This is a genomic window from Halobacterium wangiae, from assembly GCF_021249345.1.
GTDB lineage: Archaea > Halobacteriota > Halobacteria > Halobacteriales > Halobacteriaceae > Halobacterium > Halobacterium wangiae.
Window position 1 is genome coordinate 1468771 of the sequence record NZ_CP089588.1, and the last position, 114746, is coordinate 1583516.

Below are 114746 nucleotides of genomic sequence, written 5' to 3' on the forward strand. Positions count from 1 at the left end.
GGCGTCGAGGAGATCGTCGAACGCGGGCGGGCCGTGGAGGGCGAGCGCTTCGACCGCCGTCTCCGCGTCTACCGCGCGCTCCGGGACCGCGGTATGGTCCCCAAGACCGGGTTCAAGTTCGGCGCCGACTTCCGGGTCTACGCCGACGTCGAGTCCGTCGACGACCTCGGGCACTCCGAGTTGCTGGTGCGGACGCTGCCCGTCGACCACGAGTTCGCGCCCCGCGACCTCTCCCTGGACGTGCGCCTCGCCCACGGGGTCCGGAAGCGAATGGTTTTTGCGCTGGAGTCCGCCAGTGACGACACGATTCGGTGGCTCGCCGTGAGCCGACTCACTCCCTGATACTATGACTGACACCGACGACGACACGGACGCCGACGGGGACGCGCCGGGTGCCGACAGCGTCGCGCTCGACCCGTGGGGCTCCTCGACGGTCTCCGACTACCGGAAGCTGTTCGAGGAGTTCGGCATCGAGTCCTTCGAGGACGTCATCGACGAGGTGCCCGACCCCCACTTCCTGATGCGGCGGGCCATCATCTTCGGCCACCGCGACTACCGCCCTGTGCTGGAGGCGATGCGCGACGGCGACCCGTTCGCCGCGCTCTCCGGGTTCATGCCGACGGGCGACCCCCACATCGGCCACAAGATGGTGTTCGACGAGATCATCTGGCACCAGCAGCAGGGCGCCGACGCCTACGCGCTCATCGCGGACCTCGAGGCGCACGCCGCCCGCGGCCTCTCGTGGGACGAGATCGACGACCACGCCGAGGACTACCTCCTCAGCCTGCTCGCGCTCGGCTTCGACGCCGAGGCGGGCACGCTCTACCGGCAGTCCGCGAACCGCGAACTCCAGGACCTCGCGTTCGAACTCGGCGCGGAGGCGAACTTCTCGGAGTTCGAGGCCATCTACGGCTTCGACGGCGAGACGGACGTCTCCCACATGCAGAGCGTCGTCACCCAGATGGCGGACATCCTCTACCCCCAGCTCGGCGAACCGAAACCCACGGTCATCCCGGTCGGCCCGGACCAGGACCCCCACATGCGCCTCGCGCGCGACCTCGCGGAGCGCACCCGGTTCTTCAAGGTGACCGAGGCGTACGCGAGCGTCGCCTTCGACGACGACGAGCGCCCGCTGGTCGCCGCCGCCTACGATGTCCGCGAGCAGTACGCCGAGGACGCCGACTCGCCGCGCTGCACGGAGGCTGCCGACTGGCTCCGCGACGACCCCGCCGTGGCGGGCGAGTTCGACGACGAGACGGTCGACGCCGTCGTCGAGAAACTCGACAACGCCGGGATGGAGCCGCTGCGCCCCCGTGTCCGGTTCTTCGACCGGCAGGCGACCGACGAGGCGTTCGAGGCGCTGATCGACGCCGTCGCCGGCGAGAAGCGCGTCTTCGAGGGCCACGTCGACGCCTTCGAGATGAGCCACGAGACCGCCGAGGACCTCGCGCTCGGCGTCGAAGTCGACCACGGCGGCTACGGCTTCGTGCCGCCGTCCTCGATCTACCACCGCTTCATGACCGGCCTCACGGGCGGGAAGATGTCCTCCTCGATTCCCGCGAGCCACATCAGCCTCCTCGACGACCCCGAGGCGGGCTACGACAAGGTGAAGTCCGCGACGACCGGCGGCCGCGAGACGGCGGAGAAGCAGCGCGAACTCGGCGGCGAGGCCGACGACTGCCCCGTCTACGAACTGTACGCCTACCTGCTCGCGGGCGACGACGACGAGTTCGCCGAGCGCGTCTACGACGAGTGCGTCGGCGGCGAACGGCTCTGCGGGGACTGCAAGGAACAGGCCGCCCAGCTGATGGAGGAGTTCCTCGCGGACCACCAGGAGAAACGCGAGGAGGCCCGCGAGGTGCTCGACGACCTGGACGTCGTCCTCGACTCTGCGCGCGTCTAACTCCGACGTACTGTCTGACGGCCTGGCGCGCTGGCGGAACGCTTTTTGCGGGGCGTGCCATCCCCTCCCACATGGCGTCCGAACCCCACGCCGGTCGCACGGGCCACAAGCGAGTTGCTGCTCCCGGGTTCGGCTTCTTCTTCGCCTGAGCGGGCCGGTGGAGGCTGCTGCGAGGTGGGAACCTCGCCGCGGCGGAAACCGCTCGTTCGGGCTCGGTTCGGAACGGATAACTGACTGCCACACACGCCTACGCACAATGAAACTGCCAGCACAGCAGGTCGCGGTGCTCGAAGCGGCGAGCACCGACGAACCACGACGAATCGACGACCTCGCGGCGGAACTCGGAGCGCCGCCGGAGACGGTCACGGGCGCGGCGTTCGAACTCGCAGACGCCGGCCTCGTGGACGTCACCGAGGAGACCACAGACGAGGTCGAACTGACCGAGGAGGGCCGCGAGTACGCCGACGCGGGCCTCCCCGAGGTGCGGCTGTACGAGGCCGCCCTCGACGCGGGCGCGGACGACGAACCCGTCCAGATGGGCCAGATCATCGGCGCGTCGGGCCTCGAGGGCCCGCAGGTGGACATCGCGCTGTCGAACTACGCCCGGAAGGGGTACGGCGCCATCGACTCGGGCGCGCTCGCCGCTGACCCGAGCGCCGACCCCGAAGACGACGCCGAGAGCGAGGCGCTCCGCGCGCTCGCCGACGGCGAATCGGTTCCCGAGGACGCGCCGCTCGACCAGCTAGAGCGCCGGGACCTCGTGGTGCGCCACGAGCGCACCGTCCGCTCCGTCCAGTTGACGGAGGCCGGCGTGACCGAACTGATGGCGGGCGTCGAGGCCAGCGACGCGGTCGGCCAGCTCACCCCCGAACTGCTCGCGTCCGGCGAGTGGCGGGACGTCGAGTTCGCCGACTACAACGTCGCGGCCGACGCCGCCGAACACACGCCCGGGAAGGTCCACGTGCTCCGGCAGGCCGCCGAGCGCGTGAAGGAGGTTCTGGTCGGGATGGGCTTCCAGGAGATGGACGGCCCGCACGTCGACGCGGACTTCTACATCAACGACTGCCTGTTCATGCCCCAGGACCACCCCGCGCGCAACCACTGGGACCGCTTCGCGCTGTCGAACCCCGAGAAGATAGACAACCTCCCAGCGGACCTCGTCGAGCGCGTCGAAGCGGCCCACCGCGAGGGCGCCGGCCCGGACGGCGACGGCTACCACTCGCCGTGGGACGAGGACTTCGCGCGTGCGCTCGCGCTACGCGGACACACGACGAGTCTCACCGCCCGCTACCTCTCCGGCGTCGCCGGCGAGGACGTCGACCCGCCGGAGCGGTACTTCAGCGTGGGGAAGGCCTACCGGAACGACACCCTCGACGCCACCCACCTCCTGGAGTTCTTCCAGATCGAGGGGTGGGTGATGGCCGAGGACCTCTCGGTGCGCGACCTGATGGGGACGTTCCGGGAGTTCTACAGCCAGTTCGGCATCACGGACCTCGAGTTCAAGCCGACGTACAACCCGTACACGGAGCCGAGCTTCGAGCTGTTCGGCCGCCACCCCGAGACCGGGGAACTCATCGAGATCGGGAACTCCGGCATCTTCCGCCCGGAGATGCTCGAACCCCTGGGTGTGGAGGCCGACGTGATGGCGTGGGGGCTCGCCCTCGAGCGCCTGCTGATGCTCGTCACCGGCTTCGAGGACATCCGGGACGTCCACGGGACGCTGTGTGACCTCGAGTTCCTGCGGGACGCGGAGGTGGTGTACTGATGCCCGTCGTCGACGTCGACCCCGACGAACTCCGCACGCTCACCGGCCACACCGAGAAGAGCGACGACGAACTCAAGGACGACCTCTTCGGCCTCGGCATCGAGTACGAGGGCGAGACCGACGAGGGCGAGTTCAAACTCGAGTTCGAGGCCGACCGCCTCGACCGCCTCTCCGTCGAGGGCATCGCCCGCAGCCTGCGCTACCACTACGGCGACACCCGGGGCGTCTACGTCCCCGACACCAACGGCGCCGAGTGGACCATCCAGGTCGAGGACGTCCCGGAGGAACGGCCGTACGTCACCGGCGCCGTGATCCGAGGCGTGGACCTCGACGAGGACGCCCTCGACTCGCTCATCCAGCTCCAGGAGAAGCTCCACGCGACGATGGGGCGCAAGCGCGCGAAGGGCGCCATCGGCATCCACGACCTGACGATGCTGAAAGGCGAGGCCGGAGTGGACGAGGGCGACCCCGAGCGTTCGATCACCTACACGGGCATCGGGCCGGACGAGGACACCTTCGTCCCGCTCGACGACGACGCCGAGCGCACGCCCGGCGAGGTGCTCACCGAACACCCGACCGGCGAGCAGTATGCCGACCTGCTCGCGGAGTACGAGTCGTACCCCGCCATCTACGACGACATCGGGTTGTTCAGCTTCCCGCCGGTCATCAACGGCCGCCGCACGGAGGTCTCCACGGAGTCCCGCGAACTGTTCGTCGAACTGACGGGCACCGACCAGTGGACCATCGACCGGATGTGCGCCATCATCTGTTACGCGCTCGACGCCCGTGGCGCCACCGTCGAGGACGTCACCGTCGAGTACCCCGACAGGGAACTCGTCCGGCCGGACTTCGAGGTCAGGGAGAAGCGCGTCGGCCACGACCGCATCGAGACGCTGCTCGGCATCGACCTCGCGCCCGACGACGTGGTCGACCTCGCCGAACGCGCAGGTCTCGACGCGGAACCCGTCGGCGAGGAGTACCGCGTCGAGATTCCGCCGTACCGCGTCGACGTGCTCCACCCGGTCGACATCGTCGACGACGTCGGGCGCGCGTACGGGTTCAACGAACTCGTGCCACGCTACCCCGACGTGAGCACCATCGGCGGCCGCACCGAGGAGTCCCGCCTCGAGTCCGCCGCCCGGCAGGCACTCGTCGGCGCCGGCTTCGAGGACCTGCTGAACTTCAACATGACCAGCGAGGCCGAGAACTTCGACTCGATGCGGCTCTCGCCCGATTCCGGCGACACCGTGGTCGGCGCCGCGGAACCGGCGACCATCTCGGAACCGTACAGCGAGGACTTCACCATCCTCCGCACGTGGGCGCTCCCGTCGCTCGCGACGGTGCTGGAGAACAACACCCACCGGTCGTACCCCCAGAACCTCGCCGAGATCGGGTTCGCCGCCCACGTCGACGACAGCGAGGAGACGGGTGTCGCCGAGCGCCGCACCGTCGCCGCGGTGCTCGCGGACCACGACGCCTCCTACGAGGACGCGAAGGCCCGCCTGCAGGCGCTCTGCGAGGAGTTCCACGTCGACCTGGAGACGCCGCCGACCGACCACCCGTCGTTCATCGACGGCCGCACCGCCAGCGTCGTCGTCGACGGCGAGGACGTGGGTGTCATCGGCGAACTCCACCCCGCGGTCATCGTCGACCACGACGTCGAGGTGCCGGTCGCCGGCTTCGAGTTCGAACTCGACGCGCTCCGGTAGAACAGTCCCCTCGGTTCGCGCTCTTCTCGCTACAGGTCGGCGCCGACCGCGTCCGCGACCGAATCGAAGCCGTCGCGTTCCAGCAGGTCCAGTAGCCCCTCGTTGATGCGCCGTGCGATAGACGGTCCGCGGTAGACGAGACCGGTGTACAACTGGACGACCGAGGCGCCCGCACGGATCTTCTCGTAGGCGTCCTCGGCGGTGAACACGCCACCCACGCCGACGACGGGGAGGTCGGTGCGCTCGGCGACGAAGCGGACCTGGTCGGTCGCCCGGTCGCGGATCGGCTTTCCGGAGAGGCCGCCACCCTCCGCGGCGTTCGGGCTCTGCAGGGTGTCTGGCCGGTCGGTCGTCGTGTTCGTCGCGACGAGGCCGTCGAGACCGAGTTCGTTCGCCAGGTCGATGGCGTCGGTCACGGCCTCCCGGTGGAGGTCCGGCGAGAGTTTCACGAGCAGCGGCGCCGCGCCCGCGTCCTGGAGTGCGTCGAGGATCTCCGCGAGCTGTGCGCGGTTCTGGAGCTCCCGGAGGCCGGGCGTGTTCGGACTGGAAACGTTCACCACGAAGTAGTCTCCCGCGTCCGCGACGCGCCCGTACGTGTAGCTGTAGTCCTCGGGGGCATCCTCAAGGGGCGTGACCTTCGACTTCCCGACGTTCACGCCGAGCGGGACGGCCGGGGGTGTCGCCTCGTCGAGGCGCTGGCCGACCACGTCCGCCCCGTGGTTGTTGAACCCCATGCGGTTGACCAGGGCGTCGTCCTCGGGGAGGCGGAACAGTCGCGGTCGCGGGTTGCCCGGCTGTCGCTCGGCGGTCACGGCGCCCACCTCGACGTGGCCGAAGCCGAGCGCTGCGAGCGCACGCGGCGCTTCGGCGTTCTTGTCGAAGCCCGCAGCGAGCCCGACCGGGTTGGGGAACGCCTGGTCGAACGCGTCGACCGCGAGTCGCTCGTCGTCGACGGTGTAGTGGCTCGCGTACGCGCGATGGGCGCCCGTCCGTTCGGCGACGCGAAGCAGCCCTAGGGTGCCCTCGTGGACTCGTTCGGGCGGGAGACGCAGCAGTGCCGGTTTCAGCAGTTCGTACATCCGGCTCAGAAGTCGTGTTCGACGTCCTCGGGGTCGGCCTTCTGGATGATTATCTTGTCCTCCCTGACGCGAACGAACACCTCGTCGCCGATGTCGAGTCCGGCGACCGAGAGTTCGTCCTCGTGGAGGTTGACGTGGGCGTTGTGATACTCGCCGTCCTCGCCTTTCGCACCACTCGGACTGAGCTTCTTCTTGCGAACCATCGCGAGTTTCTACGTTGTCCTTCGCCACAGGCCATACTTAAGTTCTTTCGACCGCGCGGGAGGCGTTCTGCGGGCGCCGTTCGGCCGAACAGCCGGCGCAGGGCGGCGCTTTCCCCGAACCACCCACGAACTCTAATAAATCTATCGCCTCAGGCGCCGATATATTTATCACGGGGCCTTGTGTTGCCATGGCATGGAGGAAAACCATGGTACGCGAGGACGGTAAGCGCAATTTCGCGCTACGAGAGGCGAATGGTGACGAGACTAGCGTCTTCAGTGGCAACACGCCACGACAGGCAGCGCTCAAGGCTGCTCGCCGGCTCGACGGCGCGGGCGTAAGCGAGGACGAGGCCGACCGCGAGGAGATCCGTCTCCGCGAGAAGGGGACGGACAAAGTACACATCTACGAGGGCTGGGCGTGGGAGGAAGACGCTCCCGACGACAAGCCCGACTGGATGCCGGGCGACATCACGAAGGCGAACGTATCCAAGCAGGGCATCGAGCACATCGAAGACTGATCCGCACGTTCGCCGGTCCCGCAGAGTATACATTTTGTTCGTGTGCGCGACGCGTAAGCGCTTAGTCCACGACGCGAGTAGCTCGAGCTACGTGGGTACCACTCGGCCCGACCGCACGCACTCGCGCGGGACGACCGGCCGACCTCCGCCCACGTGACACTACGCCGTCGAGCGAATTTCTGGTATGCGGTGGCGTGACTATGCGCCGTTGATTCGACGGGGTTTTACGTAACCCACTACTCGGATAGAATGCGAACGACGTGAGGTGGCTCGGTGACCCCGACGCCACTGATTGACGCCTCCGCGCCCCCCTGGGCGTCGACCGACTCGCTTCCGGCGAGCCCGGTTCGATGCCCTTAAGTAATAACGGTGCTTTCGGGATAATGCGAACGACAACGAGGTCGCCCGGTTCCCCCGGGCGATTGACGCATGATCCTCGCTCCGTTTCGGCGGCGAACCTGCTCTCACGAGCTGGGTTCGATGCCCTTAAGTAATAACGGGGCGTCGGAGGTAATGCGAACGTCGTCTCGGACCGAACTCACTCCGATGGGTTTATACCTGTCTGCGAGCTACGTTCAGGTCCGAAGGAATGAGGATTCCACCCCTGCGGTCCGCCGTACAGATGGAATCTGATGTTAGCCTTGATGGTTTGGTGACATCCAACTGGCCACGACGGAGTGTCGTGGTCTTAGGAACACACCTTGTGTTCCCGCCAAACCAGGACTTATTAGTTCTGGTCGCTGGGTTTATCCCAGCACATTCCGGTTGATCCTGCCGGAGGCCATTGCTATCGGAGTCCGATTTAGCCATGCTAGTTGTGCGGGTTTAGACCCGCAGCGGAAAGCTCAGTAACACGTGGCCAAGCTACCCTGTGGACGGGAATAATCTCGGGAAACTGAGGCTAATTCCCAATAACGCTTCACCCCTGGAATGGGTGAAGCCGGAAACGCTACGGCGCCACAGGATGCGGCTGCGGTCGATTAGGTAGACGGTGGGGTAACGGCCCACCGTGCCTATAATCGGTACGGGTTGTGAGAGCAAGAGCCCGGAGACGGTATCTGAGACAAGATACCGGGCCCTACGGGGCGCAGCAGGCGCGAAACCTTTACACTGTACGCAAGTGCGATAAGGGGACTCCGAGTGTGAAGGCATAGAGCCTTCACTTTTGTACACCGTAAGGTGGTGTACGAATAAGAGCTGGGCAAGACCGGTGCCAGCCGCCGCGGTAATACCGGCAGCTCGAGTGATGGCCGATTTTATTGGGCCTAAAGCGTCCGTAGCTGGCCAGGCAAGTCTGTTGGGAAATCTGCGCGCTCAACGCGCAGGCGTCCAGCGGAAACTGCTTGGCTTGGGACCGGAAGACCTGAGGGGTACGTCCGGGGTAGGAGTGAAATCCTGTAATCCTGGACGGACCACCGGTGGCGAAAGCGCCTCAGGAGGACGGATCCGACAGTGAGGGACGAAAGCTAGGGTCTCGAACCGGATTAGATACCCGGGTAGTCCTAGCTGTAAACGATGCCCGCTAGGTGTGGCGCAGGCTACGAGCCTGCGCTGTGCCGTAGGGAAGCCGAGAAGCGGGCCGCCTGGGAAGTACGTCTGCAAGGATGAAACTTAAAGGAATTGGCGGGGGAGCACTACAACCGGAGGAGCCTGCGGTTTAATTGGACTCAACGCCGGACATCTCACCAGCTCCGACAGTAGTAATGACGGTCAGGTTGATGACCTTACCCGATGCTACTGAGAGGAGGTGCATGGCCGCCGTCAGCTCGTACCGTGAGGCGTCCTGTTAAGTCAGGCAACGAGCGAGACCCGCACTCCTAATTGCCAGCAGTACCCTTTGGGTAGCTGGGTACATTAGGGGGACTGCCAGTGCCAAACTGGAGGAAGGAACGGGCAACGGTAGGTCAGTATGCCCCGAATGAGCTGGGCAACACGCGGGCTACAATGGTTGAGACAATGGGAAGCCACTCCGAGAGGAGGCGCTAATCTCCTAAACTCAATCGTAGTTCGGATTGAGGGCTGAAACTCGCCCTCATGAAGCTGGATTCGGTAGTAATCGCGTGTCAGCAGCGCGCGGTGAATACGTCCCTGCTCCTTGCACACACCGCCCGTCAAATCACCCGAGTGGGGTTCGGATGAGGCCAGCATCCGCTGGTCGAATCTGGGCTCCGCAAGGGGGATTAAGTCGTAACAAGGTAGCCGTAGGGGAATCTGCGGCTGGATCACCTCCTAACGTACGGGATTGGGGCGACGCCCCAACCCACATTTCGACGCCGTCGTGACCAGTTGGACACCTACAAACCATCAAGGCTAACGCAACCTCCTCCCAGGCGAGGCGCATCGCGCCTCGTCAGTGATCGGGCTCGACGTTGCCCGTGAACACGGGAGGTGGGCCCATAGCTCAGTGGTAGAGTGCCTCCTTTGCAAGGAGGATGCCCTGGGTTCGAATCCCAGTGGGTCCATCCCGCTCGGGAGTCAACGTGAACCGTGTCCCTTAAGTGGGAGACGGGGCTACGATGATTCCCGAGAGAAGACTGATGCACCGTCCCGCGAGAGCGAGGATGGGAAGGGTCTATGTACGCTCCTCAGTCACCATGAGGACGTGCGATGACGACCGTGTGTACGTGCAATCCAGGCGCTCACTGGACTCGACCACCGTGGTCGAGTACCGACTGTTGGTCACATCCGTGACTCAACAGCGCTCACCCATTGTGTGGTGAGCATCGTTGACTGCTCTGCAGTCAACATTCATCGTCGTTGGCTGCTCTGCAGCCAACAGCTCGACCACCTCGTGTGGTTGAGTACCATATTCGTCGACTGCTTTGCAGTCGACTACCAACGTGGCTACTGTGCCACCTGGTGAATAGCTCGGCTCGGATGCCGATGAAGGACGTGCCAAGCTGCGATAAGCCTGAGGGAGCCGCACGGAGGCGAAGAACTCAGGATCTCCTAATGGGAATCCCTTCAACAATTGCCTTGCGCAATAGGGAACGGCCGGAATTGAAACATCTTAGTACGGCCAGGAAGAGAAATCGAATGAGACGCCGTTAGTAATGGCGAATGAACGCGGCACAGTCCAAACCGAAGCCTTCGGGCAATGTGGTGTTCGGACTGGCTTTCATCGCCGGAACGTTCTCGTGAAATCTCCTGAAACGGAGTGCGATACAGGGTGACAGCCCCGTAACGTGGACAAGTACGGCGTGCGTCAGCTCCAGAGTAGCGGGGGTTGGATATCCCTCGTGAAGATGGCAGGCATCGACTGCCAAGACTAAGTACTCTCCGAGACCGATAGTGAACAAGTAGTGTGAACGAACGCTGAAAAGCACCCCACAAAGGGGGTTGCAATAGAGCTTGAAATCAGGTGGCGATGGAGCGACGGGGCATAAAAGGCCTCACTGGGAACGAACCGGGTGCAAACCCCTAGTAGGACCTGTGAGGAGCCGATGTTCCGTCGTACGTTTTGAAAAACGAGCCAGGGAGTGTACCTGTTTGGCGAGTCTAACCGGATCATCCGGGAAGGCGTAGGGAAACCGACATGGCCGCAGCATTGCGAGGGCCGCCGTGTTCAAGCGCGGGGAGTCAAACGGGTACGACCCGAAACCAGGTGATCTACGCGTGGGCAAGATGAAGCATGGCGAAAGCCATGTGGAGGTCTGTTAGGGTTGGTGTCTTTCAACACCCTCCCGTGACCTACGTGTAGGGGTGAAAGGCCCATCGAACCTGGCAACAGCTGGTTCCAACCGAAACATGTCGAAGCATGACCTCTGCTGAGGTAGTTCGTGGGGTAGAGCGACCGATTAGGGAGCTCAACTCCGAGAGGAGTTGACTCCCTTGTCAAACTCCGAACCTACGGACGCCGTCGACGCAGGGAATCCGGTATGCGGGGTAAGCCTGTGTACCGTGAGGGAGACAACCCAGAGTTAGGTTAAGGTCCCAAAGTGTGAGCTAAGTGCGATTGAAGGTGGTCCCGAGCCCTAGACAGCCGGGAGGTGAGCTTAGAAGCAGCTACCCTCCAAGAAAAGCGTAACAGCTTACCGGCCGAGGTTCGGGGCGCCCAAAATGATCGGGGCTCAAGTTCACCACCGAGACCTGACGGCGCGTGTAACAGCGCGATCCAGTAGGTTGGCATTCTGTTCGGGCGGAAGCTCGGGTGAGAACTCGAGTGGACCGAATGGGAACGAAAATCCTGGCCATAGTAGCAGCGTTAGTCGGGTTAGAATCCCGACGACCGAGAAGAGCAAGGGTTCCTCGGCAATGCTTATCAGCCGAGGGTTAGCCGATCCTAAGGCCTGCCGTAATTCGAACAGGTCAAAAGGGAAACTGGTTAATATTCCAGTGCCACCGTACAGTGAAAGTCGACGCCTCGGAGCAGCTTGAGCCGGACTTTCGTCCGGTCGAACCGTCCAAGTCCGTGGAAGCCGTAATGGCAGGAAGCGGACGAACGGCGGAATAGGGAAACTCGAGTCAATCTGGGGCCCGTGAAAAGACGAGTACGGTGTTCGTACCGAGATCCGACACAGGTGCTCTGGCAGAGAAAGCCTAGGTCTGTCGGGAACAACCGACGTTAGGGAATTCGGCAAGTTAGTCCCGTAAGTTCGCGATAAGGGATGCCTGCCCAGCAATTGGGCAGGTCGCAGTGTCTTGGAGGCTCCGACTGTCTAATAACAACATAGGTGACCGCAAATCCGAAAGGACGCGTACGGTCACTGAATCCTGCCCAGTGCGGGTATCTGAACACCCAGTACAATGGGGCGAAGGACCCGTTAACGGCGGGGGTAACTATGACCCTCTTAAGGTAGCGTAGTACCTTGCCGCTTCAGTAGCGGCTTGCATGAATGGATCAACGAGAGCCTCACTGTCCCAACGTTGGGCCCGGTGAACTGTACGTTCCAGTGCGGAGTCTGGAGACCCCCAAGGGGAAGCGAAGACCCTATAGAGCTTTACTGCAGGCTGTCGCTGGGACACGGTCGCTAATGTGCAGCATAGGTAGGAGACATTACACAGGTGCGTGCGCCAGCACGTCGCCGAGTCATCAGTGAAATACTACCCGTTAGTGACTGTGACCCTCACTCCGGGAGGAGGACACCGGTAGCCGGGCAGTTTGACTGGGGCGGTACGCGCTCGAAAAGATATCGAGCGCGCCCTAAGGCTACCTCATCCGGGTCGGAGACCCGGAGAAGAGCGCAAGAGCATAAGGTAGTCTGACAGTGTCCTACACAACGAGGGACGCTGAGGCGAAAGCCTGGTCTAGCGAACCAATGAGCCTGCTTGATGCGGGCCATTGCTGACAGAAAAGCTACCTTAGGGATAACAGAGTCGTCACTCGCAAGAGCACATATCGACCGAGTGGCTTGCTACCTCGATGTCGGTTCCCTCCATCCTGCCCGTGCAGAAGCGGGCAAGGGTGAGGTTGTTCGCCTATTAAAGGAGGTCGTGAGCTGGGTTTAGACCGTCGTGAGACAGGTCGGCTGCTATCTATTGGGGGTGTTTTGGTGCTTGACAGGAACGTTCATATAGTACGAGAGGAACTATGAACGGGTGCCACTGGTGTATCGGTTGTCCGAGAGGGCAAGTGCCGAGCAGCTACGCACCACGGGGTAAGAGCTGAATGCATCTAAGCTCGAAACCCACCTGGAAAAGAAGCACCGTTGAGGTCACTCGTAGAAGACGAGTTCGATAGACTCGGGGTGTACGCGTCGAGGCAACGAGACGTTCAGCCCGCGAGCACTAACAGACCAATGCCACACACTCATGCACTTAACCACATACGTGGTCGAGTCCAGGCGTTAACTGGATTGCACATACACACGGACGTCCGCCGACGTCGGCGTACAACGGTTCGATTCCGTTGGTCGGTATTAAGGCGGCCATAGCGGCGGGGCCACTCCCGTACCCATCCCGAACACGGAAGATAAGCCCGCCTGCGTTCCGATCAGTACTGGAGTGCGCGAGCCTCTGGGAAATTCGGTTCGCCGCCTGCCATTCATACTTTCATAGCCTCGAACAGCAACAGCGCTGTTCGGGGCTTTCTGCATTTGTAGCGCGCAGTGGAGACACTGTGGACCGCTACGTTTAAGCGAGCGAACCAAGTACGACGTACTGCGCCAAGGTGGCAGAGTCCGGCCTAACGCAGCGGCCTGCAGAGCCGCCCACCGCCGGTTCGAATCCGGCCCTTGGCTTACGCCCAAACCCTCACAATCCAACGGCGTGAGGGTGCTTCTCCCGTCGATGCAACCACCGACAGCCGGGGGTGTCCTGCGTGACGGGGCACTCCTACTGTGGCCCGGCACTCGACGGTACCGTCCAGTACATCACCGAGTCCCCCTTTTGGGGTGGCGACGGTGAGACCGTCGACGTCGTCGACGACGAACCCATCGGCGAAGACGTCACCGAGAACGTCCCCTCCCCGGACGACGACCGGCGGCCCAATCGGGAGGGGCAGACCACGCTTGAGGATTACGGGTGGTCGCCATGACGCTCTCCCGGACGCAGTGGGAGACCGTCCTCGACGAAGCCGACCCGCCCACCTACGGTGAGGTCCTCGACGTCCTCCAGGACAAGGACCTCGTCGACGATCCCGTGGCGCTCGTCGACGGCGCCGTCGATGCCGGCACGCTCCACGAAAAGCAAGGGGGTGCCTTTCCCGAGCTCGCCCTCCAAGACGCAGACAGCAGCGCGACCGCAGACGATTTTGAAACAGACGACGCCGAGCGCGGATTTTGTACACACGAAACCGCCCGCAGAGAGGCATCACTATCCAGCGAGCGCTGGGAGGCCGCCGACTTCGCCACGCCCACCTCGGGGACCTGGCCCGCGGAACTCCTCGAACGCGAGCAGTGGATGGGGCATGTAGCGAAGAAACCGTTCGCTCCGTGGGCCGACCGTGATCACCCCGAGGCCGACGTCGATGAGGACGCCCGCTGGAAGTGGAGGCTCACCGAGAACTACGTCGACGGCGAGACCGTCGCGCTGGCCGAGGACGACCCCCGCCTCGACGGCCGCGCGTTCCTCCAGCAGCCCGACGACCCCTACGTCTACGTCGACGGCGACGACGTCCGCGATCCTGAGACCAGCGACATCCACCCCGCGTTCGTCGCGACCCTCGAGCACCTCGGGCTGACGTACGCCGACATCTCCCAGTCGGACGCCGGCGCCCACGCCATCTACCGCGGGGAGCTCCCCGACGGCGTGAAGCAGGCCGCCTGGCAACTCGACGACGCGCCGTGGGGCGCCAACGACGACCTCCCGAGCATCGAGATCTACCCCGGGAAGCGCGTCTGCGTGATGACCGGCCACCACGTTCCTGGGACGCCGACCGAGGTCCGTGAGTGGAACGCCGACGTCCTCAAGCCGCTCCTGGAGGCGAACGACGAGGTCGCCACCCGCCAGCGCGAGGACCTCTCCACCGCGCGCGACGACTACGACCTCGACGACTACGAGCCCGGCGCGACGACGACCGTGGAGACCGCGGACGAAATCCGGGACGTCTTCGCCGCGCTCGACCGCATCGACGCCCGCGCCGTCGCCGAGCGCACCATCGTCCACTCCTGGAACGACGACGCCTCGACGAGCGAGGGCAAGCGCGCGCTCGTCCCCATCTGGGGGAAGTCCTCGAACGGCACCGCGAACATCGTCGACGAGCGCATCTGGCAGGACACCGGCGGCTACGGTGGCCCGGTCGTCATGGCGCTCATCGACATCGGGAAGATGCGTCCGAGCGACGCCTCCCCGCGTGCCGCCTCCGGCCAGCTCTGGTGGGAGGGCATCGAACACCTCCGCTCCCTCGGCTTCGACATCCCCGAGTTCAACCCTTCTGAGTACGCCGACGCCCACGACCGCGACGATGTCCACCCACTCCTCGAGGCCGCTATCGACAGCGACGGGGAGGACGTCGGCGCCGAACCGGTGTCTGCACTCCCCATCGGCCAGCTCGACCACCTCACCCAGCCCGAGCGCAAGCGCGCCGCGAAGAAGCGCGGCCTCGACTGGCCGTCCACGCGGGAGGCCCGTGACGAGCTCTTCGCGACCATCACCGAGGCGATGGCGAACAACGACGACACCGTCGTCGACGCCCCCACGAGCCTCGGGAAGACGCCCACCGTCACGTCGACGGCGTGGAACTCCACCGGCCGCTACGACAAAATCACCGGCGGGAAGCCCGTCGTCCACCTCTCGAAGACCCGGGACGCCCGCAACGAGGCCGCCGCGACCGCCGCGGACGCCGACGGCGTCAACCAGTTCGTCCTCCTCGGCCGCCACGAGGCGTGCCCCATCGCTGCTGGCGACCACGACCCCCGGCAGGCCGCCGAGGACGACGAAAAGGTCGGTATCACCATGGACGGTCAGCCCGCAAGCGAGTGGCTCACCATGATGTGCGAGGGCCGCGGCATCCCGTTCAGTCACGCCCACACCTACCTCGAGGAGCACAACGACCAGGGCATCGAACTCCCGTGCTGCCGCAGCGAACCCACCACCTACGACGAGGAGGGGGGCGACTTCGACGAGGGCAACTCCGGCACCTGTGACGCCATTGAGCAGTGGCACGAATTGCGCTCGCTCCGCGACAGCGACTCTCAGACGCTCGACGTCATCATCGCGACCCACAACTTCGCGCACGTCCCCGGCCTCCGGATGCAGACGAACATCGTCATCGACGAGGAACCGGACTTCACCGCGGACCTCGACCAGGACCGCGTCCGCCGCGCGGTCTCCGCGTACCTGTAGGAGATCGGCGCCATCGTCTCCACCTGGGAGGGCCTCATCGCGCTCGCGAACACGAGCAGCGGCGCCGGCGACGCCGCCCGCGAGGCCGACGCGCTCGCCGACCAGCTCAGCGACGAGCCCGACCGTGACTGGTACTTCGAGAACCCTGACGCCCACACCCTTGCGCCCGCCCTCGCCCGGTATGCGTTCTTCGCCGAGGAACGCGTGAACGGCCGCCGCGTCGGGAAGACGCCCCACGAGCCGCCGCGCCTCGATGCCCAAGCCCACGACGACGACAGCTGGAACCGCGAGTGGGTGGCCCTCGTCCTCGACGAGTCTAACACCATCCAGACGATCCGGACGGCGCCGGACTTGAGCCAGACCCGGTCGACTATCGGCTTCGACGCGCACCCGAGCCAGCCCGTCTGGGCCGCGAACTCTCTCCCCCATATCGACCACCACGCGCGTCCTCGACCCCGAGGAGCGACAGCTCTGGCGGCGCTACGAGCGCGGCCTCCGCGTCGTTCAGGTCGGCGACGCCACACGGCCGCTAGCCAGCGGCGAGTACTTCCAGCGCGAGCAGGTCGAAGCGCTCATCGGACACCTCCGCAAGGAGTACGGCGACGACTTCCGGACGGCCATCACCACCGCGAGCGTCGAGCACGAACTTCAGGACATCCTTGAGCACGCCGGCGTCGACGACGTCGAGGAGAAGACGATGCACTATGGCGAGGAGAAGAGCCGGAACGACTTCGCCGACGAGCTCATCGCCCTCATCGAGGGCTGCATCGACCCCGGCGACGACTACGTCATCAACCTCCTCGCAGAACTCGACCTCGACGCCGAACCCGAGACCACGGACATCGACGGCGAGGAGGAACGCGCTCACGGCCGGGGTTTCACCGGTCCCGATGCCGACAGCGCTGCAGAGATTCTTGCCTCCGTGCGGGAGAACCACACCGCGCAGGCCGTCGGCCGGTACGTACGGAACCCCGAGGACCCCGACTCCCACGCCACCGTCTTCGTCCGCACCGACGCCATGCCTCGGGGATTCGCCGACCTCCAGGTGTCGGGCATCCAGTGGACGTTCACTGATACCCAGCGGGAGATCGTCGAGGAACTCCGGGACTCCCACTCCTCGAAGAGCGCTCGCGAGCTCGCCGACGTCGTCGGTTGCAGCAAGGAGCACGTCCGCAACACTCTCTCACGGCTCCACGACCTCGACGCGGTTCAGGCCCTCGAGGGCCAGGACGAGCACGGCGCGACGCTGTACGCGGACGACGGCCTCCCGACAAGTGGGGTGGCGGACCTTTCGCCTGATACCGCCAACAATGGGGTATGGGAGTTCTATACGGCATCGTTGGCGATTCGCGACCCTGTAGCGCCCGCCACACCCATGAACGCCGGTGAGGACGCGTCGGGCAGCGCGGCTGAGAGTGAGTCGACGGTCTGGGACTGGGAAACGGCCGGGACGAGACCGCCCGACGGGGGGTCGGACGTGTGAGCAACAGTCCGCCGGTCGGCTTCGCCGACCTCCCGCCGAGCGCGAAGTTCGTCTATCATGTGCTCGATCAGCACGAGAAACTGACTTGCCAAGCCCTACTGGAGGCCACAGAACTCCCCGAGAGCACGCTCGACCGAGCGCTCGATACACTCCAGAATGACGACTACGTCTCTGTCGACCGGAAATCCGGCGACCTCAGACAGGTAGTCATCAAAGTAGCGAGTTCCCGCACCCTTTAGATGTTACACACCAATCAAAAGGCCACGGAACTGCACGTCGCCCGGATGCCTCAGCCTGGGGCGGTGAAGGGGGACGAACTCCAGCCACGGCTCTCTCCTCGAGGACATCCACAATGAGAGGTGCACACAAGTTCAGTCCCAGCAGCGGCGCCGATCTCTCCGACGACCGCCACCGCCTGGGGACCATCCCGCTGCGGGAGTGGTGAGCTGACGGGCGGTCGCCTCGTCTCGAACACGGACGTCTCTCTGGTCAAGTACTTCCGGCGGATGTGCCGCCGTCACGTCGACGAAGAACACCCTAGCCTCCTCAGGCCACGGCAGTCGCAACTAAGCACCTCCGCGAGCAGGGGGATGTCTCTTCGAACGCATCTTCGTTCACGGCCTCGCGGGCCTCACAGCCAACCCGGTGCTACCTGCCCCTACCCCCAACTCCTCACCACCGGATTGGCGGCTGGCACTCCCTCAGAGATGGTTGGCGATTCGGTTGACGTTCGCCGGCCCCGAACTATGATAAGCTGTTACGTTGCGGACTTCCTCGCGAACGGTTCCTACCTCAAAGTCCGCTTTCGTCGCCACAAAGGCCAGGAGGGCCCCCGCTGCGACCAGATTCCCGAGCCCCTTCAGCCCATAGAACTGACTCCGAAGCGCGATATGGAGATGTAGCGTCCCCTGGCTTGGCGTGAACTGCAGTTCAGTCACACACGGGGTATTCGGACCAATTGGGGCAGATAGCGCCTGCTGCAGATCGTGCTCTGAAAAGAGGTTCACGATCAGCGAATTGTAGCGAGCACCGGGGTAACCGTTCAATCCCTTCTGAATGATATCAGTGATATCGCTCGCACTTCGGTCCCAGTAGTTGTCTACAAGCTGTTCTTTGAGGCGGTCTTCAACCCAGTCTGCGACTGTGTTGCCCCCCGTCTTCTCCGAGGTCCTGTTCAACTGAACGTCCTCAATGTCGCTGAACTTGGGGCCGAGGTTAAGCGCCGGCCGCCATTTGTCGAGCTCCGACGTTCGTGCTTCTGGGATGGCTGTAGGGTCAGCCACCGGGTCGGTCGTTTTCAGCGTCAATGCTTGGGGGTCGTTGCTGCGGACGATATCGAGTCCGTGGCTATACGTGTCGGTGAAGTTCTCGGCAGCTACACCGGTCTGGAGGATTGACATCGTCGGCTTGTGTAGGAAGTCCTACTCGAACTTAATAATTCCGACCAAAACTGGAATAGAATTTAGGTGGACAAATGTTGTCCGGGGGGATTATTGGCGTAGCCCCTAGGGGCCACGCTGTCTATCCAGAGTAAACTAGGTGTAGAATATAGGATTGCCCCTCTGGACAGTCGTGGCGACTGATATAGAACTCATCAAATGGTGGTTTTTGAGCGATCCGGCGTCCTCTTTGAAAAGAGGCTGCTAGTTCATTGCGTAAATCCAAAACCGTACTAAACCATTTATAAAGATTCAGGATATTTCGAATGTCAAGTCACTAACTTTACAAGGGGGCGATCTCCAAATACTCCGTTAACATCTCCCGTCTTACCCGGCGCGCGACCCTAGCCCGGTCAAAGGAAAACTCGACAATCGTTCCCAGCACCGATCGGATTTGTCCTCACCAAACCGGTGAATAGGACCACCTCCGCATCGCCGGAGGCTACGAACGACCCTGACCATGAATGACACGCGTACTGCATCTTGCACGTCCACGACGACCCACGGAGAATCGTCAGGAATCGCGTACGAGATACGGAGACCCAATACAGACTGGGAGTCGTCCAGTGCGAGACCTCTGTTCGGCCCACTGTACCATACATATTATAACACTGGGGTGAAGACTTTGGATAATAATGGGCCTCTCCCGCTTGAAGGAGGTGATCCTCGAATACACCACCTTTGGCGGGGAGCTTGATTTCCCAAGCAGCGTATTCGTTCGAGGAATCGCGGCGATAGTCGCACTTACTGTCTTTCGCTTCCGCGTAATCGGTGCTCAGATATCACAGTCGGCGTGGGCCTACGTCGTCCTCGGCGGCGGCTTCGTGGTTAGTATAGTACTCCTGTTGTATTTTCTCCGCGATGCCGCACGGTACACAACCGAGAAAAAACTCAGGCGTCTTACCGGAATCCTCATCTCCGCAACAATATACTTCGGACTGGGAAGCATTGCGATCCTCATCCTCTACCCCGCACTGAATTCATTGCGGACGACGCCGTTAGCATATACAACCATCGAGGCGGCGACTGGGGCCACAATCTTAAGTATCGCAACGCTTCTGACAACCATCTGGAACAGGCAAACACTAAAATCCCGCTATTCCAGCCTTCAGTCCATTAGGAAACGGTTTTCCGATGAAACCGATAGCGCATTAGACCGTATCCAAACCAAGATTGACGGGATCGGTCATATCGAGAGACCAGAAGCAGATCGCATCCGCGACCAGCTCGAAAGTGGGGACAATGTACCAGTGACCGGGGAAGGCGGAATTGGAAAAAGCGGTGTCCTCGCAGATGTGGCCCAAGAATGGAACGGGCACGTCCTGTTCATCGACGCCAGCACCTACTCGACGGTCCGGAACGACATCGAACTCTCGACATCCCTCGGATTCGATGAAGGAGTTGAACGTCCCATCAACCAGGTTGCTGTCGATGACTCCGTTCTCATCATCGTCGACCAGTTAGACGATATCGACCGTAAGGCCGGGAACATCTACCGGGATTTCATCCTGCAAACCGCAGAACTTGAGAATGTCTCTGTCGCATTTGCCTGCCGCGACCACGATCTTGATGCCCGCCCTGAATATGAAGCCCTAACCAACGTTGAATCGTTCACTCCTCCGGTGTCTATCGGACTCCTCAAGACCTCCGACGCCCAGGCCTATATCCAGAACTTGATCGGTGAAGACCCCGATGATCTGGTCCAACTCGGCCGAAAGATCGAAAATCTTGACATCATTTCCCAGCTTGCCCAGGATGGGGTCGACTTCAGTGGTGTCACCGGCGATGTCTCGCTCTGGGACAAATTCCGAAAACAACTCGGCCGCGAAGACCACCCAGATGATGGTACGCGCAGCGGTGATGACATCATCAAACGCCTCACTACCTATGCGGCGGAAGCGATAGAAGACCCATCAGATGGACTCAACATATTTTCCGTCGGCACCAGCGAAGACTGGATCGACAGGCGACTGATTAACAAGGGCGTCATCGAAGTCGCTACCAATCGACCAGGGAATCGAAAATACCGGTTTCGCCACCTCGACTTCCAACGCTACATCTACGCCTGGAACGCCGTTCAAGAGAACCGGACAATCCAAGACGTGACATCAGCACTTGATGAGCGCCTCGGCAAGGACATCTTCCGGTTCATGCTTGTGCTCTACATGCGGAGCGAAGCAACGACAACCGCCCAACTCGGTGACGTCCTTGTCAACTCCGACACCGCGGACCATGCGCAACAGTTCTTGGAAGAAATGCTTGACGAAGAGGAGGGTCTCAGCGATTATACCGCCAAAACACTTCTCGACGAAATCAAGACCTGGGACATCTCCAGCAACGAGGAGTTCGCAAACCTCATACTGAACAACCTCCAGGACCGGGAGACGCTATACGACCGATTCTTTGACAGCAAAACAGACGTCTCGTGGGCGGAAACCCTCCACGAGAGAGGTGACTATACAAACCCACCAAGCGTGCTATTCGGCTACCTCCGTGAACTCGCGCCCTACCACCCAGAGACCGTTGCAGAGATAATCCGGTCAATCGAGACCGAGGATCGGCACTCACGCGCCTTGGTCGTCACCGTCATCCGCGAACTTCCGTTCGATACCGCCGCTGAACTCACAGATGTCGTGACAGCGTCCCTCACGGAATCCCAACCCGACTGGCACGATTTCCAAGCTACTGAACTTCTCCAAGAACTTATTGAAGCTGGTGAAACCAAAGCTGGACTAGACCTACTCAACGCACTCCTTCAACCACGCCAGCCTACCTCCGAAGAGGCTAATAAAGCCCAACCAATCACCCGCCTCCATAGCCTGGAATCGGCACTAGAGGACACCCTCGAAACACTCGTACGAGCCGAAGGCGAACAAGCAATCGGCATACTGGAGGCACGCCTCCACGAAGCCGTATCGACAGAAGCCGAGATCCGGGACCAGAATACCAACGCGGTCGTCGGACCGATAACGACCAGTATCGCGGGGACAGATTTCGCCAACGAAACTACGACCGATTTCAAAGCATTCCTCATCCAGGCCCACCGGAAAGCCCTGGAACACTGGATTGAGGAAGACCCCGAGGATGAGGCTCGTGCCGAACTGCTCACCCGGTATCTTGACGACATCACCGTTTTCCGCCGTCTAGGGTTATACCTCCTTAACGAACACAAAGACCACTATCCCGGCCTCGTCGCTAACGAACTCCTCGATAGAACGAACTACGCCGAAGTTTGGACGAAAGAGGACTTCCTCCGCCTCCTACGCGACGGCATCGACGTACTATCTCATGACGACCGCCGACAGGTTACCGAAATCATCGCTAATGTTCCCGTGCAAGAGTCACTTGAGGACGCGGCCGCGCAGCGAAGCGAACGCACCGACGACTACACGGCCGACGAACTTGCCGAAATCGCGATCAACCGATGGCGCCGTGACCGCCTCTGGCTAATCAGGGACTGGCTAGCGGATGAACAGGAGGGTGAACTCCAGAGCCTCATCGACGAATATGGGGAACCGGACAACGTCCTGTCGCTTGTGAACACTAGCGGCGGATTCGTCTCCCAAGAAAGCTCGCTCTCAGAGGAGGAAATATGGCAAAAGTCCCCGAGCAACCTGATCGAATACTGTATCGATGAACAGTTCGAAGCCACCGGCTGGAACGAACGAGAGGGGGAAGGCCTCTCCGAGGTCAGCCCACGCGGACTCGCTGAAGCCGTCGTCCCCCGCATTCTCGAGGAATTAACAGAGTTTCGGGATGAGATCCCACGACTGCGGGACGCTTCCTCCATCTACGTAAGCGAGTTGCTTCGTGGTCTCCGAGACAAAATTGACAGCGATCCACAGTCCCTCCCAACGGACCTTCCTTGGACGCCGATCCTCGACCTCTGCGAGACAGTGGCCACCAACCCTGACGAGTGGTCTGAGCCAGCCCGCATGAATGTCGCCCGGCTATTCCAAGAGGCATACAGTACCGACGACCTCGAATCTGTCCTCAACTACAACGACCGCATCAAGGAGATCCTTTTCATACAGCTCGGAGACCCCAACCCTACCGATGAACGGGAACATCCACCGGAAGGCCATGCAGGATACAACAATCCCGCGCAAACCGCCATTAACTCGGTGCGGCCGCTCGCACTATCCGCTATCATCGTGTACTCGGTCCGGGTCGCGAACCGCCGTGGATACGAAGGCTACTCCGAAGAAGACGAGTCCGGGTTTGAACACGATGTCCGAGAAAAGATCGAGTGCGAAATTCAGGAGGGGTCCCTCTCCACCCGGTCAACCATCGGCCGATCGCTGAACACTATCTGGAACTTCGATCATGACCTCATCCTTGACAACTTCGACACGCTGTTCCCCCGGAATCAGACTATACTGGCCAAGAACCGCTTTGCCGCAGTCTGGGATGCATACCTTGCGTTCAATTCTCCACACGAGACGATGTTCCCCCATCTCCGCCCTTGCTACCACCACGGGATTGATCTGATTGCCGCGAACGAGAACACTGCAACACGTGATGTCGAGCGTGGACTAGCACGCCACCTGCTAATTGCGTATTTCGATGACTTCGAAGACCTCAACAACCCGCAAAGTCTTCTCTCCTACTTCTACGCCAAGGAGGAGCCGGACCTGGCACGGCAGGCAGCATGGCAGATTTGGCGGTGGGGGGAAGACAACGAAGATTTGCGAGACAATTGGCCGAAAGTACGGGCACTATGGGAATGGCGGCTTGACGAGGCCGACGACCCTGAGGCGTACGCCGCCGAATTTCAGTGGTTTGTTGAGTGGCTACCCTTTATCGAAGACCGAGTCGCGTTCGACAACCTCACCTCACTCCTCATCGACACTGCTCCGTTCATCGCCCACGAGCGACGCGCATGGGAACTCGTCGAATCATACCTTGCAGACCACGCCAGAGACCACCCTATCACGGTCATAGAGGTCTATACCGAACTGATGGATCAGGAATCGCGACCGAATGGAACCTCGTTCTCGGACACTACGGCAAGACTCCTCCAACCCGGGCTTGACGAGACCCCCGACGTGCGGCGAGCCGCGTTAGATATCGCGGAAGCCTATTTTACTGACGGAAACGATACTGCAGAACAGTTTTTAGATAAACACACATAACCTCGCTTCTTTATTAAGTAGTGGAATTACAAGTATGGATGAATGACGTCAGGAGATTCCTCACGCCGTCCAGTCACCGGAAAGAGCACCGAGTGGATGATTCCATCGGACCAGATGGTCATTCGGCGGTATAGGCCACTACGCCACTTTGCTTCAACGCTTGAAAACGGGTTTCGGGCTGGCCAAGCAGACGGGTACGAAGAGCGTGAAGGACGCGCTTCTGACCCGGCTCGCGAGCGTGAACGTCAGCGCTCGGCGCAGACTGAGTCGGTCACATTGAATAACGGCGAGGAGATGGACCTCGCTAGCGGGTTTGAACAGGCCCGTAGAGATGCCCGTGCGAACTACTACGCGAACTGCTGGCGGATCGGGACGGATGAGGACTCGGAGATCTGGGAAGGATACGCTGATGGACGAGGTGTGGCGATCGAGACCACGTACGAGCAGATTGAGCAGTACGTTGCTCCCAATGAGGAGGACGTCCATATGGGAATCGTTCGATATCTGGATTACGAGGAGGACTTCACTCCGACTGGAATCCCTTACACGCTGTATTTCTTCAAACACCGGGAGTTCGATAGCGAGCAGGAGTTCCGGGTGGTCGTGAACCGCGGTGGTAACCCGCTACTACGGACAGACGGCCGCGAAATACCGCCCGAGGCGAGGCCTGACAACCCGGGACATATCAATCTGTCTGCAGATATGGGCGCGCTGATCAATCGGGTAGTTCTTTCACCGGATGCTGATGATGAGGTTCGGGTTCAGGTCGAAGAGACGTTAGATGAGCACGGTGTGACTGCACCGGTAGTTCCGTCTCGGTTGACGGACCCGTCGGCCCATTCTGACACCTACGACGCTGAGCTCGGTGGGGCGGCCAATTATGAGGGAAGCGAGGCGTATCTGGACACGCTGATCGAACGCTATGTCGAGGAGACGGACTGGGACATCTGGGGCACTGTAGATGTAATCCAACTGAACCAGCGTGAGGAGTTGCGTCCTCGTACAATGTTTGTTGAGTGCTTCCGTTACGTGGACGACCCACCCGAACGTTCGGAGTATGCCCAAGAACACCTAAACTACGAAATCCGAGCACATCGGGTCGTTGATGGTGAGTACCAAGATACCTTTCTGAACGATGCCGCCGAAGAATCGACGGCCGGGTCGGAGTGAATACAGTGGGGTTGAGGGATATCGGTAAATCGGCCGGTCCAGCCTGTCGCCCGGTGCTTCGGACGGTCTATATCGTCTCGGGGCTTGAATACTGAGCGGCCACACCCGTATGGGGAGAACTAATTTTCTAGGTTAGCGCCGGCACGTTTCGAATCTATTTCTAGCTCCGCACTTCGTACTTCCTCTAAATACTGGCAGTTCTCCGGAAAAATCGGCCGTCCGTCGTACTCGATCAGCAGATGTTCCAGCGTTCGGATTTCCTCCTCAGCCTTCGCGAGGATCTCGGCCGCTTCCTCTATCTGGTCGATCGGGTACTCGGACGCGATGTCGTTGATGTACCCCTTCACTATGTCTTGGACTGCGACCTTGGCCTCCGATTCGTGCTCCTGGGGTTCCATCTGCTCGGCGGACTCGAAAACGGCCGCGTATACCGCCCTGTTACGGGTGGCGGTGACCGCTGCCCGCACCCAGATTTGCGGTGCATCTGACCGTTGCTTGGTGGTCCCTCGTTCAAGCTCATCAACCATCCGGTCCTTCACCTCGTCAAAGTCCTCCAACATGTTGCGCTCGTACTTCACGAGGAACTCGAACAGCCACTCCGCGAAGTAGTCATCCGGTTCAAGCCGGTACGATCCCATCTCACGAACGGGTCCGTCGTCAAGGGTCTCTGCGAATGCCTCCCGGTAGGATACAAACCGGTCGTGGAGCTCCTCAATCGTCTCTTTCTGGTCGTTCAGGTCCTTTGCATGGTTCTCCAACAGATCTTGGAAATACCGATCGTTTGCCAAGTCATACGGGATGACCTGAAACTCCTCTTCTGCTGAGTACACGGTCTCGCGGGGCGGTGCTGACTGGAATGAGGCGGCTTCGACGGTCGGCAGGTTCAGTCCAGTCGTATCCAGTGGGTCGTCCGGTTGCTTGCGGTCCGGGTTTCCGTGCCACCACCGTACGCGGTCCCGAAGCGTCTCCGTATGTTGTTGGCGTGCCTCCCGCTGCTGCTCTTGCCGGAGGAGTGCCCGCTGCGAATCCAGGATTTCAGTCTGCCGGAAGTATAGCACGACCAGGGCGGCTGTCAAAATCGCCGACACTACCAGGTCAAGAATGGACAGGCCAGCCGCACCGAAGAACACGCGGACGGCAACACCGGCCATGAGAAGGACAAGACCGGCCATGAGTAGCGCAAGGAGGAGGACGTAGTGATCATCGTCTGCCACGGCCATACTGGCGGACAACACGGAGTTATCGGAAAAGTCTATACATCACTAATGCCGGACGTTACGACGATTGGCCGGCGCTAGCGTCCCCAACCAGGCCGACGAGACCGCGCTTGACCCGATCGGTCCAGCCTTCATCCCGCCGCAGCACATCGTACTCTTTGTCCAAGTCCGCCGCACTAAGCTCACCCTCGAAAAACGCCGCCCCTTTCTCGGTCACCTGAATCTGGTCCTCCTCGTCTTGCACCAGCAGCCCGTAGTCGGCACACAGTACCAGCTGGTCCTCAACCACAGGATGGTCCTCTGTGACGACCTTGCCCGTCGACAATGCCGGGATCTGCCGCTCCGTCTCATCTAACTCCTGCTGAACGGTAAGCAACGCCCGCTGATAGCTCAACGCCAGCCGGTCAAGACCCTTCTCAATCGCGTCTTCGCGGTCGCCCTCGCCCAGGTCCTGACCCATGAAACTGGTGTCGGCCTCAATCTTTCTATCGCCGTGATAACCTAGGATCTCACCCGTAACCTCCGCTCGGCTGTAGAATTCGACGATATGCGTCACTTCCGTATCCGTGAGCAATCCGAGCGCGTCGGCGTTCCCCTCGTACACCTGCGATGGGACTGGGTCAAATACGGGGACACCTTGGCCGTCCGACGGCCAGGCGCGAACCCAGGTCATCCCCTCCAGTTCGGACCGGAGGGCCTTCCGCAATCGCCGGGTGTTATCGACACGCCGCTTCAGGTATAGGCCGTAGCTGCCGAGCACCCCGACCGTCGCCGGGATGAAAATCGCAAGGAAGGTACTCTCGTCAACTGCAAACCGGTCAAACGCTACGAGGGTGGCGATGCTCAGCCCCATGGAGAGCCCCCCTAAGGTCCAGTAGCGCTGCCACCAGGTCCGCATCCACGCCATAGGTTGTTTGCCGTTCGTAGCTGGCTGCCTATAAGGTTCCGCAACCGGGGTGAAACTATACTTGGGAGCAGATAGCCGTCCGAACGCGACGACAGTCAGAAGATGACGCCGCCGCGATGTACGCCCCTCTGAAATCTATCTGAGCCCGGCCCAACCTAGCTGTGGTACTGCTGGACGTACGAGAGGAAGATGAAGCTCTGCTGTAAACTCGCCGACTAGTCGAATGCGGTCGTGCAAAACCGCAACGACCTGTTGGGGTAGACGGCTGAGAAGCTCGTTACGGTAGTGTTCTGCTTGACGAAAACGCCTACCTTCTCGTCAGACTGTCGAAAAGGATAGGGGCGATTAGTACACACCATGGGTGACAGAATGAGTTAAAGGAACGTTCCAATCCGTGCAGTGGACCGCCGCTTGTAATCGGGTATGATTGGAGGCTCAATAGTGGGTGAAGGGGTGTACGAGAACGATCGTTGTTTATGTGTGGCTTCCCCTGGACGTGTCTCCTTCCACTATCAGACCAGTTGAACGGGGTTACGGGGTAGATGAGTAGTAGTGCAATGGGTCCCCTAGTTTTAACGTGGTTACAATTCACTACCAAGATATCTGCCAAAAGCACCGGAACTTGACACCACCAAACGCGGTTATTCACCGCATTGGAAAATGGGTTACCTCCGGCCGGGCAGCCGTGAAAGCATGATAGGAGGCGTCTCCGATCACGAAGTTGTACAGGCAATCGAACAGTGGATACCGAGCCAAGAGTACGACCACGAACGGAAGTTCCAGAGCGAATTGCAGGACTATCTTGACGAGGCCCTCAATAGTAGCGGCACGCTTCTCGGTGGTGGTGGCGGTGGTGTGGAGGTGTCCACCGAACGTGGAATGTCGCGGGCCGATCTTGCGATTAACGATCAGATTGGAATCGAGATGAAACGGAACCTCTCAAACAGTCAAACAAAAAAGCTCAAGGGTCAGATCGACGATCAGCGTGAGGAGTATGAGTCGGTCATTGTCGTGGCTTGCGGGATTGACGATATGGATGGTTGGCGCCGGGTCCAAAACAAAATCCAGCGTGACTCGATAGGCCTGCAGTCCCCCGTCCACTTCATCTACAAACCGCGCGAGAAGTACGGGAGTGACCCGAGTCGGCAGAACTCGAGTGGGGGGATGTTCGATTTCTGATGGGCCTTATTGGCGAGGCCCCTGCAATCCTATTTGATGTCCCTATCCCCGTTTGATCTACTTCCTATGTTAGGGCGGTCCCACTGGTCTATGCCAACCGGCCGTTCTTGGAAAAGTCTGTACGCTCCGCTCATTCGAACTACGATAGTTCTCCTTCTACTGATCTCAACGGCCTCCGCCCCCGCTAGGGCTTTAGATGCCACCGATTCGGATTCCTGTGTGACTACCTCGGGGCTTTCGGAACCAAAACCCGAGAACCTGATCAATGCCTCCGTCGAAAGAGTGGGGAACAAGAACCGTGTTCAGATCACCTACCATTTGACAGACCTCTCTGACGCTCCCTTCGAAGTGTCTCTGCCGCCGGACACGACCTTGGTCTCGAAAACTGGGTTCTCGAACCAAACCGAGTATGACTACGATCTCTCCTGGGATCATTCGACACGACGGCCATCGATCACGTTTGCGTTCAACGAAACCAGTCCGCCACCGGGGAAATCAAACGTGAACGAGCCAGCCGACTACGGCTATTCGGACACGTGGGCGCTTGCGCCGCTCCCAGAGCATTTCCAGCCCCACGTCAATCCCCAGCCGGCGGATGAAGGGGTCGCCGGGCAGAATGTGGTCTTCCTCGGTGAAGTGACCGTCCACGAGAGGGCTACCGAATGCCACCAGATTCGCCTCGTTATCCCGGAGGCAGCCAGCCTCTCCTTGCCACCGGAGGATCTCCTCGAATTGCTCGCCGGTACCGCCCAGGAATTAGACGTAGGATACCGGCATACCGTGGTCACAGCAATCGCCTCTCCGAACGAGATGTCCCGTGGCGGATTCGCTGTGGGACCAGATATGGTAGTTGATGATGATGCCTCCGTCGAGAGCGCGTCCTCCGGCAGCATGTGGATCCATGAGTACGTTCACACACGACAGGGGATGGCGCTCGATCCGGAGATGGAGTGGTTCACCGAAGCGAGCGCAATGTACTACCAATACCGCCTGCTCTACGAGCAGAATCGGATTTCGAGGGCGGAGTATGAGCGGTTCCTGGTCGACGCAAGCCGGGCTGCGAGGGATGACGTAGTACTGGCGAACAACACTTCCTGGCACGACAACAGCGAGTACGTAAATGGGGCATTGGTTCTTGCAGCCCTCGACTACCGGGTTCGTGGAGCGACGGATGGTAACAATTCTCTGGCGGACGTATTCCGATTGATGAACCAGTATCGCGGTATCGGTCAGAACGACACTGTGACGTACTCAACGTTCGCCGACACGGTGGCCAATGTCAGTGGCCAGCACATGGATCCATGGCTAGCGGGGCACGTTCGGGGTTCGGAAATTCCGCGGCCAGGGGAGGATGTCGCTGTTACGACGTTGGAGGGCAAGGTATATCGAATATCGGATAGCCCCGTATTGCTCTGGCTTGGACTGTTCGTATTGGTGGCAGTTCTGGTAATCGTCTCCCGAGAGGAATGATTCCGCGACGACCAGTGGGTTAATTATACGTTGATAACTATTGGCTGACAAATGGCGCTCCCCTTAGGAATCACTATACCGCAAGCTGCGGCCGGTGGCGCAGTACTTGTAGCGGTAAAGTATTTTGGCCCGCGCGTTGCCGATTGGTTCCATCAGCGGCGGGTGGCTCGGATGGAACGGGTTCGGGAGTGGCACCGAGAGGTACAGGACCTATTGACCGAGGTTCGGTCGACGGGCGTGAGCGTACAAAGTTCGCGGAGGATTGATCTGGACGAAATAGAGGCCCTGAAACCAGACACAGTCGATTTGCAGAAAAAGGTTGACCCGTTTCCGTTGTCAGTCCGGCGGATGGTTGACGGCGAGACGCTCGGAACAACCCGGGTGGCTGCCGGGCTCGCGTTCCACCTCACGCATCTTCCGACACCCCCCAAGGAGGACGAGGTCCCAGTGGCCAGATTGATCCGGCATCAGTATGAGATCGTCCAGCGACTTGGCCAGAACTCCGACGTGACGGTGGAAGAAGTAATGGCGGTTCTGGACGAAATCGAGGATTTGGACGGGGATGAGTTGAGCGTGTCCCCAGAAGAGGCTGAAGAGATCATGGCGGAGTTCGAGCAGAAAGCAAGGGCCCAAATCGAAGATTTAGGCGAGTTCACTGTGGACGAACTGATGGAGCTTCCGTGGGAGATGATTGACGATGTGATTGACGAGGAGGCACGCCGAGATATTGTTCGGCATGCCGTCACCCAATATTACCAGAAGGCGTTGATCGACAAGCCCCAGCAGGCAAAACGGATGCTGGAGGTGTCTGAGGAAGAGCTGCTTGGGTGACCAAACGGAATTGGCGACTCCGCAAGGTTAGGCGTGCTCGAGGACCACCATGCCGTCGTCCGTTAGCCCGTAGAGGACATGGTGAGGACGATCTCGGCCGGGTCTCGGTTGGTCACGATGCTACCAATAGGGAGATGGATTGTAAGGGTTCGGCTAGGATCGGGCCCTTGGCTTTCAGCGATACCAGAGACGACAGCGACCGCTACGCTGTTGACTCGAGAACGCACCGCAGAGAAACTCTAACAGCGACGCCCGCGTAGCGACAGCGCACCGACCACTCCCCGGTCTGCCCCTCGCTCCACGATCTCCCCGAGATACATCACTGTCAGCGGCCAGCAGTTCCCCGACTTCAGGGAGTGAGCAATTCACCCGGTTCTCCCCACCCCCGTCCGTCCAGCGAACCAGCCAACAGGCTAAGTCGCTGTTGGCCGTACTAGGACTCGAGGCGGAACGATGACTGACAACACACAGGCGACGTTCCGCGTTGTAACGGCCCACGACCAAATCCGGAAGCTGGCGGACGACCACGGTGTGAGCCCGCGGGTCGTCGAGCGACCAGACGACACCACCGAACTCCGCATCGAGACGCCGCCGGGGGCGGGGGACGCCACCTCGTGGGACGCGTTCTTCGAGCGCTTCGACGACGCCGAGCAGGTGGTCCTCTACCGGCCACCGGAGCCGAGAGAACGGGAGAACCCGGTCTTCGACGTCGTCGGCCGTGACGTAGTCGGGATCGGTCGTGACGACGAGCCACCCGACGAACCGTCCGGCGGGGACACCGAGCCGGTGGCGACCGGCGACACCGGCGACCACGAACCGGTCGCGTACGACCACGCGGGGAGCGAGGCCGGACGCGAGACCGACGAACCGGAAGACGCGTCGGTCTCATCGGCGGCCGACACCGAACACGGGCCGACGGACGCGACGGAAGGCCTCGTGCTCGACGAGATCCACGGCACCGAGCCGGGAACCGGCCGGGACCTCGACGACGAGTACCTGGTCTTCGAGAACGACGGCGGCGAGCGCCTCGACCTCTCCGGGTGGACCGTCCACAACGACGAGGGGCGGTCCTACCGGTTCCCCGAGGGAACTACGCTCGCGCCCGGGGAGCAGGTCACGCTCCACAGCGGGAGCGGGCGGGACACGGCGGACCACCGGTACTGGGACGCCGACGACGCCGTCTGGGGCGGCCTCCGGGACACGGTGACTGTCGAGACGCCGACCGGCGAGCGCGTTCTGCGCGTCTCCTACGAGGGCTGACCAGCGACGGCGCGCTGCCGCGGCGCCCCGGACGCCCGCCGTCGGTCGCTCGGACGCGGAAAGTAACGATTATACGCCGCCCTCTACACGCTTCCAGTATGCAACGACGTGCTGCAGCGGTGTCCGTCGCTCTCCTCGTTCTGCTGGCGGCCGGTTCGTTCGCCTTCATCGGCGCCGCCCAGCAGCCGGAGGTGTCGCTGGACGACCCGGACTACACGGTCGCATCGAACGAGCCGCGGACTATCGGGGGGACGGAGTACGCGTTCGGCGAGGTCACCGAGAGCTCGGCGGCCGCGAACTGGACGAACGAGTCGGCCCAGTACACGGAGACCTGGAGCGCGGAAGACACGGTCGCCTACCAGGGCGCCAACTACACGGTCGTGATCCCGAACGAGTCCGACCCGTCGACGTTCAGGCTCGAGGAGGCACAGGAGGTCGACCGTGAGACCATCGAGCAGAACGGGACGACGTACGTGGTCATCGAGGACGGCGAGAACCGCACGCTCGTGCCCCGCGACCAGTACCTCCCCGAGCCGACGGTCCACGAGTTCAGCGAGGGTGACGCCATCGACTACGAGGGCAACGACAACGAGACCTCGGTGGCGTCCGTCGCCCAGGGCGAGGTGACCATCGAGTGGTTCGCACCGATGACGAACGAGCTCACGTTCAGCGAGGGCGAGAACACCTCCATCGGTGACACCGACTACCGGGCCCACTTCGCCCAGCAGGACGGCACCCCGGTCCTCCAGTTGACGACGGACTACGAGGACTACGACGAGGACGTGGACGCCCAGACGTACTTCAACGAGCGCATCAACGGCCTCTGGGGCATCGTCATCCTGGCGTCTTCCGCGGCGGCGCTGCTGGTGATGCTCGCGTTCATGCCCTCGCGGTACTGACCCGGGGACTCCGTTTTCGTCAGCGTTAACGTGTTCCGTGGCGACGCCTCCTGCATGCAACAGCTGTTCGCGGACAGACTGGACGTCTTCGGCGTTCTCGTCGGTGCGTTCGTCGCGCTGGTCGGTCTCGGCACGCTCGTCGGCATGCCGTGGCAGTACGGCGCCGGTGGCGCAGTGACCGTACTCCAGATTCTCGGCGCGCTAGCGGCAGTCGCGCTCGGTGTCGGTCTCGCCTGGCTCACGCACACGCAGTAGCCCTGCCAGTTCTCCGCGAAACTCCCACGCGACGACCAGCGAGCAGTTGGCCCGTCGTCCCCCACGTCCGATAGCGCCTGTAGGGCATGGTAAAGGAAATGAAACGTAGGTGGGGCGGCGAGGGCGTTTCGCACTCCGTCTGTCAATTACGCTTACCGTAGGATGTCGGGGGTTCGTTCCGCTGTGGGGGATTCTTTCAGGGGATTCCACCTAGATTTTCCAGGCCGTTATCAGATGTGAACCTGTCGGGACAACGTATTTACAACATTCCTGTCACCGGGTACCATGGCCGAGAGCCATACCACGAACATCGAGGACGATATCGACGACGATGTCGTCGCCGACGTCGACGAAGACGCAGACGAAGAGATCATCGAGATACAGGAATCGCTGGCGGAACTGCACAAGTCCTCCGTCGAGATCGCCAGCTCGATCGACGAAATCACCGAACTGTCCGACGGACAGGCGGAGAACATGGCGGAGGTCTCCAGCGAAGTGTCGGAGCTGAGCGCTGCCATCGAGGAGGTCGCGGCCTCCGCCGACCAGGTGTCGTCCGCCGGCGAGGAAGCCCGCGCGAGTGCGGAGTCGGGCCAGGAGTCCGCCGACGAAGTGATCGACGCCATGGAGAGCATCCAGAGCGCCTCCGACACCGTCGCCGAGGACGTCCGGACGATCCAGCGCGGCGTCGAGAAGATCGACGAGATCACCGAGGTCATCAACGACATCGCCGACCAGACGAACCTGCTGGCGCTCAACGCCAGCATCGAGGCCGCACGCGCCGGCGAGGCGGGCAGCGGCTTCGCGGTCGTCGCCGACGAGATCAAGGAACTCGCCAGCGACTCACAGGACCAGGCCGCCGAGATCGAGGACATGGTCTCGGAGATCCAGACGGACGCCGAGAACGCCGTCGAGAACCTCGAGACGAACACCGACGAAGTGGAGGACGGTCTCGAGAAGGTCGAGGAGGCGATGCACACGCTGAACGAGATCTCGGAGGCCGTCGACGAGGTCTCCCACGGCATCGAGGAGGTCGCCAGCGCAAGCGACCAGCAGGCCGCCAGCGCGGAGGAGGTGTCCGCGATGGTCCGGGAGACCTCGGACCACGCGGCCGACGTCAGCGACGAGACGCGGGACATCGCCGCCGCCGTCGAGGAACAGACCGCGATGGTGAAGGACATCGACGACGCCGTCAACAACCTGACCGAGTGACGATGTCCGTCACCACTACGCAGGGGGACGAGCAAGTGCTGACGTTCCAGCTGGACGGCCAGGAGTACTGCGTGTCGATCACGGCGGTGGACGAGATCGTGGACTACGACCAGACGGTCACCGCACTCCCGGAGACGGACTCCCACGTCGCGGGCGTCATGGACCTGCGCGGTCGCACGACCACGGTCGTCGACCCGAAGGAGGTACTCGACACCGACGGCGACGGCGACGGTGACCACGTCGTCGTCTTCGACAGCGAGAGCGACGACGCCAACCCCGTCGGCTGGATCGTCGACTCCGTCAGCCAGGTCATCGGGTTCGACCTCGACGAGATCAACGAGGACGTCGAGAGCTCGCTCGCCCGCGGCGTCGTCCGCAACGACGACGACCGCTTCATCGTCTGGCTCGACCCCTCGGCGTTCTGAGGGGGCCGCTTCGCTCTTCGTCGCGGGTCACTGAAAAGCGGGCCGGGCGCGATTTGAACCGTCGGAACTTCGCTCCCGCTGGTCGCTCGTTCCGTACTTCAAATCGCTGCCCGCGACACGACCACGAAACGACGCGAGCGACACGGCGGTCGCTCGCGGTCGTCGTCAGAGAGAAGCGGGCCGGGCGCGATTTGAACACGCGACCGTCTGGTTAAAAGCCAGACGCTCTGCCGAACTGAGCTACCGGCCCTCGTTTCCACGTCTCTTGGCGCGACGTTAAACGTTTACCATCGCCGGAACTCGCCCGGAAGGCTTAGGCGCCCGTCGGTGGACGCCTCTCCCATGGACGACCTCCAGGAGTTCGCGTCGCGGCTGGTCGGATTCGCGTCCACGACCGGCGACGAGGCCGACGCCGCGGCGTGGTTCCGGTCGCGACTCGACGAACTCGGCTTCGAGACGTGCGTGTGGGAACCGGACGCCGCCCGCCTGGCTGCCCACCCGTCGTTCCCGGACGACCCCCGCGAAATCGACACCGAGGACCGCCCGAGCGTCGGCGGCGTCCTCGAGTTCGGCGACCCGGACGCGGGGCCGACGGTCGTACTGAACGGCCACCTCGACGTGGTGCCGGCGGACCGCGCAGTCTGGTCGTCGGACCCGTTCGAGCCGACGTGGAACGGGACGGAACTGACGGGGCGCGGCGCCGCGGACATGAAGTCCGGGCTGACCGCGTGCGTGTTCGCGGCGAAACGACTCGCCGCGGGCGGGCGACCGGACCGCGACCTGGATGGCCGCGTGGTCGTCGAGGGCGTCGCTGGCGAGGAGGAGGGCGGCGTCGGGGCGGCGGCCGCGGCGCTCGACAACCCCTACCCCTTCGAGCGCGACGCCGCGGTGATCGCGGAGCCGACGGACCTCACGCCCGTGGTCGCCTCGGAGGGGAGCCTGATGAAGCGCCTCCGAGTCACTGGGCGGTCCGCGCACGCGGCGACGCCGTGGCGCGGCGAGTCCGTGCTCCCCCACTTCGAGGCTATCGAGGCGGCCTTCGAGGACCTCGCGGCCGAGCGCGAGGCACGGGTCACGCACCCGCTGTACGAGTCGTTCCCGACGAAGTGGCCGGTGGTCTGTGGCACCGTCGACGCGGGCGACTGGGCGTCGACCGTGCCGGCGTCGCTGACCGCGGAGTGGCGCATCGGCGTCGCGCCCGGCGAGACGGTCGCCGAGGTGGAGGCCGAGTTCGACGCCGCGCTCGCCGACGTCGTCGCGGAGCGCGAGTGGCTCCGCGAGCACCCGCCAGTGTTCGAGCGGTTCTCCGTCCAGTTCGAACCCTCCGAGGTCGACCCGGACGAACCCGTCGTGCGAGCGGTCCAGAGCGCGATGGCGGACAACGGCCTCGACGACACCGAGGCCCGGGGCGTGACCTACGGCGCTGACGCCCGCCACTACGTCGACACCGGCATCCCGACGGTGCTCTTCGGTCCGGGGAGCATCGAGCAGGCGCACTTCCCGGACGAAACGGTCGACTTCCGGGAGGTGGAGGTGGCCGTCGACGTGCTCGCGGACGCGCTGCGTCGCCTACTCTGAGAAGTACTCCCGGAGCGCGTCGGCCACGACGTCGTCGGGGTCGCGGTCCAGGTCGCTGGCGTGGCGCCGGAGGTCGCGGTACACCGTCGGCGGGAGCGTGAGGCGGAGTTCGCCGGGCGTCACGCCGAGGTCCTCGAGGACGTGCTCGACGTCGCGGCCGTCGTTGACGTCGCTGGCGGCCGCCCGGACGTCCCGGACCGTGAGGTCGGTGTCGACGACGGCCCACGCGAGCAGGTAGCGGTCGTCGCCGTCGACGCGCGCGATGTGTTTCGCGGCGGAGGGCGGGATGGCACCGCGGGCGACGTGTTCGCGGACCGCCCGCGGCAGGTCGTGGACGCGCGCCCACTTCCGGATGAACGAGACGCCGACGCCCTCGCCGGCGCGTTCGGCGGCGGCCTTGTAGGAACCTTCAGCGCGCACGAGCGCGGCGCAGGCCGCGGCGCCCCGGAGCACGTGGAGGTGGCTGTCCGCGAGTTCGTTCCGCGCGAAGGCGGCGACGGTCTCTGCGGCCTCGACGACGCTGTCGGGGTCGTCGGGGTCGAACGCGACGGCGTCCCTGGCGTGGTCGCCGGTGACCCGCTCGTCGCCGCGCACGACGGGTTCGCCGACGGGTGACTCGCGGTCCGTCGGTGGTCGTCCGGCGTCCTCAGTCATGGCACTCAGTAACAGTGGCGCGCGTAAAACCCCTGTTCCTCCTCGCGGCGCTACTCCTCACGCTCCTCGCGGCGCTCGGAGAGGTACTCCCAGATCTCCGTGCAGCCGGCGCCTGTCTCGACGTCCGCGAGGTGGTCGTCGTCGCGGTCGGTGCGGTCGCTCACTCGTCGTCCCCCTCCGTCGGGACGAACAGCTCCGGGGCGACGTCGGCGGACGCGTGCTGGCGGCGGCCGCGCGGTCGTTCTGGCATGCACCCCGCTACGGTGGGGTCGCGCATAACAGTCGCTTCCCCCGCAACGCCCGCCAGTGCTGTCCGGTACCGGCGAGCCCTGACGGTGTCGGTGACGACTGGCAGGCGTTGCCCGCGCCGACGAGGGGAGGGGGACGCCACCCCGAGTGGTGGTATGGCGACGCGACTGCGACTGCTCGACGACGCCGCGTGGGTGAGCGTGAACGACCACCGCGCGGCGGGCGCCAGCGAGGTGTGGCCGGTCGCGGACTCGTTCTGTGCGTGCCCGCTGGCGTGGCTGGCGGTCGAAGCGTTCGTGGACGTCGGTGCGGACGGCCGCCGCGTGGACGCTCGCGTGACCGGGCACTGCGTGAGCTGCGGCGAGGCCGGGACGACGCCGTGGCTCCCGGTCGGGCGCGTCACCGACGACGGCTTCGCGGTCACGACGGGCGTCCGGCGGTCGCGGCGAACTTCGCCGCGGTCGCCCTGCCGCGGGGAACCTTGACACCAAACGCGGCTTGGTAAGGGTGAGAACCGACTGGACGGTATGGCCACGGACGTCGAGCGCTGGAAGGACGAGATCTACGGCAACGAGATCCGCGAACACCTGTTCAGGTTCGCGGAGGAGGGGTGGGACGCCATCCCCGAGGACGAACACGACGAGTGGTTCGAGCGGTTCAAGTGGTGGGGACTGTACCACCAGCGGAAGGGCCAGGAGTCGTACTTCATGCTGCGCATCGGGACGCCCAACGGCGTCCTCGAACCGGGCCAGCTGCGTACCGTCGCGGAGGTGGCCGACGAGTACGCCCGCGGCCCCGTCGACAATCCCGAATTCGGGGCGGCCTACTGCGACTGGACGACTCGCCAGTCCATCCAGCTCCACTGGATCAAACTGGAGGACGTCCCGGACATCTTCGAGAAACTGGAGGCCGACGGCCTCTCCGCCCAGCAGGCGTGTGGCGACTCCTGGCGCAACATCGTCGGCTGCCCGGTCGCCGGGAAAGACACCCACGAGCACCTCGACGCGTGGCCGGTCGCCGAGGAACTCCACGAGACGTTCAAGGGCAGCGACGACCACTCGAACCTCCCGCGGAAGTGGAAGGTGTCGGTCACCGGCTGCGACCAGGGCTGCGGCCAGGGCGACATCAACGACCTCGCGTTCGAACCCGCACGCAAGGACGGCGAACTCGGCTTCAACGTCCGCATCGGCGGCGGCCTCGCGCGCAAGGAACCGCGGTTCGCCCGCGACGTCGACATCTGGGTGCCCGAGGAGCGGGTCGTCGACATCGCGGACGCGGCGACGCGGCTGTTCCACGACCACGGCGACCGCGACAACCGCTTCAACGCCCGCATCAAGTTCCTCGTCGACGAGTGGGGCGCCGAGAAGGTGCGCCGCGTGCTCGACGAGGAGTACGCCGACTGGGACCTCGAGACAGCGGGCGAGGACCTCCGCGAGCAGTACACGTACAACGCCGGCGGCGACGAGCACGGCGACCACGTCGGCGTCCACGAGCAACCGGACGGCAACTACTACGTCGGGCTGAACGTCCTCGTCGGCCGGCAGGGCGTCGACGACGTCTTCGAACTCGCGGACCTCGCCGACGAGTACGGCTCCGGAGAGGTCCGGCTGACCCAGCGCCAGAACGTCATCGTCACCGACGTCCCCGAGGACGACCTCGACGACTTCCTCGCGGAGGACCTGCTCGAGCACTACTCGCCGGACCCCCACCCGTTCATGCGCGGCTCGATCGCCTGCACGGGGACGGAGTTCTGCTCGCTGTCCATCGTGGAGACGAAGAACCGCCAGGTGCGCTACGCGCGCTGGCTGAAGGAGCACGTCGACGTCCCCGACGGCGTGACGGACTTCCACATCCACCTCTCGGGCTGCACGGCCTCCTGCGCCCAGCCCCAGATCGCGGACGTCAGCCTCCGCGGGATGAAAACCCGCAAGGACGGCGAACCCGTCGAGGCCCTCGACGTCGGTCTCGGCGGCGGCCTCGGCGAACACCCGCAGTTCGCGGACTGGGTGGAGCTGCGCGTGGCCGCCGACGAGGTGCCGGGGTACATCCAGAACCTGCTCGCCGCGTTCGAGGCCGAACGCGACGGCGGGGAGACGTTCCGGGAGTTCGTCGCGCGCCACGACGAGGACGCGCTCGGTGACCTCGCGGACCCCGCGGAGACGGACTACGAGGACCCCTACATGCACAACACGAAGCTGACCTGGTACCCGTACGCCGACGAGGACGACCTGGACGCGAGTCCCGCACCGACCGACGGCGACGGGAACACCATCTCGGCGGACGACTGACGATGGCCGACCGCGTCCTCAAGGTCAACGCGTACACGACGTTCACGCTACTCGACGGCGACGTCGAGGGCCACGGCTGGCGATCAGACGCACCCGCCGTCCTGAACGTGACGACGGACGACGGCGACGTACTCCTCGAACTCGAACTCGACAACACCGAGATAGCGGCGGTCCCGTCCCACGCCGACCGCGCCCGCCTCTCGCCCGACGAGGCGCGCGAACTCGCCACGGAACTGTCGTCCTACGCCGACCGCGCCGAAGAGTAACTGTTCTCGCGGCGCTCCCCGACGGAGCGCACAGCCGTCACTCGGTGTCCTCGCCCCAGCCCGCGCGCTCGCGCCACTCGCGCTGCTGACGGCGCTCGGTGACGTGTTCCTCGCCACCAGCCAGCGAGTCGCGGACGCCGGTCTCGAACTCGCTGACGTCCGCGAGCAGGCCGTGACGGAACGCCTCGACGAGCTCGTAGCTCCACTTGTCGCCGACGGCGCCCGCCGGCAAGTGCTCGTCGCGCAGCGCGTTCGCGAACTCCTCGTGGCCGGTCTCGCGGAGCAGCCGCTCGGCGGCGTCGAGGTGGTCGACGCCGCGGCCGAGGCTGTGGTGGAACCCGAGGAGCCGACCGTACGCGCGGTAGACGTGTTCGACGCCCAGCTGGAGTTCGTGGAGCGCCTCGCGCTCCGCGGGGGTGAGGTCGTCCATACCCGTTCGTTGGACCGCGACCCGGTTATTCGTGCTGGCACCGCCGGCCGAACGGCTCCGGCAGTGGCTTTTTGGCGCGCTCGCGCGACCACCCCGTATGTCGGCTGCGTCGGCGTCACGCGGCTCCCGGTGGTTCGTCGCCGCCGGCGTCGGCTTCCTGGTCGCGTTCCAGGCCGCCGCACTCGCGGGCCTCCCCCGAACCGCGCTCGCCGTCCTCGGCGTCCACGGCTTCGTCGTCCACGTGCTCCTAGGGAAGGCGAACGCGCTCGTCCCGACGTACTTCGACCGCGACCTCGCGTTCCCCCGCGCGGCGTTCCTCGCGCTCCCGTCGACCACTCTCGGAGCGGCCGCCCTCTCCCTGTGGGCCGCGGGGTTCGCAGCCACCGCCGCCGTCGGCGCGGCGCTCTGGGCGGCGGGCGTCGCGGTCTCGCTCGCGACGCTGGCCTGGACGATCCGCGGCAACCTCTCGGGCGCGGCGACCGCCACCGGCGAGCACAACGCCCACCGCCGACAGGTCGACCGCGCCGCCAACGCCGCCGTCCCCGTCGCCCTCGCCTACCTCGCCGCCGGCACGTACGAGACGGTCGCCGCGGTCACGTCGCTCCCCACGCTCGCGGCCGCCGGCCTCCCGGGCGCGGTCCACCTGGTCGCCGCGGGCGGCGCGCTCGTCCTGCTATTCGCCGTCGGCTTCCGCCTGCTCCCGCGGTTCCTCGTCGCGTCGCCGCCCCGGGCCCTCGTCGCCGTCGTCCTCCCGACCGGCGCGCTCGCCCCCGCGCTCCTGGTCGCAGGGTTCGGTGGCGGCCCGCTGTTCCACGCGGGCGCCGCCCTCGAAGCGGTCGCCGTCGCGGGGTTCGCGGGCGCCTACGTCGCGCTGTACGCCCGCAGCGACCGCTCGCGCGTCGGCTTCCACGGCGTGCTGGCTGGCGTCCTCAGCGGCGTGGTCGGCGTCCTCCTCGGCCTCGGGTTCGCGACTGGCATGCTCGCGCCGACCGCTGGCCGCGTGCTCGCCCACCTCCGGTTGAACGTGCTCGGCCTGCTCGGCCTCAGTATCGTCGGCGTCACCTACCAGTTCTACCCGCCCACGGTCGGCGTGTTCCCCGGGAGCGACGACCGCACCGCGCTCGCGTCGATTCTCCTGCTCGCCGGCGGCCTCTGGGTGGAAGCCGGAGGTCGACTCACGGAAACCGGGGGCGTCGCTCGTCTGGGCGTCGCTCTGGGGCTGGTCGGTGCGCTGGCGTACGCCTACCTCGTCGCGAGCGCGTTCCGCGCGCGGGCGACGAAGTGATCAGACAGTGAGTCGCTCGCCGAGTTCGGGCGCGCTCGCCGCGAAGCCGTCCTCGCGCAACTCTTCACGATAGACGACACGAGCAGAGAATCGCTTTCCGGACCTCTCGACAGTATCCTCCGCCTCGGTTGATTCTTACACTCGGCCGTCGTGGACATCAGATACACTCTGGAGGTGGCGATGCCACTATCCGCTGGATAGTACCCAATTAGCTGCGCCTCTCATGCCGTCACCGTCGGCGCTTATGGAACGAGGCGGTGTCTCTCCGGTATGACCGATTCGAGGAGTTTCGTGAAGGGAACCCGGACGAGTGGAAAGAGACGGACCGATGAATTCGTCCTCTGTAGTGATCACTCTGTTCGTGCAGTCTGGCCTGGGAACCGCTGACCGGCTACCTCACCGGGTCCGCCACAGGGAGCAGACCCGAGGAGATTATCCGGCGAAGGAGGACGACGATACCGTTCTCCAGGCCGTTGGCGAAGACCGCCTGCTCGTGTGATCCGTCGTGGTCGTCGTCCGGGTAGAAGGAACTGACCAACAACGTAGTGCGGTCGACCAATAGCAGGCGGCTGATGGCGATCTCGTCGTCGATCGCGGGCCCCAGGAGCCAGTCCAGTTCGGTTTCGAACACCTTCACGGACGGCATCTCGGTATCGAGTTTGGCGATGATCGCGTCCGTTTCGCCACCGATGATCACGTCGACGCCGCGGTCGACCGCGTCGTGGAGGCGCTCGTACAACGCCTCCGTCAGAAGTTCCTCCTCGACGACCAGCAGGACGATCTCCGATTCGGCGTCCGCCAGCAGATTGTGTGTCCGGGCCTCGATGCCATCGTGGCCGGACAGCGCCCATACCTCCTGTATTCGGTCGCCATCGTCGACCTCGGGTTGGTGATCGAGTGCTTCGAGGTGTGACTGGAGGGTGTCGATCCGCGTATCGTACTGCTGACGCAGGATCGCGGTTGCCTCCTCGACGCTGACCGCGCGGAACTGCTGGGGGTTCGAGTGCTGCACTTCGACCAGCCCCTTCGACTCCAGCACTCGGACGGCGTCGTACACACGGGTCCGGGGAACCTCCGAGATCTCGCTGATTTCCTTGGCGGTCCCCGTCGAGAGTTGGGTCAGTGCCAGGAAAATCCGCGCCTCGTACTCCTTCAGCCCGAGGTCCTGCAACAGACTCACCGTCTCGGCTTTACGTTCCTCAGCTGTCATTAGGTGGTCCTGTCATGTCCTACTGGTTGAGAGGGCTAGTTCACGCTCGGTCGGAATCTGGGTGACTGACCCTCCACACTCCGAGCAGGCGTCCATCTCCTCACTGATGTACGTCGTCTCACAGGCAGGGCATGAATACGAGCCGTGGTGGCTTCACTCTCGGAATCGTGACGAGAGGTCGGTGGCTCGGCCTGTGTGCGCTCACCGAGTCGGGACAGCCACGTGTGGAAACGTCGGCTCATAGGGTTACGGCCATACCGCGGGCAGTTCGTCTTCGTAGTCGGCCATCAACCGGGCCAACGGCGCGTTCTCGTCGAAGTTGGGTCCCCGCCGGATCGTGTGGGTGTCCGCATCCCGCACGATGTAGCCTGCCTCGGCGAATATGGGCAGGTGCACGTGATACAGGGCCGTGCGCATCTCTGCGAGGGTAGCATCGTCGACGGCGTCCGGGTCGCTGTCGGTGTGCCAGGCGGCAACCTGCTTGGCGAGGGGCTCGAAGGTGACAGGATCATCCTGCTCGGCGAGGTAGTACAGGACAGACCGACGAACGGGGTCTGCCAAAGCGCTGAAGGTGTTGGTTACCGCCTTGGTTGATCCAGCCATACTCTGGCAAGGGCGTACTAACGAATAACCTCTTCTTTCAGGATAATCAACGCATTTGAAATATCCAACCATACTCGAATATGAGTAGATATATTGAAATCTAGATGCGGCCAGTGGCGTAGTCGAGGCGGCTTAAATTTGAAATATTCAAGCGATTCCCCTGCTATCCTTTATCAGTGACCGACCCGTCGTCGGTGTCGTCGTCTTCCGCGGCGTCGGGGCCCGTCCGTGGATAGAAGTGGTCCCACGACTGGACCTGCGTCTCGGAGATGATCTCGGAGCTGTTGATGGTCAGGCCCAAGCCCGCCAGTTCGTTGCGGATCTCTTCGATCTCCCTGACCGTGCCGGCGACGATCTCGACGTGAACGTTCCGTTCGCCCCCGAGCAACTCCCGGGTGGTCACCACTCCCTGAACGTCGAGGATCTGTTCGGTCAGCGATTCCAGCTCGTTCGGATCAATCGTGCAGACGAACATGACGTGGAGTGGGTAGCCCGCTTGCTCGTAGTTGACCTCGGGGTAGTAGCCCCGGATCACGCCCTCGTCTTCGAGTGTGTCGAGGCGATTCCGGACTGTCGTGGAGGTCACGTCCACCTTCTCGGCGATCTCCGTATCGGTCTGTCGGGCGTTGAGCTGGAGTTGGTGCAGGATGCTCCGGTCCACGTCGTCAATCGGCCTATCGTCCATACCATGCCTTTGGAGGGCGAGAATGAAAAGGTCGCGTGGCCCCTTCACATCGGAGTATTCGCCCTGCCGAGGGCGTTCAGGACAACGAAAACCTGTTTCACTCCCAACGCTGAACACGGAAACCTGTTTCACTCCCAACGCTGAACACGGAAACCGTCTTGGCAACGACCGCCTGTGAGTGCTTTCGGTAGGACTCACAGATTAGACAGTGAGGCGCTCACCGAGATCGGGTGCCCGGGCATCGTATCCATCCCCGCGGAGTTCCACACGATTGACGACACGAACACAGAATCGCTTTCCAGACCTCTCGACAGTATCCCCCGCCTCGGTTGATTCTCACACTCGGCGTTATCGGCCGCAAGAAGGCGTAATACTGTTGTTTCGTTTTGGTTGTGGGGTTGTGTGTTTGTGTTCTGCGTGGGCGTTGATTTGTTGTGGGTTGGGTGGTGTGGGGGTTTTCTGGTTGATTTGGGCTTGTTATTGGTTGTGGTCAGGGGGTGTCTGGTGGTTTTTCTGTGTTTGGTGGGTTTTCACAGGCCGCTTCCGTCATGTGGTTTTCCGGATTCTCTTGAGGGGGGTTTGTTCGCGTATCTTCTTTGGTTTGGGTATTGGGTTCAATTCACCTGGGTTGGGGTGATAGACGGTCTGTATTTGTTGATCGTGGGTTGTATTCGCGTTCTCTCTTGTGGGGGCGGGGGGTTCACGTATCGAATTGGATTTGTTGTCTATGGTTTTCTTGCGGTCTGTGGAGTCGAGTGTGAGATTGATCGAGTCGGTGAGGGCCATCGAGAGGGGTGCTTGTTGGCGGAGAGGAGGTCGGTCCGTGTGTGTGGGTTTTGGTTCGCGAGTGCAGGGGTCTGCAGCTTGGGTCAGGGAGTGTTGGAGGATCACTGATTGTTCGACAGGGCTATTCTTCTGGGATAGCTGGTTCGCAGAGTTGCGCACTTAGGACCGAAGTGTTCCATAAATCGACCATACGCCGGCCGCTGGGAGGTACGTACAGAGCGCCCCGACAACGAAGAGGGCCAGGAAGGTGTTGAGCGCCCACCAGCCCGTCGTAGCGTACACAGCAATGAAGGACGCAACTCCGCTCAGGTGTGCGAGCAGGGCGGGGGTCGTCGACTCGAGTTCGAAACTCCCCCAGACCCCGAAGAGGGCTCCGAGGACGACGAACACGTACCCGAGTAGCCCACCGAGTGCGTCAGCATTCATCGGTTGTCGGATCGTGAACTCGTAGTAGTTCTCCTGGTAGTCCACGTAGTAGCGCCCGTATCCCGGGGGTGCGGAGGTGTCAGCTGCGCTCGGTAACTCTGTGACCTGATGTTCCATTCCTCGAATCGTGGTTCTGTTGGCTGGGGCTTCGAACGCCCGTAGAAAGGCTTCTTGTGCAGCTGCTGGGAGTTCAGTAAACTGGTAGACGACGTCGACTCCGGGTTCTGCCGAGTGGGCGGCGTCGGTTGCCGCGGCCTGCGTCGTCGCCTCCACACTATACGTGAACTCGGTTAAACTAACGAAATGCGTGGCTTGCCCGCCGAAGACCACCATCCCAAGGCCGATGCCGACTACCAGAATCGGCCAGCGCTGAGCGGGAATCCCGGACACTGTTAGTCAGCCTTCACATCACACCGGAAAATGCTTTGTCTGCAGTAAGCCATAAGGGGGGACTCTCTATTTCTCGGAGAACTGCCATCCAGGTTTCGTCACGGGGTATGACGAGTGCCCTTCGCGCCCGCTGGCTTTCACCGGTCAAGAATCGCCGGGTGGCGGCGATTTCCAGGGTGCTTGGTGAATGAGTCCGTGTATGAGTTTCGTCATGCAGTGTGACAAACGCGGCTTGACCATCAGTTCACGAAGTCGCTAAGCCTGGACAACCCATCGGTTGGTGATCGGACGTTGCGATTGGATCGCTCGATGCAGAGCGTGACGGGTGTCACTGTGATAGGCCACTCGCGGTTTTTGTTGTGTACTGTGAGTTATCTAGTGCCGTATGGTCGTGCTCAATCGACACATATTTGAAATCGACAAGTGTCTCCTCACTCAGTTCCGTCTTATGACCCACTTGGCTGCACGTCCGTTCATTCCTCTCGTTGCAGTCGTCGCGACCGCATAGCGACGGCCGGATAGCAGCAGCACTCGGGTTGCCTCACTTCACTACGGATTCCGTAGTCGCACGTACTCAACATGAACCCTAACACAAATGCAGACCGCCACCGGGTCTTTGGTCGCCTACGATCAGGCCCTCTCTGGACGCCGAATCGATTCGCCTCACGAGGTAGCAACAGTCGATAGACTATCAGTAGTTCTCTGTCCTGCTGCCCGGACTCACAGTGATAATCCCTGCAGCGGTGGAGATTCGCCCACGTTTGCTGGTGAACAACTGGCGTATTTCTCGGTGGGGCGGTGGCTATGAGCCAGCAACAGGACGCAGTGGCTACTGTCGACGCAGATAGATCGTCTCCCTGGAATAACCGGGATTTTCTCCGTCTGTTGTTCGGGCGGTTCGTCACGAACGCGGGTGACAGCCTCTACACGATTGCTGGCACATGGCTTGTATATGACCTCACGGGGTCGAGTTTCTATACAGGTCTTGCCGGAGCGTTGCTTCTCTTGCCACCAGCGCTTCAGTTCGTCTCTGGACCCCTTGTCGACCGATGGCCGCTTATCCGGACCCTCGTCTGGACACAGCTAATCCAGGCAGTGCTCATCCTGTCGATCCCTGTTGCGGCCTACTTCAATCGCCTCACTGTCGAGGTGGTTCTGCTGACGATTCCTCTCCTCTCGTTTCTGAATCAGTTCGTGTATCCCGCTCAGAACGCGGCACTCCCTCGAATCGTCGATGAGAGCCAGCTGACCAGTGCCAACTCCGCGTTCTCGTTCGCCAATCAGGGAACGAACATGGTGTTCGATGCACTCGGTGGTGTACTCATTGCTCTGATTGGAGCTGTCTCGCTGTTCGTTCTCGATTCTATTACGTTCGTTATCGCGGTTCTCTCGTTCGTCGGTGTTACTGTTCCCGAGCGGTCCGAGACGATCGATGAACGGCCTGCAATCGACGTCTCCGGGTATCTATCCGACCTCCGAGATGGCGTGCAGTGGCTTCGAGGGACGGTTTTCACCGAAATGATGCTCACCACAGCGGTCACCAACTTCGGCACTGGTGTGATGCTCGCTGTTCTCCCAGGGTTCGCAGCTGCTCGTGGTGGCTCGATACTCTATGGAGCCTTACTCGGGGCGATCGGGGCGGGGGGGCTCACCGGCGCGCTGGTTGCTTCCCGGTTGATCCACATCAGGTATGGCTCGATCCGAATCTTCGGACTCGGGATCGGATTTGTCATGTGGCTTGTCGCGGTCTACTCACCTTGGACAGCACTGACGGTCGTTCTGTTTGGTCTGACAGGAGTCCCGATGGGTGTCACGAACGTGATGGGTCAGACGCTTATACAGACGGTCACCCCTGAGGATCTTCTTGGCAGGGTCACGTCTGTTGACGCGAGCGTCGGAACTCTCACGGTGCCGTTCGGGTCGCTCCTCGGTGGTGTTGCAGGGAGTACCGTCGGGGTCGTACCGACGATGGCAGTCGCTGCGTTCAGCTTTGCGTTCGTCAGCCTCTACTTCAGCCTTCGACCTCGCTTACGCCGTCTGCCAGCAGTCGACAATATCGAAGAAGAGGCGTTCGTTCTCCGCGAGACGGCTCAATCGCCAGCGAATAGCGCCGAGTAGGATAGTGAGCATTCGATTCTCTTCGTTGGTTCGAGAAGGGGCTCTATCGATAGGTATTGGCCAGGCGTATGACGATTGACCGGGAATGATTCTCGGCGAAGGACATCGAAGAGGGAGAGTGGAGCCTGAAGATACGTAGCTCGACGAACGATACCGGTACTGAGCGATAGGAGTCTCTTTCTATCTCCCGTAGGGACGGTGTCCGGGTTTCGTCACAGGGTATTACTGGTTTCTTCAGGTCCGTCTCTGATAGCGGGGTTTCGACAGATTGCGTCAGGTCGGGCTGTCGAAGGCCCGGAGTACGTCCTTTCATTCGAGGGGGGTCGTGTCGATTGGCTTTGGGTCCTGTTCGAGGACGTGACCGAGTGCCAGCTAGCGGCGCTCCGACTCGCACTCGAGCGCGCCTACTACGAACAATCCCGGCGGACGTCACTCCGCGACTTGGCCGAGCAGACTGCCGCTGCACGCTCGACCTACGAGGAACACCTCCGGAAAGCGGAGAACAAACTGCTGACGAACGCGGGGCAGTTCCTGCGGCTGGTCACCGCAGCGTCCCCGGCTGATCCACTGGGAGTCTCGGAGACCAGAGGGGCTGCCGACTAGGCCACCTGTAGTTCCGGGAAGCCCTGGTCACCCTATTGGTTCGCGAACTTGCTCGCTTGTTCGTCTTATTGCTGGTTGGGGGGTGATTCCTCCCCAATTTTCAGACGCCGAAGAATATACTGGAAGGGCTCGATTTCTTCGTGGTCGACGACAAGTTCGGCAATTGCTGCGAATGGTATCGCGACCAGTACGACGACGACGACCATTTCCAGGGTGAACGGTTCGTCCGTAGTGAGCCCGATGGCGAGGAGATCCTCGATAACACCCATTAGTATCCCGATGACGAGGAACTCGAGGAAGCGGGCGATATGCCTGCGTTTCATACGAAGCCCTTGGGCTCGATTCCGTACAACTTCACCGGGTAGAATTTCCTGAATTCACCTTCTGCACTACGCAACAATAAGTATCGTAGACCTGGGTTATTCGATAGGGATAGTTTCGAGAACTAGCCGGTAAGCAGGAGTGTGAGTACGTTGATTCGATCGGCCTTGTTGGTACCCTCGAAGCGAGGATGAGTTCAAGTCAGCGTGCTGAATATGGGGTGGACAGTCACTTCTTCCTACGGGTTAGCGATCGATTCCCGTGAGTTCGAAGCGCGCACCGCCTTCATCGCTCTCGGTGATTTTGATCTCCCAGTTATGGTTTTCAGCGATCCCTTTCACGATTGAGAGCCCGTAGCCTGGACTCCCCTCGTCTGTTGAGTATCCCGACTCGAACACCGTTTTGCGCTCCGTCGGGGGAATCCCTGGGCCGTCATCCTCGATGAAGGCGCCATCATCGAGCAGGCCGACTCGAATCGTTGACGCGTTCCCGTGGTCGATGGCGTTCCAAAAGAGGTTCTCGAAGAGCCGTTGTAACTGTGATTCGTGCGCTCGTATCTCCGCGTCCGCGTCAACGATTAGCTCTGTTGATTCCGAGGAGACCGTCTCCCATGCTTGCTCAGCGATCTCCCCGATTGATACCACTGTGAGTGCTAACTCCTCTCCGCGAGCCAATCGAAGCAGCTCGTCGATGAGGTTCCGCATCCGATTGTGTGCTTTTGCGACTTCGTCAAGGTGCTCGAAATCACCCGTCTCTTGTGCCAATTGGAGTTTCCCTTCAGCCACGTTGAGGGGGTTTCGAAGGTCGTGCGAAACCGTGTTTGCAAACGATTCGAGGATGTGATTTCGCCGCTCCATTTCCTGCTCGCGCTCTCGGTTCTGGGTGATGTCCCGGGAGTGTACGAAGAGGCCATCCTCGACGGGATACGCTCGGACTTCAGCCCAGTACCCGAGGGGTTCGTAATAGGTTTCGAACTCAGTCGGGTCGCCAGCGGCCATCGCATTCTGGAAGCAGTCATACGTCTCAGTCTCAGTGGCATCAGGGAACACGTCCCAGAAGGTCTCATTGAGGGCATCGTCAGCCGATAAGCCTGTTCTGTTTGCAATCGTTTGATTCCAGTAGATGATTCGCCACTCTGAATTGAGGATGTAGAACCCGTCGGTTTGCTCGTAGAGAGCAAGCAGCCGATCTTGTGCGATTCGCGCTCGTCGCTCGGATCGGCGCCGACTGACCGCGTTCTGAATAGAGTTTGCGAGTTGGTCGTACACTTCGGTTCCGCCTTTCTGGACGTAGGATGTTACGCCTGCATCTATGGCTTCGGAGGCGACCTCTTCGCTTCCCTTCCCCGTGAACAGGATGAACGGCAGATTGGGATACTCCTCGCGAACGGCGCTGAGTAACTTGATTCCGTCCATTTCGGGCATCTGGTAATCGCTGATGACGCAGTCGATAGGCTCCGCAGATAACTGGCCTAGTACTTCGCGTGGATTGGTTTCCGTACGCACGTTGAAGCTGTCGGATATTCGTTCCAGGAACTCTGCGGTCAACTCAGACGTTTGTTCATCATCATCGATGTGGAGAACGAGGATTTGGTCATCCATTGAGGCATCGTCCTGCGTGATTGTCGTGTCCATGTTCGTAGCTCTCAGAACAGAACCGTCCGAGGCTAGCAAACCACGCTAAAAACGCGGATGGAGTTCCTATGGTGTCCATTGCCCGCCTTACAGTGTAAGGAAACGGGCGCCACCTAAGCACACGCTGTTCCTACTCGGACAATCCCACTGATTGATATTAAACTATTTGGTATATGCAACATCATATCAGATAAGCCCACATTCGGGGATGCGGACTCAACAGCCATCAACCAGGCCCTCACGGGGCCACTAACGGCCGTATTCCTCGCATAGGGCCGTGTGAGATTGTTCGACCTCGTAAACGACACATTTGATGGCGGGAAAATGATAATACTGCTGCCAGACACGTAATCGGGCGAACAGTCAAGTTCATCCTCTATTGGTCACTTCGTCACCTGTACTTAGCAATCTAGGAGGACGTCAGAGAATACCGATAGTAACTCCAAACGTACGCTTATCCCACTCGCTATCAAATCCGCTTATCATGGTCGAAGAGACGGCAGAACTGCTCGCAGAGTACGTGTATGACCTCGTTGGCGACGGTCTCCGGACCGTGGTCATCGTCAGCAATGACGATCACGAGGTCTACTATCTCAACGACGACCTTCAACAGGAATACACGAGAGAAACCTACGCGGAGGTCGTCGACACCTTCCGGCTCGAAGACCCGTTTCTCTCGCCTGAACTTGCAGGCAAACCGGTCGGCGAACGACGCGCCCTCATCGATTATCACGAGAAGGCGTGTGTCATCCAGCTCCCGTATTCAGACTCAGAAACGATTCTCATCAGCGTTTCGCGAGACGCCGGTCGAGACTTGATCGAATTCGTCGAGTCGTGTCGAGAAATCGTACGAGAGCAAGCCTAGGAACCGACAACACGATTTTGAGCGGTTCGGCCTCGTTCTGTACTTCTCACTGCGCCACACCTAGGAACAACGAGTGCCGGAGAAGACCGGATTATTCGACAGGGCTAGTTTCGAGAACTGTGACACGGCCGCTTCGCTTTACCTCCTCGTATCATCAGCAACGGGTGAATCTCTGATTTCACGCAGTCTCGGTCCGGCGTTTTCCCACGGGTAGCTACCGTCTCCGGAATGCGTGTCTCTTGCCACCGATTTCGGCCGCTTCCCCCCGTAAACGACAATTCGTTCGTGGGTCGAACGAACGTCCTTCACGCCCGCACCCCATTTCCCGGTCAGAACCGCCCGAAGGCGGTGGGGTGATAGGACGATGAACGCACTGTTCGTACTTTCGTTCGATTGTCCTGATTATTAGGAACCCTACAGGGATCCACGTGCGTCCTTATTGATGGTCTGCTTGTGCACGTGTGTCGACGACGTCGAGATTATCGTCGAGCTCTGCAACGAATTCGTCGTCTGCAAGCGGTATGCGAACGATGAAACTCCACGGATCGGTTTCACGTATCTCAGTTGTGTCGTCGGTAACTGCCCATCGGAGTTTCCACTTCGGGATTTCGGTCAGGTCTTTCCCGTGATCGTGGTAGAAAGCCATTGTTGCCGGGTGATACAGGAGGACCTGTGAGACGGGAAGGTAGTGGAATCCAGTGCAGTTAGTACATCGGTAGATTGCGTAGACGTCGAGGTCTCGGGTGTCGTGAAGCGAGGGCAACGTTCCTTCGCCGGAGCGAATTTCGACTGCGACCTCGTTCGCACACCACGGACACTGACCAGCAGTCATGGCACTCAGGACAGTTCGACTCCGTCGATGGACCGTTCTGAGTTTCTCACCGGGAGTCTTCCCGACTAAGCCCTGGGTTGGGACATAGATGTCCGTGTAGTTCGCGTCACAGGACCAGCACCGAACGCGGAACAGTGTCTCGTAGAGATGGGCTTCGACAGGTTCGCCGCAGCGATGACAGTCGGTACCGACAGAAAAGCGATCGATAGAGAGGTCGGCCTGGCTTGTGAGAAGACCGGCGACGAGCGCGCGGTACAACACCATACCGGGCCACCGAAGTCGGTAGCCGGACTCCTCTTTGGCGACGTAGTTTCCGAGCAGTTTCTGTAAGTGATAGTTGAATCGGCCCGAATCCCGGACGTTCATACGCGACTTTAGATCCACATACGAAAGACGCGGGATGCCTGTATCGGGCGAGACGGTCGCGTTCCCGAGTTCTTTGATGATTCGAACTCGGGTCTCGTCCGCGAGAAGTGAAAACGCGGTCTCCTGATCGAACCCTCCGTCGGTCATCGTGAGGTGATGGTATGCATCACGGGATGTCTCATCCGGTTTGGTATCGCTTCAATCACGGCATTGCGTGGAGTACGTTGAAAGTCTGTCGAGGCTCTGTTCGAGCGATGGCCGGTCGCCGGTAATCACCTCAGCACAGAGACGGCCGGTCCACTCCGGGCCGAGTGCGGCTATGAGCGAGTCGAAGTCGATTGTCCCCGCTCCGAGCGGCAAGTGTTCGTCGCTCGGGCCGCGCGTATCGTTGAGGTGCACATGCTCAATTCGCTCACGGTATTCGGCGACGAACTTCGTGAGTTTCTCGCTTCCGTCTCCCGATACCCGGGCGTGTCCTGTATCGACTACCAGACCGGCAGGTGTCTCCTCGACAACGTGTGTGAGTCCGTCGAGCGTGAACGGCCCGGCTTGAATGTTCTCGACGCATACCTCGACACCGAGTTGGTCGCCGTAGGCAATTAGTTCGGTCAGTGAGTCGATGACCCCCTCGGTGATCGCTGGCTCGTCGTAAGCGTCTCCCATGGCGGCGTGGGACGGGTGTACGACCGCTGCTTCGGCGTTGAGGGTGGCGGCTGCATCGAGACAGTCTCTGTGTGTTTCCAGGACTCCGTGCCGTTGCCCGCTGAATGGGGACCAGACCGGCACGGTGAATGGGAGGTGTGCGACCAGTCCGACGCTCGGCGCGTCATCGAGCGCGGGGCCGAGTGTCGTTTCGACATGATCCGGGTGCGCACGGCCGTCGAATAGGACTTCGACGAAATCGCAGTCCGCTTGGGACACCATTTCGACCGCGTCACTGAACGCCACGCCGTATCCTTCCGGCACGCTGAGACCAGTTTGAATACTCATCTCAGGTCTCCCGCTTAGGCGTTCGTCGCTGCGTGAGCGGATTCTCTTGGATGATCGTCGCCTCCCGACCAGGACCAACGCCGAGAGCGTATATCGGCACCCCGAGTTCATTACTGACGTACTCCGCGTACGCTCTGACTTCCTCGGGTAGCGCCTCGTAGCCGTCCTCGGCCAATGCGAGCCAGTCGTGGTCGCCCCACGTCTCGAACTCCTCGTACTGGGGTTCACACTGACTCCACTCATCTGGTGAAGTGGGGGCCGTATCGATGCATTCTCCATCTAACTCGTACGCGTCACAGACTCGCAGCTCGTCAAGGCCCGCTAACACATCGAGGTGGCTGAGTGTGATTGCCGTGAACCCATTGACGCGGGTCGCATACCGCAACAGTGGAAGGTCCAGCCAGCCGGTGCGTCGCGGCCGCCCGGTCACAGTGCCGAACTCGCCTGCTTGCTCGCGGAAATCCGCGGCGTCCTCCTCATCGAACTCGGTCGGCATCGGTCCGCTTCCAACCCGCGAGAGATACGCCTTCACGACACCGATAATTTCGCCGTCGGAGACAGTCTGCGGTGAAACCCCCGTACCGACGATTGCACCGCCGGCGGTCGGGTTCGATGATGTCACGAACGGATATATCCCGTGGTCGAGATCGAGCTGCGTCCCTTGTGCGCCCTCGAAGACAATGGCGGCGTCCTCACGCTGAGCGAGGAATGAGCTCACGTCTACAACAATGTCTTCGCGTTTGAGTCTCTGACTGTAAGTCCGAAACCTCTCGAATAGTGTTTCTACGTCGAACTCATCACCGGTCTCAATATCGAAGACTGCCTCCGCGACCGCCCGCTTCTGCGGGACGACATGTTCAAGACGCGTTCGCAATGTTTCTGGGTCAAGTAACTCGCCGATTCGGATTCCACGACGACTGGTTTTGTCCGCGTACGCGGGTCCGATACCGTTGCCCGTTGTTCCGACTGCGGTCGCGTCGTCGTCTTTTGCAGTCTCCTCTGCTTGGTCGAGTACGCGATGGTACGGGAAGACGACATGGGACCGCTTAGAGACGTATATTTCGGGGTTCAGTCCCCGATCACGGAGGCTATCGAGTTCAGTGAACAGTGTTTCGAGGTTCACAACACAGCCGTTGCCGAGGACGCCTGTCTTCCCTCGGACAACGCCGCTTGGAACGAGGCGGAGCGCGTACTCCTCACCGTCGACAGTAATCGTGTGGCCTGCGTTGTTCCCGCCCTGAAAGCGAACGACAATGTCTGCACCAGCACTGAAAATATCGGTCATCCTCCCTTTTCCTTCGTCCCCGAACCCCGACCCGATTAGTGTCGCATTCACGAGATAGTCATCTGGGGGATACTCATTAACCGTTCTGTGAAGCGCGATTCACAGCGGCCCGAGTGGGACCAAACTCCCATATAGCTGAGCTGCCAGCTGATCTCTTTACCGGGGGTTGTAACGCAAATTCATCTAGAAGGGGGGCCAGAGTAGTCGGTTCCGAGACGGGCGATCTCAACTGTCGGGACAACACGAAGGGGAAGCTGAGTTGCTACGTATAGGGTGCATATTCATCAAGAAGTTACTGAGATTCGTGTACGGCCAGACTCACTGGATATTCTGGGAGAATTGAACCATGGCCTTCGAACGACTTGAGGGGGGTTTCACTGTGCGAAACCTATCAGAATTATATATCGGGCTTATAATCTCTCTCGGTACGAGTCGTATGTTCCCTAATCTGGCTGTGTTCCGATCACGCATCGAACGACACCGGATTCCGGCCTTCTTGCTTGTCGTCTTCGCCTGGACGTGGGTGTGGGACGCGGTGTACTATGCGTTCGGCTGGTGGGACTTCCTCCCGGTCTACATTAACTCCTTCCCGCGACAGTGGGGGCTCCCAATCGGCGCAGTACTCGTCGTCTGGGCGAGTGACGTCCCGCTTCGGGAGTGGCTCGGCCGCGTGTTCCAGTGGCGGCTCAATCCGTGGTATTACATCGGAGCAATCCTTCTCCCGTTGATCATCGGGAACGTCCAGCAGGTACTTCTCGCCCTCGGCGGTGGGTCGGTGAGCTACTCGCCGCCAGCCCCGCTTCACCTGCTATTCGTATTCTTCTTACTCAATGTCTTCCTCCTCGGTGGCGTCGAGGAATTCGGGTGGCGCGGATTCCTCCAACCACAGTTCCAAGAACGGATGTCGGTGTTAACGGCGAGTCTCGCGGTCGGAGTGCTGTGGTGGGCATGGCATCTTCCTCTGTTTTTCGGTCATCCAAATTTCACACCTGACGCGCTGTTCTTAGTGGAGTATACGACGTTTGTCCTCGGCGCCTCTACTGTCCTCGGTGCGCTCGTCAATATCACAAAAGGCGCAGTCATCCCGGCTGTGTTTATGCACGCCGCAATCAACGTCGGGAGCATTCTAGTGGGCTCCGGTGGCAAGCTAGACGGGTTACTGTCGGTTTCACTGGTCGTTGGCTCGGGTGCGTGGTGGCTAATCGCCGCCGTTCTGGTAGGGCTGTACGGGCGCTCGATGACCCCCGAATCCCCAATTGAGCCGCTCTCGTAGCCACCGTTCACCACCCGGGCTTAGAGAGCCATAGCCAACATGACCTAGCTAAGAAAGCAAATGGATGGGTATGATGGGTAGCTGTCGTTCGAGGTCTCTGGTGGTGGAGCTGTAGCTGCAGTGCTCCTCTGATTCGCTGATTCGGATGTCCGTCGGAATTGAGGAGGCTGAAGATTTTCTCGCAAACCTAGCACATGGCCTCGAGTAGGCCTGAAATGTTCCTCTACAGTTGTTTCTATTCGTGTTCTTGATGGCGAGAGGGAGCTGGAGTGGCCAGGTCGAATGACACCGTTGGCTGGCTTGTCTACGGTGGCCTTATAATTTGTCAGCGCTTGGTTTTGGCTATGAGCGAGTCGCAGTCTGAGACCCCGGGGAACGTTGATCGAGGCCAACTGGAGCGGCTCTACGATCAGAATCCAGATGATACAATTCAGGAGCTGCTCGAATTCCGGGAGGATTCGGCAGTCATCGAAGACGAGTATACGATTTTTCAAGCTCTTGCGAACGAAGATCGAATTCGTCTCCTTGAGGCCCTCCGCGAGGGGGAGTTTTGTGGTTGTGAGCTGATGGTCATTCTCGATGCTCCGCAGTCAACCGTTGCCACTCACCTCCGGAAACTCCGGCAAGCCGGGCTCGTAAAGTGTCGTAAGAAGGGTAAGTGGAACTACTACCGGATTGCTGATACCGCAGTCATCGAACTGCTGGACCTTGCAAAAGCGATCGAAGTCGACTGACCTAGTTCTCGGACTACGTATCCAGTGCCATTGATACTGCCGTTACTCGACAGTACCGTAGTGGCTTCAGGTTGGAACGTTCCCCGCGCGTAAGATTGGTGGCGAATGAGGCGCCGATAATCGTGGCTTGGTTCTACAATCCTTCCTCTGGGGTGTGCATGTGGGGGTTGAAGTTAGAATCGATGATCTGCGTGTGTCCTATAGGCTCAGGAACCAGCTAAGTGCTGCGTATGGCTCTGTTTCCGGGCGGGGTCCCTGTTTGTGCCGGCAGATGCGTACTCGTGGTGCCGGGGGAACGTATTGTGCTGTCGCGATTCTAGTGGTTTTATATGAATCGGGAATACACAATACGAAGTGATGGCTAGAAGTGTCCTCCATCGACTGTGGAACCGGCTCGAATCCCGCTACAAAACTAACGACTCCTGTGGCTGTAGCCCCGAAGAAAACGAAGACACCACCACCGGATCAGACGAGAAATCCATCTCAGAGACAGAGCAAACCAGCCCCGATAGTGGCTGCTAATCACGAACTCCTCCATACATCATGACAAAAACAGAATCCCCTGACCCAGATCTCTGCAGTAGTCTAGGACAGATATACGAAGATCCAGTAGCTCGAGTCGAAGTACTCCGAGAGGACTCTCCACCTCGGGAAGAAGCCACTCAGAAAGAACGTATTTTCAAGGCCTTAGCCAACACGGACAGGGTCCGAATTCTCGACACTCTTCGGGAATCAGCCTGTTGTACTTGCGAACTTCAGGCTGCGTTGGACGCCCCCCAATCTACAATCGCTACTCACCTCCAGAACCTCAAACGTGCCGGGCTCGTGCAATCCGAAAAGGACGGCCGTTGGACGTACTACCGCATCGAAGACGACGCTGTACGCGAGGTCCTCGATGCCGCCTCGACCATTCAGGAGGGATCTGAATGATCTCACCGGAGCTCTCCGCATCCTTAGTGGAGTCCTGGAACTTCTTCATCCATCTAGCAATCACCCTTGTTCCTCTGTTCATCGGTGCATCCTTCCTCGTAGGGCTTGCCCAAGAGTACTTCCCGCCAGAAAAAGTCGAACGGAAACTCCAGGGGTATAATGAGGGAACTGGAAACGTCGCCGCCGCAGGGTTCGGTGCAATCACCCCATTCTGTTCGTGTTCGACCGTCCCTGTGTTGAGTGGGCTCCTCCAAGCAGGTGCTCCGCTCGGGCTGGCGTTCTCGTTCCTACTCGCCTCACCGCTGGTCAACGAGATTGCAGTCCTCCTTCTCCTCGGAGCCTTCGGTCTCAAAGTAACGATCTGGTACATCGCAACCACGATCACTGCGGCAATCATCGGCGGTATCATCATCGGCCGGCTAGGGCTCATTGAGGACGTCAAAGACATTGAATTGAACAGCGACAGGGATCAATCCGTGGCTACTGACGGAGGAACAGTCGAATGTTGTGCCTCCTCGCCAGACACCCGGGTAACCCACCGCGAACACTTCGAAAAAGCCGCTCGTGAAGCAGGGACCTTCTTCAAAGAGACCCTTCCGTACCTCCTCCTCGGTATGACTATTGGTGCTCTTGTCCACAACGTCGTTCCCGCTGAAATCCTGCAGGCCGTTCTGGGGTCGCAGAATCCGGTCGCAGTTCCACTTGCTGCCCTCTTCGGAGCACCAATTTACGTCAGTATGAGTGGGATGCTCCCTACTGCGGTGGTGCTGCATGAACAGGGTATCGCCATTGGCACTGTCCTGGCATTTGTGATCGGTGGTGCTGGCGTTAGCATTCCGAACCTGATTCTGCTGAACAAGCTGTTCAAGCGCCGACTGCTTCTGGCCTACGCCGGAACGGTCGTAGTAATTGGTGTTCTCGTCGGCGTGAGCTTCAACGCATTCCTTATCTAAACACATCCAACCAGAGGCCATTACAATGACAGAATCCAACAACGGGGATTGCCCCCTATGTAACACATCGTCGGAAACGAAAGAAAAGATTGCAACTGCCAAACTTGCAGAGCATATCAAGGAGAAAGCTCGCCGAGACTCAGCCCACAATGAGTGGGTGGAAGAACATACAGCCAACGGGAAATTATCGGAGATTCGCGCTGCATTGGTAGAGAACGATAGTCCCCGGACCTAGCAACCTGGGGGCGGATACGTCGCTGAAATCGCGGACGCGCATAGCGGGGGAATCTCGGCTTAGGGGTTCTGCAGGGGGCGCACGCTTGGAGGTATTAGGGTGTCGGAGCAGTTAGCAGGAGTTCCACGGAGAGGGAGTCATGACTCTCTCGCGAGCCAGTTGAGGGCGGCCTGTTTGGTCTCGAAGACGCCGGTTTCGATGCCGATGACGTGGTCCGGAAATGAGTCGGCATCAGAGAAGTTATCGGTGACGACGGCCCAGCGTTGGACGCCAAGCGAGTAGCCAGCCACAGCCGCGTCCTCGACATGCTTGAATCCCGGGTTTGAAAGCGATACGCCTGGTTCGAGGATGGTCAAAGCACCGGTGATGTCCTCAGAGCGGATGGTGTGCATGAACTCCTGGTTGATGGCGCGCGCGGCTTGCCTATCAATATTGACGCCAGAAGGGAGGGTGACGACGACGGCATTTTGTTCGACGGTGACGGTGACTCCAGGGGCGGCCTCAAACTCCGACATTAGCTTGATGATATATAATCAATATAATAAACCCTTGCAGAACTATACATATTCTGTCAACCTAAATGTCTAAACATTGTATATTCTTCTCGTCATTAGTCCGGTTTTGGATCTCAATAGCCAACAATAACACAGCCGAAACCAGATAATAGGCCTCCTCAATCCGTGGATTAACGCCTTCGTGAAACAAGCCTGACTCTCAGAATCTAAGATCCCTTTCCACGTCTCCAAAAACGAAGTATCCCAGTTTGAATTGCTAACAACAAAATACTCGACAACAGGACACCAACATCCCCCATCCTCTTGGCAGCCCTCTAGTCACCAGCATCCCTTATACCCACTCGCGTGAGACTCTCATCGATCCCATTGGTGGCCTGCTTCGAATCAAGAGCACTCGAATGACGACCCCCATTTGTCTCGAGCAAACCAACGGGGAACGCCACTCCCCGAAACCACACCCAGTATAGCACCGTCTACACCAGCTTCACGCCCGGCTTTTTTCTATCACGCCCCCAGGGGTGCGGGCGCCCACATAGTGGGTGGCCCGAGTCAATTCGAATGCATCCAGTAACACAACTCAACTTTAGCACGCGCGTCATCAAACGAGCCCAGTACGAAGCCCTCGAATTCTCCATTCACCCCGAGGCAAGGGGTGTGCTCGTTCGCAATGAAAGTCATGCTGACCCGGAAAACCACGAATACCACGTAACAGTCCTGAATGGAGTACCCAGTAATTGTGAGTGCCCAGCTAACGCGAAGTACAGTGGCGCCTGCAAACACCGCGTCGGGGTCGCGATACAGCCCATGATTCTTGAGGTACTCGCACGCTGCAAGCCCGACCCGTTAGGATTGATTGCTGATGGTGGCACTCCACAACCGGAGTCCACAGACCCGAGTCCAGAGGTGACTACTGGTGAAGCATGCGAGGACGAGTGTGCGTGTGCGGACCTCCCTGGGGAGTTTCCGTGCTGGGAGTGCTACCGAAGTGGTCATCGAGAATTCCCAGACGACGATCGTGAGGCCCGGAGAACACAGACGTAACACCCCAAATCCATCCGAGTGACACTGGAGAGTTGTGGGCTCGATCGGTAGTCTAGGGGAATCCAGGCCTTCTCGAGGTCACGGCTACTCCCGGAATCGTCCTGATCGACTAATCGGTGATTCTCCAAGAGTGGCACTGGGGGGACTCGCTCAGTATAGGCATTCCACTACTCAGAAGCCGAGCTATTGACTCGAACGGAGTGTCCTGACACGAGGTAAGTATATTGGAGGTAGAATTACCTGGCTAGAAATTATTGTCTGACGCATGGCGCACAGTGAATGCTATCCGGATAAGGCCCCGAGAGTCAACACCCTCCTCGAGACCCTGTCCAGTCCTCACCGACGGGAGCTCATTCACTACTTCGAATCATCCCCTCAGACCGATGGTGATTCGCTTGATGCACTCGTCTCCCATCTCGATACTCGGATGCCGTCGACGACCCCCACCAACCTAGAAACAGTCCTCCACCACACCCACCTCCCCAAACTCGAAGAAGAGGGATGGATAGAGTACGACCCCCGAGAGGAGTGGATACAGTATCATGGAAACGAAGACGTCGAATCAATACTCATCGAGCTCGCTAGGGTATTCTCTGAGTAGCAGCGTACAATCCATATTCGGCGCTAACAGTGGTCTGTACAGGAAATTACGTAGATCCAAGCGACCCAGAGCACGAGCAAGTAGATAGGCCAAGGGTGAATGAGAGTCACTGCGCTCAAACACTATGTCAATTCCGTTTACAGAACACGAATGGACAAACTCACTAGTAGAGTAGTATCCCCGGGTAAAGCTCGGAAACGCGACCACCAACTCACACCCGTTCTGAATCGAGATAACTCGCTGAATGGACCCACTCCTCTTCAGTTCCTGAAGAATTTTATCGCGCTAGATCCGTAAAATAAGCTTGGAACTGGAGCTAACCTTCCTGGATACGCTCGGCTCTCACTCGTGGACGTCGTCCTGCTCGACCAACGTCAGGAGATCTTGTTCCAGTTCAGCGCCAACAAACCGGACGTGCCCCGTTTCAGCCTCGTAGTCGATTATCCGAGCCTCCTCCAGTTTTGGAAGATGAGTATGGTGAAGTGCGATTCGGACGCGTTGTTGGTGTTCGTCTAACTCCCGTCTCGGGTCTTCGTTCCGAACCCGGTCTGCAACGCAATCTACGAGCACATCGTATTCCAGTGTCTTCTCAGAAGCGTTGTCCAACGCGTTGAGGGTAGCGCGTCGGTGTTCGTTCGCTACTGCCGACAGAACCGTATCGGGGGATATCGATCTCTCACGGCCCGAAGAACCGGAGCCCTCATCAATTGACTGTATATCAGGTGTCCCCAGCTCTCGACTCTCATCCATACTCACATAGCGTAGTCCCATCTGCCTGGCTCTGCCCCATGGTGCATAATGGAAACAGTCAGTCCATCTCTGCTGCTGACTCGGGCGTGAGGAGTGCGTACCTCCCGAACGTCCCAATGGCACGACGCAGTCGCTCCGTCACTGCTTGATCGGAAATCCCGAGTTCGTCAGCTAACTCTGTGGTCGTACACCCTCGTGGAATGTCGTAGTATCCCCTTCGAATAGCGAGCGCCAACGCTTCTCGCTGGGGCTCACTCAGGCCGTACCACGGACCGGCCTCAGGGTCCGTCGGATTATATATGCGGGTTAGCTCCAGAGAGATGTGCGCGGCCTCACAGCAGTCCTGGCACTGACTCAATGCCTCGCGGTCTGAGAACCGTATCTCGAAATTCCACCCTTCCGACGATCCAGTCGCACCCAGTATCTGCCCGTCGTGTTCCAAGATGCACTGAAAAAGGTGGTCCTGGCTCGCATCCCAATCGAGCCTGATTAGCGTCCTGTCGTCGAACACGTCCACCTCTGTGACGCTGTTGACAGTTGGATAGCGTTCGACGGCCTCGAGAAAGCCGTTTTCGACCGGTTCGTAGACCCAGAAGAGCGGCACGGTCACGTCCCCACTCGGGACGAGCGTTTCCAGTTCGATGGCCGAGGCTTGCTCCAGACTGAGGATTTGCCCGAGTTCAAAATCATCGGATGGGATGCGAACCTCCGTTATCACACTCATACTCGCTTGTAAGACTAGATTGTCCGGTTGCACAAAAGGAGGCGACATGGTACACCATGGCCATCCGGGTGCCAGAGGTACACCCCGCTCGCAGCGCACACCATCTCGGCCAGCAACGGTGCGTCGACTCGTCTCGAAGCCATGATACACCACCCATGCCGGTTATTCGTCTGCCAGACGAAGGCTTCCGAATGGCGACTGTGATGGAATTTACGAGTCCGGTAGCGGAGTTTCCGCTGGGAAGTGTGTTCGAGAACCTGCCGGGTGTGACCGTTGAACTGGAGCGATTGATTCCACACGAGACGCTGATTATCCCGTACTTCTGGGTGCGTGATGTAGAAACGGAGGATATCGAAGCTGCGTTCGAGGCACATTCCGGCGTGAAAAACATTCGAGTGGTCGATCGCGTCGAAGACGAGTATCTCATGCGTGCCGAGTGGGAGTCAGAGTACTTCGGCATCCTGAGTGCGCTTGCCAAGGCCAACGTCGTCGTGCTTTCCGGGATTGGAACGAAAGAGGACTGGCGGTTCGAGGTACGCGGTGAGAGTCAGGAGACGCTCGCTGAGTTCCGAGAATACTGCCAGGAAAACGACATTCCGATAGCGATCACCGCCGTCCACGCCATGCTTCCGATCCAGGGAGAGGGCTACGAGTTGACCGAGACCCAACGCGAGGCACTGGTACTAGCCTACGAACGGGGCTACTTCGACACCCCACGCGAGTCGTCGCTCGAAGAGATCGCCGAAGAGCTCGGCATCACCCAGCAATCGCTCTCGTCACGCCTTCGACGCGGGCATCGACGCCTCATTGCAGCAACACTCAGTAGTTCGGTGTGACCGTTCGGATAGGCCCCCTGCATTAAACCCTCTGTATAATCAGTGTACTTATTGAACCGACTCAGACGGCTAGAATCAGGCTAGATGGACGCAACGGTATCTGGGGTTGGAGTCGAAGCAGTCGAGTACTCTCCGGAATCTGGGACTGTTCGCACGCAGTTTGATCAGGAGAAGACACCCGCGAGCATGGCTGTTGTCGCAACGCTGGCGGACGTAATGGATACTGATCCTGTAGAACTCGACCCGCTCCATTCCACTGTTGACGCCGACGGATTGGATGCGCTCGTCCGCGTTCGCAACGGGACGAACGGAGATGTCCACGTTGCATTCACGCACGAGGGGCACGCAATAACCGTACACAGCTACGGTGTGATCACTATCACGCCAGAACACGAACTCACAGTGGAGGAACACGAAAGGGGGCGGGAAGATGACGTCTGAGGAGACCTCGCTTGCGTCGAAGGAAGAATTAAACGTGGAGCTGAAGGCCCTCCTTCGCAGGGCCTACGAGAGTGGAATCGATGTGGAAGGCGGATTCGAATGTCGGAATGGGGTCGAACATCCTGACTGGGACGTGATCGTCACTGAAGTCGAAAAGAACGGGCATTCGGAGTGAACGACTTCGAGCGTGGCCGGATCGGTTGCAACTACTTGACCTGTGAGTGACGAACGCTGTAACCAAGATCGCATCAAACGGGTACTCTCAGCGCAACAACGGCGAGTATTACGTGCGCTCCTCGACGAGAGTTCGATATCTGCTGACCCGATTCTTCGTAAGGGAGAGACTCTCAACTCCGGGGAGTACCTCACGATTTGTTACGAACTCCATCACGTCCTACTTCCCGAATTATCGGATGAGGGATTCGTCGAGTTCGACAGGTTCGAAGACAAGGTACGGCGAGGAATAAAATTCGACGAGGTACGTCGGTTTCTTGAACAGAACGCTGACGACCATGACTAGGGCCTGTAACTGATTCGTCGCTGAATATTTCGAGGCGACCAGCGGGAGGAGGAGATGATTGGGCGCATCCCCTACCGGTGTAATAAGCACGCAACCCGACCCACCGCTTATTCCACAACAAATGATAGTCTAATCAATAAGGAACCAACAGGGCCGGAGTTACGGAGTCCCCTAGGCGCGTTCTTCGACGACGATATCACGGGCTTCCGAGACAAGGCCATCGTCGTCATCCAGTGCTTCGACGTCAAGCGCAACAGCAGCACCAATTCCGTCCTCGAGTGCGAAGTTCATCTCCACGACGTTCTCGAAGCAATTGACTATGCACTCAAGCTCACCGTGGCCCTCAGAGTACGCTCGTTCGTAGAGCGAAGTAGACAATGACTGCATACGGGACTCATCGATTGCATCCAGGAGCTCCGCCTCGGAGTACTGCTCAGCGACATCATTCCGGAGGTAGACGATGTCCATGCCCTCGTGGTCGTACTTGACGATACTCCTGAGGGCACCACTGGTCTGTTCCTCGAAGAACTCCTCGAGGCGAGACGCCATCTGGACTGCCATACCCCCGAATAGTACTCCCGGACCAAAGAACTAGTGTAGGATTTACTTGACGTAAGGAGATTATTGCCGGGAAAAACAAGCGAGAACCGCCGATAATAGGGATTAGGACAAGAGAATATACACTCCCCTCAGCCAGCAACGACCCGCGTCGGCCACCCACGGGCGTACCTAGTCGCGGGTCCAACAGCAACAACGCGCACCCAACACTCTCCCTAGAAATTATTCGATGACGCCTGAACCCATTGACGCATACATCACGAAATCCTCGCCAGAGTAGCGCTCCTGTAGCCACTCCAGCAACGCATCGGCACAATCCCCAAACTCACCCCTCCCTGCACCCCCTACGGACTTGAGGACGCTCACAGACACCCACTCACCCAAACCCGGGTCAAACCCTGATAGATGCGCGCCACCACCAAACCCAAGATACACCCCAATCACTTCCATCCGCCCACTACTCTCTGATTTGAGACCAATGAGTGGGGCCGTATGATCGAACACCTCCACGTGATCCCGTAACCCCAGAACTTCCTCTACTGAGAGCGGCCGCGAAGGAAAATCCGGGGACATACCCCCTCCAGAGAAGCCACCCACGATAACCATACCTTCGAGATACACACCAACTCAAGCACTCTTACTGGCATCCACCACCCAGGGGGTGAGATACTAGCTTACCAGTAGTTGCCAATACGGTTTCTTTATTCAGAGTGAAAGGTGAAACAGCCGTTGAGTACAGCGGACTCACGTAGCGAGCAATCCGTCGAACCCCCATTATTTGTCAAGAATGAGTCGAGAGATACGAGGGGGCGAGTTGGTTAGGCGACATTCCGGGCCTCAGGGTTATGTGCCTCAGATTCGATCTACGACTTCCTTGCGAAGACTTCTGTACCACTATCTGAGACACAAAGCGCGATTTGAGCGTTTGAAAGAGTTTTAGACGAATGCGCCGACCTACAGACGTGAACCGACGCACGTTCCTCGCAACAAGCTCCGTAGGAATCGCCGTCGGAGTCGCCGGCTGTCTAGACCTACTCAACCAAAGTGTCGATTCGGAGCAACCGGAGACCACGCCGACGAACGACGGTGCTGAAGACACAACCAACGGCTTACGCATCGTTGGAGTCTACGCTGACGACATCGAGCGCGAGTTTCTCGACGGGGAGTATCTCCTTATGAAGAATACCGGTGCGGACTCGCTTGATGTCTCGGGATACATCGTTGAGTACCCGACAGGCTACTCCCACCAGATAACGGATCTCGTGCTCGAAGCGGGCGCACAGTTCGCCCTGATGAGCCGGGATGGGGAGGACTCGGTGTTCCAAATGAGCCCGCCTCTCTATCTCCGGTATCTGGCGGCTGATACGGCACCACTACTCGGCAAGAAAGGGACCGTGCGTGTCCAAGACACGGAAGACAACCTCGTCGCCGCGGTCTCCTACGAGGATTTCGGATGTGACGGCGGACCTGAGACCGGCGACGAGATGGCGTGTCCCCACTCAAGTAGTTCGGAGAATTGAGGACAGCATCTACCCACGCAATCGCAGCGTGTACGTGGGCACGCCAGTGTTTTCCCAGACGTACGGTCAATTCCCTCCCTACACCAATTCAGATACCCCAGTTCCAGTACCCGTTCTGAATAAAGAAACCGCACTAGCAACTACTGGTACTGCTTCGAAAGCCCTCAACCGCTCGCGGCCGCTCGCGGACATCCCTCACATTCGTTCAAGAGTGGTCCACGACCACCCGCGAACCGGTTTCGCCCTTTCGGAGTCCACCAGGACACCGTTGTGCAGGCTTCCTATTCGTGTGTTTGTGTGGGCCACTGGTGGGTTCGGTGCGCTCGCCCTTTTCGAGTAGTCCGCATCACGAACAGCGACCACTACTGTTCGTTCCTCGCTCGCCCTTTCGGGACGCCAGCATCAAGTGCAGTATCGGTCCCGGGGACCGAGTACTGACTTGAAGCTGGACGCTCAGGCGGACTACCCAGGGCGCGCGCACCTGGTTGACTCCACCATCGAGCGCGCCGCTCGCCCCCACATGGGGGCGAGCGAAGGCGCGAGCGGCGCGCAGACGAGTCTGGTGGTAGTTGGTTGTCGTAGAAAACCACGACTAGGGATCGTGGTTGTCGGGCGTCGGTCGAACGCCTTCGGAACCAGTGAGTTCCAATGTCAAGTAAGCAAGCGCGTAGCAAGGTCGTTTCGGTCGAAGAACAATCGTTTGAGAAAACGGGCGAGCAGTCGGTTGATGAGGATGGATTCGAACTCGTCGATGAGACCCCGGAGCTCCGAGCGACGGTGGAGCTGGAAATCCAGGCGAAAGTGGACGCGAACCAACCTAGTAGAGTAGTCAGTACTCGTGGTGAGCGGATTCGTGGAGCAACCCTCGAAGAAGAGGAGCGGATTCGGGGCCGGGAGGCGGAGTTAGAGCGCATTCGAGGGCGCGCAAGGATCGGACGGAAGAATGGGCGAGCAGGGCGGTCACGGACGGTTGTGGCAGACCAGAGCAGGGAGCGACGTCTCGAGTTCGAGAAGCGTGCTAGGAGTGTGGACCCGTGGGTGGACCCGGAGCGCGGTGATCCCCGTGAGGAACTCACTCGGGAGGAGTTAGGAGCGGTGAACACGGAGTCGGTGCGGTTGGCCGAGGCACTGGATGGGTGGTCGCGAGCAGCAATCAGCCGACGACTCGCAGAACTCGTAGCCAACGGAACGGACGTGACGAGTGCAGTCCTCGGAGTGTTCGAACAATTACAGACCGCGCCCGGGCACGTGATTCCAATCGGGAAGCTCGAGGACATCAATCGCAAGGAGGTGAGTATCGAGGGTCGAGTCGAGGTCTTGTGGAATCCTTCGCATCCGAGCATCGCCCAGGTCGGGTTGATTGCGGACGAGAGTGGACAGACCCGTGTGACAATCTGGGAGGCCTCAAACGCCCCCTGGATTAGGGAGGGTGAGCGTGTGCGGATTCGGGGGGCTGCACGGAACTGGTACGAGGGACGCGTCTCACTCGCCGTCACTGGCTGGAGCACTCTATCCTTCCCTGAGCGCGGTCGGTGGTGGGAATAGCCAATCGTCGCAGCTCTCTTTTTGGTGTGTGCCGGACCAGCCCTGGCCCCGCCTCCCCACCCACCGCTCCGTGCTCGCTTGCTCACGGCCTTCGCCGTTCGCATCGAGGCGCTCCCACAGGGGTCGCGCCTCGCGTTCGCTGCGCGCGCAGCCACAACCTCAATCACGGCTAAGAGGGGCGCGATGAGGCGGCGTACTGGTTTTGAGAGCCGAGCCGTGTTTGTCTGCCCCCACAGGGGCGGAGGGCACACAAGAACGCGCCCTCACGCAACGATGACCAACGAACCTACTCTCACAGCCCGTGAACGCCTCCAAATACACCTCCGCGAAGCCCACCAAACAACCCGTTCCCCACTCGTCAAAGCACACCTCAACGCCGCACTAGAAGCCTGGAACGACTTACCGCCGACACCCCTCCAAGAGTGCCCGGTCTGTGGGAAAATTGGATTACCTGAGCGGATACAGCACCACGAATGTAGAGCCGAACGATAGTCCACGACGAACCATTAACGGCACATCTCTACTGTGCTCCACCAGTCAGTCTGTGTCAAACGCCGCTTCGATTGCGTTCGACCACGAACCGAAATGCCGGACGTACGTCGTATGACTATGTGAGCCATGATTAAGCCGTATCGAGAGGGTCAGTTGCCGCCGGCTGTCGTTTCTCTCGCTCGTTCACGGCTCTCGTCACTCGTTACCAACCAGTAGAAGAACGGCTCGTGCGTCCCGGCGACGCTGGCGGTCACGAAGGTGTACTCCCCGCGTGTAGGGTCGTCGTGAAGCGTCACCGACTTCGAATTCTCGTCGACGCTCGCAGTCACGTAGACAGCATCCCCGGGTTCAAGTGGCGCGTCCGTCGTAACGGTCCCGAACTTGTCGCCGAAGCTGACATGGTCCAACGCATACTCGTTACTTGCGCTGACCCTGAACGACGCGTTCGCCGGGAGAGTGACCCCGCCAGTGTTCCTGATTTCGAACGCGTGGCCGTCCTCGACGATCGACAGCGAGAGCTGTGGGACGTCGCCGATCCACGACGGCGGGCCGGACCAGTCGATACCCGTTTCCAGTGTGATCGAGGAGTTGACGCGTCTGGTGGTGTCGTCGCGGTCCTGAACGAAGGACTTCTCGGTGTTGTAGACGACGCCGTCGGGCGTGACGAGCGCGGTTCCCTCGTAGGAGGTTAGGGACGTGCCCCAAGAGGTTGGCGAGGGCTCGTCGGCGGTGAGTTGAACGAACGTCCGACCGCCGCGCTCGACGGTGCCGTTGACGCTGTAGTTCCCACTTATGAAGGCGTTCTCGAGGGCGTGCTGTGGGCCGAACGTGTCGTCACGCGTCCAGGCTCTGGCGATGGCGGTGTCATTCTGCAGGACTTGGTACCCCGTTCTGTTGGGGATGGTCACCCGGGAGTAGCCGTGCGAGCCCGTCGAGTAGAACTGCTCCGCGGTTCGTATTCCGTCGGTCGTCCGGTTGAACGTGCTGTAGTACGGCGTTGGGCTCGCACCGCGCGCGTAGGTGCGGACGTAGGTATCGTTCGAAACCTCCCACTGTTGGGTGAACACCATCGGTTCGTTCGCCGTCGCCTCGAAGTGCGCGTCGGCGAGGGCCGAGGCGTTCGTGAGTGTACCGTTGTCTGCGACGCCCGGCGGGTACTGCTCGACGGAGGCATTCGGTGACCAGGTACTGGTCGGGGTGGTCGTGTCGCTCGTGGTCGTGTCGCTCGTGGTCGTGTCGCTCGTGGTGGTGTCGGTGCTGGTGGGGGGTGTCCCGGTGGTACAGCCGGCGGTGACGAGGAGGAGGGCGACGCAGACGGCGAGTGCCGCGCGTCGTGTCGGGGGCTTCATGGGATGAACCAATAATGTGGTGGTGTAAAAACAACGTGGTCGATGGACCGCTTTCGACACATTGTCTCTTGGTCCTCTACGGCTGTGGTGGGACTTTCGACGAGGGGCGACAGATTGCTTTCCTGTACGACGCGGATGCTGGACTGCTCACGCGGTGGTGTTTTCGACTCTCCTGCCCGTTCGTTTGGTGTAGTATCTGTACTTAGCAATCTAGCGGAATGTCGGAGAATCACCGATTAGTCGACAGCGCCCTTTCCCGAAACGACCAGTAACAAAATTGCATACCTAGCGGTGCGATTCGATTTTGATGATTGGGTTACCGTTTTTGTCAGCAATGATCGTCGCGGTCGTCGTATCCGCTTCAAACTGGAGGGTCATCTTGAGATTGTGGTCTTGGAAGAGGGCGTCGAGTGCGTCAGTGTTAATATCGTCACTGATGCGCCATTCCTGATCGATTATCTCCTCGTCGTGAGCCGCTGCAATCGCCGATACGACCGCTACGCTTAACGTGTCGCCCGCTTCTGGCTCGTAGTAGAATTCTTCAGTATGTCCCACACCGCTATTTGGAGGGTCAACGGGAAACCCGCTATTGCCATTATAAGTCCCGGTAGTTGCCTCCCCCTCGCCAGGTCAAACTGATTCTCTGTACTTAGCGACAGTGAGTGTCAGAGAATCACCGATTATTCGACACGGCTAGTTCCCGAAATGACCGGTAAGCAGAGTTGCGAAGAAACCGAGGCCTTGTCACAATCCGAATACATATATCTGGTGGCAATCTTTCCGGGTTTCATGGGATGTGCTCAGTGTGGCAAAAGCGATGCCGCTCTAACGAAGGTTGAATACAAGGTTGAAGAGGGCGAAACAATTCCCTTGTGTGCCGATTGTCGGGACGAATTCAAAGATGGCGGGCTCGTTAAGGCGGTTTCTCTGGTTGACCAGTAGGTCATCTGTACTGAGCAATCCAGCGGGCTGTCGGAGAAGACCGGATTGTTCGACAGGGCAATTTCTATAAGTAGTCAGCAAGCAGAATTATGAACGGATTGCTGAAGTCCACAGTTCGTATCAGAGGGTACCCTCTCATGAGGACACTCTACTGGTTCATTTGTAAGAGGGGTCTTGGACTATTCGCTTAGAAGGGGGAATGACCGGATGATACAAAGGACCTGTCTGTGTTGGAGATATTATTATGGACGTGGGTGAGACGGTAGAAGTTGAGATTGGTGAACGCCATGACGGTTATCTCAAGGCTGAGCGGGATGGAAGTCGGTTTAGCATAGCAGGCGAAGGCTCGATTGGAGATACGCGAAAAATTCGGATTGTGAAGAACCAAGGAGGCCCCTTCATCGCAGTCACTGAAGGTGCGACGCTCCGCCTCAGGATCGACGAAGTCGTCGATGAGTCGACTGTCAGGGCCGACCCCTCGTATGGTCCTGTATTAATCGAAGCTTCGCTGTCTCCGGGTGATTGGTGGCAATGTGTTGTAACTGGTGTTCAGGAAAGCCATGTCACTGCAAAACCTAGGAAGTACATCCCTCGAAATAGCGACATCCCACGAGGTGACCTGCCTGATGATTCAACGCAATCTCTTAATCACTTACTTAGTGGGCGAAAGCTCTGACGCAGTAATACGAATGCAGAGTTAATGGACGAGGATCATTCTCTGCAGCAAGCGATAGTCCCGGTCCGTGTCGCAGAATGGATTCTTCGACAGTGCTATCTCTCGAAATAGCCGGTAAACAGAATTGCGGATTCACCGGCAACTGTCCGTGGCAGTCATTGGTGAGGAAGTGACTATGTTCATATCGGGGGAAGATACAACTGGGCGGGTCGGGTTGTGTTGTCCATGCGTCGTCGAGCCCTCCTCACCAGTCTCGTTGGCAGTACTGCACTCCTCGCCGGATGCATCGCTGATGCGCCGACAGGTAACTCCGAAGATACGCCCTCAACGGACTCCAGTACTGCGTCTCCAAGGGAGGTGTTTAATCCGACTGGGCGGGCGACGATTCGCCCACTTGACGAGCCGCTCATCCAGCACGGGCTAACCGCGGACTCCGAGCAGTATCTATACGGTCGATTGTTCTCTCCCGATGATACCGTCCCCGTCACTGATAGCGCGGATGCAAAATGGCTCGCTGAACGGGTTGACGAACTGTCCAGCGATCAGTTCGCGGTTTTGACGAACCTTCGGACTGCAGGCGCTTCCCCCGCTCATTTCTGGCCAACGCCAACTGGTGCCACGTGGGACGACGAAGGCCTTCACATCCAACTGGAACGCCAAACAATTTCAACCACCGTCGAAAGTGACGAGGCCGTCGGCGTTGCACTCACCGTCTACCAGTATACTGGCAAGCAACCGACGGATGTGAGGCTCGTCTTCCCGAGTGGAGCAACTCTCCCAATCGGGACGTGAGACTTCGAGAACTGTACGCTCTGTACTGAGCGAAAGGTCCCTGTATCTATGTCGGAGAATCACCGATTATTCGACACGTCTAGTTCCCGAAATGGCCGTTAAGAAGAGTTGCGTATCTCCCAGGGAACAGGGCGCGATTGTGCAGTGGGAGCAATAGATACCGGTATAGATCGAATCTGAGCGAGTCTCGTGTATAAACGACTGACGGTTCGGTGTTTGGACTTGGGTATCGAGTTAGGGTTGCAGGAGGTGTGATTCCAAGGGTGCGAGTCAGCGGAACTAAATATCCTTCAGACGGGAGTATAGACGTGAAGCGGCGTAATCTCCTCGCCCTCCTTGGGGCGAGTACAATCGCCGGTGGTTCCGCTGTATTGAGTGTCCTCGGAGATGACAAACACACGAAGCTCAACGACATTATGGTTCAGAACCGGGCTGACAAGCCCCAGCAAGTAGTCGTTCAGGTTTTCGGCGGTGACACGATTGTCACAGATGAGACGTTTTCACTCGCAAAAGACGATATGTCCGGGTCAAAAGCTATGGTGCCCTGTGAATGGCGAGACGCATCAGGGCCTCTCTCCGTCCGTGTTCGACTTGTTGAATCATCTGACTGGGACACGCGGCATCTCGATGAGGCAACCGATTCGTCTGCGGTAGTGGAATATATTGTGGTGATCGGGGGGGAGGAAACGCCGTCCGGGATCGACTTCTATATCTCACAGAACTCAGAATACTCCCCGTGTTCTGATATAAAATGACACCAGCTGCGACGAACTCACGATAGACGTGAACCGCCTCGGGATCAAGCCTCGAGGCACTCGGCCTGTTCCGCCTGTAGATATGCTTATTTATAGAAGTGTTTATTCACAAGAGTTTATTTGTGGATTGTAGGCTCTCCAATGCCTCTCATCAACAGCGATAAAACTCGGAGAGATGCATACCTCGCCGTCGCATTCTTCTGTATAATCTCGGTGATTGCCCTCCCGATTGGCGCGTTCTTAGCCTATCGAGCGTGGAAGATTCATCGGAAGATCTCCAACCCTCAGGACACCTTATCAGGGTAATCGGGTGACTGTTCACTCGGTTGGACGGGGCCGTTGAACTCCTGATCTACTATCCGAAATCGATGATTTCAGAGTCGGACGGAAGAATCAACTACACCATTGTACGACTGTACTTCGCAATCCAGCGGGCTGTCGGAGAACACTGGAATCGACGACAACCGCCGTCGTACTTTCGCTGATTGTTCGACAGGCCCATTCCCTGAAATGGCCGGTAAACAGAATTGCCTATTGATTGTTTTTTGGCTCGCGAAAAGCATTATACTTGGAAGAACAACACGGTTGATATGGTCATCTCAACGAAGTCGGTATGGGACGAAGTGGCGGACGAGCTTTCGGACGGCTCGGTAATTGAGTACGAAAACGCGACGGTTTACGGCGATTTTGAACAGGAACAGGTTCTTCACCAAGGCAACGTCCGTATTCTCCCGAATAGTTGGATTGCTTTACCAACCGGTCGTCTCCTTTCTCCCGAAGCAGTACATCATATTGACCCATAGAACCTCTGTACTGAGCGAACGGTCCCTGTATCTATGTCGTAGAAGAGGGGAATCGACGACAACCGCCGTCGTACTTTCACTGATTATTCGACATAGCTAGTTCCCAAAATGGCAGTTAAGCAGAATTGTGTATTTACAGTCGGTAGATTAGGGGATATTGATGGGTTCTCCCGCGTCGTTGAGGTTGACCCAGATGTCTCCAGTGTGTTTCACGACGACCTCGAACTGGGACTTCGTCTCGTCTTGGCTTGTCAGGGAGTTGAACGAGACGACTTCATGGTTTGCGTGTTGTTTTGAAGCGGCGGTCAGACTGTAGATGCCGGCTCCTGTTTCGAGGGATTGCCCAACAGTAATGGGTTTGCCATCGGCCGGTGCCTCGAACGTACTCCAGATGGGGCGTTCAGTATGTCCCTCCGGAGGACCATACACCAGCGTCAACCGGACGCGTTCCTTCTCGCCGGTGTCGCTTCGAACGAGAATTTGCTCGATGGGCGACTCAACGGCTTCCGGGGACGTGGATTCGTCACTGGGAGAGGTGGTAGAACAGCCAGCAAGCCCACTGAAGGTTACTGCACTCCCAGCGAGGAAGGCTCTCCGAGAAATGACCGAGGACCAATCGACCATAGCATTCCTCTCGGTCTAAGGGGGAAATATCTTCTGTACTTAGCAATCCAGCGGGCTGTCGGAGAATACTGGGATCTCCGACAGAAACTCTCCGTTTCACCCTCGAATCGACCCGGTTGAGGGAACGATTCCAGAATTTCCGTCGCACCTCTCGAGATAGGTGACAGCGACGATGCAGATGAGGGATTACGACGACCAAGACGGTCGCAAAATCTGGCTGAACAAAGAAGAAGCAATGGAGTTCCTGAACACGGTCGCGGACACCGAGAAGTGTATCGCATTCACCCTAGAGGTGCGCTGTGGGATGCGCTGCAAAGAGATCGTGGATTACGCCGAGTTCGGTTCTCAGTCCTGCCCTTGTTCGTCTCCGCCAGCATCAGGCAACGTGAACGAAAACGTCGTCCCCTCGCCTGGTTCGGATTCGACCCAGATATCGCCGCCGTGGCGCTCGATGATGCGTTCACAGAGTGCCAGACCGAGTCCTGTCCCAGGGTGTTCGTCGCGACTGTGTAGGCGCTGGAACACCTCGAAGACGCGTTCCTGGTTCTTCGTGTCAATGCCGATTCCTTCGTCACTGATCGAGATGGCCCACTCGTCGCCGTCGCGTTCTGCCGCCACGTGAATTCGCGGTGGGGCATCACCGCTGTACTCGATGGCGTTGTCCAGGAGGTTCTGGAACACTTGGCGCAACTGGCTGGCGTCCCCTGCCACCGTGGGGAGGTCTTCGATGGTGATGTCGGCGTCGCGTTCCTCGATTTTCACCCCGAGGTCCTCGCAGATGTCGGCGACGATGGTGTCTAGGTCGACGGGTTCGAACGGGTTGCCCTGGGTCTCGACTCGCGAGTACGCCAGGAGCCCCTGTATCATGTCCCGCATCCGCTCGGCGCCGTCGACCGCGAACTCGACGAACTCCTGACCGTCCCCTTCGAGATCCTCGGTGTAGCGGTCCTCCAGCAACTGGAGGTAGCTGGAGATCATCCGGAGCGGTTCCTGAAGGTCGTGGGATGCCGCGTACGCGAACTGCTCGAGGCGCTCGTTCGACTCCTCGAGTCTGCGCTGGTACTCCTTCTGGTCCGTGATGTCCTGCACCACTACCATCCCCGCGTATATCTCGCCGGCAGCGTTCCGTACTGGGAGCGTGTGCGCCAGCAGGTCCCGGTCTGGCAGGTCGACCTCGAACGTACTCGACTCACCCTCGAAGACCGCGTGGAAGTTCGGCTCGATGTCCGTGACGAGGTCGTCGGGATACCGGGCGTAGATGTTGGTGCCGACGACATCCGCTGAATCAATCCCGAGGTCCTCTAGGAGTTCGCCACCGACGATATCGTAGGTGAGGTTCTCGTTGAACAGCCCGACGGAGCCGCCAGGGAAGTTGTCGACGAGCGTCCGGTAGCGGCGTTCGCTCTCCTTGAGTTCGCGTTCGCGATTTCTCTGCTCGGTGACGTCCTGTGACACCCCGAGGGCAACGAACACGTGACCGTCATCGTCAAAGACCGGAACAATCCGGATTCTGTAAATACGGTCGTTGGACTCCACTTGGAACGTGCTCGACTCCCCATCGAAGGCGGCCTCGTAGCGGGGGACGAGTTCGTCGGCCAATTCTCGAGGGACGGCTTCGCTAACCTGTTTCCCCTCGATATCCTCTGCGGGGGCGCCGGCCTCTTCGAGGGGTTCGCCGCCGACGGTCTGGTAGGTAAGGTCCTCGTCGACGAGAGCCACGGCCCCGTTGGGGAAGTTGTCGACGAGCGTCCGGTAGCGGCGTTCGCTCTCCTCGACTTCGCGCTCGCGCTTCCTGCGCTCAGTGACTTCCTTGAACGTGAAGATAGCGCGTTCCAGCTCGCCGTCCTCGTTCCACTGGGGAGCACCGTTGACTGACACCCAGACGCGTTCTCCGGACGGGCGGTGGAGGCCGATAATCTGGTCGTGTATCTCCGTTTCCTCCGCTACAATGCGGTCGAACGGTGCCTCGCCCGCTTCGAGGGGCTGGCCGTGTTCGCCGACGAGCCCCCACCGCGAGTCGTCGTGCGTGAACTCGTTTATTTCCTCGCGAGAGCGGCCGTAGATCTCCTCCGCACGTTCGTTCGCGAACGCCAGCGTGCCGTCGCCGTCGACGACCGTGATACCGACCGGGCTCGTCTGGACGATTCCCTCGACGACATCCCGGTTCCCTAGGAAATCCTCCTCAGTTGTGCCCCCGGGATCTCTCATACACACTGTCAAGGGCTGCACCGTGTAGAACCCTACGCCCGTATCCCCGTCACGTGTGGCGATTGATAGTTGCTGTCCTTCGTAGACCGAATCCCACAGGAATCGTTCCGAACCGTGGTCAGTTTCTTCTTATCCCTCGTCGGACTCCTGCTCCTAATTGGACCGTGAGCGACCGGACGCCCACTGAGCGAGTCCCTCCCTTCAAGACAACCTACGGGCAGAGCGACTGCGGGACACTCCGTTGTAGCCTCCGAGGTACACGGTGTCTCAGTCGGCCGCACAGGCACACTCGCCGGTACACCCGCAGCTCTTCGCTCCGAGGAGGCCAGGGACCTTGACGTACATGACGACACCTACAATCACTCCCGTGCCTGCTAGGAGGACACCGGGGAGCGTTCCGAGGGCGTTGATTGCGGCTGGGTCCGGGGGAAGCACTGCACCGATACTGAAACCGATAACCACGGCCGCGAGGATGCGCACCAGCTTTGGCGTAATGAGATTGCTTTGGCGGATGTTCATGGCCTATCCACTGAAGGACTGATGATAGAATACTTAACAGTTACTCCTGCCTGAAGGGTGTTTTCTCCTTGTATCTAGACTCTCTACGAGCGTGAGCCACCAGGTCACCACGGCCCTGGTTTGTATTCACGGGCGAAGATGACCGTTCCGTAAGGCGATCGGCAGAATCGCTTTACGCCTCGCTGGCCCTAGGTCGGGTATGTCGTCATCGGGCCCCTCCAGGGATGACTATGGTGAAACGCTCGCCCTCTTTGACCAGCGCGATGACCCAACTGAACCCCTCACGACACCAGAAATCGCAGACTCGCTCGAAACGGCCCGAGAAACCGTCTACAAACGCCTCGAAAACCTGGTGAGCCGTGGTAAGCTAAAGTCAAAGGACATCAGTGCCGATGCCCGTGTCTGGTGGCGACCACACACGGACAGCAAGTCCGTCGGAGTGTCTGAGGCCGAGATTACTGAATCAATTGTTCGCCAGCTATTCGAGAACGCCCCTAACCCCTATCTGATTGTACAACCGGACGAGTACGAAATCGTGGCCGTCAGCGACACATACTTAGAGGCGACCATGACCGAGCGTGAAACGATCCTCGGCCAGACACTATTCGAGGTCTTCCCAGCGGACCCTGAGGACCCCGACCCAGAAGGCGCCCCTCGGCTGCGACGCTCGCTTGACCGGGTCACCGAGCAGCGCGAGGAAGACGTCATGCCAGTGACGCACTATCCTGTTCCAGACCGCGACGCCACAAATAACCAGTTTGAGGATCGCTGGTGGAGCCCGGTCAATACTCCCCTATTCGATGCGAGGGGGAAGCTCTTGTATATCATCCACCACGTTCAGGACGTCACGCCACTCGTTGAAACCTCCCCGGGAGAAGATGGAGTGGATCTAAGCGACGAACTAGAAGTGGAGAAGTCTCACCTCACGGCGGATATGCTTCTGAAGAGTCGGAAACTCTACGAAGCCCGAGAGGAGGCGTACGAGCGGGAAAAGCAGCAACAAGCCGTTGCCGACCTCGGGCAGGTCACCCTCGAATCAAGCGACCTCGACGCTCTCATGAACGAGGCTGCCCGTACGGTCGCCGACGCCCTTGACGCCGAGTACAGCGCCGTCTTCGACCTCGAAACCAACGCCGAGGCACTCCTACTCCGGCAGGGAGCCGGCTGGGACGAGGGAGTCGTCGGGAACACGAGGATGGAGGCTGTCGAAGCGGAGTCTCAAGCCGCGTACACCCTGGAGAACGACTATCCCATCGTCGTTGAGGACTTACACACGGAAACACGATTCAGTGGGCAGGCCTTGCTGACGAACCACGACGTCCGGAGTGGCATCAATACGGTTATCGGGCCGTGCGAGGACCCATGGGGAATCCTCAGTGTGCACGATCCAGAGCCCCGGGAATTCAGTGAGGACGATGTCTCTTTTGTGGTGAGTGTGGCGAACATTCTCGCGGAGGCGATCGAACGCGAGCAATACGAGACCCGGTTGGAACGCTTGATCCGGAAACTGGAGGAGTCAAACGAGCGCCTCGAGCAGTTCGCGTACGCGGCGTCCCACGACCTTCAGGAGCCACTGCGGATGGTTACCAGCTACCTCAAGTTAGTAGAGTCCCGGTACTCCGACGAGCTCGACGAGGACGGCGAGGAGTTCATCAAGTTCGCGGTCGACGGAGCTGAGCGGATGCGGGCGATGATCAATAGTCTGTTAGCGTACTCACGGGTCGAAACGCAGGGCGACCCGTTCGAGACCGTGGACCTCGACGTCGTGGTCAAAGATGCTCTGGCTGATCTCCAGTTTAGAATTGATCGACACGACGCCGAAGTTGTCGTGGGAGAGTTGCCCGTAGTCCGAGGAGACGGGGGGCAACTGCGGCAGGTATTCCAGAACCTGCTCGACAATGCAATCGAATACAGTGGAGAGAAGACGCCCTCTGTCGAGGTTTCGGCCGAACGCGACGGCAACGAGTGGGTGATCTCGGTGGCCGATGAGGGTATCGGTATCGATGAGGACGATGCAGAACGTGTCTTCGAGGTGTTCCAGCGCCTCCACTCGCGTGAGGCCCACTCGGGAACGGGGATTGGGCTAGCGCTTTGTGACCGGATTATCGAGCGCCATAACGGCGACATCTGGATTGAATCTGAATCTAGTGAGGGCGCCACATTCTCGATGTCGCTCCCCCCAGTACCGGAGTCGGAGAGCGAACCACGGTAATCGGGCTCGCCCGCTGGGAGTCGAAAATACGGTCCACTAGTCTTGGAGTTCTTTTTGGAGGTAGCTGATTGGGTAGATACTGGTTGCACCGGGGGCGTTGAGTCGGAATTGTTGTGGGGGCGTGTTCCGACTATACGTCTTATCCACCCGGGGCTTGCCCGTACTGGGATTGTAGAGTGTTTCGAGTACTTCGTGGGCGTCTTCTCGATTCAGCACGACCCAGATCGCCTCCACTGGGTCACACGACGCCATCTTATCGTAATCATTCACGATGGCTTCCGCGCGGTCGTGATTGATGCGTTCGGCCTCAACCACGACCACAATCTCCCCATTCGCGTCCAGGCCCGCACAATCGAGGCGATGCCCATCTCCTAGTTCGTAGTATGTCTGGACCTCGACCACCTCCGAATCCGGGTCTTCCTGGAATTCTTGGACGAGGAATCGTCGGGCGGCCTCGTTCAAACAGACGTGCTGGGCGGACTCCTCAAGGTCACCAGCACCATGGCCGTAGTCGATTCCCTCGCGATAGGCTTCACCAATGACCGAACGTCCCTCCGGTGGAACCGAGTATAATCGGTGTGGGTGGTCGCCATCGCGTCGCAGCACACCAGCCTCAATCAACTCCTCGAGCTCCCCCGCTTCGATTCCGACGTACTCCTGTAATCGGAGCATGCTGTCCCCGACGATATCGTACTCCAGTCGGTCGTACCGGAGTTGCTGGGCATTATACACCGCCTGCAAGAACAATAACTGAGGAATCGACCACGGAGAGTCAGTGATTTCACTCGGGGCGAGTTTGAGGTTGAACTCACACACCGGAATGTTGTCCCGCTTCACATCGCCCATTGAGTAGCAGCACTCGATGGCGCGACGCAATCCCTCGATGGAGGGGTCGTACCGGTTCTGGCACCGACTACACCTGAGCGCGTGCGCCTGCTCATCATACGCCACCACCCTCGGGAGGCGCTTCGTATACGGTAAGAGCGAATCAACACGCGTAACCGACTGTGTACTCACGGACTCTTCGTCCTCAACCTCGTCTCCGTCTTCCTCTTTGGTGTCCGATTCGTCGTCCACTTCCTCATCAGGGTTGGTTTGTGGGAGACCAGCTTCTCGTAGCGTCCGTGATTCTGCGTTTTCGAGTGCAGCCTGGAACCGGGCTTCCTCACTCTCCGAAAGTGGGGCGTCGCTTGCGGGGTGGCCGTTTGGTGCGGGGAGTGATTCCGTGAGGAATGGCCTGGGTGTCGCTTCGTCGAACCCCGAGCCCGGTCGCACCAACCAATTCCCACGCCTTAGTGCGCTCAGACGCCGCGCCACCGCCTCCGGCGGCATTCCCTCCGTCGCCAGGACCTCTGCGAGGTCGTCCCTGACGGAGACGTTCCCAACGATGAACGTGGCCGTCTCATTGAGCGCTTCAAGATACGTCTCATTCTCTGGGTCAGGCGAATCGAGTTGCCGGGGAAACTGCACGCCAAGCGTCATCGACAACTCGAATGAGCGACCCTGGGAGAGGAGGGTGTCGACGAGTGAGGTATCAGCAACGTCGGCGGCCTCCTCGAGATACACATTCACCAACGCGACCTCGGACTCAGGAGTGTTCTGTGAGCGGGCTTTGAGCGCACTCCAGAGATTCGAGAGCAACGCAAGTGTCAGCGTACGCTTCACCCCCGCCTCCATGCCACCGAAGTCGAAGACAATGACCGAATCCTCACTGATGCACTCAGAAAAATCAAAACGAGCCCCCTCCCCGTTCTCGGCGGTGTGTTCGAATAGTGGGCCGAGTCGGCCGTCTGTGGCGATGCTGTCTGCCCGGCCGATCGCGCCGGTCATGACCTTCTGGAAAATATCGCGGTCGCGCTCAAGCAAACTCTCAAAATACGTAGCGAGGCGGTCATCAGAAACCGGGGGTGTCGCACGTTGTTCTTGAGTGCGACGCAACGCCGCATACAAATCCGCATGCGAGAACGAATCCTCACCGTGAATCGGGTCGAAGAGGGCTTTAACGTGATTCCGGAGGACTTTCACGGATTCCTGGGCCTGCCCGTACTGCTCTGCACCCATCACGCCTTGGAGGAGTTCTTCGTAGTGGCTTGCCTTTCGTGAGCGTGCTTCCTCGTGGGGGACACCCGCCTCGAGGAGACGGGTGATATCGAAGAACGTGAGCGCAGGCAACACCCGAGTGAAATCAAAGTAGTGGACGTCCTCGAGGTCGCCGTAGGCCGCGAAATGCGCTCGGAGGTATTCTAGTGCGGTGCCCCCGCCTTTCGTATCGAAGACGATCGCCGGGCCATCCGTCGCGATTGTATTCGTGAGCATCGCGGTACACTGCAGGACGGATTTACCCGACCCAGTGTCACCAACCACGAGGACGTGGCGAGTCTGCTGGGCGGGCGGCAGTATGAGTGGGTGGCCGTAGGGCTGGCGGTCGCGCGTAAGCGGCATACCAAGTGCCATACCCGGCCCGCGATACCTGCCTAGAAGTTCTGGGGGTGGCAATGGAATCCCGATTCGCTCCGGGGACCGCGTTGCCAGCGCGCGTCGACCACTGGGAGTGAGGCCAGCACCCCCAAGGAGGCAGAAACCCGGGAGCTCCTCGGGGGCGACGATGAACCCCGTGCTTTCGTGTGGAACCCACGGCAGGTAGCTTCGCTTCGCATCATAGGATACTCGCCCGACGAGACGGTCACAGACTGCTTCGAAGATCTGGGTTCCCGGTGGATACCCTGGTCCAGCGTAGAGTTCGTCGTCAGTAGTCACCCTACCCGTGATGGTGTGGGTCTCACCGCCTATTGATGCGAAGACGCTCCGGAGTCGTTTTGCTGCACTATCGGCATCGGTCGGTGACTCGTGGGTGAGTGCCACCGCGCGTGCACTCATTCGGAAGGTGCGCCGGAGCGTCCGCCCTCGAATACCTTCGATTCGGTGTTGATCAGCTCTTGGGGGCGTGTAGGATGCTTCGGTCTCGTCGTCTCTCGGAACGATGGCTTCGAGAACGCGATCTTGGACCGTCCCGAGTCCACGCTCTAGGTCGTAGATTGTACTATCGGCCTGAGTCGTCCAGTCACCACCAGGACAACAGACGGCCTGATAGATGACCGGGACGTCGACGTCCTGCATCGTCTCGACTAGTGTGGCCAATGGAATCCGCCGAGACTCCGCTTGTGTGGGGTGCCCGCGTGACTGGGTGTGTCGCTTCGATGGCGTACGAGGTTCGTTGGCGTTCGTGAAGTCCTCGAATGACCTCAGGGGTGTCTGCCAGTCGTCCCGGCGTACAGTACGGCCGCGGTAGGTGACGCCCGCAACGTAGGGGGGACCTCGCGTACCCGCGGAATGCGTAGCACTGGTGTTGGTGGTTGAGTTGTCTGGTCGTGTTTGTGGGAGTGAACGTGGGAGGTGTTCTTCGATGTGCCGGGGGTGCCATTGGGCTTCTCGTAGCTCGTAGGTGTTGGGCAACGCAGTCCGCAGAACGCTCTTGAGTTGAGAGAATAGGTCTGCGTGTGTCGTCCCGGCGAGATAGCGGATGGTCGTATCTGGTCGCCCGTCAGAGACGAGGACCCATTCTATGAGTGGTGTTTGTGATGAACGACCCAGGACCGCGCGAATCCCGGTTTTCGTCTCGCTGTCGAGGAGTGCGTGCAGGGAGTCCATCGCACGCCCAATCGTTCGTGCGTCGAGTGGAGTCTCGGACGGACGAATCTCGAGGTATGTACGAGGGGTCACCGACTCAGGCGGTGCTTCGAGTTCGGAGTAATGTTTGAGTGGGAGCGCTGACTCGGCTTCTTCGACGATATCTGGGTGGGCGGTATCGGGTTCAGTATTAGGAGTATTTGGGGTCGACATATACGGGGGCCATCTGGGCTGATTTTCGGGGTAGCGAGTCAGCCCACTCACTAGGGGGTAATTAGTTGCATTTCTGTTGAACAGGACAGTCAACGCCCGTGAACACTCCGCTCGCGCGGATTATCCCACTCTCAGTGGTTTCCTGGCTCGGGTGAAACCCGACGCGCATGTCTTTCTGGGTGACAGGGCCAGCGCGCACTTGTGCCGAGACGGAAACCCCCGTCAGTGACACACAACGGCCAGCGCGAGAATCTCGCCCGTCGAGGAGTCCCCCTGTGGGGAAGCCTGTTGGGCAGACGAGGATTCCACGCCGTCTACGTAGCAATGATTGCTCCCACTATTCTGGTCTTCTCTCCTTTTTAGACCCTGATGTCAGCACCGAGTTCGGGTGCCCGAGCATCGTATCCGTCCCCGCGGAGTTCCGACGCGAAGTCGGCACAGCGATCCCCGTGATTGACGAGAACCTGGCTCCCGCGGTACTCGTCGAGGAACGACAACAGGCCGTCGCGGTCGGCGTGCGCAGAGAAGTCGTGGCTCTCGACCTGCGCGGCGACGCGACGGTGGCGGCCGTCGAGTTCCGCACTCCCGGTCTCGAGGAGTTCGCGGCCGGGCGTTCCCTCGACTTGGTAGCCCGTGAACGCGACCTTGTGCTGGGGGTTGCCTGCGATGGCGGGGACGTAGGTCATCGCGGGGCCGCCCGCGAGCATCCCGGCGGTGGTGACGATGGCGGTCTGCTTCTCGGCGATGCGACGCCGCTGGCCGTTCCGCGTGCTCGCGTCGACGAAGCGCGCGTGGCCGCAAGCCCGGCCGAAGGCGTCGGGGTCGCGGAGGAACCCGGGAGTCTCCCGGAACCGCCTGGTGACCGCGACCCCCATGCCATCGACGTAGCACGGCACGTCGTGGGCATCGCAGACGAGCATCGCCTCCTGGGTGCGCCCGATGGCGAACGCGGGGACGACGACGGTGCCGCCCTCGTGGATGGTCTGGGTCACCGAGCGCGCGAACCCCTCCTCGACGGTCGCGCGGTCGGGGCGGGTGACGTCCGCGTACGTGGACTCACAGAGAACGATGTCCGCGTCCGGGCGCGCGGTCGTCCCTGAGAGTAGGCGCTGGTCTTCTGTGTTGAAGTCGGCGGTGTACAGCAGGCGCGTGTCGCCGTCGTCGACGAGGACGTGGGCGCTCCCGGGGATGTGACCGGCGTTGAAGAACGTCACCTCGTGGCCCGCGGCGTCGAAGGACTCCTCGTAGTCGTGGGTCTCGGAGACTTCGCCGAGGCGGGCGACCTCGGTGTGCGTGAACGGGCAGTCGTAGCGGCCGCCGCGGTCGTTCCACTTGTGGTGGTCGCCGGGCGCCATCCCTTGGAGTTTGAGCGTGTCTGTCGCGAGGAGGCGTGTGAGGTCCCGGGTCGGCGGTGTCCAGTGGATGGGTGGGCGGCGGTCGCCGGAGAGGAGTGCGGGGAGGAGGCCGACGTGGTCGAGGTGGCCGTGGCTGGCGACCACGGCGTCGGGGTCGACGGAGTCGACGGGGAACTGCGGTGGGGTGCCGGACTGCATGCCGTAGTCCAGCAGGAGGCGGTCGTTGACGAGGATGGCGCTCCGACCGACCTCACGGGCGCCGCCGAGGAACCGGATCTGCATTGGCGGGGTGTAGTGTGGCGGGGCGTTTCATGCCGTCGGTCCGCAGCGCTCGCCGACCGCAGACTGTTCCTGACCTGACCCTCGAACCCCCACCGCGGCTCTGCGCGGGGTTTAGGGGGTTCGCGGACGTACCTCCGTACATGAACGAGTCCTATTCGAGACGACAGTTCGTGGCTGGCGTCGGCGTCGCAAGTGCAGTGGCACTCGCAGGTTGTGGAGGTAGCGGCGGGGACGGCGACGGTGGCGGCGAGATGACCGACCCAGGGGGCGGTGGTGGCGACGAGACGACGGAGACGACGGAGACGACGGAAACGACCGAAACAGGGGGCGGCGGTGGCGGCGGGAACGTCGTCGCCGCGGGACCGGACGGGGAACTGGTGTTCGAACCCGAGGAGATCACCGTCTCGAGCGGGGACACCGTGACCTGGGAGTTCGAGAGCCCGAGCCACAACGTCTCCGCGTGGCCGGAGATGGACGATCAGGTGTCGATTCCGGAGGGTGCCGAGGGGTTCGGGACGATGCCGGAGGACGGTGACCCGTACGCCACCGTCGCGCAGGGCGAGACGTTCGAGCACACGTTCGAGACGACCGGCGAGTTCACGTACGTCTGCGTGCCGCACGCGGCGTCCAACATGGTCGGCACCGTCGTCGTCGAGTAACGCACCCCCAACCGCACTCCACGCGAGCCGGTCTCCTTCTCGAACGCTACCGATACTCACTGGAGCCTGTGGGGGTCCACACGCGCCTTACCAACGACCTCACTAACATATTCGGCCGCGTTCCCGACTTCCTGTACTCTGCTTGCTGGTTTACGTGGAACCCACTCTGAGGCCCAGACGAGGCAAGAGTATGAGGGAACACTCACGACGTACGTTCCTGGCATCGGTAGGTGCAGCGAGCGCGCTCGCGCTCGCGGGCTGTTCCTCCGGGTCCGGGGAGAGCGACGACGGCGGTGGCGACACGACGACCACCGCGTCCGACGACTCCGGGAGCAGTGGTGACTCGGGGTCGTTCACGGAGACCAGCACCGTCGAGATGAACGACGAACTCGCGTTCGCGCCGAAGCAGATCCAGGTGTCGGCGGGGACGACGGTGACCTGGGAGAACGTCGGTGCGGTCGCCCACTCGGTCACCGCCTACGAGGACGAGATCCCCGACGGCGCGGCGTACTTCGCGTCCGGCGGGTTCGACAGCGAGAGCGCCGCCACCGACGCCTACCCCGACGAGGGGAACATCGAGGAGGGCGGCACCTACGAGCACACGTTCGAGACGACCGGCACGTACGAGTACTACTGCATCCCCCACGAGATGAACGGGATGGTCGGCACTATCAAGGTGGTCTGAAATGACAGATTCGCCGTCCGACGGCACCGACAGCACCGAACTCGACCCCGAGGCGGTCGTCGAGCGACACGAACGCCAGATCGAGGACCTCCTCGCCGAGGTCGACGAACCGACTCCACGGGGCGACGACTCGCCGACGCTGGAGCTGGCGGGTCTCGAACTGAACCGCCGCGACTTCGTGAAGGCCGGCGTCGCGACCGGCGCGATGGCCGGGCTCGCGGGCTGTTCCGGCGACATCATCAACCGAGGCGGCTCGGGCGGGAACTCGAACAACGGTGGCAGCCAGAGCGGGTCGGCGCCCGACCACAAGGTCCCGCCGGGCGAACACGACGAGTACTACGGCTTCTGGTCGGGCGGCCAGTCCGGCGAGATCCGCATCGTCGGCATCCCGTCGATGCGCGAACTGATGCGCATCCCGGTGTTCAACAAGGAGGCCTCCCGGGGGTACGGCTTCGACGACGAGACCCGGGAGATGCTGGAGGGCGCCGGCGACTACACGTGGGGCGACAACCACCACCCCGTCCTCTCGGAGACGGACGGCGACTACGACGGCGAGTACCTCTGGGTGAACGACAAGGCCAACGGTCGCATCGCCCGCGTGAGCCTGAAGTACTTCGAGACGGACGCCATCACGGACGTCCCGAACGTCCAGTCCGTCCACGGCTGCGCCGTCCAGAGCCCCGACACGGGCTACATCTTCGGGAACGGCGAGTTCCGGACGCCGCTGCCCAACGACGGCCGCGACGTCCACAACCCGGAGAAGTACACCGCGCTGTTCTCCGCGATCAACCCGCAGACGATGGAGACGGAGTGGCAGGTCGAGGTCGACGGTAACCTCGACATCGTCGACACGGACAAGGACGGCCGCTGGGCCATCGCGTCGGCGTACAACTCCGAGGAGGCCACCGAGGTCTCCGGGATGACCCACGACGACCGCGACTACGTGAAGGCCTTCGACGTGCCCCAGATCGAGAAGGCCGTCGAGGCCGGCAACTACCGCGAGGTCAACGGCGTGCCGGTCGTCGACGGCACGCAGGACAGTTCGTTGAACAGCGGGGACAGCCCCATCGTGCGCTACATCCCGACGCCGAAGAGTCCGCACTGCGTCGAGGTCGGGCCGGACGGGAAGTACGCGTTCATCGCCGGCAAACTGTCGCCGACGGTGACGATGCTCGACATCGAGGCCCTGGACTCCTCGAGTGACCCCGACGACGTCGTCGCGGGCCGGCCGAAGGTCGGTCTCGGTCCGCTGCACACGACCTTCGACGGCAACGGACACGCGTACACGTCGCTGTTCATCGACTCGCAGGCCGCCAAGTGGGACATCGAGGCCGCCGTCGACGCCGAGGCCGGGTCGACGGACCCCGTCATCGAGAAGCAGGACGTCCACTACAACCCCGGCCACATCCAGGCCGTCGAGGCGATGACCACCGACCCCGACGGCGAGTGGCTGGTCAGCCTCAACAAGCTCTCGAAGGACCGGTTCCTGCCGGTCGGCCCCATCCACCCGGACAACGACCAGCTCATCCACATCGGCCAGGGTGACAAGGAGATGGAACTCGTCGCGGACCACCCGGCGTACCCCGAACCCCACGACTGCGTGTTCGCCCACCGGGACAAACTCGACCCCGCGACGACGTACGACAAGGCCGACTATGAGGGCGAGAAGGAGTTCGTCAAGCAGTCCGACTCGGGCGTCGAGCGCACGGGCGAGCGCTCCGTGGACGTGAAGATGTCCTCGATGCGCAGCGAGTTCGGCCTCAAGGAGTTCACGGTGAAGGAGGGAGACGAGGTCACGTTCACCGTGACGAACATCGAGGGTGTCCGCGACATCATCCACGGTGTCGCCATTCCCGAGTACGACGTCCACCTCGCCATCGCACCCCAGGACACCCGGTCGGCGACGTTCACCGCGGACGAACCCGGCGTGTACTGGTTCTACTGCACGTACTTCTGCAGCGCACTCCACCTGGAGATGCGCTCGCGGATGATCGTGGAACCGCGCGACTGACGACACTCGACGGTCGGCCACCGGGGCCGACTCGAACGTCGGCCCATCCGGCCGGCGCCGACGACTACCGGCGGTCGCCCGGGGTGCGGTGCGGGACGGCGTGCTAGTATCTGGCGCCGTCCCCACTGTGGCCCGCGTGGCCGTCACCGGTGGTTCGTCAGACGAACCCCGGACGAGGTGACACCATGGACTACGAACTCCCCAAGCGGACGGCGTTCTACCAGCTACGTCGGGGGCTGCCGGTGCTGGCGGCGCTGCTGTTCGTCGCCGCGCTCGCGCTCCCGATGTGGCGCATCAGCGTCGACGCCGTCCAGTACCCGAGTACGACGCTCCACCTGCAGCTGTACGCCTATCCGCGCATCACCGGCGACTACGTGGAGATGGCGAATCTGAACAAGTACATCGGGTTCTACTACCCGGATCCGGTGTACTGGCAGCCGAACTACGAGCCCCACCCCCGGGCGGTCGACGTCCCCGAGTGGTCGTTCGGGCCGCTCGCGTTCGTCGCCGTGTCGGCGTGCAGCGTCTTCGTCGCGCTCGCGCCGACCACCCGGAAGCTCAAGCGCGGGCTCACCGCGCAGTTCGTCGGCACCACTGCGGTGTTCGGCGTCATGCTCGCGGACATCCAGTACCGGCTCTACCAGACCGGGCACACGCTCGACCCGGCCGCGCCGGTGATGGGCGTCGAGGGGTTCACGCCGCCGCTCTGGGGGAGCTACCAGGTCGCGAACATCACGAGCCACTCCCGGTTCGGGCTGGGCGCGTACCTCTCGATGGTCGCCGTCGGCCTGCTCGCGGTGGCGTTCTACTACCGCGACCGGGACACCACACCCGGGGACCTCTGGGCCGCGCTCGCGCGCCGGTTCGGCGACGACGCGCCAGAGGATCCCGCCCACGCCGAGGAACCGGGTGGGAGGTGAGCGCCCGTGACTGACCGCCGTTTCGAGCGCGGCTTCGCCGCCGTCACGGCGGTGTTGCTCGTCGTGAGCGTCGGCGCCGTCGTCGCCAGCCCCACAGCGGACCCCGGGACCGACCGCAGCGTCGACTTCGACGCGGACGTGCCCGCCGAGTACGACTTCTCGGCACCGCCCGACGAGGGCCACGCCAGCGTCGACGGGGAGCGCTTCGACACGCTCGCCGGCGCGCTCGACGCCGCCGCCCCCGGCGACACCGTGCGCGTCCAGGGCACCGTCGACGGCGACGTCAGCGTCGACACACGCGGTGTCACCATCGTCGGCGCCTCCCCCGCCGAGTCCGTCGTCTCCGGGACCGGCGACGGGACCGTACTGACCGTCAACGCCACCGACGTCACCGTCCGGGACGTCTGGGTCAAGGACGCCGGCTACTCCACCACCGACAACGACGCCGCCGTCTGGCTGGCCGGCGCGAACGCCACCGTCGACGGCGTCCGCGTCACGAACACGACGTTCGGCGTCTGGGTGGACGGCGCCACGGACGCCACCGTCCGGGACGCCACCATCGTCGGGCGAGCGTCCATCGAGCGGTTCTCCGACCGCGGCAACGGCATCCAGCTCTGGGAGGCCCGCGACGCCGTCATCGAGAACAACACCATCACGGACGTCCGCGACGGCGTCTACTTCTCGTGGAGTTCGGGCGTCACCGCCCGCGAGAACACGCTGTGGGACCTCCGCTACGGCGTCCACTACATGTACTCCGACGACAACCGCCTCGCGAACAACACCGCGTTCGGCAACGACGTCGGCTACGCGCTGATGGTCTCCGACAACCTCGAGATCGTCGACAACGTCGCGGTCAACAACTCGGGGACCAGCGGACACGGCATCCTCCTGAAGGAGGTCGACCACACCCGCATCGCCCGCAACGACCTCGTCGGCAACGGCAACGGGCTGTTCGTCTACAACTCCATGGACAACGACGTCACGGACAACCTCGTGCTCGCCAACGACGTCGGCGTCCACCTCACCGCGGGAAGCACCGACGCCCGCGCCCACGGCAACTCCTTCGTCGACAACGACGACGCGATGAAGGCGGTCATCGGCCAGCAAGTCGCCTGGAACGGCAGCGACCGCGGGAACTACTGGGACGGCGCCCGACCCGTGGACGTCGACCACGACGGCGTCAGCGACGTCCGGTTCCAGGCGACCGGCGTCCTCGACGACCTGAGCCACAGACACCCGGAGGTGGAGGTGTTCGCGTCGAGCCCGGCGTTCGACGCCGTGCGACTGGCGACGCGCTCCGTGCCGCTGCTCGAGACGCCGGGCGTCGTCGACCACCACCCGCTCGCGGCCCCCGCACACGACGACTGGAGGCGATACTATGAGTGAGATCGAACTCAGAGACGTGGCGAAGCGCTACGGCACCGTCACCGCCCTCGACGGCGTCTCCCTCTCCGTCGACCGCGGGGAGACGTTCGGCCTCATCGGCCGCAACGGGGCCGGCAAGACGACGCTGTTCAAGATGCTCGTCGGGCACGCGACGCCGGACGCGGGCAGCGTCTCCGTCGGCGGGCTCTCCCCGAACGCCGGCACCGCGCTCCGCGAGCGCGTCGGCTACCTGCCCGAGCAGGCCGGCTTCCCGCCGTCGTTCACGGGCCGGGAGGTGCTCGACTTCCACGCGCGCGTCCGCGACGTCCCCGGTGACGTCCGGGCCGAGCGCGTCCAGCAGGTGCTCCAGACGGTCGGCCTCGCGGACGCCGCCGACCGCCGCGTCGGCGGCTACTCCAACGGGATGAACCGCAGGCTCGGCCTCGCAACCACGCTCGTCGGCAACCCCTCGGTGCTCCTGCTGGACGAACCGACCGCCGGCCTCGACCCCGCGGGCGTCGCGGACTTCCACGAGATCGTGGAGACGCTCTCCCGGGAGACCGCCGTCACCATCGTCGTCACGTCCCACGTGCTCAGCGAGATCGAGCGCCTCTGCGACCGGGTCGCCATCCTCGACGAGGGGACGGTCACCGTCGAGGGCGACGTCGCCGACCTCCGACGCGCCGCGGGCGAGCGCGTCTCCGTGGTCGCCACGGTCGAGGACGCCGAGAGCGCCGCCGACTACCTGGCAGACAGCGCAGGCGTCGTCGCCGTCGCCGCGGACCCGCCACAGCTCCGCCTGAAGTGCGAGCGCGCCGCCGTCTTCGACGTGCTCGACGACCTGCGGAACGCCGCCGAGGTGGCGGACGTCGAGGTCGCGGAGCCAGGGCTCGACGCCGTGTTCCGGGACTCCGTCGCCCCCGACCGCGGCCTCACGGGAGGTGAGCGCCGATGACCGACGACGAGACCGCCACCACGGACGGCAGCGGCGTCTCGAACGCCGGCGTCGAACTCGGCCTCGAGACCGAGCGCCGGACCGCCACCGGGACAGCGTCGACGCTCCGCGCGGCCGCAGTCGACACGGCCCTCGTCGCCGTCCGGGAGTACCGCCTCGCGGTCCGGCGCCGCTGGGCGCTCGGCATCGCCGTGCTGTTCGCGCTGTTCTCCGTCGCGCTCGTCTTCCTCGGCGGGTCGGCGGTCGGCCCCACGCGGGTGGGCGCAGTGCTCGCGAGCTTCGCGCAACTCGGCGTCTACGTCGTGCCGCTGGCCGCGCTCGCGGTCGGGATCGACACCATCGTCGGCGCCGACGAGAGCGGCTCCCTGGAGATGCTGCTCGCGCTCCCGCTGTCGAACGCCGCCGTCGTCACCGGGACGTACCTCGGGCGGGCCGCCGCACTCGCCGGCGGGATGCTCGTCGGCTTCGCCGTCGGCGGCGCACTCCTCGTCCGGTTCGCCGGCCTCGGCGTGCTCGGCTCGTACGCGACCGTCGTCCTCACGGCGGTCGGCGCCGCGCTCGCGTTCCTCGGCGTCAGCGTCCTCGCGTCCACGCTCGCGAGCGAGAAGACCCACGCGCTCGGCGCCGCGCTCGCCGCGTGGGTGTGGTTCGTCCTCGTCCACGACCTCGTCGCGCTCGGCCTCGTCGCGACCTTCGACCTCCCGCAGTGGGTCGTCGCGGCCGCCGTGCTCGCGAACCCCGCGGACCTCTTCCGCGTGTTCGTGCTCCGCGGCGTCTCCACCACCGCCGGCGGCATCGCCGGCGTGCTCACCGGCACCGGTCTGACGACGCCCGTACTCCTCGCGGCGCTGGTGGCCTGGATCGTCCTGCCGGTCGGCGGCGCGGTGCTCGCGTTCCGCCGTCGGTCGGTCTGACCACCGGCGATCCGACTCCATCCCCTACTATGACACGACACACAAATCGACGCGCGTTCCTCGCGACCGGTGCCGCAGCGCTCACGACCGCACTCGCCGGCTGTACCGTGCTCGGCGGCGCCTCCGGAGACCAAGAAGCCGGCCCGAAACCCGACCCCGTCGACCTCTCGGGCGGCAAGGCCGACGACCAGGGCGGGATGCTCATCGGCGAGCACTTCGGCCCGAACGGCCAGATATTCTACGCGGACCACAGCCCCGAGGGCCACGACAACCCCGCGTGGTTCCACACGCTCGCCGTCGGCCTGTTCCCCTACCACTTCGCGCGGGAGCAGCAGGGGTGGACCGCCGACGCTATCTACGTGACGGACTACTCGACGGTCGACTACGACCTCACCGAGCGGAAGGGTCGGCAGTACATCACCAGCCACACGGCCGCCGACACGTTCGGCGACGCCGAGGCGCTGACGTACGTCGCCGGCAGCCGCGTCCACGGCGGGATGGGCACGGAACTCCTCCCGTTCTCCGACGACAGCGACGCCTCGGAGTTCGTCAGCACGCACGGCGGCGAGACGGTGGCCTTCGACGACATCGACCGGGAGTTCCTCCAGTCCTCCCGGTAGCCGGTCACTCCTCTTCGGCCCACGCCGTCACGCGGAACTGCCGGTAGCCGCCGTGGGACGCCTCGAGAGCGCCCATCCACCAGTTCCAGCGCTCCGCAGGCGTCCCCTCGGGCGCGTCCGAGAGCTGCTCGAGGACGACGTCCGCCGTCAACTCCACGTCGAGGTCGTCCTCCAGTTTCCCCGCGTCCACGAGGTCCCCCGCAGCCCGTGCGACCGTGCGCCGCTCGGCTGGTGTCCCGCCGAACGCCTGTCGCAGGTGGAGCATGAGAACTTCGCGGTCCATCAGGCGGAACTAGGGCACCGCGTGGCTTCAACACTCGGGTGGGGCGGATTGGGGTAACGTTACCACTGTGGAAACCCAAGCTCACCTCGATGTCCGACCTCGACCTCACCGACGTCGACTGGACCGTACAGTACATCGACGGCGAGTACGTCCCGCCGACCGACGACGACACCCTCTCCGTCGAGGACCCGTCGACGCGCGAGCAGTTCACCGAGGTGCCCGCGGGCACCACGGACGACGTCGACGCCGCCTACGAGGCGGCCGCGGCCGCACAGGAGGCGTGGGCGGCGAAACCGCCCCAGCAGCGCGCCTCCGTCGTCCGAACCGTACAGGACCTCCTGAAAGAACACCGCGACGAGGTGCTCGACCTCCTCGCCGCGGAGTCCGGGTCGACGCGCACCAAGGGGATGGCCGAGTTCTACACCGCCGTCGGCATCTCCGGCGAGGCCGCCTCCTTCCCCACACGGATGTCCGGTGACCACCACGAGTCGACGGTCGCCGGCAAGGAGAACATCGTCGTCCGCGAACCGAAGGGCGTCGTCGGCGTCATCTCGCCGTGGAACTTCCCGATGCACCTCTCGACCCGCGCGGTCGCGCCCGCCATCGCCGCCGGCAACAGCGTCGTCCTGAAGCCCGCGACGAACACGCCCGTCACGGGCGGGCTCCTGCTCGCGAAACTGTTCGAGGCTGCCGGCCTCCCCGACGGCGTGCTCAACGTCGTCACCGGTCGCGGGTCGGAGGTCGGCGACCGTGTCGCCGGCCACCCCGAGGCCGACGTCGTCGCGTTCACCGGGTCCACCGAGGTCGGCAAGCACGTGGCCGGCACCGCGGCCCAGAACCTCGCGACGCCCGCGATGGAACTCGGCGGTAACAACGTCCACGTCGTCACCGAGGACGCCGACCTCGACCGCGCCGTCGACGGCGGCGTCTTCGGCTCGTTCCTCCACTCCGGGCAGGTCTGCATCTCCGTCAACCGCCACCTCGTCCACGAGGACGTCTACGACGAGTACGTCGAGCGACTCACCGAGCGCGCTGACTCGCTGCCCACCGGGAGCGCCCACGACCCCCAGACGGTCGTTGGCCCCATCATCGACGAGTCCCAGCGCGACCAGATTCTCGACTACGTCGAGGAGACCGTCGATGCCGGCGCCACGCTCGAAACCGGCGGCGGCCACGACGGCCTCGTCGTCGAACCGACCGTCCTCTCGGACGCTACCAACGACATGGCCGCCGCGTGCAACGAGCACTTCGGCCCCGTCGCCCCCGTCATCCCGTTCAGCGACGACGACGAGGCCGTCGAGATGGCCAACTCGACGGACTACGGCCTCTCCGGCAGCGTCCACGCCGGCGACGTCGGCCGCGCCCGCGACATCGCCGACGGCATCGACACCGGGATGGTCCACATCAACGACCAGCCCATCAACGACGAACCCCACGTCCCCTTCGGCGGCGTCGGCGACTCCGGCATGGGCCGGTACAACGGCGAGGCGGTCCTCGAGGAGTTCACCGAACAGAAGTGGATCAGCGTGCAGCGCGACGAGCGGGACTATCCCTTCTAAACGCACTTTTTCCAGCGCTCGGGCGGCCTGAGGCCGCCCTCGCTTGCAAATACGTGCGGAAAAAGCACTCCTCGTCGTTCGAAAGACGGCTCGCCGTCTTTCGTGATGACGAAAGGCGCTTCGCGCCTTTCGAACCACTCCCGGTGGTCGCTCGTCGGCCCGCGCCTGCGGCGCGGTGAACCGACGACGTTCTGGGGCCTGACGGCCCGCTCGGTCGCCGGATGCTAGCCGCTTCCGGCTGTGTCCCTGTCTGGTTCCTGCGTAGGTTCAAGTAGGAGAGCGGGACCAACCCGGGCTATGCTGTGAACGAAACCGCAGGGTGCCAGCGGTTGTGCGACCACCACCCTGCGGACAGCCCGGTCGCCTGCTCGCCACTACCGCCGCAACTCCGGATTTCTCCGGGAAGCGCGCCAGCGTCGCTGCTCGGTCGCTTCGACGGGTTTTTGAACAGCGCCCGACTCGTTTCACGCATGGCTACGTTCCAGGTCGTCGTCGCCGACCCCGAGTCGGGGCGAACCTACCAGCGCGAGGTAGACGGACAGGACGCGAACCGCTTCCTCGGTCTCGACATCGGTGACGAGGTCGACGGCGAGGCAGTCGGCCTCGACGGCTACACCGTGGAGATCACCGGCGGCAGCGACGCCGCCGGCCGACCGATGCGCCCCGACGTCGCCGGCGCCGGACTGCAGGACGTCCTGCTGTCGGGCGGCCCCGGCTTCAAGCCGACCACCGACGGCGAACGCAAGCGCGTCAGCGTCCGCGGGAAGGAGGTCTCCGAGGCTACCGTCCAGCTCAACGTCGCCGTCGCCGAGCGCGGCGACGAGTCCGTTGAGTCCCTCTACGGCGAGGGCGAGGAGGAGGAGGCCGACGAGGAAGCGGCCGAAGCCTGAGTAACGCCACGCTTTTTCGCGGCGGTCGCGTACCCGGTGTCGTGAGCGACTACGACGCCTATCTCGCTGGCGACCGAACCGACCACGTCGCGCTCTACCTCTCGGACTCGTACGTCTCTGACGTCGACTCACTCGCCGACCGCGACGACGCCGAACGCGTCGGGGACGGCGTCGTCCTCGTCGTCGACGGCGAACGCGGCCGCAGCGTCTTCCAGAAGATCACTGGGATGGCCGCCATGGAGTTCGGGTCGACCGCGATGGACAACCCCGGCCACGTCGACGCCGACCTCGTCGGCGGGGACTGTCCGGACGCGGAGGGCGGCCCGGAGGACCACCACGCCGAGTTCGTGTTCTCGTTCGCGGAAGCACAGAACGAGGAGGTCGGCGGTCTCTACGCCGAGGGCGACGTCATCCACGCCTACGTCTACTGCGCCTGTGGCACCGCCTACTCCGACAAGTGGGTGGCCGGAGAGCGCTGATGGCCACCGTCGTCGCCGTCGGGAGCGCGGTGCTCGACCGCGTCTACGGCCTGTCGAACCTCCCGGAACCCGACGGCGGCGCGTTCGTCCGCGACTACGAGGAGCGCGCTGGCGGCGTCGCCGCGAACGTCGCCTGCGCGCTCTCCGCGCTCGACCACGACGCCAGCGTCGTCTCCCGCGTCGGCGACGACGACGCGGCCGACCGCGTGCTCGCATCCCTCGCCGACTGGAACGTCGACGCCACCGGCGTCCGGCGCGGGGACGAGGACTCCTCCTACTGCCTGATTCTCCGCGGCCCGGACGGCGACCGGATGATCGTCGCGGGCGGCGACAGCGTCCCGCAACTCCGCCTCGATGAGGCGGACCGCGAGCGCTGCCGCGACGCCGACTGCGTGTTCACGAGCGCCTACGCTCCCGACGCGGTCGTCAGCGAACTCGTGGCGATGCGGGAGACTGGCGAGATTTCGGCGCTCGTCTTCGACCTCGCTGGCCCCATCTCCGAACTCGAAGGCCGGGGAGCGACCCGCGAGACGATCGACAGCGCGGCCGCCACCGTCGACCTGTTCGTCACGAACGAGGTGGCCGCGCGCTCCTACCTCGATTGCGGCCCCCGGGCGGCCGTCGAGGCGCTGTCCGCTGCCGGCGCCGACCGCGTGGCGGTCACGGTCGGTAGCGACGGCGCGTACCTCGGCGACGGCGAAGTGGTGCACGTCGGTGCCGACGAGCGCGACGTCGTGGACACGACGGGCGCCGGCGACGCGTTCACCGCGGCGCTGGTTCACGCGTGGCTGCTCGGTGAGCGGTCGGCAGAAGCGGCGGGACGAATCGCTGCCGCGGCCGCGGCGCAGAACTGTACCGCGGCGGGCGCGAGAGGCGCGCTCGCCGCGAGAGACGACCTCCCGGACTAGCGCGCGTCGTCGACGAGGCGCCGGACGCGCTGTTCGTCGACGGGTGCGGTCGTCTCGCCGTTCTCCTTCAGCGCCGTCCCGACGATGACGGCGTCCGCGGCGTCGAGGGTCTCGGCCACCGTCTCCCGCGTCACGCCGCTGCCGACGAATACCGGGGCGTCGACGCCGAGTTCGTCGCGGGCAGCCACCACGCTCCTGAGGTGGTCGAGGCTGGTCGCGTGGCCGGTGCCGCTGCCGCTGGCGACGAGCCCGTCGGCCCAGCCACGTTCGACGAGTTCCGCGACTTCCTCGGAGAGCGGTCGCTCCGCGAGTGGTGCCGAGTGTTTCACGTCGACGTCGGCGAGAATCGAGACGTCGGCGTCGAGGCGCTCGCGGAGTCGAACCGTCTCGGCCGCCGCGCCGGTGACGACGCCCTGGTCGGTGAGGCGGGCGGCGGCGTGGACGTTCACGCGCACGAACTCCGCGCCCGCCGCGGCCGCGACGGAGACGGCTGCGTCGGCGTCGTTCCGGAGCACGTTGACGCCGAGAGGGAGGTCCGTCTCGCTCCGCACGTCGTCGGCGAGCGCGGCCATCGACGCCACGACGTGCTTGGGGACGTCGTCGGCGTAGAACGGCGCGTCGCCGAAGTTCTCCAGCATGAGTGCGTCCACGCCGCCCGATTCGAGGCGGCGGGCGTCACGCAGCATGTGCTCCCGGATGGCGGCCCGGTCGCCGTCGAACCCGGGGGCGCCGGGGAGCGCGTCGAGGTGGACCATCCCGACGACCGCTCGATCAGAATCGAAGTCGAGGCTCATACGCCGGTCGACGGCGGGCGACAGGATAAACGCCGCGACGTCAGTTCTCGGCCGGTTCGTCCTCGAGGTTGCGGAACGCGTCGAGGATGACCTGTTTCGCGGTCGCACCCTGGGAGGTCCAGTGGTTCGCGTAGTCCATCATGTCCTCGTAGATGTCGGGCTTGCAGCCGGCGGCCTTCGGGTGGCCCCCACCGTTGACCTGGCGGGCGACCTCGTGGGCGCGCTCGAAGCCCTCGGTGCCGCGGATACTCGCGCTCCCGGAGGGCTTGACGATCACGGCGGCGTCGGCGCCCTGCTCGCGGAGCGCTTCGGCGACCTCGTTCTGCGAGCAGCGGCCGTAGGTGACGCCGACCGTCCACTCACCGATCTCCTTCATCGCCGCGCGGGCGACCGCCCGGTCGATGAGGTCGTTCTTCTCGACGCGGCGCTCCGCGAGGAACTCCAGGACGTCCTCGGGGAGGTCGGCGCCGTGCTCCTGGACGACGTCCATGTACTCCTCGGGGTCCGTCCAGTAGGAGTAGTCCGCCAGGTCGTCGCTTCGGGGGTCCTCCTTCAGCCAGAGGTCGTGGTCGCGGGTGACGACGGCGAGTTCCTCGAGGTGCTGTGGGACCGCTCCCTCGCCGAGACTCCGGACCGCGACGTCGGCGGTGCACTCCTCCTCGGAGTCGCCGACGACGAGGTCGACGCCTGCCTCGCGGACGGCTTCGGCCGTCTCCTCGGTCCACTGGTGGTGGTCGAACCACCGGACCTCGCTGGCGTGCTCGACGGCGTACGCGAGTTCGTCCTCGACGTACCGGAACTTGTCCGGGCAGAGGTCGCAGACGAAGATGCGGCAGTCGTCGGCGCCGAACTCCGCGGCGCGGCGCAGGCCGTCCTCGATCTCGTGGGGGCCGGCGGGCACGAGCGCCGCCTCGCCGTACACCTCGCGGATGGTGGCCGCACACGCCAGTCCGTCGGCGTCGGGGTCCGCCACCACGACGACGTTCGCGCCCTCGATGCGCTCTCTGATCTCCCGGTCCTTCTGCTCCTCGCGGACGTCGTCCGGGACGAAGAAGCCCTTCCCGGGCAGCAGTGACTTGCGTTCGAGCGGCAAGCCCTCGTCCTCGATGACCCAGTCTTCCATACCGGCTGGTGGGCCGGACGCGCAAAGAACCCCGCGATTCGGGGGTCGGCGAGGACGCCGGTCTCAGGTGTCGAGGTGCCACTCGCCGCGGCCGGTCGCCGTGGCGTAGTGACGGTCGGCGCCGAGGAGGTCGTCGCGCTTCCACTGGAAACTGGTCCGGTGGTCGTAGCCGACGCTCCCCTCCGTCTGCAGGCCGCCACAGCCGGTGAGCGCGCTCCTCGCGCGAGCGTTCTCGGGGGTCACCTCGACCGCGAACGTGCTCCGGATCGTGTCCGAGACGTTCGCGACCTGCACGCCGTTCCGCGTGTGCGCGTTCGGGAAGACGTCGTGGAGGCGCTGGTCGTCCGGGAAGTCCGCCTCCCTGCTGGCTTCCTCGACGGCGAACCCGTCGTTCGCCTCGGCGTGCAGCGTCGTCCGCAGGCGGACGTACTGACCCGTGTCCTGGTGGCTGACCGACGCGACCGTCCGCGAGGCGTAGGCCTCCCCGTTGTCGAGGCGGCCGACGACGTTCGCGGCGCCCGCGTAGTCGAAGGCGTCGTCCATCGACGACTCGGGGACGAACGTCTTGCACTCCGGGACGCGCCCGACGAGTGCCCACCCGAAGGGGTCGAGGACCGGGTCGTCCCAGCCGCCCTCGTCGACGAACGTGTACGTCTCGACGGTGCCGTTCTCCGGCACCGCCACGACCACGCTGACAGGGCGCGCACTCACCGCCTCGACGCCGAACGAGTACTCCTGGCGCACGCTCTCCAGCAGTCCCGTCATCGCGTCGAACCCGCTGCCCGTCGCGAACGCCACGGGTCTACCGGCGCGGAACGCCCGCACGAGGGTCGCCCGGTTCGCGTTCGGGGTGGCGAGTACGGCGTCCGCGTCCTCGACGGTGTCTGCGGTGTTCGGCGGGGTCGGCAGGTCCCCGGTGTCGCCCGCGAGGTAGACGGCGTCGTTCTCGAGGGCTTGGCTCGTGTCCTCGCTCAGGCCGCTGCCGGTGTCGACGTCCGGGCGGCCGCCGCCGAGCGCGGTACAGCCGGCGAGTGCGGCCGAGGCTGCGGCGCCTGCGGTCGCGAGGAAGCGGCGTCGGTTCGTGGAGGGCATCGTCCGAGCACTGCGCTCGGCGCCGGAATAAGTCTCGTGTTACGTTTCCGGTTCGAGCTGGCGGACCGTCAGCACCGGAACCGGACACGTCCGCACGACGCGTTCTGCGACGCTCCCGATGAAGAAGCGGTTCTCGCCGTGGCGGCCACGGGTCCCGGTCGCGACCACGTCGGCGTCCACGTCGCGGGCGTACTGACTGATCTCCGCGGGCGGCCGCCCCTCGCGCACCGCCGTCGTGACGTCCCGCTGTGCTCTCTCGGCCACCTTCGCCACCGCGTCCTCGCCGCGGGACTCGAGGGCCGCGTGCATCTCGTCGCGGACCTCCTCGGGCGCGGTCTCCACCTCGCTCTCCTCGAGAACGTAGAGGGCGTGCACCTCGGCGTCGAACCGCGTGGCGACGTCGAGGGCCACGTCCACCGCGCGCCCGACGCTCTCGGAGCCGTCGGTCGCGATGACTACCGTCTCTATCATACGACGTCGTTCCGCGCCGGACACCTTAAACCCACACGCGGAGCGCTTTAGTAGCCCCGCGGCGCAGTCCACTCCATGAGCCTCGAAGTGGACACCGTCCTCGTCCCGGTGGACGGCACGGAGGCCTCCGTCACGGCCGTCGAGTACGCCGTCGCCATCGCCGAACGCTACGGCGCCGACGTGCACGCGCTGTACGTCCTCGGCGAGACGGTCACGCGGAGCATCGACGCCGGCAACGTCGCCGAGGACGAGGTCGTCGACGACACGAACACGTTCCTCGCGGAGATCGAGGCGCTCGCGCCGGAGGGTGTGAGCGTCGACTCCTCTATCGCGTACGGCTTCTCCACGTCGCGGAAACTCCAGCACCCCGGCAGCGTCATCCTCGACTGCGCGGACGACGTGGACGCCGACTTCCTCGCCATCCCCCGCGAGGGACTGCGTGGCGACGCGGGCGACGTCCTCGAGAAGGCCGCGGAGTACGTCCTGCTGTACGCCAGCCAGCCCGTTCTCTCCGTCTAGTTCAGCCGAATCGACATCTCCATCTCGAAGCTCTCGGCGGCCGCCGTCTCGAAGCCCACCTTCTCGTAGAGCGCGACCGCCGGCCGGTTCCACCGTTCGACGGTCAGCCAGACGTACTCGACGCCGTGTGCCTGGCCGTGACCGAGCAGCGCCTCGATGAGTCGCGTGCCGATGCCCGCGCCCTGGTAGTCCTGGTGGACGAAGATGGCGAGTTCGTACGTCTCCCCCGAGTCGGGGACGAGCGTCGCGTGGCCCGCTACGCTGTCTTCGTGCCACGCCAGCACGTCGAAGCCCTCCCGTGCGAGCAGCGTGTCGAGCCAGTCCCGGATTCGCACCTCTCCGACCGGTGGCACGCCCTGCGCGCGGTCCGCCGGGTCGAAGTCCGCGTACATCGCCACGAGCGGCTCGAAGGCCGCGTCCTCCGGCGGTGGGTCGCTCTCCTCGTCGGTGGCGAGGGTCGCGTCCGGTGGGCCGTGTTGTTCGTACGCCCGCACCTCGATGGGTCTCCCCTCCGCGTCCGTGAACGAGACGGGTGGCTGCGGGAACTCTGTGGCGACCGTCTCGGGGTAGATGCGTTCGCCAGCCATCTTATCGCACCAGTTTCACCGACACGCGGGAGTTCAACAGCACGAACTCGGAGATGTGGCCGAGCCGTATCTTCCCCATGGGGCTGCGCTGGCCGCCGCCGAGGACGATCTGGTCGAACCCCTCGGACTCCGCGAGTTCCACGATGGCGCTCCCCGGGTGCCCGGAGAGTCGTCGCACGTCTCTGGGGAGTCCCGCGTCCTCGAGTGCCGCCTTGGCGGCGTCGACGAGTTCCTCGGGCACCCGGTCACTCTCGGGGTTCTCGACCACCGCGACGGTGAGGTCGTCGCCCGCGTCTACCGCGCGCGTGACGGTCTCTTCGAGGGCGTCGAGCGAGTCGTCGGCACCCCCGATTCCCAGCAGCACGTTCATAGTCGGAGTGTCACTGCCTCCCGGCAAAAGCGTTCGGTCGGTGGTCGTGCGCCGGCGTTCATCCGCCGCCGTCGCCGCGCGCACCCGTCGCGTCGACGGCTGGCGGGCGGACGGCGATGATGCCGTAGCTGTGAACGGTCACCGTACAGTCGGCGTACTCGAAGGAGAGTCGGAAGTCCTTCGCGGCCGAGTCGCGGTCTCGCCGCTCGACGAGGCTGTCGAGTGCCTCCGGGTCGAGCACGTCGTTGAGCGTCGGCAGCGACGTCGGCCCAGTCTCGGTGACGACGGCGACCGTCGAGACGACCGCCATACTCACCGACTCGGTACTCCCGTCGAACGACGTGCGGTAGGTATCCGTCTCGGGACTGTAATCGACCGCTTCGCTCCGATCTATCGAATCGACGTCGAGCTCTGACACCTCGGGGGGAGCCGGAGGAGGGTCGTTATCCACAGCGGGCGTAGGGAGGTCGTAGCCATATACTTTGTTTAGGAGCAATCTGATAGCTTAGAAAATCCAAGGGGTAGCGGCCGTCGCTCGGGCAGGTCGCGGGTGCTCGCTTCGCTGATCGTGCACCAGGAGACGCTTCGCTTCGCTCAGCGTCTCCCGTGCCTCGCGGGTCGTTTCGCTCACTCCGTTCGCCGTTCGCGCAACCGGGGACTTCTCCCTGCAGTCGGAGTCTCCCGCCCGACACGCTTTTGCGACCCCCCCGGCAATCCCCGGGCATGCCCGAACAGCGTGCTCCGCCGGCCGAGTGGGACCTCGCGCCCGCGGTCGAACCGGTCGCCGCGGCCGACCCCGAACCCGACTCCGACGTGCCACGGGACGTCCGGGAGTACAAGCGGTTCTCGAAGATGGACGGCGCGCAGTACGACCGCGTCAACGAGTTCCTGCGGGACCGCACGTACATCACCGCCCGCGAGTGGGCTATCGCGCGGCTCTGTGCGGACTTCCGCACGGAGACCGGCGTCGAGATGACGAAGATCGGCGAGAACCTCCCGGAACTCGTGCCGTTCATGACCGACACGTACAGCCCACAGGCCGTCAACCAGGCGCGGTCGGCGTTCGAGGACAAGGTGCGGAAGGCCGGCGCGACCTTCCTCTACGGCGCGATGTGCGACTTCTTCACGGCGGACGAACTCGACGACCTGATGTACGAGGTGACGGAGGTGGCGAAGTTCCTCCTGGAGGTCGAGGGCGTCGACCTCGCCGTCGAGGAGGAGCTCGCGGCCGAGGAACGCATCTCGACGGTGATGCGGGACGTCCGGTCGGCGAGCGACGAACTCCGCCACGACGGCACGGAGTGCCCGAACTGCGGGCACGAGTTCGGCGGCGACTGACGCTCCGGTCGCGACGCCGTCTGCTACTTACTGCTCGGAGAGGAACAGCGACGGATCCTCGTGGGTGAACGTGAGCACCCGGCGCTCGTCGAGCGGTCGGATGTGGGTGCGTACCTCGCCCTCTTCCTCGACCATCTCCACGAACTCCTCGTGCTCGCCGGGGCTGAAGTACGCCGGGAACAGCACCGCCGTCTCCGCGTCCGGGTCCTCGAGGGCGACGACGACGTAGACGGTTCCGGCGGTGTCTCCGCGGAACACCTGGGCGTTGTCGAAGCCGCCAGCCTCGTCGAACGCCTCGACGGCTGGGTCGAACTCGTTGTCCGGTGCGAGCAACTCGATGCCCGTGCGGTCGACGTCGCCGGTCAGGATGGCGACGTCGCCCGGGTGGATCTCGTGGGCGTCCCAGCCGCGCTCGCGGTACTCCTCGGCAGTCGCGGCCATGTCGTCGACGACTTGCTCCCAGCGGGGCATCGCGTCCGCCGTGGGGTTGTCCGGTTCTCCGGCGGGGTCGGAGTCGTTGGGCATGCGTCGTGAACCGACAGCCACCCGCAAAAACCTTCCTTATCGGCAAGTATGGCGGAAGGTATATGCGTCCCGTGTCACCAGTGTGTGGCAATGAGTAGCCTCCTCTCCATCTCGAATCTCCGGACGCAGTTCGACACGGACCGCGGTGCTGTGAAGGCGGTCGACGGCCTCGACCTGGACATCGAGGAAGGCCAGACGGTCGGCTTGGTCGGCGAGAGCGGATCGGGGAAGAGCGTCACTGCGCTCTCCGCGATGAAACTCGTTGACGACCCGGGCGACGTCGTCGGCGGCGAGATGACGTTGAACGACCCCGACCTGGCGGCCCGCCTCGCCGCGAACCACGGCGGCGCCGTCGCCTCCTATCCCTACGACCTCGTGGCGGCCTGCCGGGAACTGGCCGCGGACCTGCGTGGTGACGCCAACGTGGGCTCGACGCCAGCGGAACTCCGCGGTATCGCCGAGGACCTCGACGCCCGTGACGACCCGAACGACCTCGCGTCGGACCTCCGTGAGTTTGCCGACCGGCTGGACGACGGCGACGACCCCGACGAGGTTGGCGCCGAACTCGACCACGCCGTCGCCGACGCCCTCGACGGCTTCATCTTCGTCGAGGACGCCCGCGTCGTCCCTGCGCCGGGGAGCGACGTCGACTCGTCGGCGGATCCCTGGGACGTCCTCCGCGACCACGAGAACGGCCACGAGCACGTCCGACTGGAGGGCGCCAGAATCGACCTCACGACCGCGCCCGAGCACGTGATGCGGGACGTCCGGGGCGGCGAGATGAGCATGATCTTCCAGGACCCGATGACGTCGCTCAACCCCGCGCTCACTGTCGGCGAGCAGATCGCCGAGAGCCTCCGGCTCCACCGCCACGGCGGGAAGAAGAAGGACACGTGGCTGAACGGCATCCGGGAGGCGCTCTCCCGGGGCGACACGGACAAGGAGATCGTCCAGGAGACCGTCGACATCCTCGACGAGGTCGGCATCCCCGAACCCGAGGCGCGCCTCGACGAGTACCCCCACGAGTTCTCCGGTGGGATGCGCCAGCGCGTCCTCATCGCGATCGCGCTGGCCTGCCGCCCGAAACTCCTCGTCGCCGACGAACCGACGACGGCCCTCGACGTCACCATCCAGGCCCAGATCCTCGACCTCATCAACGACCTCCAGGACGAGTTCGGGATGAGCGTCCTGTTCATCACGCACGACCTCGGCGTCGTCGCGGAGACCTGTGACCGGGTCGCCGTCATGTACGCAGGCGAAGTCGTCGAGGAGGGTCCCGTGGACGACATCTTCCACGACCCGAGCCACCCGTACACGTACGCGCTCCTGGAGTCCATCCCGCGGGAGGACACCGAGCGCCTCCAGCCCATCGAGGGCAACGTCCCGGACCTCATCGACCTCCCCGACGGCTGCCACTTCGCGCCGCGCTGTCCGTGGGCCCACGAGGAGTGCACCGAGGGCGAGATTCCGTACCTCCAGCACGGCCCGGAGGACGTCGACCACCGCTCGAAGTGCGTGCTCGAGGAGTTCGACACCTCCGAGTACGGCGCCGAGAAGGGGATGGCTGCCGAATCCGGGACGTTCACCGGCGAACCGCTGATGCACGTCGAGGGCCTTCGGAAGTACTTCTCGCGCGCAGACGGCTGGCTCGACCGGTGGCTGGCCGACGAACCCCAGACCGTGAAGGCCGTCGACGGCGTCGACTTCGACATCTACGAGGGCGAGACGCTCGGCCTCGTTGGCGAGTCGGGCTGCGGGAAGTCGACCACGGGTCGCTCAATCCTCCGGTTGCTCGAACCGACGGACGGTCGCGTGCTGTACGCGGGCGAGGACGTCGCCGAACTGAGCGACGACGAACTCCGCGGGAAGCGCCGCGACATGCAGATGATCTTCCAGGACCCGCTGTCCTCCCTTGACCCCCGACAGAGCGTGGGGCAGACGATCGTGGAGCCGCTGAAGATCCACGGCCTCCCGGAGAGCGACCCCGAGGTCACCGCCCGCGCGGACGTCACGGTCGAGGGCATCGAGCGAGACGCGGTGACGGTCAACGTCGCCGACGACGTCGACGCGCTCGTCAACATCACTGACGGCGAGGCCGTGGTCCCGGTCGCTGTCACCGTCGCCGGCGACGAGGTGGAGATCGACGTCGCCAAGCACCTCGACGTGAACACGAGCATTACGCGCGACGACGGTCGCGTCACGGACGTCCACGTCGACGTGTCGGCGGGCGACTCCAAGCGCGCCAAGCGCCGCAACCGCGTCACTCAGCTCCTGACCGCCGTCGGCCTCGAACCCGCGCAGTACGACCGCTACCCCCACGAGCTCTCTGGCGGCCAGCGCCAGCGCGTCGGCATCGCCCGCGCGCTCGCCGTCGACCCAGACTTCATCGTCGCCGACGAACCGGTGAGCGCCCTCGACGTGAGCGTGCAGGCCCAGATCCTCAACCTCATGGAGGATCTCCAGGAGGAGTTCGGGCTGACGTACCTGTTCATCGCCCACGACCTCTCCGTCGTCCGGCACATCTGTGACCGCGTCGCCGTGATGTACCTCGGCAAGGTCGTGGAGACGGCGCCGACGGAACTGCTGTTCGCCGACCCGAAACACCCCTACACGAACGCGCTGCTCTCCTCGATTCCCGACCCGGACCCGCGGGCGACCAACGAGGACCGCATCCTCCTCGAGGGCGACGTCCCGAGCCCCATCGACCCGCCGTCTGGCTGCCGCTTCCGGACGCGGTGCCCCGAGGTCATCCCGCCGGCGGACCTCGACGTCGACCAGGACGTGTTCCGCGAGGTGATGGACCTCCGGGAGTCCGTCGAGAAGCGCAACATCCCGCTCGACGCCGTCTGGGAGGACGCCAGCGCCGGGCAGCCGGGAACCGTCGAACCGGCGGGAGCGCAGGCCGACGGTGGCCGGGACGCCGACCGCGAGGCGTTCGTCCGGGAGCTGTGGAACCGCGAGTTCAGCACAGACCCGTCGGGTGAGGTCCGTGACGTCGTCGACCACGCGTTCGACGCGCTCGCCACCGAGGACTGGGACGAGGCGGCCGACGTCCTCGCCGAGACGTTCGAGAGTCCCTGTGAACGGGAGGAACCGCCGCTCGAGGGCGACGAGCAGACGGTCGCCTGCTACCTCTTCGACGGCCCGGGCGAGTAACGCTCGGTGGGTCGGCGACCCACATATAGTCGGGCCATACCATGTTAACAGTTATCGTATTTAGGCGTTGGTACTGGTCCAGTATTCTCCGGTATTATTAAGTGACGGACTCATCGATACGGTGGTATGGCAGGCGATAACGTAAGCCGACGAAGCTTCCTGAAGGCAGCGGGGACCGCGACGGTCGCCGCGACATCGACAGCAGGGTGTACGAGTCTCATGGGCGGCGGCGATGGTGGCGGCGGCACCCTCGTCTACTCCCGTGGTGACCACCCGAGCAACTACGACCCCCAGCAGACCACCAGCGGCGAGGTGGCGAAGGTCACGAACCAGGTCTTCGACACGACCGTCGACTTCAAGCCGGGCAGCGGTGGCGCGCTCACCGACGGCCTCGCCAAGGAGTGGTCCCTGGACGGGAAGACGGCGACCATCACGCTCAAGGAGGATGTCACGTTCCACAACGGCGAGGAACTCACGTCCGCGGACGTCCGTGCGACCATCCGACGCTTCATCGACGAGGAGTACAAGTACTTCCTCGGCGAGAACCGCTCGGGATACGCCTCTGTCACCTTCGGTGACTGGATCGAGAGCATGGAGGAGAGCGGCACGTACGAGCTCACCATCAACCTGAGCCAGCGCTACGCGCCGTTCGTCCGGAACCTCGCGATGTTCGCGGCCGCCATCCTCTCGAAGGCGCAGATCGAGGAGATGGGCGAGGGCGCGGACGCCCAGGCCGAACTCGGTACGGACCCGCAGGGGACCGGCCCGTTCGTCTTCGAGGAGCTCGACAACGACAACGAGCGCATCCGCTTCAGCGCGTACGACGACTTCTGGGGCGACGGCCCGAAGGTCGACGAACTGATCATCAAGACGATCAAGTCCAACTCGACGCGCGCCCAGGACCTCATCAACGGTGACAGCCACCTCACCGACAACCTCAGCGCGCAGGCCATCCAGCAGATCGACAACTCCGACTCGGCGTCCTCGAAGCTGAAGGACGGCATCAACATCGGCTACATGGCGTTCAACCAGTCCCGGAAGGAGGCCTTCCGGAAGCCGAAGGTCCGCCGCGCCATCAGCTACGCCGTGGACACGGAGGCCATCGTGGACTCCATCTACCAGGGCTTCGCGTCGCAGGCCGACCAGCCGCTCCCGCCGAACGTCCTCGGTCACAACGACGACCTGGACCCGTACCCGCAGGACCAGGAGGAGGCGACGCAGCTCCTCGAAGAGGCCGGCGAGACGGACCTCACCTTCGAGCTCGCGACGTTCTCGAACCCGCGTGGCTACAACCCGAGCCCGGTCGAAACGGCGAACCAGATCAAGTCGGACCTCGAAGACATCGGCATCACGGTCGAGATCAACCAGTTCTCCTCGTTCGGTCCGTACATCGAATACACGTACGCGGGGAAGCACGACGCGGCGCTGCTCGGCTGGTACACCGACAACGCCGACCCGGACAACTTCCTCTACGTGCTCCTGCACCCCGGCGTCTCCGTCGACGACGTGCCGAGCGGCCAGGACTACGTGGACTGGGAGACGAAGGCCAACGCCTCCAACATCTCCGCGTGGGCGAACACGGACTACATGGAGCTCGTCAACCAGGGACAGACGACCTACGACGAGGGCGAGCGCGAAGAGCTCTACCTCGAGGCGACCAAGCTGGCCCACGAGCAGGCTCCGTGGGTGTACCTCGACTACGCGCAGACCACGCGTGGCGTCCACGAGTCGGTGAAGTCGGACAGCTTCATCGTGAGCTCCGTCGGCCAGCCGTACCTGGAGCTCGTCGAACTGAAGTGAGGTTGCGGGGGTAGTCCCCGTCCACCGCCGTCGCGAAGTAACGTTCATACGGCCGGACGACACACGTCCGGACACTACTCATATACATGGTCTCGAAGCGGTTCATCCTGAAACGGCTGCTGTTGCTCGTGCCGGTACTTCTCGGCGTAGCGACGTTCGTCTTCGTCATTCTCCACCTCTCCGGTGGTGACCCCGCGCGGGTCATCCTCGGACAGCGCGCCTCCCAGGCGCGCGTCCTCGAGTTACGCCAGAACCTCGGCTTGAACGACCCCCTCTACGTCCAGTACGGTCGGTTCCTCCTGGACGTCGTCCAGTTCGACTTCGGCCAGTCCTACAAGGTCGCACAGGGCCAGCCGGTCCGCAGCATCCTGGCCTCGCGGCTCCCGATCACCATCGAACTCGCGCTGTACGGCCAGTTCATCGGCCTGCTGATCGGCCTGCCGCTGGGCGTCATCTCCGCGGTGAAACAGGACTCCATCGTCGACCACCTCGGTCGCGTCGGCGCGCTGTCGGGCATCTCCATCCCCATCTACTGGTCTGGCCCAATGCTCATCCTGTTCTTCTCGACGTTCCTCGGCATCTTCCCGGCGAGCGGCCGCATCGACTCGACGATGTTCCTCGCCGACCACTGGACGCTGTTCGGTATGGAACTTCCCCTCACCGGCATGGTGACCGTGGACACGCTCCTGCTCGGGCGGCTGGAGGCGTGGTTCTCGGCGGTCCGGCACATGTTCCTGCCGGCGGCGACCATCGGCATCTACTCGCTCGCGCTCATCTCTCGGATGATGCGGTCGTCGATGCTGGAGGTCGTGCGCCAGGACTACATGCGGACGGCGCGCGCGAAGGGCCAGGGCTCGAAGATCACCATCATGAAACACGGCTTCCGGAACGCCCTCATCCCCGTCGTGACTGTCATCGGCATTCAGTTCGGCACGCTGCTCGGTGGCGCGGTCCTCACGGAGACCGTCTTCAGCATCAACGGTATCGGGACGACCATCGTCGCCGCCATCAACGCGACGGACTACCCGCTCGTCCAGGGCGCCGTGCTGACGTTCGCGCTGCTGTTCACGCTCGTGAACCTCGGCGTCGACATCACCTACAGCTACCTCGACCCCCGCATCCAACAGTGAAATGAGCACGACCGAAACATCGTCTCAACCGGCGGAGCGCGGCTTCGTAGACCGCTTACGCTCCTCGCAGTTCCTCTCGGAGCTGCTGTCGAATCGCATCGCGCTCACCGGCATCGTCATCATCGTCGCGATGGTCCTCATCGCGCTGTACGCGCGCATCTTCATGGACGTCAATGTGCTCGCCAGCTCGCGTCTCGGCGGCACGATCCCGGACCGCGCGCCCCCGGGCTGGGCCGGTCCCGCCCCAGCGGACACGTACCTCTTCGGGACGGACGCGGCCGCCCGCGACATCTTCAAGCGCACGCTGTACGGCGCCTGGGTCGCGCTGAAGTTCGGCACCATCGCCGTCGGCGTCTCGACGGTCGCCGGCATCGCGCTGGGTACCATCGCGGCCTACTACAGCGACCTCACCGACAACGTCATCATGCGCACGATGGACGTGCTGCTGGCGTTCCCGTCGCTGCTGCTCGCGCTCGCGCTGGTCTCCATCTTCGGCGCGGGCCTCTGGAAGGCCACCGCCGCGCTCATCCTCGTCTACACGCCCCGGTTCGCCCGCGTCGTGCGCGGCGCGGCGCTGAAAGTGCTCGAGGACGAGTACATCGAGGCGACCGAAGCGCTCGGCGCGAAGGACCCCCGCGTCCTCGTGCGCCACGTCGTCCCGAACTCGCTGGCGCCCATCACGGTGCAGTCCACGCTGAACTTCGGGCTCGCCATCATCGACATCGCGGCGCTGTCGTTCCTCGGGTTCGGCGCACAGGCTGGCATGCCGTCCTGGGGGTTGATGCTCTCGAACGGCGTGAAGAACGGCCTCCTCACCGGGAAGTGGTGGATGTCCGTCTTCCCGGGGCTGTTCCTCGCGATTACGGTCCTCGGGTTCAACCTCCTCGGGGACGGGATGCGCGACGCCCTCGACCCGCGGATGCGGGAGACGGTCGACTGACCGATGCAGGAGGGCGTCGAGGCACGGGGCCGCGACTGGGGGCTGCTCGCCCGCTTCGCCGGCGCCGGCTTCGTCGCCGCGTTCTCGCTGTTCTACGCGCTCGTCTTCGGCCTCGGTTACGCGCCCCGTACGGCGAGTGGGCTGGCGTTTCCACTCGCGGCGATCCCGTTCGCCCTCGGCCTCATCGGCTGGTCCGCAGTGTTGCTGTCGGGCGAGGCTGTCGAGACGTTCTCGACGGAACTCGGCATCAGCGATAGCTGGACCGTCGAGAGCGGCCGGCAGGCGATGGCCGTCCTCCTCGTCTTCGGCCTCGGCGGCATGGTCGGCGCCGCCGTCGCTGGCGCGCCCTACGGTGTCTGACTGCCCAGAATCTCCGTCTCTTCCTCAGCTTCGGACGTTCTCGCCGGCGTGGTCCACGAACGTCTCGCCGTCCCAGACGACGGTTCCGCGGACCATCGTCCACTCCGGGAACACGCCCTCCATCCCCTCGAACGGCGTCCACCCGCAGTTCGAGTGGCAGTCTGCGCCCCGGATCTCCCGCGAGTCGTCGGGGTCGACGAGCACGAGGTCGGCGTCCCGGCCGGCCTCGATTCGCCCCTTCCGGGGCAGGTCGAAGATTGCGGCGGGGTTCGCGGCGGTCACGTCCCGCACGCGTTCGTAGGTGAGTTCTCCCTCGCTGGCAGCCTGCAACAGCAGGGGGAGCGCCGTCTCGACCCCCGGCACGCCGGAGGGCGCGTCCCAGATGCTCGCGTCTTTCTCCTCGCGCGTGTGGGGTGCGTGGTCGGTCGCTACGACGTCCACGCGGCCGTCGGCCAGTCGATCGAACAGCGCCTCCCGTCGCTCCTCGCTACGCAGCGGGGGGTTCATCCGCCCGAACGTCCCCAACTCGTCGAGGTCGACCCGCGAGAGGAAGAGGTGGTGCGGGGTCACCTCGCAGGTGGCGCCGCCCGCCCTCGCCGCGTCGACGCCCTCCGGGGTGGACGTGTGGGCGACGTGGACGGTCGCTCCAGCCTCGCTACCGACCGTCACGGCGCGTTCGACGGCGGCCGCCTCTGCCCCGGCGGTGCGGTAGGCGCTCCACGCGTCGGCGTCGTCGCGCTCCTTCGCTGCGCTATCGAAGCGGTCGGCGTCCTCCGCGTGGACCGTGACGACGACGTCCTCGTCCGCCGCGAGCTCACAGGCCTCGCGGAACAACGCGGCCTCGATACCCATGTCGCCCGTCGAGTCCGCGAGGAACACCTCGCCGAGCGCGAACAGTGGTCGGTTGAACAGCGAGTCGGGGTCCCAGTCGGGCGTGACGCCGCCGTTGATGCCCCAGTCGACGAGCGAGTCGGCGGCGAACGCTGCCTTCTCGTCGAACGCCGCGCCCGTCACCGTCGCCGGGTCCGTGTTCGGCTGGTCGACGACGGTGGTGACGCCGCCCGCGGCCGCGCTACGCGACCCCGACGCCCACGTCTCCTTGTGGCCGTAGCCCGGCTGGCGGAAGTGGACGTGGACGTCGATCATCCCCGGGAGGAGCAGTTTGCCGCTGGCGTCGACGAGTTCGTCGCCAGCGAGGGACTCGCCGACGGCGTCGATGCGGCCGTCGTCGCCGACGCGCACGTCCCGCGTCCGGCCGTCCGCGAGCGTGGCGTTCCGGATGACCTGCATACGCGGACTCTCTCGGCAGCGCGCCTAAGTGCTGCGGAGCCAGTCGGGCGGGGTGACGCGCGTCTCGTTCACGCCCGTGACGCGGAACTCGAGTGACTGGCTCGCCGCCGTTCCACTGTCCTGGAAGCGGACGCGCAACGAGTACGCTCGAACGAACCCGCGGTCGTCGACGACGAGGCGTGCGCTCACACGCTCTACGTGCTCTCGCTTCCAGGGAACGTACGAGGCGTCTTCTGCCGACTCGAGGGAATCAGATTCGAAGACGTACGCGCCGTCGCGGTGTCCGCTGAATTCGTAGTCGAAGCTCGCGACGACCGCGGGGAGGGGCAACTGCACTTCGGACGCCCAGACGTAGTTGGAGTGGAACGCGTACTGTGGCTCCGTGCGCGCCCGATACTCGGTCTCCTCGCCGCTATCGTCGTACTCGACGTACCTGCCGCTGCGGTTCACGTACGTCGTCTCTGTCGAAGCGCCGTCCGGCCGTACGTATCGTTCGTTGAGGGTGGCTCGCCTCAACGGCTGGTCCAAGTGTAGTTCGGTGGCTCGAACGACGCTCCCGTTTTTCGCCTGACTGAGCTCGATGCGGTACGAGGAAGCGTTTTCGAGCGCCCTCCTGTGGCTGTCGTACAACGCTCTGACGTCGGCCTGGTCCCCGTTCGTGACCGTTCGGACGACGGCGTCGTCGCTGTAGTCCGGCGCTGGACCCGTTGGAGCGGTCAGACAGCCTGCGGGAGCGACGAGGAGGACCACTGCAAGGGCGGCACACACCTCTCGCATATTCCCGCCTCGTTCGTGTCAGAGATAATTCTTCTGGTAGCTCTACGTTCCCACCCGCCGGACGTCCGGGTCGGCGTCCCCGACGAGCGTGGCCTCCAGTTCGTCGCGCACGCGCCCGGTGTCGCCGCCGCTGGCCGCGACGCTCCCCACGGAGTCTGGGTCGAAGGGGACGCCTAGCGCCGGGTAGACGTCGGCGAGCACGCTCACGATCTCCTCGCGGTCGTCGACGACGAGCACGCCCGAGGTGAGCGCCGCGCCCTTCGTCACGCGCTGGGCGACGCCCGCGAGTTTCCCGTCCGCGGAGACGGAGTGGTCGCCCGGGCAGAACGAGTCCGGCGGTTCGCCCTCGCTCGCCTGGACTCCCACGGCGTCGAGCGCGCCGACGACGTCCGCGACCATCGCGTCGTAGCGCTCGGAGAGTCCCGTCCGGAGGTCCGCGACCGGTTCGATGCGCGCGAACGCCAGCGTCGTCTCCGTGTACGCGACGGCCCGCCCGCCGACGCCGCGCTCGACCGGCGGGAAGCCGTGGTCGCGGGCCGCCGCCTTCGCGTCGCTGTAGCCGTCCTCGTTCGCGTCCCGCCGCCCGAACGCTAGCTGCCGACCGGGCGCCCACACGCGGACTGCCGGCTCGCCGTGCTCGCGGACGAACTCGAGGAGGTCCCGGGTCACCTCGCGGTCCGCGTCCCGACTGCTCGCTCGACCGCGCAGCACTCGCATACGGTCGCTACGGACCGACGCCCGTAACTCTTCTCGGTTCCAACCCGGCGCATGGTCACGCTGGACGGCGACGTCCTACGCCGGTACCCGCGCGTCTCCCGTTACAACTCCCCGTACCCCGCTCACGACGCGGGGTGTGCCGTCGACCTGTATCCTGGCACTGACCGTGCTGGGAGTCCCGTCGCCGGCGACGTCGTCGAGACGCGGACCGTGCGCTGTCCAGACCAGCCGTACGCCGAGGACGAAGACCACCTCGTCGTCGTGGACACGGGCGAGTACCTGGCACGCATGCTCCACGTCGACCCGGCGGTCGAACCCGGCGACACTCTCGCCGTGGGCGACCACGTCGGTCGGCTGGTGCGCTCGGGCTTCTTCGCGCCGTGGGTCGACAACCACGTCCACCTCGGGTTCCGCGAACGCGACCAGAACGCGGTGCGGGCCTCGGGGTCGCTGCCGCTCGACCTCGGGTTGCCGGTCGAGTCGGTGGCCTGGGACGGCACCGGCCGCGTCGTCGAGACGGGCGAGACGTGGGCGCGCCTCGACGCGCCCGAACACCCCGCGCCCGGCGAGACGTTCGCGGGACTCGCGGCCGACGACGGCGCGGTCATCGACGGCGGCCTCCCGCACTACGAGGCCGGCGGTGCGACCGGCGACGCCGACACCGTCTCGCTGCTCGGCACCGTCGTCGGGGACCGCCGCAACGACCGGACGGTGACGTGGCGGGACGTCACGCCGACCGCGAACGGTGTCCCGATCCGGGGGCTGTCGCTGTGGCTCGGCGTCGACGACCTCGGCCTGAAACTCGTCTGTCCCGGCCACGACCTCTCGGTCGGCGACCGC

The 114746-nt window shown here is 62.6% G+C and carries 105 protein-coding genes, 3 tRNA genes, 3 rRNA genes and 1 pseudogene (2 of these 112 only partly in view); 68 read left to right on the forward strand and 44 right to left on the reverse strand.

From position 1 onward, the window contains the following. The 4 genes from endA to pheT all read left to right on the forward strand — a co-directional run. Window positions 1–342, forward strand: partial view of a tRNA-intron lyase gene (gene endA, locus LT965_RS08005; RefSeq protein WP_232703497.1) — the 3' portion only. The gene continues 693 nt to the left of window position 1, outside the view; only the last 342 of its 1035 coding nucleotides appear in the window; its start codon lies beyond the left edge, outside the window; its stop codon occupies window positions 340–342. Window positions 343–346: 4 nt separating this feature from the next. After that, the gene (locus LT965_RS08010) at window positions 347–1903 is read left to right on the forward strand and encodes a tryptophan--tRNA ligase (RefSeq protein WP_232703498.1); all 1557 of its coding nucleotides are present in this window, start codon (window positions 347–349) and stop codon (window positions 1901–1903) included. Between the two features lie 256 nt (window positions 1904–2159). Then, entirely contained in the window at window positions 2160–3668 is a 1509-nt protein-coding gene (gene pheS / locus LT965_RS08015) for a phenylalanine--tRNA ligase subunit alpha (RefSeq protein WP_232703499.1), read from the forward strand. Then, window positions 3668–5377, forward strand: a complete 1710-nt coding sequence (gene pheT / locus LT965_RS08020; protein ID WP_232703500.1) for a phenylalanine--tRNA ligase subunit beta — start codon at window positions 3668–3670, stop codon at window positions 5375–5377. The genes pheS and pheT overlap by 1 nt, the downstream gene beginning before the upstream one ends. A 29-nt stretch (window positions 5378–5406) precedes the next feature. On the opposite strand, the gene LT965_RS08025 is transcribed toward pheT, so the two are convergent. Together LT965_RS08025 and LT965_RS08030 are read right to left on the reverse strand one after the other, a co-directional pair. Next, entirely contained in the window at window positions 5407–6456 is a 1050-nt protein-coding gene (locus LT965_RS08025; protein WP_232703501.1) for a quinone-dependent dihydroorotate dehydrogenase, read from the reverse strand. 5 nt (window positions 6457–6461) lie between these two features. Further along, window positions 6462–6659, reverse strand: coding sequence for an AbrB/MazE/SpoVT family DNA-binding domain-containing protein (locus LT965_RS08030; protein WP_232703502.1), 198 nt, complete (start codon window positions 6657–6659; stop codon window positions 6462–6464). 206 nt (window positions 6660–6865) lie between these two features. On the opposite strand from LT965_RS08030, the gene LT965_RS08035 reads away from it, so the two are divergent. From LT965_RS08035 to LT965_RS08070, 8 genes are all read left to right on the forward strand, one after another. After that, window positions 6866–7177 carry a non-histone chromosomal MC1 family protein gene (locus LT965_RS08035; RefSeq protein WP_232703503.1) on the forward strand — a complete coding sequence of 104 codons (312 nt, stop codon included), beginning with the start codon at window positions 6866–6868 and terminating at the stop codon, window positions 7175–7177. A gap of 758 nt (window positions 7178–7935) precedes the next feature. Then, a 16S ribosomal RNA gene (locus tag LT965_RS08040) occupies window positions 7936–9408 on the forward strand. Window positions 9409–9567: 159 nt separating this feature from the next. Beyond that, a tRNA-Ala gene (locus LT965_RS08045) sits at window positions 9568–9639 on the forward strand. Between the two features lie 373 nt (window positions 9640–10012). Beyond that, window positions 10013–12927 (forward strand): 23S ribosomal RNA (locus tag LT965_RS08050). A gap of 109 nt (window positions 12928–13036) precedes the next feature. Then, a 5S ribosomal RNA gene (gene rrf, locus LT965_RS08055) occupies window positions 13037–13158 on the forward strand. The 16S, 23S and 5S rRNA genes sit together here with 2 tRNA genes alongside, the layout of an rRNA operon. A gap of 122 nt (window positions 13159–13280) precedes the next feature. After that, a tRNA-Cys gene (locus LT965_RS08060) sits at window positions 13281–13356 on the forward strand. An 80-nt stretch (window positions 13357–13436) separates the two neighbouring features. Next, window positions 13437–13652 carry a hypothetical protein gene (locus LT965_RS08065; protein WP_232703504.1) on the forward strand — a complete coding sequence of 72 codons (216 nt, stop codon included), beginning with the start codon at window positions 13437–13439 and terminating at the stop codon, window positions 13650–13652. Further along, window positions 13649–15901 carry a hypothetical protein gene (locus LT965_RS08070; RefSeq protein ID WP_232703505.1) on the forward strand — a complete coding sequence of 751 codons (2253 nt, stop codon included), beginning with the start codon at window positions 13649–13651 and terminating at the stop codon, window positions 15899–15901. Before LT965_RS08065 ends, LT965_RS08070 begins: the two co-directional genes overlap by 4 nt. A gap of 529 nt (window positions 15902–16430) precedes the next feature. On the opposite strand, the gene LT965_RS08075 is transcribed toward LT965_RS08070, so the two are convergent. Continuing rightward, a complete protein-coding gene (locus LT965_RS08075) occupies window positions 16431–16604 on the reverse strand; it encodes a hypothetical protein (RefSeq protein ID WP_232703506.1) in 174 nt (57 codons plus the stop codon). Between LT965_RS08075 and LT965_RS08080 the strand changes: the two genes are divergently transcribed. Both LT965_RS08080 and LT965_RS08085 read left to right on the forward strand, forming a co-directional pair. After that, window positions 16599–17384, forward strand: a complete 786-nt coding sequence (locus LT965_RS08080) for a hypothetical protein (protein WP_232703507.1) — start codon at window positions 16599–16601, stop codon at window positions 17382–17384. The genes LT965_RS08075 and LT965_RS08080 overlap by 6 nt on opposite strands. Further along, window positions 17381–17623 (forward strand): helix-turn-helix domain-containing protein, encoded by a 243-nt coding sequence (locus LT965_RS08085; RefSeq protein WP_232703508.1) that lies wholly within the window; start codon window positions 17381–17383, stop codon window positions 17621–17623. Before LT965_RS08080 ends, LT965_RS08085 begins: the two co-directional genes overlap by 4 nt. A 462-nt stretch (window positions 17624–18085) precedes the next feature. Here LT965_RS08085 and LT965_RS08090 read toward each other — a convergent pair whose 3' ends face one another. Next, window positions 18086–18784, reverse strand: a complete 699-nt coding sequence (locus LT965_RS08090; protein WP_232703509.1) for a thymidylate synthase family protein — start codon at window positions 18782–18784, stop codon at window positions 18086–18088. A 674-nt stretch (window positions 18785–19458) separates the two neighbouring features. Between LT965_RS08090 and LT965_RS08095 the strand changes: the two genes are divergently transcribed. Continuing rightward, window positions 19459–23958 (forward strand): NACHT domain-containing protein, encoded by a 4500-nt coding sequence (locus LT965_RS08095; RefSeq protein ID WP_232703510.1) that lies wholly within the window; start codon window positions 19459–19461, stop codon window positions 23956–23958. Between the two features lie 294 nt (window positions 23959–24252). Further along, window positions 24253–25128 carry a hypothetical protein gene (locus LT965_RS08100; protein WP_232703511.1) on the forward strand — a complete coding sequence of 292 codons (876 nt, stop codon included), beginning with the start codon at window positions 24253–24255 and terminating at the stop codon, window positions 25126–25128. Between the two features lie 119 nt (window positions 25129–25247). On the opposite strand, the gene LT965_RS08105 is transcribed toward LT965_RS08100, so the two are convergent. Then, a complete protein-coding gene (locus LT965_RS08105; protein WP_232703512.1) occupies window positions 25248–26348 on the reverse strand; it encodes a hypothetical protein in 1101 nt (366 codons plus the stop codon). A gap of 55 nt (window positions 26349–26403) precedes the next feature. Next, window positions 26404–27198 carry a hypothetical protein gene (locus LT965_RS08110; protein WP_232703513.1) on the reverse strand — a complete coding sequence of 265 codons (795 nt, stop codon included), beginning with the start codon at window positions 27196–27198 and terminating at the stop codon, window positions 26404–26406. A 747-nt stretch (window positions 27199–27945) separates the two neighbouring features. Here LT965_RS08110 and LT965_RS08115 point away from each other — a divergent pair. From LT965_RS08115 to LT965_RS08150, 8 genes are all read left to right on the forward strand, one after another. Continuing rightward, complete coding sequence (locus LT965_RS08115) at window positions 27946–28431, forward strand: hypothetical protein (RefSeq protein WP_232703514.1); 486 nt, start codon at window positions 27946–27948, stop codon at window positions 28429–28431. Between the two features lie 219 nt (window positions 28432–28650). Continuing rightward, a complete protein-coding gene (locus LT965_RS08120) occupies window positions 28651–29901 on the forward strand; it encodes a M61 metallopeptidase family protein (protein ID WP_232703515.1) in 1251 nt (416 codons plus the stop codon). Window positions 29902–30138: 237 nt separating this feature from the next. Then, window positions 30139–30732, forward strand: coding sequence for a hypothetical protein (locus tag LT965_RS08125; RefSeq protein WP_232703516.1), 594 nt, complete (start codon window positions 30139–30141; stop codon window positions 30730–30732). 453 nt (window positions 30733–31185) lie between these two features. Next, the gene (locus LT965_RS08130) at window positions 31186–31992 is read left to right on the forward strand and encodes a lamin tail domain-containing protein (protein ID WP_232703517.1); all 807 of its coding nucleotides are present in this window, start codon (window positions 31186–31188) and stop codon (window positions 31990–31992) included. 98 nt (window positions 31993–32090) lie between these two features. After that, window positions 32091–32891, forward strand: coding sequence for a hypothetical protein (locus tag LT965_RS08135; protein ID WP_232703518.1), 801 nt, complete (start codon window positions 32091–32093; stop codon window positions 32889–32891). 54 nt (window positions 32892–32945) lie between these two features. Further along, complete coding sequence (locus LT965_RS08140; protein ID WP_232703519.1) at window positions 32946–33146, forward strand: DUF8123 family protein; 201 nt, start codon at window positions 32946–32948, stop codon at window positions 33144–33146. 285 nt (window positions 33147–33431) lie between these two features. Next, window positions 33432–34355 (forward strand): methyl-accepting chemotaxis protein, encoded by a 924-nt coding sequence (locus LT965_RS08145; RefSeq protein ID WP_232703520.1) that lies wholly within the window; start codon window positions 33432–33434, stop codon window positions 34353–34355. A 2-nt stretch (window positions 34356–34357) separates the two neighbouring features. Then, window positions 34358–34780: a chemotaxis protein CheW gene (locus LT965_RS08150; protein WP_232703521.1), complete on the forward strand. Its 423-nt coding sequence runs from the start codon at window positions 34358–34360 to the stop codon at window positions 34778–34780. 176 nt (window positions 34781–34956) lie between these two features. On the opposite strand, the gene LT965_RS08155 is transcribed toward LT965_RS08150, so the two are convergent. Continuing rightward, window positions 34957–35030, reverse strand: a tRNA-Lys gene (locus LT965_RS08155). A 92-nt stretch (window positions 35031–35122) separates the two neighbouring features. On the opposite strand from LT965_RS08155, the gene LT965_RS08160 reads away from it, so the two are divergent. Then, entirely contained in the window at window positions 35123–36358 is a 1236-nt protein-coding gene (locus LT965_RS08160) for a M20 family metallopeptidase (RefSeq protein WP_232703522.1), read from the forward strand. Here LT965_RS08160 and LT965_RS08165 read toward each other — a convergent pair. Both LT965_RS08165 and LT965_RS16760 read right to left on the reverse strand, forming a co-directional pair. Further along, window positions 36350–37012 carry a DUF7119 family protein gene (locus tag LT965_RS08165; protein ID WP_232703523.1) on the reverse strand — a complete coding sequence of 221 codons (663 nt, stop codon included), beginning with the start codon at window positions 37010–37012 and terminating at the stop codon, window positions 36350–36352. The genes LT965_RS08160 and LT965_RS08165 overlap by 9 nt on opposite strands. A 50-nt stretch (window positions 37013–37062) precedes the next feature. Further along, window positions 37063–37176 carry a DUF8595 family protein gene (locus LT965_RS16760; protein ID WP_489886068.1) on the reverse strand — a complete coding sequence of 38 codons (114 nt, stop codon included), beginning with the start codon at window positions 37174–37176 and terminating at the stop codon, window positions 37063–37065. Window positions 37177–37416: 240 nt separating this feature from the next. On the opposite strand from LT965_RS16760, the gene LT965_RS08170 reads away from it, so the two are divergent. Genes LT965_RS08170 through LT965_RS08180 form a run of 3 tightly spaced genes read left to right on the forward strand, consistent with a single transcriptional unit; the run spans window position 37417 to window position 39815 of the window. Then, window positions 37417–37746 carry a DUF8134 family protein gene (locus LT965_RS08170; protein WP_232703524.1) on the forward strand — a complete coding sequence of 110 codons (330 nt, stop codon included), beginning with the start codon at window positions 37417–37419 and terminating at the stop codon, window positions 37744–37746. A gap of 42 nt (window positions 37747–37788) precedes the next feature. Then, window positions 37789–39549: a nitrite/sulfite reductase gene (locus tag LT965_RS08175; protein WP_232703525.1), complete on the forward strand. Its 1761-nt coding sequence runs from the start codon at window positions 37789–37791 to the stop codon at window positions 39547–39549. Window positions 39550–39551: 2 nt separating this feature from the next. Further along, a complete protein-coding gene (locus LT965_RS08180; protein WP_232703526.1) occupies window positions 39552–39815 on the forward strand; it encodes a DUF6360 family protein in 264 nt (87 codons plus the stop codon). 37 nt (window positions 39816–39852) lie between these two features. Here LT965_RS08180 and LT965_RS08185 read toward each other — a convergent pair whose 3' ends face one another. Then, on the reverse strand, window positions 39853–40245 hold the full coding sequence (locus tag LT965_RS08185) for a hypothetical protein (protein WP_232703527.1): 393 nt from the start codon (window positions 40243–40245) through the stop codon (window positions 39853–39855). Window positions 40246–40342: 97 nt separating this feature from the next. On the opposite strand from LT965_RS08185, the gene LT965_RS08190 reads away from it, so the two are divergent. Beyond that, window positions 40343–41530 (forward strand): hypothetical protein, encoded by a 1188-nt coding sequence (locus LT965_RS08190; protein WP_232703528.1) that lies wholly within the window; start codon window positions 40343–40345, stop codon window positions 41528–41530. A 391-nt stretch (window positions 41531–41921) separates the two neighbouring features. On the opposite strand, the gene LT965_RS08195 is transcribed toward LT965_RS08190, so the two are convergent. The 4 genes from LT965_RS08195 to LT965_RS08210 all read right to left on the reverse strand — a co-directional run bounded on the left by LT965_RS08195 (window position 41922) and on the right by LT965_RS08210 (window position 45630). After that, window positions 41922–42740: a TrmB family transcriptional regulator gene (locus tag LT965_RS08195; RefSeq protein ID WP_349292062.1), complete on the reverse strand. Its 819-nt coding sequence runs from the start codon at window positions 42738–42740 to the stop codon at window positions 41922–41924. A gap of 246 nt (window positions 42741–42986) precedes the next feature. Continuing rightward, entirely contained in the window at window positions 42987–43343 is a 357-nt protein-coding gene (locus LT965_RS08200) for a DUF7344 domain-containing protein (protein ID WP_232703529.1), read from the reverse strand. Window positions 43344–43506: 163 nt separating this feature from the next. Next, a complete protein-coding gene (locus LT965_RS08205) occupies window positions 43507–44028 on the reverse strand; it encodes an Lrp/AsnC family transcriptional regulator (RefSeq protein ID WP_232703530.1) in 522 nt (173 codons plus the stop codon). Window positions 44029–44973: 945 nt separating this feature from the next. Then, entirely contained in the window at window positions 44974–45630 is a 657-nt protein-coding gene (locus tag LT965_RS08210; protein WP_232703531.1) for a DUF7979 domain-containing protein, read from the reverse strand. 804 nt (window positions 45631–46434) lie between these two features. Here LT965_RS08210 and LT965_RS08215 point away from each other — a divergent pair. Together LT965_RS08215 and LT965_RS08220 are read left to right on the forward strand one after the other, a co-directional pair. Continuing rightward, on the forward strand, window positions 46435–47748 hold the full coding sequence (locus LT965_RS08215; RefSeq protein WP_232703532.1) for an MFS transporter: 1314 nt from the start codon (window positions 46435–46437) through the stop codon (window positions 47746–47748). A gap of 345 nt (window positions 47749–48093) precedes the next feature. After that, window positions 48094–48351, forward strand: a pseudogene (locus LT965_RS08220) (helix-turn-helix domain-containing protein); the annotation flags it as partial. A gap of 65 nt (window positions 48352–48416) precedes the next feature. Here the strand turns inward: LT965_RS08220 and LT965_RS08225 are convergent. Both LT965_RS08225 and LT965_RS08230 read right to left on the reverse strand, forming a co-directional pair. Beyond that, window positions 48417–48674 (reverse strand): hypothetical protein, encoded by a 258-nt coding sequence (locus LT965_RS08225; RefSeq protein ID WP_232703534.1) that lies wholly within the window; start codon window positions 48672–48674, stop codon window positions 48417–48419. Between the two features lie 243 nt (window positions 48675–48917). Further along, entirely contained in the window at window positions 48918–50273 is a 1356-nt protein-coding gene (locus LT965_RS08230; RefSeq protein ID WP_232703535.1) for an ATP-binding response regulator, read from the reverse strand. 517 nt (window positions 50274–50790) lie between these two features. Between LT965_RS08230 and LT965_RS08235 the strand changes: the two genes are divergently transcribed. Continuing rightward, window positions 50791–51171 (forward strand): DUF7522 family protein, encoded by a 381-nt coding sequence (locus tag LT965_RS08235; RefSeq protein WP_232703536.1) that lies wholly within the window; start codon window positions 50791–50793, stop codon window positions 51169–51171. A gap of 436 nt (window positions 51172–51607) precedes the next feature. On the opposite strand, the gene LT965_RS08240 is transcribed toward LT965_RS08235, so the two are convergent. From LT965_RS08240 to LT965_RS08250, 3 genes are read right to left on the reverse strand one after another with little or no spacing between them, the layout of a single operon-like run. Beyond that, entirely contained in the window at window positions 51608–52516 is a 909-nt protein-coding gene (locus LT965_RS08240) for a DUF7351 domain-containing protein (RefSeq protein WP_232703537.1), read from the reverse strand. A gap of 51 nt (window positions 52517–52567) precedes the next feature. Next, window positions 52568–53317, reverse strand: a complete 750-nt coding sequence (locus tag LT965_RS08245) for a sugar phosphate isomerase/epimerase family protein (RefSeq protein WP_232703538.1) — start codon at window positions 53315–53317, stop codon at window positions 52568–52570. 43 nt (window positions 53318–53360) lie between these two features. Next, window positions 53361–54695: an adenylosuccinate synthase gene (locus LT965_RS08250; protein ID WP_232703539.1), complete on the reverse strand. Its 1335-nt coding sequence runs from the start codon at window positions 54693–54695 to the stop codon at window positions 53361–53363. A 385-nt stretch (window positions 54696–55080) separates the two neighbouring features. Here LT965_RS08250 and LT965_RS08255 point away from each other — a divergent pair, with 385 nt between their 5' ends. The 4 genes from LT965_RS08255 to LT965_RS08270 all read left to right on the forward strand — a co-directional run bounded on the left by LT965_RS08255 (window position 55081) and on the right by LT965_RS08270 (window position 58534). Beyond that, window positions 55081–55917, forward strand: coding sequence for a CPBP family intramembrane glutamic endopeptidase (locus LT965_RS08255; RefSeq protein ID WP_232703540.1), 837 nt, complete (start codon window positions 55081–55083; stop codon window positions 55915–55917). A 344-nt stretch (window positions 55918–56261) separates the two neighbouring features. After that, window positions 56262–56651: an ArsR/SmtB family transcription factor gene (locus LT965_RS08260; protein WP_232703541.1), complete on the forward strand. Its 390-nt coding sequence runs from the start codon at window positions 56262–56264 to the stop codon at window positions 56649–56651. Between the two features lie 543 nt (window positions 56652–57194). After that, the gene (locus LT965_RS08265; protein ID WP_232703542.1) at window positions 57195–57581 is read left to right on the forward strand and encodes an ArsR/SmtB family transcription factor; all 387 of its coding nucleotides are present in this window, start codon (window positions 57195–57197) and stop codon (window positions 57579–57581) included. Next, window positions 57578–58534: a permease gene (locus tag LT965_RS08270; protein ID WP_232703543.1), complete on the forward strand. Its 957-nt coding sequence runs from the start codon at window positions 57578–57580 to the stop codon at window positions 58532–58534. Before LT965_RS08265 ends, LT965_RS08270 begins: the two co-directional genes overlap by 4 nt. Before the next feature lie 372 nt (window positions 58535–58906). Here the strand turns inward: LT965_RS08270 and LT965_RS08275 are convergent, their stop codons facing one another. Further along, window positions 58907–59284: a hypothetical protein gene (locus LT965_RS08275; RefSeq protein ID WP_232703544.1), complete on the reverse strand. Its 378-nt coding sequence runs from the start codon at window positions 59282–59284 to the stop codon at window positions 58907–58909. Window positions 59285–59842: 558 nt separating this feature from the next. Between LT965_RS08275 and LT965_RS08280 the strand changes: the two genes are divergently transcribed. Together LT965_RS08280 and LT965_RS08285 are read left to right on the forward strand one after the other, a co-directional pair. Next, window positions 59843–60325, forward strand: a complete 483-nt coding sequence (locus LT965_RS08280; protein WP_232703545.1) for an SWIM zinc finger family protein — start codon at window positions 59843–59845, stop codon at window positions 60323–60325. 265 nt (window positions 60326–60590) lie between these two features. Further along, window positions 60591–60926 carry a DUF7344 domain-containing protein gene (locus LT965_RS08285; RefSeq protein WP_232703546.1) on the forward strand — a complete coding sequence of 112 codons (336 nt, stop codon included), beginning with the start codon at window positions 60591–60593 and terminating at the stop codon, window positions 60924–60926. Window positions 60927–61268: 342 nt separating this feature from the next. Here the strand turns inward: LT965_RS08285 and LT965_RS08290 are convergent, their stop codons facing one another. Both LT965_RS08290 and LT965_RS08295 read right to left on the reverse strand, forming a co-directional pair. Next, window positions 61269–61676, reverse strand: a complete 408-nt coding sequence (locus LT965_RS08290; protein ID WP_232703547.1) for a DUF7344 domain-containing protein — start codon at window positions 61674–61676, stop codon at window positions 61269–61271. Between the two features lie 58 nt (window positions 61677–61734). Then, a complete protein-coding gene (locus LT965_RS08295; RefSeq protein WP_232703548.1) occupies window positions 61735–62400 on the reverse strand; it encodes a helix-turn-helix domain-containing protein in 666 nt (221 codons plus the stop codon). A gap of 191 nt (window positions 62401–62591) precedes the next feature. Here LT965_RS08295 and LT965_RS08300 point away from each other — a divergent pair, with 191 nt between their 5' ends. From LT965_RS08300 to LT965_RS08310, 3 genes are all read left to right on the forward strand, one after another. Continuing rightward, the gene (locus tag LT965_RS08300) at window positions 62592–63236 is read left to right on the forward strand and encodes a helix-turn-helix domain-containing protein (protein ID WP_349292063.1); all 645 of its coding nucleotides are present in this window, start codon (window positions 62592–62594) and stop codon (window positions 63234–63236) included. 84 nt (window positions 63237–63320) lie between these two features. Next, a complete protein-coding gene (locus LT965_RS08305; protein ID WP_232703550.1) occupies window positions 63321–63677 on the forward strand; it encodes a HalOD1 output domain-containing protein in 357 nt (118 codons plus the stop codon). Further along, window positions 63667–63852 carry a hypothetical protein gene (locus tag LT965_RS08310; protein WP_232703551.1) on the forward strand — a complete coding sequence of 62 codons (186 nt, stop codon included), beginning with the start codon at window positions 63667–63669 and terminating at the stop codon, window positions 63850–63852. Before LT965_RS08305 ends, LT965_RS08310 begins: the two co-directional genes overlap by 11 nt. Window positions 63853–64368: 516 nt before the next feature. On the opposite strand, the gene LT965_RS08315 is transcribed toward LT965_RS08310, so the two are convergent. Then, window positions 64369–64758, reverse strand: coding sequence for a DUF7522 family protein (locus LT965_RS08315; RefSeq protein WP_232703552.1), 390 nt, complete (start codon window positions 64756–64758; stop codon window positions 64369–64371). A gap of 219 nt (window positions 64759–64977) precedes the next feature. Continuing rightward, the gene (locus LT965_RS08320; protein WP_232703553.1) at window positions 64978–65361 is read right to left on the reverse strand and encodes a DUF7964 domain-containing protein; all 384 of its coding nucleotides are present in this window, start codon (window positions 65359–65361) and stop codon (window positions 64978–64980) included. Between the two features lie 356 nt (window positions 65362–65717). Here LT965_RS08320 and LT965_RS08325 point away from each other — a divergent pair, with 356 nt between their 5' ends. Both LT965_RS08325 and LT965_RS08330 read left to right on the forward strand, forming a co-directional pair. Next, on the forward strand, window positions 65718–66275 hold the full coding sequence (locus tag LT965_RS08325; RefSeq protein WP_232703554.1) for a lamin tail domain-containing protein: 558 nt from the start codon (window positions 65718–65720) through the stop codon (window positions 66273–66275). Between the two features lie 648 nt (window positions 66276–66923). Further along, on the forward strand, window positions 66924–67820 hold the full coding sequence (locus LT965_RS08330; RefSeq protein WP_232703555.1) for a DNA-binding protein: 897 nt from the start codon (window positions 66924–66926) through the stop codon (window positions 67818–67820). Window positions 67821–68357: 537 nt separating this feature from the next. Here LT965_RS08330 and LT965_RS16700 read toward each other — a convergent pair. From LT965_RS16700 to LT965_RS08345, 3 genes are all read right to left on the reverse strand, one after another. Beyond that, a complete protein-coding gene (locus tag LT965_RS16700; RefSeq protein ID WP_432419316.1) occupies window positions 68358–68465 on the reverse strand; it encodes a homing endonuclease associated repeat-containing protein in 108 nt (35 codons plus the stop codon). After that, the gene (locus LT965_RS08335; protein ID WP_432419315.1) at window positions 68462–69661 is read right to left on the reverse strand and encodes a DUF7537 family lipoprotein; all 1200 of its coding nucleotides are present in this window, start codon (window positions 69659–69661) and stop codon (window positions 68462–68464) included. The genes LT965_RS16700 and LT965_RS08335 overlap by 4 nt, the downstream gene beginning before the upstream one ends. 285 nt (window positions 69662–69946) lie before the next feature. Continuing rightward, window positions 69947–70216 (reverse strand): HalOD1 output domain-containing protein, encoded by a 270-nt coding sequence (locus LT965_RS08345; RefSeq protein ID WP_232703558.1) that lies wholly within the window; start codon window positions 70214–70216, stop codon window positions 69947–69949. A 631-nt stretch (window positions 70217–70847) separates the two neighbouring features. Here LT965_RS08345 and LT965_RS08350 point away from each other — a divergent pair. The 4 genes from LT965_RS08350 to LT965_RS08365 all read left to right on the forward strand — a co-directional run bounded on the left by LT965_RS08350 (window position 70848) and on the right by LT965_RS08365 (window position 73629). Next, a complete protein-coding gene (locus LT965_RS08350; protein ID WP_232703559.1) occupies window positions 70848–71279 on the forward strand; it encodes a hypothetical protein in 432 nt (143 codons plus the stop codon). A gap of 225 nt (window positions 71280–71504) precedes the next feature. Then, window positions 71505–72071: a hypothetical protein gene (locus tag LT965_RS08355; RefSeq protein WP_232703560.1), complete on the forward strand. Its 567-nt coding sequence runs from the start codon at window positions 71505–71507 to the stop codon at window positions 72069–72071. A gap of 263 nt (window positions 72072–72334) precedes the next feature. Then, window positions 72335–72826 carry a hypothetical protein gene (locus LT965_RS08360; RefSeq protein WP_232703561.1) on the forward strand — a complete coding sequence of 164 codons (492 nt, stop codon included), beginning with the start codon at window positions 72335–72337 and terminating at the stop codon, window positions 72824–72826. A 590-nt stretch (window positions 72827–73416) separates the two neighbouring features. After that, the gene (locus LT965_RS08365) at window positions 73417–73629 is read left to right on the forward strand and encodes a hypothetical protein (protein WP_232703562.1); all 213 of its coding nucleotides are present in this window, start codon (window positions 73417–73419) and stop codon (window positions 73627–73629) included. Between the two features lie 147 nt (window positions 73630–73776). Here LT965_RS08365 and LT965_RS08370 read toward each other — a convergent pair whose 3' ends face one another. The 3 genes from LT965_RS08370 to LT965_RS08380 form a co-directional block, all read right to left on the reverse strand. After that, complete coding sequence (locus LT965_RS08370; protein ID WP_232703563.1) at window positions 73777–74253, reverse strand: hypothetical protein; 477 nt, start codon at window positions 74251–74253, stop codon at window positions 73777–73779. 345 nt (window positions 74254–74598) lie between these two features. Then, window positions 74599–76461 (reverse strand): ATP-binding protein, encoded by a 1863-nt coding sequence (locus tag LT965_RS08375; RefSeq protein ID WP_232703564.1) that lies wholly within the window; start codon window positions 76459–76461, stop codon window positions 74599–74601. A gap of 267 nt (window positions 76462–76728) precedes the next feature. After that, on the reverse strand, window positions 76729–76980 hold the full coding sequence (locus LT965_RS08380) for a hypothetical protein (RefSeq protein ID WP_232703565.1): 252 nt from the start codon (window positions 76978–76980) through the stop codon (window positions 76729–76731). A 199-nt stretch (window positions 76981–77179) separates the two neighbouring features. Here LT965_RS08380 and LT965_RS08385 point away from each other — a divergent pair, with 199 nt between their 5' ends. Then, a complete protein-coding gene (locus tag LT965_RS08385) occupies window positions 77180–79192 on the forward strand; it encodes a PAS domain-containing sensor histidine kinase (RefSeq protein WP_232703566.1) in 2013 nt (670 codons plus the stop codon). A gap of 36 nt (window positions 79193–79228) precedes the next feature. On the opposite strand, the gene LT965_RS08390 is transcribed toward LT965_RS08385, so the two are convergent. Together LT965_RS08390 and LT965_RS08395 are read right to left on the reverse strand one after the other, a co-directional pair. Beyond that, window positions 79229–82309, reverse strand: coding sequence for an ATP-binding protein (locus tag LT965_RS08390; RefSeq protein ID WP_232703567.1), 3081 nt, complete (start codon window positions 82307–82309; stop codon window positions 79229–79231). 1082 nt (window positions 82310–83391) lie between these two features. Next, window positions 83392–84669 carry an MBL fold metallo-hydrolase gene (locus LT965_RS08395; RefSeq protein WP_232703568.1) on the reverse strand — a complete coding sequence of 426 codons (1278 nt, stop codon included), beginning with the start codon at window positions 84667–84669 and terminating at the stop codon, window positions 83392–83394. 140 nt (window positions 84670–84809) lie between these two features. On the opposite strand from LT965_RS08395, the gene LT965_RS08400 reads away from it, so the two are divergent. The 8 genes from LT965_RS08400 (at window position 84810) to LT965_RS08435 (ending at window position 92798) form a co-directional block, all read left to right on the forward strand. Then, window positions 84810–85328, forward strand: coding sequence for a plastocyanin/azurin family copper-binding protein (locus LT965_RS08400; protein ID WP_232703569.1), 519 nt, complete (start codon window positions 84810–84812; stop codon window positions 85326–85328). A gap of 190 nt (window positions 85329–85518) precedes the next feature. Beyond that, window positions 85519–86013, forward strand: coding sequence for a plastocyanin/azurin family copper-binding protein (locus LT965_RS08405; RefSeq protein WP_232703570.1), 495 nt, complete (start codon window positions 85519–85521; stop codon window positions 86011–86013). A 1-nt stretch (window position 86014) separates the two neighbouring features. After that, window positions 86015–88024, forward strand: coding sequence for a TAT-dependent nitrous-oxide reductase (gene nosZ / locus LT965_RS08410; protein WP_232703571.1), 2010 nt, complete (start codon window positions 86015–86017; stop codon window positions 88022–88024). A 185-nt stretch (window positions 88025–88209) separates the two neighbouring features. Next, window positions 88210–88944, forward strand: a complete 735-nt coding sequence (locus tag LT965_RS08415; RefSeq protein WP_232700297.1) for a hypothetical protein — start codon at window positions 88210–88212, stop codon at window positions 88942–88944. A 6-nt stretch (window positions 88945–88950) separates the two neighbouring features. Continuing rightward, window positions 88951–90330 carry a nitrous oxide reductase family maturation protein NosD gene (gene nosD, locus LT965_RS08420; RefSeq protein WP_232700298.1) on the forward strand — a complete coding sequence of 460 codons (1380 nt, stop codon included), beginning with the start codon at window positions 88951–88953 and terminating at the stop codon, window positions 90328–90330. Then, complete coding sequence (locus LT965_RS08425) at window positions 90323–91264, forward strand: ABC transporter ATP-binding protein (protein ID WP_232700303.1); 942 nt, start codon at window positions 90323–90325, stop codon at window positions 91262–91264. The genes nosD and LT965_RS08425 overlap by 8 nt, the downstream gene beginning before the upstream one ends. Beyond that, a complete protein-coding gene (locus tag LT965_RS08430) occupies window positions 91261–92178 on the forward strand; it encodes an ABC transporter permease (RefSeq protein WP_232700304.1) in 918 nt (305 codons plus the stop codon). Before LT965_RS08425 ends, LT965_RS08430 begins: the two co-directional genes overlap by 4 nt. A 29-nt stretch (window positions 92179–92207) precedes the next feature. Continuing rightward, the gene (locus tag LT965_RS08435) at window positions 92208–92798 is read left to right on the forward strand and encodes a nitrous oxide reductase accessory protein NosL (protein WP_232700306.1); all 591 of its coding nucleotides are present in this window, start codon (window positions 92208–92210) and stop codon (window positions 92796–92798) included. Between the two features lie 4 nt (window positions 92799–92802). Here LT965_RS08435 and LT965_RS08440 read toward each other — a convergent pair whose 3' ends face one another. Continuing rightward, on the reverse strand, window positions 92803–93081 hold the full coding sequence (locus LT965_RS08440; protein ID WP_232700307.1) for a WNWW family protein: 279 nt from the start codon (window positions 93079–93081) through the stop codon (window positions 92803–92805). A gap of 89 nt (window positions 93082–93170) precedes the next feature. Between LT965_RS08440 and LT965_RS08445 the strand changes: the two genes are divergently transcribed. The 4 genes from LT965_RS08445 to LT965_RS08460 all read left to right on the forward strand — a co-directional run bounded on the left by LT965_RS08445 (window position 93171) and on the right by LT965_RS08460 (window position 96917). After that, window positions 93171–94640: an aldehyde dehydrogenase family protein gene (locus LT965_RS08445; protein ID WP_232700308.1), complete on the forward strand. Its 1470-nt coding sequence runs from the start codon at window positions 93171–93173 to the stop codon at window positions 94638–94640. A 470-nt stretch (window positions 94641–95110) separates the two neighbouring features. Next, window positions 95111–95530: a 30S ribosomal protein S6e gene (locus LT965_RS08450; RefSeq protein WP_232700310.1), complete on the forward strand. Its 420-nt coding sequence runs from the start codon at window positions 95111–95113 to the stop codon at window positions 95528–95530. A gap of 41 nt (window positions 95531–95571) precedes the next feature. Next, window positions 95572–96009: a DUF5807 family protein gene (locus tag LT965_RS08455; protein WP_232700311.1), complete on the forward strand. Its 438-nt coding sequence runs from the start codon at window positions 95572–95574 to the stop codon at window positions 96007–96009. After that, entirely contained in the window at window positions 96009–96917 is a 909-nt protein-coding gene (locus LT965_RS08460; RefSeq protein WP_232700312.1) for a carbohydrate kinase family protein, read from the forward strand. Before LT965_RS08455 ends, LT965_RS08460 begins: the two co-directional genes overlap by 1 nt. On the opposite strand, the gene LT965_RS08465 is transcribed toward LT965_RS08460, so the two are convergent. The 4 genes from LT965_RS08465 to LT965_RS08480 all read right to left on the reverse strand — a co-directional run bounded on the left by LT965_RS08465 (window position 96914) and on the right by LT965_RS08480 (window position 100397). Next, window positions 96914–97711 carry a BtpA/SgcQ family protein gene (locus LT965_RS08465; RefSeq protein ID WP_232700313.1) on the reverse strand — a complete coding sequence of 266 codons (798 nt, stop codon included), beginning with the start codon at window positions 97709–97711 and terminating at the stop codon, window positions 96914–96916. The two genes, LT965_RS08460 and LT965_RS08465, sit on opposite strands and share 4 nt — an antisense overlap. A gap of 40 nt (window positions 97712–97751) precedes the next feature. Further along, a complete protein-coding gene (locus tag LT965_RS08470; protein WP_232700314.1) occupies window positions 97752–98834 on the reverse strand; it encodes a DHH family phosphoesterase in 1083 nt (360 codons plus the stop codon). 63 nt (window positions 98835–98897) lie between these two features. Further along, the gene (locus LT965_RS08475; RefSeq protein WP_232700315.1) at window positions 98898–99926 is read right to left on the reverse strand and encodes a hypothetical protein; all 1029 of its coding nucleotides are present in this window, start codon (window positions 99924–99926) and stop codon (window positions 98898–98900) included. A gap of 39 nt (window positions 99927–99965) precedes the next feature. After that, entirely contained in the window at window positions 99966–100397 is a 432-nt protein-coding gene (locus LT965_RS08480) for a universal stress protein (RefSeq protein WP_232700316.1), read from the reverse strand. Window positions 100398–100472: 75 nt separating this feature from the next. Here LT965_RS08480 and LT965_RS08485 point away from each other — a divergent pair, with 75 nt between their 5' ends. Further along, window positions 100473–100916, forward strand: coding sequence for a universal stress protein (locus LT965_RS08485; RefSeq protein WP_232700317.1), 444 nt, complete (start codon window positions 100473–100475; stop codon window positions 100914–100916). Here the strand turns inward: LT965_RS08485 and LT965_RS08490 are convergent. Genes LT965_RS08490 through LT965_RS08500 form a run of 3 tightly spaced genes read right to left on the reverse strand, consistent with a single transcriptional unit; the run spans window position 100913 to window position 102291 of the window. Then, window positions 100913–101503 carry a GNAT family N-acetyltransferase gene (locus tag LT965_RS08490; protein ID WP_232700318.1) on the reverse strand — a complete coding sequence of 197 codons (591 nt, stop codon included), beginning with the start codon at window positions 101501–101503 and terminating at the stop codon, window positions 100913–100915. The two genes, LT965_RS08485 and LT965_RS08490, sit on opposite strands and share 4 nt — an antisense overlap. Before the next feature lies 1 nt (window position 101504). Then, window positions 101505–101873: a universal stress protein gene (locus LT965_RS08495; RefSeq protein ID WP_232700319.1), complete on the reverse strand. Its 369-nt coding sequence runs from the start codon at window positions 101871–101873 to the stop codon at window positions 101505–101507. Between the two features lie 58 nt (window positions 101874–101931). Continuing rightward, window positions 101932–102291, reverse strand: coding sequence for a HalOD1 output domain-containing protein (locus LT965_RS08500; protein WP_232700320.1), 360 nt, complete (start codon window positions 102289–102291; stop codon window positions 101932–101934). 305 nt (window positions 102292–102596) lie between these two features. Between LT965_RS08500 and LT965_RS08505 the strand changes: the two genes are divergently transcribed. Further along, on the forward strand, window positions 102597–103211 hold the full coding sequence (locus tag LT965_RS08505; protein WP_232700321.1) for a DUF5806 family protein: 615 nt from the start codon (window positions 102597–102599) through the stop codon (window positions 103209–103211). A gap of 27 nt (window positions 103212–103238) precedes the next feature. On the opposite strand, the gene LT965_RS08510 is transcribed toward LT965_RS08505, so the two are convergent. Continuing rightward, window positions 103239–103736, reverse strand: coding sequence for a DUF7529 family protein (locus LT965_RS08510; RefSeq protein WP_232700322.1), 498 nt, complete (start codon window positions 103734–103736; stop codon window positions 103239–103241). A 90-nt stretch (window positions 103737–103826) separates the two neighbouring features. On the opposite strand from LT965_RS08510, the gene LT965_RS08515 reads away from it, so the two are divergent. The 5 genes from LT965_RS08515 to LT965_RS08535 all read left to right on the forward strand — a co-directional run bounded on the left by LT965_RS08515 (window position 103827) and on the right by LT965_RS08535 (window position 111122). Further along, the gene (locus tag LT965_RS08515; protein ID WP_232700323.1) at window positions 103827–106892 is read left to right on the forward strand and encodes a dipeptide ABC transporter ATP-binding protein; all 3066 of its coding nucleotides are present in this window, start codon (window positions 103827–103829) and stop codon (window positions 106890–106892) included. 126 nt (window positions 106893–107018) lie between these two features. Then, window positions 107019–108692 (forward strand): ABC transporter substrate-binding protein, encoded by a 1674-nt coding sequence (locus LT965_RS08520; protein WP_232700324.1) that lies wholly within the window; start codon window positions 107019–107021, stop codon window positions 108690–108692. Window positions 108693–108778: 86 nt separating this feature from the next. Next, window positions 108779–109822 (forward strand): ABC transporter permease, encoded by a 1044-nt coding sequence (locus tag LT965_RS08525; RefSeq protein WP_232700325.1) that lies wholly within the window; start codon window positions 108779–108781, stop codon window positions 109820–109822. A gap of 1 nt (window position 109823) precedes the next feature. Further along, complete coding sequence (locus LT965_RS08530) at window positions 109824–110762, forward strand: ABC transporter permease (protein WP_232700326.1); 939 nt, start codon at window positions 109824–109826, stop codon at window positions 110760–110762. A 3-nt stretch (window positions 110763–110765) separates the two neighbouring features. After that, a complete protein-coding gene (locus LT965_RS08535) occupies window positions 110766–111122 on the forward strand; it encodes a DUF7268 family protein (protein ID WP_232700327.1) in 357 nt (118 codons plus the stop codon). A 24-nt stretch (window positions 111123–111146) separates the two neighbouring features. On the opposite strand, the gene LT965_RS08540 is transcribed toward LT965_RS08535, so the two are convergent. The 3 genes from LT965_RS08540 to LT965_RS08550 are packed head-to-tail and all read right to left on the reverse strand — an operon-like array spanning window position 111147 to window position 113906. Then, complete coding sequence (locus tag LT965_RS08540) at window positions 111147–112412, reverse strand: dihydroorotase (protein WP_232700328.1); 1266 nt, start codon at window positions 112410–112412, stop codon at window positions 111147–111149. A gap of 24 nt (window positions 112413–112436) precedes the next feature. Then, entirely contained in the window at window positions 112437–113189 is a 753-nt protein-coding gene (locus LT965_RS16705; protein ID WP_432419295.1) for a DUF7537 family lipoprotein, read from the reverse strand. A gap of 42 nt (window positions 113190–113231) precedes the next feature. After that, window positions 113232–113906, reverse strand: coding sequence for a lipoate--protein ligase family protein (locus tag LT965_RS08550; protein WP_232700332.1), 675 nt, complete (start codon window positions 113904–113906; stop codon window positions 113232–113234). Between the two features lie 51 nt (window positions 113907–113957). On the opposite strand from LT965_RS08550, the gene LT965_RS08555 reads away from it, so the two are divergent. Beyond that, window positions 113958–114746, forward strand: partial view of a DUF8155 domain-containing protein gene (locus LT965_RS08555; protein WP_232700334.1) — the 5' portion only. The gene runs 27 nt beyond the window's last position; the window shows 789 of its 816 coding nt (coding positions 1–789); its start codon is at window positions 113958–113960; its stop codon lies off the right edge, out of view.

Bases quoted from the DNA above. Each gene is read 5' to 3' on its own strand.
- LT965_RS08010 (WP_232703498.1), top strand. From the start codon at position 347: ATGACTGACACCGACGACGACACGGACGCCGACGGGGACGCGCCGGGT.
- pheS (WP_232703499.1), top strand. From the start codon at position 2,160: ATGAAACTGCCAGCACAGCAGGTCGCGGTGCTCGAAGCGGCGAGCACC.
- pheT (WP_232703500.1), top strand. From the start codon at position 3,668: ATGCCCGTCGTCGACGTCGACCCCGACGAACTCCGCACGCTCACCGGC.
- LT965_RS08025 (WP_232703501.1), bottom strand. From the start codon at position 6,456: ATGTACGAACTGCTGAAACCGGCACTGCTGCGTCTCCCGCCCGAACGA.
- LT965_RS08030 (WP_232703502.1), bottom strand. From the start codon at position 6,659: ATGGTTCGCAAGAAGAAGCTCAGTCCGAGTGGTGCGAAAGGCGAGGAC.
- LT965_RS08035 (WP_232703503.1), top strand. From the start codon at position 6,866: ATGGTACGCGAGGACGGTAAGCGCAATTTCGCGCTACGAGAGGCGAAT.
- LT965_RS08070 (WP_232703505.1), top strand. From the start codon at position 13,649: ATGACGCTCTCCCGGACGCAGTGGGAGACCGTCCTCGACGAAGCCGAC.
- LT965_RS08080 (WP_232703507.1), top strand. From the start codon at position 16,599: ATGCACTATGGCGAGGAGAAGAGCCGGAACGACTTCGCCGACGAGCTC.
- LT965_RS08090 (WP_232703509.1), bottom strand. From the start codon at position 18,784: ATGTCAATCCTCCAGACCGGTGTAGCTGCCGAGAACTTCACCGACACG.
- LT965_RS08095 (WP_232703510.1), top strand. From the start codon at position 19,459: ATGGGCCTCTCCCGCTTGAAGGAGGTGATCCTCGAATACACCACCTTT.
- LT965_RS08100 (WP_232703511.1), top strand. From the start codon at position 24,253: ATGGACCTCGCTAGCGGGTTTGAACAGGCCCGTAGAGATGCCCGTGCG.
- LT965_RS08105 (WP_232703512.1), bottom strand. From the start codon at position 26,348: ATGGCCGTGGCAGACGATGATCACTACGTCCTCCTCCTTGCGCTACTC.
- LT965_RS08110 (WP_232703513.1), bottom strand. From the start codon at position 27,198: ATGGGGCTGAGCATCGCCACCCTCGTAGCGTTTGACCGGTTTGCAGTT.
- LT965_RS08115 (WP_232703514.1), top strand. From the start codon at position 27,946: ATGATAGGAGGCGTCTCCGATCACGAAGTTGTACAGGCAATCGAACAG.
- LT965_RS08130 (WP_232703517.1), top strand. From the start codon at position 31,186: ATGACTGACAACACACAGGCGACGTTCCGCGTTGTAACGGCCCACGAC.
- LT965_RS08135 (WP_232703518.1), top strand. From the start codon at position 32,091: ATGCAACGACGTGCTGCAGCGGTGTCCGTCGCTCTCCTCGTTCTGCTG.
- LT965_RS08140 (WP_232703519.1), top strand. From the start codon at position 32,946: ATGCAACAGCTGTTCGCGGACAGACTGGACGTCTTCGGCGTTCTCGTC.
- LT965_RS08145 (WP_232703520.1), top strand. From the start codon at position 33,432: ATGGCCGAGAGCCATACCACGAACATCGAGGACGATATCGACGACGAT.
- LT965_RS08150 (WP_232703521.1), top strand. From the start codon at position 34,358: ATGTCCGTCACCACTACGCAGGGGGACGAGCAAGTGCTGACGTTCCAG.
- LT965_RS08160 (WP_232703522.1), top strand. From the start codon at position 35,123: ATGGACGACCTCCAGGAGTTCGCGTCGCGGCTGGTCGGATTCGCGTCC.
- LT965_RS08165 (WP_232703523.1), bottom strand. From the start codon at position 37,012: ATGACTGAGGACGCCGGACGACCACCGACGGACCGCGAGTCACCCGTC.
- LT965_RS08170 (WP_232703524.1), top strand. From the start codon at position 37,417: ATGGCGACGCGACTGCGACTGCTCGACGACGCCGCGTGGGTGAGCGTG.
- LT965_RS08175 (WP_232703525.1), top strand. From the start codon at position 37,789: ATGGCCACGGACGTCGAGCGCTGGAAGGACGAGATCTACGGCAACGAG.
- LT965_RS08180 (WP_232703526.1), top strand. From the start codon at position 39,552: ATGGCCGACCGCGTCCTCAAGGTCAACGCGTACACGACGTTCACGCTA.
- LT965_RS08185 (WP_232703527.1), bottom strand. From the start codon at position 40,245: ATGGACGACCTCACCCCCGCGGAGCGCGAGGCGCTCCACGAACTCCAG.
- LT965_RS08190 (WP_232703528.1), top strand. From the start codon at position 40,343: ATGTCGGCTGCGTCGGCGTCACGCGGCTCCCGGTGGTTCGTCGCCGCC.
- LT965_RS08195 (WP_349292062.1), bottom strand. From the start codon at position 42,740: ATGACAGCTGAGGAACGTAAAGCCGAGACGGTGAGTCTGTTGCAGGAC.
- LT965_RS08200 (WP_232703529.1), bottom strand. From the start codon at position 43,343: ATGGCTGGATCAACCAAGGCGGTAACCAACACCTTCAGCGCTTTGGCA.
- LT965_RS08205 (WP_232703530.1), bottom strand. From the start codon at position 44,028: ATGGACGATAGGCCGATTGACGACGTGGACCGGAGCATCCTGCACCAA.
- LT965_RS08215 (WP_232703532.1), top strand. From the start codon at position 46,435: ATGAGCCAGCAACAGGACGCAGTGGCTACTGTCGACGCAGATAGATCG.
- LT965_RS08225 (WP_232703534.1), bottom strand. From the start codon at position 48,674: ATGAAACGCAGGCATATCGCCCGCTTCCTCGAGTTCCTCGTCATCGGG.
- LT965_RS08230 (WP_232703535.1), bottom strand. From the start codon at position 50,273: ATGGATGACCAAATCCTCGTTCTCCACATCGATGATGATGAACAAACG.
- LT965_RS08235 (WP_232703536.1), top strand. From the start codon at position 50,791: ATGGTCGAAGAGACGGCAGAACTGCTCGCAGAGTACGTGTATGACCTC.
- LT965_RS08240 (WP_232703537.1), bottom strand. From the start codon at position 52,516: ATGACCGACGGAGGGTTCGATCAGGAGACCGCGTTTTCACTTCTCGCG.
- LT965_RS08255 (WP_232703540.1), top strand. From the start codon at position 55,081: ATGTTCCCTAATCTGGCTGTGTTCCGATCACGCATCGAACGACACCGG.
- LT965_RS08260 (WP_232703541.1), top strand. From the start codon at position 56,262: ATGAGCGAGTCGCAGTCTGAGACCCCGGGGAACGTTGATCGAGGCCAA.
- LT965_RS08265 (WP_232703542.1), top strand. From the start codon at position 57,195: ATGACAAAAACAGAATCCCCTGACCCAGATCTCTGCAGTAGTCTAGGA.
- LT965_RS08270 (WP_232703543.1), top strand. From the start codon at position 57,578: ATGATCTCACCGGAGCTCTCCGCATCCTTAGTGGAGTCCTGGAACTTC.
- LT965_RS08275 (WP_232703544.1), bottom strand. From the start codon at position 59,284: ATGTCGGAGTTTGAGGCCGCCCCTGGAGTCACCGTCACCGTCGAACAA.
- LT965_RS08280 (WP_232703545.1), top strand. From the start codon at position 59,843: ATGCATCCAGTAACACAACTCAACTTTAGCACGCGCGTCATCAAACGA.
- LT965_RS08285 (WP_232703546.1), top strand. From the start codon at position 60,591: ATGGCGCACAGTGAATGCTATCCGGATAAGGCCCCGAGAGTCAACACC.
- LT965_RS08290 (WP_232703547.1), bottom strand. From the start codon at position 61,676: ATGGATGAGAGTCGAGAGCTGGGGACACCTGATATACAGTCAATTGAT.
- LT965_RS08295 (WP_232703548.1), bottom strand. From the start codon at position 62,400: ATGAGTGTGATAACGGAGGTTCGCATCCCATCCGATGATTTTGAACTC.
- LT965_RS08300 (WP_349292063.1), top strand. From the start codon at position 62,592: ATGGCGACTGTGATGGAATTTACGAGTCCGGTAGCGGAGTTTCCGCTG.
- LT965_RS08305 (WP_232703550.1), top strand. From the start codon at position 63,321: ATGGACGCAACGGTATCTGGGGTTGGAGTCGAAGCAGTCGAGTACTCT.
- LT965_RS08310 (WP_232703551.1), top strand. From the start codon at position 63,667: ATGACGTCTGAGGAGACCTCGCTTGCGTCGAAGGAAGAATTAAACGTG.
- LT965_RS08315 (WP_232703552.1), bottom strand. From the start codon at position 64,758: ATGGCAGTCCAGATGGCGTCTCGCCTCGAGGAGTTCTTCGAGGAACAG.
- LT965_RS08320 (WP_232703553.1), bottom strand. From the start codon at position 65,361: ATGGTTATCGTGGGTGGCTTCTCTGGAGGGGGTATGTCCCCGGATTTT.
- LT965_RS08330 (WP_232703555.1), top strand. From the start codon at position 66,924: ATGTCAAGTAAGCAAGCGCGTAGCAAGGTCGTTTCGGTCGAAGAACAA.
- LT965_RS08335 (WP_432419315.1), bottom strand. From the start codon at position 69,661: ATGAAGCCCCCGACACGACGCGCGGCACTCGCCGTCTGCGTCGCCCTC.
- LT965_RS08350 (WP_232703559.1), top strand. From the start codon at position 70,848: ATGGACGTGGGTGAGACGGTAGAAGTTGAGATTGGTGAACGCCATGAC.
- LT965_RS08355 (WP_232703560.1), top strand. From the start codon at position 71,505: ATGCGTCGTCGAGCCCTCCTCACCAGTCTCGTTGGCAGTACTGCACTC.
- LT965_RS08365 (WP_232703562.1), top strand. From the start codon at position 73,417: ATGGTCATCTCAACGAAGTCGGTATGGGACGAAGTGGCGGACGAGCTT.
- LT965_RS08370 (WP_232703563.1), bottom strand. From the start codon at position 74,253: ATGGTCGATTGGTCCTCGGTCATTTCTCGGAGAGCCTTCCTCGCTGGG.
- LT965_RS08375 (WP_232703564.1), bottom strand. From the start codon at position 76,461: ATGAGAGATCCCGGGGGCACAACTGAGGAGGATTTCCTAGGGAACCGG.
- LT965_RS08380 (WP_232703565.1), bottom strand. From the start codon at position 76,980: ATGAACATCCGCCAAAGCAATCTCATTACGCCAAAGCTGGTGCGCATC.
- LT965_RS08385 (WP_232703566.1), top strand. From the start codon at position 77,180: ATGTCGTCATCGGGCCCCTCCAGGGATGACTATGGTGAAACGCTCGCC.
- LT965_RS08390 (WP_232703567.1), bottom strand. From the start codon at position 82,309: ATGCAGGACGTCGACGTCCCGGTCATCTATCAGGCCGTCTGTTGTCCT.
- LT965_RS08395 (WP_232703568.1), bottom strand. From the start codon at position 84,669: ATGCAGATCCGGTTCCTCGGCGGCGCCCGTGAGGTCGGTCGGAGCGCC.
- LT965_RS08400 (WP_232703569.1), top strand. From the start codon at position 84,810: ATGAACGAGTCCTATTCGAGACGACAGTTCGTGGCTGGCGTCGGCGTC.
- LT965_RS08405 (WP_232703570.1), top strand. From the start codon at position 85,519: ATGAGGGAACACTCACGACGTACGTTCCTGGCATCGGTAGGTGCAGCG.
- nosZ (WP_232703571.1), top strand. From the start codon at position 86,015: ATGACAGATTCGCCGTCCGACGGCACCGACAGCACCGAACTCGACCCC.
- LT965_RS08415 (WP_232700297.1), top strand. From the start codon at position 88,210: ATGGACTACGAACTCCCCAAGCGGACGGCGTTCTACCAGCTACGTCGG.
- LT965_RS08425 (WP_232700303.1), top strand. From the start codon at position 90,323: ATGAGTGAGATCGAACTCAGAGACGTGGCGAAGCGCTACGGCACCGTC.
- LT965_RS08430 (WP_232700304.1), top strand. From the start codon at position 91,261: ATGACCGACGACGAGACCGCCACCACGGACGGCAGCGGCGTCTCGAAC.
- LT965_RS08435 (WP_232700306.1), top strand. From the start codon at position 92,208: ATGACACGACACACAAATCGACGCGCGTTCCTCGCGACCGGTGCCGCA.
- LT965_RS08440 (WP_232700307.1), bottom strand. From the start codon at position 93,081: ATGGACCGCGAAGTTCTCATGCTCCACCTGCGACAGGCGTTCGGCGGG.
- LT965_RS08445 (WP_232700308.1), top strand. From the start codon at position 93,171: ATGTCCGACCTCGACCTCACCGACGTCGACTGGACCGTACAGTACATC.
- LT965_RS08450 (WP_232700310.1), top strand. From the start codon at position 95,111: ATGGCTACGTTCCAGGTCGTCGTCGCCGACCCCGAGTCGGGGCGAACC.
- LT965_RS08460 (WP_232700312.1), top strand. From the start codon at position 96,009: ATGGCCACCGTCGTCGCCGTCGGGAGCGCGGTGCTCGACCGCGTCTAC.
- LT965_RS08465 (WP_232700313.1), bottom strand. From the start codon at position 97,711: ATGAGCCTCGACTTCGATTCTGATCGAGCGGTCGTCGGGATGGTCCAC.
- LT965_RS08470 (WP_232700314.1), bottom strand. From the start codon at position 98,834: ATGGAAGACTGGGTCATCGAGGACGAGGGCTTGCCGCTCGAACGCAAG.
- LT965_RS08475 (WP_232700315.1), bottom strand. From the start codon at position 99,926: ATGCCCTCCACGAACCGACGCCGCTTCCTCGCGACCGCAGGCGCCGCA.
- LT965_RS08480 (WP_232700316.1), bottom strand. From the start codon at position 100,397: ATGATAGAGACGGTAGTCATCGCGACCGACGGCTCCGAGAGCGTCGGG.
- LT965_RS08485 (WP_232700317.1), top strand. From the start codon at position 100,473: ATGAGCCTCGAAGTGGACACCGTCCTCGTCCCGGTGGACGGCACGGAG.
- LT965_RS08490 (WP_232700318.1), bottom strand. From the start codon at position 101,503: ATGGCTGGCGAACGCATCTACCCCGAGACGGTCGCCACAGAGTTCCCG.
- LT965_RS08495 (WP_232700319.1), bottom strand. From the start codon at position 101,873: ATGAACGTGCTGCTGGGAATCGGGGGTGCCGACGACTCGCTCGACGCC.
- LT965_RS08505 (WP_232700321.1), top strand. From the start codon at position 102,597: ATGCCCGAACAGCGTGCTCCGCCGGCCGAGTGGGACCTCGCGCCCGCG.
- LT965_RS08510 (WP_232700322.1), bottom strand. From the start codon at position 103,736: ATGCCCAACGACTCCGACCCCGCCGGAGAACCGGACAACCCCACGGCG.
- LT965_RS08515 (WP_232700323.1), top strand. From the start codon at position 103,827: ATGAGTAGCCTCCTCTCCATCTCGAATCTCCGGACGCAGTTCGACACG.
- LT965_RS08520 (WP_232700324.1), top strand. From the start codon at position 107,019: ATGGCAGGCGATAACGTAAGCCGACGAAGCTTCCTGAAGGCAGCGGGG.
- LT965_RS08525 (WP_232700325.1), top strand. From the start codon at position 108,779: ATGGTCTCGAAGCGGTTCATCCTGAAACGGCTGCTGTTGCTCGTGCCG.
- LT965_RS08530 (WP_232700326.1), top strand. From the start codon at position 109,824: ATGAGCACGACCGAAACATCGTCTCAACCGGCGGAGCGCGGCTTCGTA.
- LT965_RS08535 (WP_232700327.1), top strand. From the start codon at position 110,766: ATGCAGGAGGGCGTCGAGGCACGGGGCCGCGACTGGGGGCTGCTCGCC.
- LT965_RS08540 (WP_232700328.1), bottom strand. From the start codon at position 112,412: ATGCAGGTCATCCGGAACGCCACGCTCGCGGACGGCCGGACGCGGGAC.
- LT965_RS16705 (WP_432419295.1), bottom strand. From the start codon at position 113,189: ATGCGAGAGGTGTGTGCCGCCCTTGCAGTGGTCCTCCTCGTCGCTCCC.
- LT965_RS08550 (WP_232700332.1), bottom strand. From the start codon at position 113,906: ATGCGAGTGCTGCGCGGTCGAGCGAGCAGTCGGGACGCGGACCGCGAG.